Here is a 109,533-nt window from a genome sequence, read left to right on the forward strand (position 1 = left end):
ACTGGCGACTCCGGCCCGAGCAGGTTGCCCACCTCGCGTAGCATCTCTCCACCACGAACCCATGGGTCGTATACCGGAAGGTCTTGCTCTCCCTCGCCAGCAGCTATGCGGACCAGCAGTGATGTCACAGCACGCGGGGTGAAGAACGCTCCGCTGTCGAAGTTCATCGCCGCTGCGTACCGCTCCCGCAGCGCTTCAAATGCACTGACGTCGGGTCGATCACAGACACCTATCAACTCGGCAAGATCCGCGGAGGGCGGCGGAGCCAGGAGCTCGAGGCGGCTTCGGACATCTGAGGGAACCCCTTGCCGCCTCAACGCCCGATCCGCGAGTTCACCAATCCTCCGGATGACCATGGTCGGCCGCAGATTTTGGGTTGGCTGCTGACTGATTGCGCGGATCTCCGGCCAGACGTCTGGCACACACGTCCGGAGATAATTCAAGATCATGACGAGGTAGAGGAGGTCCGACTCCCCGCTGGTACCGTCTCGGTACCGGCCCCGGAGAAACTCTAGGATGCTTTGGGCAGGTCGATTGTCCGGGTCGACCCGACTCTCGGGGTCGCTAGCCGGGCCTGCGCCTGCAAGGTCAGGGGCGTCGTCCGGCCGCCCCCGATAGGCGATCTCCAACTTGTGCCGAACTCGGTCACCATAGGTGACCCCGGCGACTTCGCCAGGCCACCGGCTGCTGTCCGGAATAGGCCGACGATCAAGCCAGGGAAGGATGCCACTGACGGGGAAGAACTGGCCATCTCCCAGCCGAACCGGCTGAGGGAAGTCCGCATGCCGTTTTGCCCACGTCGTAACCGTAGGTCGACGGACTCCGGCCAACTCCGCCAACTCGGCCCTGGAGACCAATCGGTCCGCTGCTGGCTTCTTCAGATCCATCCCCGCCCCTGGCTTCTCGCCTCCGCTCGACGAGTTAACAGTAGAGCTGTCACAGCCATGGTGCCAGTGCGTACTATCCAGTACGCATCTCTAGATCGGCTTAACACTGTTCGGCTTGCATCTCTGCAGCTAGGGCCTCGGTCGACAGCTTCCACCCTGATAACCCTGATAACACCCGAAGACACAAGGGAGGCCTCTCAAGGAGCACCCGCCGAGAGCAGGCGGTGACCGCCGGCTCCCAATTCCAGCCCCCGGCATCCCCAGCCAGCTGATTCACGGCGGCTCCAAGCAGCTGCCTGGCGCGGAGAGGTCCGAAATCCACCTCGGCGGCCGCGCGGCTTGACTGCCACCACGCTAGACCCCCGAAGAGGCGTCGGTGCAGGTCAGGCGCGTCCAGCACAGCGGCGCACAGCTGCTGTCCCTCAGACCGCGTCCGAAATAGATGATCGACGATCGGCCCGGATACACACGAGCACACCACGAGCAGCACGAAGATCAACAATGCCGTAGACAGGCGAATATGTTGAGGGGTCAAACGAAGAAACCCCAGCTCAGAAACCCGAGCTGGGGCCTTTCGGTGTGCGCCGCCAGGGACTCGAACCCCGGACCCGCTGATTAAGAGTCAGCTGCTCTAACCAACTGAGCTAGCGGCGCTTGCGACGCCCGTAACTCTAGCAGCACCGGAGCGCCACTCGCACATCAGCCGATCCGCTCGGCCACCCTCTCGAAAGCCTCCAGCGTCAGCTTCCAGAACCGGTCCACGTCCAGGCCCGTCGCCACCGAGGCGTTCGCCGTCCGCTCGTCGATCCTGAAGTCCGTCACCGTCATCCCTGCCGTGTACGTCCCCATCGTCTCCACGTTCACCACCGCGGGCACGCGCGTCAGCAGCGTCGGGTCGATGACGTGCGCGACGGCCACCGCGTCGTGGATGGCGGGTCCGCCCTCGGCCGTCACCATCCCGTAGAACTGGGAGATCGGGACCACGAGGTCGGCCAGGCGGCCGAGTGTCCGCATGCGGTCCAGGATCGCCTCGGTGACGACCGCCGTGAGCGTCACGTCGAGGCCGACCATGGTGACCGTCCATCCGGCTCTGAACACGATCGAGGCCGCCTCGGGGTCGGCCCTGATGTTGAACTCAGCCGCGGGGGTGTGGTTACCCCTGGTGTACGAGCCGCCCATGATCACGAAGTCGCGGACCCACTCCACGATGCGCGGCTCCCGCCGTACGGCGAGGGCGATGTTGGTCAGCGGGCCGACGGCGACCAGGGTGATCTCGCCGGGCGCCGAGCGGAGGGTCTCGATGATGAAGTCGACGGCGTGGCCTTCCGACGCCCCCTTGGCGGGCGCGGGGAGCTCGACGCCGCCCAGGCCCGAGGCGCCGTGGACGGATTCGGCGCGCACGCGCTCGCCCATCAGAGCTCCGGCGCAGCCAGGGGTCACCGGGACGTCGCCCAGCCGGTAGAACTCGCGCAGCGCGAGCGCGTTGGCGGTGGTCAGGTCGAGGCTGACGTTGCCGCCCACGGTGGTGATGCCGACCAGTTCGACCTCGGGAGAGCCTCCGGCGAGCGCGAGAGCCAGGGCATCGTCAATACCGGGATCACAGTCGATAAGGAGCTTTTTCACCCTAAGACAGTACATATGAATCGGGGCCGGGCAGTTTCCCCCAAAACTGCCCGACCCCGATCTATCGCGGTCCAGGCCGGGCACCTTCCCCCGAAGTGCCCGGCGGTCCCGCATCAGCAGACCACGGTCCCCCTCCGCGTCTGCATCGGCAAAAGCTCTGCAAGTCAGTCGCAGCACCCTTGACCTGCTTCAACGTTACAGAGCTGAATGCAACGGACGCGTCATATCAGGGTCCGTAATCGCCCTAAACAGCCTAGGGGAGCTCCAAGCGGACCTCCGTGCCCTCCCTGAGGGAGCGGCTGACCGTGCAGTGCTTGTCCTCCACCCGCTGCGCGACCGTCCTGAACACCTCGTCGGCCTGCTCCGAAGGGACCTCCACGTCGTAGGTCACGGTGACCGGGCCCAGCTTGTTCGGCTCGACCTTCTCCGCCTCTACGGTCATCGCCAGCCGGAGCAGCCGGTGCCCGCGCTTGGCCGTGAGCGGCTCCACGGTCACGATGTTGCACCCGCCGACCGCGGCCAGCAGCAGCTCGACCGGGGTGAACACGCCGTCCTGGTCGCCCCCTCCGATGTCGACCCGCGCGCCGCGCTCGTTGGTCACCACGAAACCGTCATCTGTCCGCTCAACACGTACGTTCGCCATGCTCGCAAACCTACCGGGAGTATCCGGACGCCGCGCGGGGTCGGTGGCTGAGGTCCTTCCGAGAGGGACGCTCCCGCCGTACCCGAACCCCGCGCCGGAGACCGGGACGACGAGAACGTGGGGTCAGGCGGGAGTGGGGAGGTTGAGGCGGACCAGGGTGCCGCCGTCGGGGGCCGAGACCGCCGAGACGGTCCCCCCGTGGCTGTCCACCACCTGCCGGACGATCGCCAGCCCCAGCCCCGACCCCGGCTTCGCCCGCGCCTCCGCCGACCGGTAGAACCGGTCGAAGACGAACGGCAGGTCCGACACCGGAATCCCCGGCCCGTGGTCGCGGACCTCCAGTACGCCGTCGTGCAGCGTCACCTCGACCGCGTCCGTGGGCGCGCCGTACTTGGCGGCGTTGTCGAGCAGGTTGCCCACCGCCCGCGCCAGCCGGTCGGGCACTCCGCGCACCAGCGTGGGCGAGACCGACACCGTGAAGCGGGTCTCGGGCCAGTGCAGCGCCGCCCTGGTCACCTGGTGGGTGACGATCTCGTCGAGGCGCACGACCTCCACCAGGGCCGCGGGCTCCTCGTCCCTGGCCAGCTCGACCAGGTCGGACACCAGCCCGGTCAGCTCCTCGAGACCGAGGACCACCGCCTGCCCGACCTCGGCCCGCTCGGACTCGGGCACGTCCCCCCGCACCAGCAGCTCGGCGTTGGTGCGCACCGCGGTCAGCGGCGAGCGCAGCTCGTGCGAGGCGTCGGCCACCAGCTGCTTCTGCGCCTTGGCCGAGCGCTCCAGCGCGTCCAGCATCGTGTTGAAGCTGGCCGCCAGCTTGCCGATCTCGTCGTCGCGCTCGACGTCGATGCGCAGCCCGAGGTCTCTGGTCACCGCGATCCTGGAGGTGGTGGCGGTGAGGGTCGACAGCGGGCGCAGCGAGGTCCGCGCGGCCAGCCAGCCGAAGAACGCCGCGATGACCAGCCCGCCGGCCGCCACCGCCAGGAACGGCCAGCCGAACTCCGCCTGCCACCGCCCGATCTGTCCCATGACGCTCTCGGCCCTGCGGCAGGTCACGTAGTAGGCGGCGCCCAGCACCAGCAGGACCGACAGCGCGGCCGCGAGGCCCGCCGCGAGGGCGAGCCGAAGATGCAGCTTCATAGCTCCCTCAACACGTATCCGAGGCCGTGCACGGTCTGGATCAGCCGCGGCTCGCCGTCGTGCTCGGTCTTGCGGCGCAGGTAACGGATGTAGACCTCGAGCGAGTTGGAGCCAGGGGTGAAGTCGTAGCCCCAGATCCGCTCGAGGATGACCTCGCGGGTGAGCACCTGCCCGGCGTTGCGCATGAGCAGTTCGAGCAGCGCCGCCTCGGTCCCCGTCAGGTCGAAGACCCGGCCGCCGCGCCGCGCCTGGCGGCTGGACGGGTTCAGCGCGAGCCCGGCGAACTCCAGCGCCCCGCCCGACGAGGAGCCACGGCGCAGCAGCGCCCGCACCCTGGCGAACAGCTCCTCCAGCGCGAACGGCTTGACCACGTAGTCGTCGGCCCCCGCGTCCAGCCCCTCGACCCTGTCGCCCACGCCGGACAGCGCGGTGAGCATGAGAACGGGTGTCCTGTCGCCCTCCCCGCGCAGGCGACGGCAGACCTCCAGCCCGTCCATGCCCGGCATCATGACGTCGAGCACGACGAGGTCGGGTCTGTCCACCGCGACCACCGCCAGCGCGGTCGGCCCGTCGGCGGCGCCCCTGACCCGGTACCCCTGGACGCGTAGCGCCCTGGTGACGGCCTCCCGCACCTGCGGCTCATCGTCCACCACCAAAACTTCGGGCTTACCCATGTTCTCTTCAGGCAACTCTCATGTACGTCGCACACCGTCGTCTCTATGACTACCAGCACCCAGTCTCTCTCGCCCCTGCTCTTCTGGACGGGCGCGGCAGTGGGGCATTTCGGAGCGATCCACCCCGGCTGGAGCTATCCGTGGCTGCCCACCGCCTATGTCGGCGCCGCGCTGCTCGTCGTCCTCGGGCTGGTGGCGGTCCGCTGGCGGCGCGCGGCGCCGCTGCCCCCGAGCGTCCGTACGGTGGCCGCCCTCGCGGGCGCGCTGCTGGTCACGCACCAGCTCGCCGGTCCCGCCGACGTGACGGGGCTGAGCCGTACCGGCTCCTTCCTGCTGTACGGCGCGGCGCTGGCGGTGGCGCTGTGGCGGCGCCGTCCCGCGCAGCGGACCGGCACGCTCCTGATCGCCGAGGGGATCGGCGCCGACCGGATCGCCTCCCGCGTCCGCCATCCGGAGCGCACGCTGGTGCTCTACCGGGCCCGCGACCCCCGTGAGGCCGAGACGGCCCGCGAGCTGCGCGCCCGCGGCGTGCCCGTGGTCCTCGTCGAGGGGGCCGAGCACGACCCGAGGGCCAAGGAGGCCGTCAGCGCCTCCGGCCTGAGCCGCCTCGTCCCCGACATCTCCGAGCGCAGGGTACTGGTCTACGGCCCCCGCGGCTTCGTGAGGTATGTCAACGGCGCGCTGTCCAAGCTCCGGCAAAGGGCTTAGCCGTGCGTTATCCGGTCCATGCCACGGTGAACCGTATGACCTTTCCCGGCGCCGCTCGTGTGCAGATGGTGATGGACCTTCCCGTGTGCGTGGACATTCGCACCGCGCTACCCGAGCGGGAGCTCACGCCCCTGCTCGACGACGCGTTCTCCTGGCTGCGTTGGGTGGAGGACACCTTCCACCCGGGCAGGGCGGACAGCCAGGTCGCCAGGCTGAACAGGGGGCAGACCATCGACCAGGTCCCCGAGGTCGTGGAGATCCTGCACAGGTGCGACGAGCTGCACGAGGCGACGGGCGGCTGGTTCGACGGGCACGCGGGCAGCAGGCTCGACCCGATGCCCTATGTGCGGGGCTGGGCGGTGGAGCGCCTGTCACGGGCGCTGACCACCGCGGGCGCGGTCGACCACCGGGTGAGCGCGGGCCACGACCTGCGGGTGCGCGGCTCCTCATCGCCGGGCCGCCGCTGGCGGGTCGGCGTCCGCGATCCCTACGACGGGGTCACCACGTCGGTGCTGTTCCCGCACGACGCCGCCATGGCCACCGCGGGCGGCGAGGAGTTCAGCGGCGAGGGCCGGGCGTGGGTGTGCGTGATCGGCCCCGACCTGGGTGTGGCGGGCGCTTACGCCGCCGCCATGCGAGCCATGGGAACGGCCAGAGCCAGGCGTTTCGCCATGCGGCTGTCGAGCGAGACGGATGGGAGCCAGGGGTGGAACAGGGACGCCCGGCCGTACCAGAGCATGGTGGTCGGCGCCGACGGGCGCGCGACGCTCACGCCGGGCTTCACGACCTACGACGCCGAGACGAGACTCGCGGGCTAGGCCTCGGGGTGCTTGGCCAGGTACTGGACGTACAGGGGCCGCAGCGCCTCGCCCAGCTCGCCCTGGCCCGAGCTCATGGCGTCGCTGAGCAGCGCGGACAGGTGGCTGAGATCGTTGACGACCTCGTGGCTGTGCCCGCTGGCCGCCTCCGCCGCGGGGATGGCCCTCAGCAGCTCCCAGATGAACCCGAAGTCCCCGTGGCGTACGGCATAGCGCACGGCCCGGTCGTGGAGTTCGCTCGCCGGCATCGACTCGAGTTCCTCAGTGTCCATGTCACTTCCTCCCCCAGAACGCACCTTCCCCCGGAACCCCTCTGGGTAACGCCATCGCGAGACTACTTAGAGTCATCGGGGGGCACATAGCGTGCATGTCAGATCGACAGCTGACGACCTTCCTGATCGTCACGCTCGCCGCGATGCTCGCCTTCGATCGTCGCGCATCGGCTGCAGCGGTGGGTCAGGGTGCCGGGCGTCGGTGCTGGAGATCCTGCTCGGGGTGCTGGCGGGTCCGGTGGTGCTCGGCTGGGTGGGCCGGCACGAGGCGAGGGCGCTCGCGCTGTTCGCCTCCGCGGGACTGCCGCTGATCGTCGTGCTCACCACGACCGGCGTGGAACAGCACGCGATCACCGCGGCCACGGCCGCCGCCATGGTGACCGCGGGTGTCTTCAGCGTGACGGTCTACCCCTTGATCGCCCTTCGGCTCTATCGAACCGCCGATCAGAAGTGCGAGGATCCTGTGGCGTGAAGTTCATCATCAAAATTCTCGTCGTGGCGGCGTCCCTCTGGGTCGCCATCCAGTTCGTGGACGGAGTCGAGATCACGACTCCCACGGGCACGGCCAAGTACTGGGGCACGCTGCTCGTGGTGGCGCTGATCTTCGGTGTCATCAACGCCGTGATCAAGCCGATCATCGAGACCATCGGCTGCGCCTTCTACGTGCTGACCCTGGGGCTGTTCGCCCTGGTCGTCAACGCGGGGCTGATGCTGCTCACGAGCTGGGTCGCCGACCAGATCGACGTCCCCTTCCACGTCACCGGCTTCTGGCCCGCCTTCTGGGGGGCGATCGTCGTCGCCGTCGTCAGCTGGGTGCTCAGCCTGGTCCTGCCCGACTGATGCTGCTCGACGGCGCCACCCTCACCTGCGCGCAGGTGGCCGCCGGCGGCCCGGTCTCGATCGGCTCCCTCGATCGGGCCGGCGCCGCCTGGCGGACCGCCCAGTCGCTGGCCGGTCCCGTGTACGGCCAGAGCACGGGTGTCGGCGCCAACAAGGACACCGCGGTCGAGCAGGGCGGGCTCGACCTGCTGCGCAGCCACGCGGGAGGGGCGGGGCCGCTCGTGAGCGAGGCGCGCGCCCGCGCGATGCTCGTCGTCAGGCTCAACCAACTCCTCGCGGGCGGCTCGGGGGTGAATCCGGCCCTCCTCCCCGTGCTCGCGGAGGCGGTCAACGGCGGCTTCACTCCCCCTGTCCGCACCTACGGCGCGATCGGCACGGGCGACCTGACCGCGCTGGCCACCACCGCCCTGTGCCTGCTGGGCGAGCGCGAGTGGCGCGGGCCCGGCGGGGCGTCAGGTCCGGGGCCGCGGTTCGCGCTGTCCTCCGGCGACGCGCTGCCGTTCATCAGCTGCGGTGCGGCCACGCTGGCCGACGCGGCGCTGGCCGTCCATGGCCTGCGGACGCTCATGGAGTCCGCCGTCACCGTGGCGGCGCGCTCCTTCACCGCGGTCGGCGCCTCGGCCGAGCCGCTGGCGCCGGCCGTCCACGAGGCCAGGCCCCACCGGGGGCAGGCGGAGGTGGCCGTGCGCCTGCGCGGGATGCTGACCGCCGAGGAGGCGGTCAGGGTCCAGGACCCGTACGGCTACCGCGCCTTCGCACAGGTGCACGGGGCCGCCATGGACGGGCTGGAGCGGGCCGAGCGCGTCGTCGAGGTCGATCTCAACGCCGCCACCGAGAACCCGCTCTTCCACGGCGAGCTGGCCTGGCACAACGGCAACTTCCACGCCGCGCCCGTCGCCCTGGCGCTCGACGCCCTGCGGGCGGCGCTGGTGCCCACGGCGCAGCTGTCGGCCGCGAGGCTGGCCACGCTCATGGAGCCGGCCTACACCGGGCTGCTCCCCTTCCTCGCGGGGAGTCAGGGCCGCTCGGGGGCGATGATCCTCGAGTACGTCGCGCAGGACGCGCTGGCCGAGCTGCGCCTGCTGTCCGCGCCCGCGGCAGGGGGCACGGCGGTGATCTCACGCGGCACCGAGGACCACGCCAGCTTCGCCACCCAGGCGGCGAGGGCGGCGCTGCGCTGCCTGGAGCCGCTGGAGATCGTGCTGGCCTGCGAGCTGGTCGCCGCGCGCAGGGCGCTGTCGCAGCGCGGCTCCGCCGGCGAGCCCGACCGTCCCCTCGACGCCGACCTGGACGAGGCGCGCAGGGAGCTCAGCGGCTGATCCGCGCCACCGAGCCGCGCTCGCGCAGCGTGGGCTGCTGCACCACCCTGCGGCGCCGGGAGGGACCGTCCGCAGCCGCGGCGACCAGCCGTACGGCGGCGCGCACGATGCCGTCGATGTTCCAGTCGACCGTGGTCAGGCCGGGGCTGAGCAGGCCCGACATGGGATGGTCGTCGTAGCCCATCACCGACACGTCGCCGGGAATCGACAGCCCGCGCTCGGCCGCCGCGGCGTAGACGCCGTAGGCGATGGAGTCGGAGAAGCAGAACACCGCCGTGTGGCGCCCGCTGTCGAGGACCGTGTGGGCGACCTCGGTGGCCGCGGCCAGCCCGTAGGAGGCGGTGGCCACCTCGATGTCGAGGCCCAGCCGGTCGGCCTCGGCGCTGGCGTGGATGTCCGCGGGCCGGTCGGGCGTGCGCGCCCCCGTCGGGGTGAGCACGGCGATGTGCTCGTGACCGAGCTCCTTGAGGTGCTCCAGAGCGAGGGTGACGCCCCGCCTGTTGTCGAAGACCACCTCGCCCGCCGTGCCCGGCAGCCCGTCGCCGATCGCGACCACGGGCACCGACTCGCACAGCTCGGCCCAGAACGGCGCGGCCGGGTCGACGGGCTGCACGATCAGGCCGTCGACGCGCTGGTCGCGCAGCTGCTGGGCCAGGGCACGCTCGCGGGCGGGGTCGCCCACCGCGTCGAGGATCAGCGCGTAGCGGTCCTTCTCCCGTAGACCCCTGCTGATGCCGACCGCCAGCGACTGCTGCCACAGGTCCTCGAGGGAGCCGCAGAGCACGCCGATCATGCCGGTGCGGCCACTCGCCAGCGCTCTGGCGATGGGGTCGGCCTCGTAGCCGAGCTCGGCGGCCGCCGCGCGCACGCGTTCCATGGTCTCCTCCGAGACCTGGAGCCCGCGAAGGGCGTAGGAGACGGCAGCAGGCGAAAGGCCGGTCGCCTGCGCGACCTCTTTGATGGTCGCTCGCTTTCTGGCCATCGGACAAGCGTAGCCACCATTGACAAACAAGAGGTGAAGCGGTTCACTGAAACGCATCACTGAATCGCTTCACATGCAAGGTCAGGGTTTACCTGTAATCTCGGTAGGAAATATAGGGAGGTGTGATCGTGAGCATCGATGTCCATCAGCACCTGTGGACGCCCTCGTTCGTCGAGGCGCTGCGCGCCCGTTCCCGCCCTCCTCGCCTCGACGGCTGGACCCTCCTCCTCGACGGCGAACCGCCGTACGAGGTCGACCCCCTCGATCACGCCGACCGCGACACCACGGGCCTTGAGCTCGCGCTGGTCTCCCTCTCCAGCCCGCTGGGCATCGAGTTCCTGCCGCCCGAAGAGGCCTGGCCGCTCATCGACGCCTACCACGAGGGCGCGCTGAAGCTGCCCGTGCCGTTCGGCGCGTGGGCGGCGACCTGCCACAGCGACGTCGACCCTGGCAGGCTGGCCGCCGACCTCGACCGGGGCTTCGCGGGGCTGCAGATCCCCGCGACCGCCGAGCCCGACGACCGGCTGCTCGAGGTGCTGACCGAGCGCGACCTGCCGTTGTTCGTCCATCCAGGCCCCGCCGCCGCCACCCAGGGCGTGCCCGGATGGTGGCCCGCGCTGGTGCCGTACGTGCAGCAGATGCACGCCGCGTGGCACCACTTCCACGCCGTCGTGCGCCCGAGGCACCCGCGGCTGCGGGCGTGCTTCGCGCTGCTGGCGGGGCTCGCGCCGCTGCACTCCGAGCGGCTGATCACCCGTGGCGGCGGCAGGGCCCGGGTCGACCCCCTCTGTTACGTGGAGACCTCCTCGTACGGCCCGCGCGCGATCGACGCGATCGTCCGCGAGCTCGGCATCGACGTGGTGGTGAACGGGTCGGACGCGCCGTACGCCACCGCCCCCGACCCGGGGATGGGCGCCGCCGCGGCGCACGCCATCAGGGTCGCCAACCCTCGACGTCTACTCGGACGAAAGGAGTAAACGCACGTGAGCACCAACCTTCCCGCCCGCACGCTCGACCGGCGGGAACTACGCGAGCTGGTCGACGACCTGGCCGCGAACCCCGCCCAGTGGCGGGACCTGGTGGACTTCCCCGCCGACGGCGGCCGTCACTACGCCTCGCTCTACCGTGACGCCTACGTGGACGTGTGGCTGCTCTGCTGGCGTCCGGAAGATGACACGGGCTGGCACGACCACGACATCTCCTCCGGCGCCGTGCACGTGGTCCAGGGCGCCCTGCGGGAGTGCAACCCGCGCATCGGCGGCGAGCACCTGGAGACCGTGGTGGCGGAGGGGCAGTCGTTCCACTTCGGCCCCGACCACATCCACCGGCTGACGGGGGCGGTGGACAGGAGCGTGTCCATCCACGCCTACTCACCCCCGCTGTGGCGCCTGGGGCAGTACTCCATCGACGACACGGGGCTCATGCGCAGGGTCTCGGTGAGCTACGCGGACGAGCTGCGCCCGATCGACGACGCGCCCATGAGTGAGGCGCCCGTCGGCGAGGTCGCCTGAGCTCAGGCCGCGCACGACTCCCGCAGCACGCAGCAGGTCGAGCAGGGCTCGGCCTCGGGCAGCGTGACCCACAGGCAGCAGGTCCTGCGCCGGTAGCCGTCGGCGGTCTGCTCGAGCAGGCCGTCGACGGGCCGGCCGACCGCGCGCAGCAGGCCCATGTAGTCGGCCTGGAGCACCACGGTCATCGGATGCGCGAACGCCTCGGCCGTGGAGCCCCACAGCGTCCGCGCGCCCACCCGCGCGTGCCCGCTGATCGCCTTGACGAGCGGCTCCTGCGACTGGAGCAGGGCCTCACGGATCGCCTGCGGGCTGTCGACGACCGTCACCGACGTGGCGGCGACCGTCACGCCCGCTTCCGACTGCTTGAAGTAGGTGTCCTCGAGCCGCATGACGGGCGCCCGCCCGTCGAGCGCCCAGCCCACGGCCATCGGGAAGGTGAGCCAGTAGCCGAGCGTCTTCCACAGCAGCGCGGCGCCCACGTGCCGGGGCGCGTCGTACCGGCCGGCGGTCTGCTCGATCAGCGACCCGAGCAGGGTGGACGGCTCGCGCGTCAGCTCGCCGAGCGGGGTCCAGGAGTCGTCGGGCTCGACGGTCAGGCCGGGCAGGACGCCGAGCACGCCACCGCGCGCGGCTGCGACGCGCTCCAGCACTCCGGTCAACTCCGCGAGCGGCACGGCAGGCCCTTCGGTCGAATAGGTAAGCCTTGCCTAAGATACCAGAGGGCGTCCCGCCCGCACTCCTACGACCAGTTGCACCGCGCACGCGGCGAGCCCGGCCAGCAGCGGCACCGTCCAGCCGCCCGACGCCTGCCTGAGCAGGCCGATCAGCAGCGGGCCGAGCGCGGCCAGCACGTAGCCCACCGACTGCGCCACCGCCGACAGCGCGGTCACCGAGGACGGGTCGGGCGCCCGCAGCGTGATGATGAGCAGGGCGAGCGCGAGCGACGCGCCCTGCCCCACGCCCAGCACGATCATCCAGAGCCACGGCACGGTGGTCGGGGCGAGCAGCACGCCGAGGTAGCCCGCCACGGTCAGCAGCGCGGCGGCGGCCACGTGCGGGACCTGTGTCCTGCTCCGCTCGGCGTGCACGGGCACCGCGATCGTCCCGACGACCTGGGCGAGGTTGGAGACGGCGAGCAGGAAGCCGGCGTGGTCGGCGGGCAGGCCGGACTCCTGGAAGATCGTGGGCAGCCAGGCGAGCATCACGTAGAACGTGAGCGACTGGATGCCCATGAACGCGGTCAGCTTCCAGGTGACCGGGTTGCGCAGCAGCGCCCCGACCGGCCTCGGGCCGTTGGCCGGGGCAGACTGCCTGCCGAAGGCCTGGGGCAGCCAGAGCAGCGCGGCGGCCACCGCGGGCGCCGCGACCAGCGCGGAGACGCCGCGCCAGCCGTACCCCGTGAGGTGTTCGAGGGGAATCGCCAGCGCGGAGGCCGCGGCGGCGCCGCCCACCAGGGCCGAGACGTAGATGGCGGTGAGCAGGCCCGCCTTCTCGGGGAAGTGCAGCTTGACCACGCCCGGCATGATCACGTTCAGGATCGCGATGGCGGTGCCCGCGATGGCCGCGCCGGTGTAGAGGAGGGGCGCGCCGTCGAGGCTGCGGACCACCACGCCCGCGGCGAGGATCAGGAGGGCGACCAGGAGGGTGCGGTCGAGGCCGATCCTGCGGGCCAGCAGCGGGGCGACCGGGCCGAACAGGCCCAGGCAGACGACCATGACGGTGGTGATCGCGCCACCGCCGGCGGGGGTGAGGCCCACGTCGGTCATGATCTGGTCGAGGAGGGGGGAGATGCCGGCGAGGGCGGGTCGCATGTTGAGCGCGGTGAGGATCAGCCCGGCGACCACGAATGTTGATCTCAAGGACATAGCCAGGCCCACTCTGCCATGCGCCCTCCGGTCGGTGTCACCGCGGCCCGCAGGGGAAGCTCGTCCCGCTGACAACGTTGTCACACGGTTCAGCATGAGAAATGATCCGTGTGTGAGACCGACGATGAAGGATGTCGCCGCCGAGGCAGGGGTCGCGCTCAAGACCGTGTCCAGGGTCGTGAACAACGAGCCGGGGGTCAACGCCGCCACGGCCGACCGGGTCAGGGCCGCGATCGAGCGGCTGGGCTACAGCCGCAACGAGAGCGCCAGGGTGCTCCGTCAGGGCAGGACGTCGAGCATCGGCCTGGTCATCGAGGACGTCGGCGACCCCTTCTACTCGGGGGTGAGCAGGGCGGTCGAGGACGTCGCGATCAGGCACGGCTCCCTGGTGCTGAGCGGCTCCTCCGCCGAGGAGCCCGCCAGGGAACGGGAGCTGGTGCTCACCTTCTGCGCCCGCAGGGTCGACGGCCTCATCGTGGTGCCCGCCGGCGCCGACCACTCCTACCTGCGCTCCGAGCTCGCGGCGGGCACGCCCGCGGTGTTCGTGGACCGTCCGGCGGGTGAGGGCATCGACGTCGACACGGTCCTCTGCGACAACAGAGGTGGGGCCAGGATGGCCACGGCCCACCTGCTCGCCCACGGCCACCGCCGCGTCGCCTTCCTCGGGGACAGTCCGGCGATCTTCACCGCGGGCGAGCGCGAACGCGGCTACCGTGAGGCGCTCGGCGACCTGGTGGACGAGCGGCTGATCTCGATGGCGCACCCCACGCTTGAGCGGGTCCGCGCCGATCTCGACCGCATGCTCGGGATGGACGACCCGCCGACCGCGCTGTTCACCGGCAACGGGCGGATGACCACGACCGTCCTGCGCGCGCTGGCCGGACGGCGGATCGCGCTGATCGGGTTCGACGATTTCGAGCTGGCCGACCTGCTGACCCCGGGGGTGAGCGTGGTGGCGCAGGATCCGGCCGGGTTGGGCCGGGTGAGCGCGGAGCTGCTGTTCCGCAGGATCGCGGGCGAGGGCGGCCCTGCGGAGAGAGTCCAGCTGCCGGTCACGCTGATCCCGCGCGGGTCGGGCGAGATCCCGCCAGGAGGGTGACGCCCCAGGGCCAACCAAGCGGGTCCCTGGGGGCGCGGGTCTTCTCAGCCCTTGAGCGCGCCCGCCATCAGCCCGCGCATGAAGAACCGCCCGAGCACGAGGTAGATCAGCATCGTCGGGATCGAGGCGAGCAGCGCCGCTGCCATCTGCTGGCTGTACGGCGTGGCCTGCGCCCCCGCGATGTTGTTCAGCATGACCGTGGTCGGCCAGCTCTGCGGGCCGGTGAGGAAGACCGCGAACAGGAAGTCGTTCCACAGCGAGGTGAACTGCCAGATGATCACTACGGCGAACGCGGGCCCCGACACGGGCAGCACGACCGACCAGTAGGTGCGCAGCATGCCCGCGCCGTCGACCCGCGACGCCTCGATCAGCTCGTCGGGGATCGTCACGTAGTAGTTGCGGAAGATGAGCGTGCAGATCGGGATGCCGTAGACGACGTGCGCGAGCACCAGCCCCGAGATGTCGCCGTACATGCCGATGTTCACCATGAGCTGCACCAGCGGGATCATCACCCCCTGGTAGGGGATGAACATCCCGAACAGGAAGAGCGTGAACAGCACGTCCGCGCCGGGGAAGCGCCACTTCGACAGCACGTAGCCGTTCATGGAGCCGAGCACGCACGACAGGAGCGACCCTGGCACCGCCAGCAGCACGCTGTTCCAGATGCCCGGCGCCAGCTTCTCCCACGCCACCCGCCACGCCTCCAGCGTCCAGACCTGCGGGAGGTTCCACGCCTGCGAGGGGTTGGCCTCGGTGAGCGGCTTGAAGCTGGTGACCAGCAGCACGTAGACCGGGATCAGGAAGACGACCGCGAAGGCGATCAGCATCCCACGGCGGAGGATCACGAGCGCCTCTCCTTGCGGACCGACCAGATCAGGTAGGGGATGACGAAGACCGCCACGCTCAGCACGATGTAGGAGGCGATGGTCGCGCCCTTGGCCGGGTCGTGGAAGTCGAAGACGGCCACCCACATGAACACCGCGGGCACGTCGGTGATGATCTGCTTGCCCGACACGGCCATGACCAGGTCGAAGGTCTTCAGCGAGATGTGCCCGAGGATGATCAGCGCGGAGAGCGTGACGGGCCGCAGCAGTGGGAGTACGACGTGCCGGTAGACGCCCCACTCGGTGCAGCCGTCGACTCTGGCAGCCTCGCGCAGCTCCTCGGGGATACCCCTGAACCCCGCGAGGAAGAGTGCCATGACATATCCGGACATCTGCCAGACGGCGGGGATCGCCATGGCGGCCATGCCCCAGTCCTGGTCCCTGAACCAGGCCCACTGAGGCAGGCCGACCACGTCGAACAGCCGGTTCAGGCCGACCGCCCTCTCGTCCTGGCCGGAGTTCATCAGCCAGCGCCACACGATGCCCGTCGCCACGAACGAGATCGCCATCGGGAAGAGGTAGATCGCCCTGAAGGTGCCCTCCCCCCTGATGCCCTTCTCCATCAGGAAGGCGAGGAACCAGCCGAGCACCAGCGCGCCGAGGACGAACACGACGGTGAACAGGATCGCGTGGTTGACCGACAGGTGCCATCGGGGCTCGTCCCAGATGTCGACGAAGTTCTGCAGGCCGACGAAGTTCCCCTCGGAGACCTCGTCGTGCTTGTCGGTCATCGCCAGGCTGAAGTTCCAGCCGAGCATGCCGTAGACGAACACGCCGATCGCGATGATCGAGGGAGTCACCAGCAGCAGCCCCGGCAACCAGGCGCGGGCCCGCCGCAGGGCGGACCCGCCTTTTCTTGCCATCACTGTGCCTGCCTCACTGGGCGTTGGCCGCCGCCGCGTCGACGAGGCCCTTCTGCAGCGCGGCCACGTCCTTGGTGCCGATGAACAGCCCGACTGACTCGTTGATCGAGGCGAGCCAGGGCTGGCTGACGGCCACGCCGTGCTGGACGGATCCGGCCAGCTTGTTGGATGACCAGTCCTTCAGCGCGTCGCCGAGGTAGTCGGTGTAGAGGGCGGCGTCGGCGTCCTTGCGGGCGGGAATGGAGCCCTTCTTCGGGTTGAAGGCGTCCTGCCCCTCCTTGCTGGCCGCGACCTTGAGCCACGCGACCGCGCCGTCCCTGTTCTTGGCTCCCTTGGGCAGGGTGAAGCTGTCGGACAGCCACATGTAGGTGCCCTCGGTGCCGGGCGAGGGCGCCCAGTCGAAGTCGGTCTTGGACTGCTTGCCGAGGCCGCCCTCCGGCGGGTTGTGGAAGTAGCCGTAGGCCCAGTCGCCCATGATGTTGAAGGCGGCCTGTCCCTCGGCCACCTGGGCGGCCGCCGGCTGCCAGTCGTCCTGCGGGTCGCCCGCGTAGGACATGATCTTGGCGAAGTCGTTCAACGCCTTGGTGACATCGGCCGAGCCCCAGTCGGCGCCGGGCTTGAACAACGCGTTGTAGGCGTCGGTGCCCAGCGAGCCGAGCAGGACGCTCTCCATCAGGTGGGTGACGGTCCACTCCGAACCGATGGACAACGGGATCTTGCCCTTGGCCTTGACCTTCTCCAGCGCCGCGATGAACTCCTCGATGGTCTTGGGCGCGGCCGCGACGCCCGCCTCCTTCAGGACGCTCGGGTTGAACCACAGGATGTTCGACCTGTGGATGTTGACCGGCACCGAGTAGATCTTGCCCTGGTAGCTGATCTGCTCGACGAGCTGCGCGGGGAAGGCGTCCTTGAGCTTGAGCTCGTCGTAGAGGAAGGTGAGGTCCTCGAGGTCGCCCGCCTTGATGTAGCCCAGCAGCTCGGCGCCCGCGTGACCCTGGAAGGTGTCGGGCGGGGTGTCGGCCTGGAGCTTGGACTGCAGCAGCGCCTTGGCCTTGTCACCCGAGCCGCCCGCCACCGCCGCGTCGAAGAACGTGAGGTTGGGGTTCTGCTTCTCGAAGATCTCCTTCATGGCCTTCAGGCCGTCGGCCTCGCCGGGGCCCGTCCACCAGGAGAAGACCTCCACCTGCTGCTTGGCGCCGCCACCCGTGCCCGACGCCTGGCCGGTGGGAGCCGCGGGGCCGCCCCCTCCGCCGCAGGCCGCCAGCCCGAGCACGGCCGCCATGGTGATGCCTGCCAGCCACCGTCGTCTCATCGCACACCGCTCCTTCGCCACGGTCGGTGACAACGTTGTCAGTAGGGCCATCAACCCACTTCGCACTTGGCGACGTCAAGGCATGTGCGGATAACAGCTCGGCATACTCGGGGAGCGCTCTCTCCAGAGGCGCGCGAGCGGCTGCCCGTCCAGGGCCGTGACCGTCACCCCGAAGTCGTGGACGGTGCCCGTGAGGTCGGCGGCGGCCAGCCCGTGCGCCGCCACGAGCAGCGCGCCCTTGGCCACCGCCAGCCCGACGAGCGCCACCAGGTCGGCGCCGTCGCCGGGCGGCCAGGTCACCAGCACCACGTCGGACTCGGTGAGGCCGACGCCCCCGTCGAGGTCGGCCATCGCGCCGAGCAGGTCACGGTGGGTGAGCGCGGCACCTCCTCCCGGGCGCAGGGCGAGCTGTGTCCGGGCGTCGAGGCGGGGCAGCGGCACCGCATCGAGCCCTGACAGCTGCGCGAAGTCGATGGTGTCGAGCGCGGCACCGAACGCGATGACCTGCCGGACCCTGGAGTCTTCCGCCGCCCGGACGGCCGCCTCCGCCAGGCCCGGGGTGGTGATCAGCATCCGCGCGTAGGGGTGGTCGGCTGCAAGTCAAGGACGCTACGGCGGGCGTGAGGGCCGCAGCATCCCCCGATGTATGCATAGCCATGTGCATTCAATCGGCGCCCCCAAGCCTGGGCGGGCTCGAGCCCTGCGCGGCTCGAGCCCGCTGTCGCGCCCGCAGGACCACGGCCTCCACCCCTCCGAGGTGGCCAGGCCCATCGGCGAACGCGACGTCTCGGGTGATCGACCGACCGGGCTCGCCCTGCGTGTGGGCACCAGGCACCAGGCCTCGAGGTGCGCGCCGCCGGTCGATCACAGAGGCAACGCTAGGCCGAGCCCGCTCCGGCCACATGCGCCGAGATGGCCATTCCGGCATGTATCCGCCGGGGGTCAAGGATGTGTAGAGAAGCCGTCTCCGCGCGGCCGCGTCGCATGATCAGAACCGCCCCCTGTGTACCTAGTCCAGCACCGCCTCCATGATGTGCCTGGCGATCGGGGCGGCCACGTCGCCGCCGAACCCGGCCCGCTCGACCACCACGCCGACCGCGACCTGCGGGTCGTCGGCCGGGGCGAAGCCGGTGAACAACGCGTGGTCCTGGGCGCCCTGCACGTTCTCCGCCGTGCCGGTCTTGGCCGCCACCTCCACCCCAGGGATGGCGGCGGCCGTCCCCGTGCCGCCGGGCCGGGTGACGGTGATCATCATGGTGGTGAGGTCGTTGGCGTCCTGGGCGCTCATGGCGGCACGCCACCGCGAAGGCTCGGCCCGCTCGACCACCGCGCCGTCCGGCAGGCGCACCTCCTCCACCAGGTAGGGAGCCATGAGCGCGCCGTCGTTCGCCACGGCCGCCGACAGCATCGCCACCTGGAGCGGCGTGGCCCTGACGTCGAACTGCCCGATCGCCGACATGGCGGTCTGCGCCTGGTCCATGCCGCTCGGATAGACGCTGGGCGACACCGGCATCGGCACCCTCAGGCCGGCGCCGTCGAAGCCGAACGCCGCCGCCTGCCGGCGCAGCACGTCCTGTCCCAGGTCGAGGCCCATGGCGACGAAAGCGGTGTTGCACGACGCCTGGAAGGCGTAGGCCAGCGGCGGGTGCCCGTCGCCGCACGACTCGCCGCCGGAGTTGCCCAGCTGGGTGGAGGTGCCGGGCAGCAGCAGGCGGGGCGGCGCCTCGACCTGCGAGTCGGGCGTGTACCTCCCCGAGGTCAGGCCCGCGGCGGTGGTGACGACCTTGAACGTGGAGCCCGGCGGGTAGGTCTGGTTGAGCGCCCTGTTGAGCAGCGGCTGGCCGGGGTCGCCGCGCAGCTCCCGGTCCGCTCTGGCCAGCTTCCCGCTGTCGAAGGTGGTGTATCGGCCGGGGTCGTAGGACGGGTAGGAGACCAGGGCCAGGATCGCCCCGGTGGCCGGGTTGAGCGCCACGGCGGCGCCGCGGCCGCCGGTCGCGGCCAGACCCTCGTACGCGGCCCGCTGGGCCCGCTCGTCGATCGTGGTCCGCACGTCGGCGCCCTGGGCGATGCCGTCCCGCACCAGCGCGCGCAGCCGCACCTTCGGGTCGCCGCCCGACAGCCTGGCGTCCTCGGCCCGCTCCAGGCCGGTGGTGGTGTAGAGCGAGGCGTAACCGGTGACGGCGGCGTAGAGGTTGCCCTCGGGGTAGGTGCGGCGGTAGGTGTAGCCGGCGTTCCTGGTCTTGCGGCTGCCGGCGATGACCGTGCCGTCGCTGGTGAGGATCTTCCCGCGCGGATGGTCGAACCTGGCGATCAGCGTGCGCTGGTTGCGCGGGTCGGCGTTCAGCGCCGGAGCCCTGAAGGCCTGGATGAAGGTGACGTTGCCGAGCAGGAGGAACATCATCACGGCGCACACGAGCGCCACGCGGCGCAGTGGGATGTTCATTCGTCTCGCCCGGGGCCCGGCCATACCCACCGGTCTAACAACCGCAACCCCAAGCGAGTGCTAGAGCACGCTGCGATAGTAGGAGATCTTGTGGTGGATGTAGCGCTGGCGCTCGACCAGGTTGTCGATCTGACCGCTGACGCGCCGGTCATGCTCCTCCAGCAGCGCGATCCTGTCGGCGATGGTGTGGTCGCCCGCGCGCACGAGCTCGGCGAAGCGCAGCATCTCGGCGATCGGCATGCCGGTGTCGCGCAGGCACCTGATCGTGCCGAGCCATCCGAGGTCGTCCTCGGAGAACCTGCGCTGTCCCGCGGCGTTGCGGTCCACGGGGGCCAGCAGGCCGATCTTCTCGTAGTAGCGAAGGGTGTCGAGGCTGAAGCCGGTCTCCTCGACCACCTCGGCGGGTGTGTAGACGCTCACGGGCCCGATCCTCCCACCTGGAGTGGGCTCCAGGTCAACCGCTTGACACGGAGTGCCTACACCAGGGCCGACCGGCCCGTTCCCGAGACCTACGACCATCCGGGGACCACGCGGCGGCTGGCGGTGCTGCGCGAGGTCGCGGGCGAGCTGGGCGCGACGCCGAACCAGGTGGTGCTGGCCTGGCTCCTCGCCCAGGACATGGTGCCGATCGTGGGCGTGACGACGATGGCCCAGCTGGAGGAGGCCATCGGCGCCGCGGGGATCAAGCTGGACGAGACGCTCATGGCGCGACTGGACGAGCCTCGCTGAGGTGCTCGGCGAGATAGCGGCGGACCAGCTGCTTGCACTCGGCGATCAGCGCCGCGTCGCCATGGGGATCGGTGCGGAAGGCCAGCTTCAGCACCGCGTCGGCGGCCTCGACCGCGACGCGCACCGCGAGGTCGAGGCGCTCGCCCGCCGGATTGTCGTGCCGTCCCGCGACCAGGGCGCGCAGCCGTTCGGCGACGACGGCGCTGTTCTCCACGGCGCTGTCGAGCATGTGGTTGGTGCCCTCCAGCGCCGGCCCGCCCGGGGTGGGCAGCACCTCACCGAAGTCGACCACCGAGAAGCCGGGGGTGGCGCGCTTCATCGCCACGAACTCGTCGATCGCCAGGTCGGACAGCTGCGACCAGTGCGCGGGCTCGGCCGCGGCGATCCTGTCGGTGACCCTGACGAGAAACCTGTCGAGATTGCGCAGCGCGAGCGCTCTGACCAGGCCCTGCTTGTCGGGGAAGAACTGGTAGAAGGTGCCGATCGGCACCTCGGCCCGGCGGGCGACCTCCTTGGTGGTCAGCCCGTCGTAGCCCACCTCGTCCAGGAGCGCGGCGCACTCGTCGAGCATCCGCTCGACCCGCTCGGCGCTGCGGCGCTGGGAGGGACGGCGGCGCAGAGTACTCGTCATACCCCTCATCCTGGCCCATGTTTAGGATGTCCAACTATGTTCCTGTGGGGTACGGCCACCGCCGCCTATCAGATCGAGGGCGCCGCCGACGAGGACGGCCGCGGCGCCTCCATCTGGGACACCTTCGCCCGCCGGCCCGGTGGCACCCGCGACGGGCACACCGGTGACGTGGCGTGCGACCACTACCACCGCTGGCCCGAGGACCTGGCGCTCATGTCGGACCTCGGCGTCAACGCCTACCGCTTCTCCCTCTCGTGGCCGCGGATCCAGCCCGGCGGCTCGGGACCGGTCAACCCGAAGGGCCTCGACTTCTACGACCGCCTCGTGGACGGCCTGTGCGCGCGCGGGATCACCCCGCTGCCCACGCTCTTCCACTGGGACCTGCCCCAGGCGCTGGAGGACGAAGGCGGCTGGCTCAACCGCGACACCTCCCACCGCTTCGCCGAATACGCCGCGATCGTGGCCGACCGCCTCGGCGACCGGGTGCGCGGCTGGATCACGCTCAACGAGCCGTTCGTCCACATGGTGTTCGGCTACGCCATGGGCGTCCACGCGCCCGGCCGCGCCCTCATGCTCGACGCCCTCCCGGTGGCCCACCACCAGCTGCTCGGTCACGGGCTGGCCACCGGGGCGCTGCGGGCGGCGGGAGCGGAGCGGGTGCTCATCACCAACAACTGCACGCCCGTCTGGGCCGAGGACCAGGCCGCCGGCGACGCCTACGACGTCCTGCACAACCGCCTGTTCAACGATCCGGTGCTACTGGGCTCCTATCCCGACCTGTCGGCGTACGGCGTGACGCTCGACTGCGTACGCGACGGCGACCTGGAGATCATCTCCACCCCGCTCGACGGTCTCGGCATCAACTACTACAACCCCACGCGGATCGGCGCGCCGACCGACGACTCCCTGCCGTGGACCGACCTCGGCATCACCGGCCACCCCACCACCGCCTTCGGCTGGCCCGTCGTCCCCGACGGCCTGCGCGAGCTGCTCGTCGGCCTGCGCGAGCGCTACGGCGCGGCGCTGCCTCCCGTGTACATCACCGAGAACGGCTGCTCCTACCCCGAGCTCGACGACCAGGCCCGCATCGACTTCCTCGACGGCCACCTGGCCGCCCTGCGCGCCGCCCAGGAGGAGGGCGTCGACGTCCGGGGGTACTTCGTCTGGTCGCTGCTGGACAACTTCGAGTGGGCCGAGGGCTACCACCAGCGCTTCGGCCTGGTCCACGTCGACTTCCCCACCAGCCGCCGCACCCCCCGCGCCTCCTTCCACTGGTTCAAGGACTTCCTCGCCCGCCGCTGACATCGGGTCTGGCGGCCGGTGACAGCGGCGTCGCCGCGGGTGCGATCACGGCGTGATCCGTACCGCGTCGCACCCCAGGAAGGTGTAACGATTGCCGTCGGGCGCGAGGTAGGCGCCGCGCAGGCAGGCTTGGGTGCTGTCGGCGGTCAGGCCGGAGGCGTTCGGTTTGAAGTGGAGCACCAGGTCCAGGTCCGCGTCGCTGGTTCGCTCGTCCAGCTCGTAGGAGCGCTCGGGATGTCCCTTGGCGTGGCTCTCACTCGCGCCGTGCGGTGCCGCGAGGTTGAACAGGTTCTCGCGCAGGCCCCACAGGGTCCGGGTGACATCGATCCGGGTCGCGTCGAACGCCAGCGGCAAGCCGTACTCCCCTGCGCTCGTGGTCAGCGCGGCCAGTGTCGCGTCGGTGTTGAGGTTGATCGAGTTGGGCGTGCCGCCGGGTCGTACGTTGATCGCGATCGGCACGACGCAGTCGATCTGGAAAGAGGTCGAGCGGGTGTTGTTCGACGGATCCGGATCGACGTCGCCGGCCACGGAGAGCGCCACCGTGGAGGTCAGCGTCACAGTCTTGCGGCCGGGGGTGGTGCACGTGAGCGTGGCCTCGTGGGTGGACTGCCACGGAGAGCCCACGGCCAGCGCGGGTCGGTGCGCGTCCGTGCGCGCCGGGCTGACCGTCACGCCGGGGTCGGTCACGGCGGCGGTGGTCAGGTCCACGTCCACCGGGCTGGACGGCCCGGCGTTCTCCGTGATCGTGACCAGCGTGACCGCGCCGGGCTCGCCGATGAGCACCTCCAGCGGCCGGCTCGCCGTCAGGGCGGCGATCTTGACGTCCGCCTTGGCGATGACCTTGGTTTGGGCGGCGGCGGCGTTGTTGGCGGGTGCGGGATCGGGGCCCGCGAGGTTTCCGACCTTGGCCGTGGCCTCGATGGAACGGGTGCGCTGGGCCAGGTCGGCAGGCAGGCGCGTGGTGATGGTGAACCGGCGGATGTCGCCCGGGCGTACCTGGTTGAGGCCGCACGTGAGCGTGGCGCCCGCGGTCACACAGGGCACACTCGTCGAGGGGACGCCGAGCCCGGTCGGCAACTCCACGGTGACCCGGGTGCCGGTGGCCGCGTTGGGCCCGTGGTTGGTCACGGTCACCGTCCAGGTCAGATCCTCGCCCGCGGCCGCCGGATCCGGCGCGTCGGTGAGCGTGAGACCCAGGTCGGCGGTGTTGATCGCGGCGCGGATGCGCTCGCTCTCCTCCTTCGTCGGCACCGTGGACACCGGCCGCCCGGCCCACCTGGCCAGGTTGTCCCGCACGCGCGCCCAGTCGTCGAACCCGGTGAGCAGGCTGTCGTCGGTGGTGTTCGCACAATCCCCGGGGTTGCCGGCGGCGTCCTTGCTGTCGATGTTGACCCGCTGCGGCGTGGAGCCGTCGTCGCCGTCGCCCGCCGGGTTGGAGCCGTTCCAGTCGGGCCCGACGTTCAGCGGGCGGGTCCGCTTGACGCGTTTGCCGTCCAGGAAGACGAACTGGTTGACGCCGTCGCCCGGATCCAGCGCGATGTCTTCCCTGAGCTGGTCCTCGCGCAGCTGGCCCAGCGGCGCCTTGCTCCGGTCGGTGCCGTTGGGGTCCTTGATGGCGGGCGAGAAATCCATGATCACGCCGCCGCCGTCGCGGGGGATGCCGCCGTCCATGTCGTAGTTCATGACGCTCACGTAGTTGGGCTTGCAGTTCGCACCCGTGTCGCCGCCATGGTCCAGGCCGAGCGAGTGGCCGAGTTCGTGCAGGAGCGCGCCCGCGTCGGTCCGGTAGAGGATGATGTGGTCCCTGCCGCCGCCCTGGCCACCCATGTCGCAGCCGGCCTTGCTGGTCGTGTACAGGACGTAGGTGAACAGTCCCCGGCGGACCTGGGCGAAGCTGTTGCGGGCGACGTTCTGGAAGGCGTCGTCGCGCCCGCAGTTGGCCAGTGGAGCGCCGGCCCAGCCACCGCCGCGCAGGTCCTCGCCGACGATGCAGTCGGAGTCCAGCGCAGCGATCCGGCCGTCGCGGTCGTCGTCCACGAGGTCGTCGCAGTTGGCGCGGAAGGCCTCGACACCGGTGTCGCGGTAATGGCAGTCCGGGTCCGCGCCGTCGATGTCGGTGTCGCCGTCGTTGTCCTTGTCGTCCAGGCAGGTCCCCTCGGGCGGCCCTTCCATCGCGCCGCGGTCGAAGGCGCCCCCCGTGTCCACGTGCAGAGTGATGCCCTTGCTGCCGTCGAGGTTGTCGACGGGGGCGCGGGCGAAGGCGCGCCGTACGGTCTCGACGACCTGGCGGGACGGCATCGTCCCCGTGGTGTGGTCCACTTCCACGAACAGGTCTCGGCGACGCGGGTCGGCACCGAGGTCGGGCAGGTCGAGCGCCATCGAGCCGTCGGCGTTGCGGACGCCGTACCGCTCGGCCCGGTCGGGCAGGGAGTCCTGGTCGGCGTCGCTGTGCTCGCTCGCGTCGATGCTCAGGTCGAGCCGGGCCCGCTTGCCGTCGTTGACCTCCGGATAGTTGGGGTCGCCGTCGCCCACCGAGCACGCCTGACCCTGCGAGATCGGGAGGTAGCCGTCGGGACAGGCCCGGCCTGGCTGCACGCCGTCCGTGTGGCCGGCGGAGTCCACGACGCTTCGCCAGGTGTCGGTGACCAGGTCGTAGGTCAGGTCGAGCGTGACGTCCTGGTTGGCCGGGCTGATGTCCATGACGTCCGTGCCGCCGTTGGGCCCGCAGCAGTCGCTGTCCAAGATGCTGATCTTGACGGGCAGGTCGGCACGGCCGGCCGGAAGCTCCACACGTTGGGCGAACACCCACCGCTGCCCGCCCTGGAGGTTCTTCGGATGCCAGTGGTCGTCGGAGACGATGCCGCCCTCGCGGAAGGCCGTGTGCCGGAAGGGACTGCCGTCGCCGAAGGTGATGTCGCTGCCCGGGGCGCCGAAGTCGACATGCGGGTAGAACTCGCCCTCCTCGTCAAATCCGGAGTCGGGGACCTCGTAGCGCTCGAAGTAGTCCATCGTGACCGTGATCGTGAAGGCGGTCCTGGCCGGATCGGGCGCGGCTTCGACCGGCTCGCTGACTAACGACGTCAGCCCCAGCGCCATCAGCATGGCGGCAATCAACCTCATGGCGGCACCGTAGGGCCGTACTCGCCGCCTGCCATGAGTAGGCCCCTACTCATCATCGCGGAAACCCGCACAGGTGACCTTGACCAGGGTCGCCGCCCGAAGCGAAGTCGAAGGACAGCGGCGAACCGCAGGAAGGGGCGGTCCGAACGAGTTCAGAACACCGACACGTGGACGTGGTCCCAGTGGTTGGCCGTGACGCCGCCGCGGTTGGACATCATGTCCCAGCCGCCGCCCGTGCGGATGTCGTAGTAGCGCTGCTTCCAGATGATGTACATCACCCCGTAGCGCGACCCGTTGGCGATCAGCCACTGCGCCAGTTCGTCGCCCCTGGCCAGGTTGGCGCCCGTGGCCATGCTCCCGCCCGGGCTCATCATGAAGTCGCACGCGCGGCCCTTGCCGTGCTCGCCGGGGTCGCCGACGCGCAGGCAGCCGACGCCGTAGAACATCGGGAAGTTGCGCATGACCGCGTCGCGCAGCGTGACCATGCGCGGGGTGAGGCCCGAGGCGCTGCCCGGCTGCTGGATGCCGTACTTGGCCAGCAGCTTCTCGATGTCGCGCCGCTTGGTCTGCATCTTCTTGATGTCGCGCTCGAGGTCGTCGATCTTCTCGCCGGCCTCCTTCTTCGCCTTCTGCGCGTTGGCGACCAGCGCCTCGACGCGGGTGAGCGTGGAGGTGCGCTCGGCGGCCAGGTAGGCCATGCTCGCCGACTGCCCGAGCACCTGGTACGGCTCGGCGCCCGAGGTGAAGAGGCTGGTGCCGTCGAGCGGGCCCTGGATGTAGGTGGTCTGCGCGATCTTGCTGACCTCGACCTTGGCGGTGGCCAGCGCCGCCTTGAGGTTGTCCGCCCGCTCGGTGGCCCGCTTGGCGGCCAGCCTGGTGTCCTCGAGGCTCTCGATCGTGCCCCGGTAGACGTTGTTGAGAGCGGCAGCCTGTTTGGTGAGTTTGCGCAGCTTGGCCTGGCTGTCGGGATCGGCGGTCGCCGCCTGCGGGAGGGGGGTTGCGAGCAGCGCGACGAGGGTGGCGGCGAGCACGGCACGACGCCCTGATCTCACGCTCGTCCTCCCCTCATAGACGGAGTGACTATAGAAGATGATCTTGATGCTTGCCACCCGAACCGGGGAACTCGTGCGCCTTTGGCGAAGTATCTACCACTTTGTCGGGTCGCGGGCCAACACTTGGGTCTTGCCGAGACCACCCCTGCGGGCGACATTGCGAGCATCCCGTCTTCTGCAAAGGGGCAGAACTTGGCTCGCACACTCACCCTCATCGCGGCAGTGACCGCCTGCCTGGCCACCTCCCTCGTGGCGGGCCAGGCCGCCGCCTCCGAGGACCCCCCGTTACCCCGGTCGGACCGGATCGAGCTCTACCAGCTCGACGCCCCGCCCGGCACCGGACAGGCCCTCGTCGAGAGCGGCATCGACGTCGTGCAGAAGGAAGTCGTCGCAGGCAAGGAGCACATCGAGTTCACCGCGGACCAGAGCGACCTGGCCAGGCTCGGCAAGCTCGGCCACAAGCCCGAACCCGTGCGCAACCCGCAGGGCCAGACCCAGCTGGAAGCGGCCAAGGCCCAGGCCGCGGGCGGCTACACCGTCTTCCGCAGCTACTCCGAGCAGGGCGGCATCGCCGACCAGCTGCGGGCCATCGCGGACGCCAACAAGGACGTCGTCAAGCTGCAGTCGATCGGCAAGACGATCAAGGGCCAGGACATCCTCGCCGCCAAGGTGACCAGAAACGCCAGGACGCTGCGTGACGGCGCCAGGCCGGCGGCGCTCTACTCCGCCACCCAGCACGCCCGCGAGTGGATCTCCACCGAGGTCGACATGCGGCTGCTGAAGTACGTGGTCGCCAACAAGAAGGAACTGGCCGACCTGCTCAGGACGACCGAGCTGTGGTTCGTCCCGGTGGCCAACCCCGACGGCTACGACTTCTCCTTCACCGAGGGAAACCGCCTGTGGCGCAAGAACCTGCGCGACAACAACGGCGACGGCCAGATCACCTCGGGCGACGGAGTGGACCCGAACCGCAACTTCCCGACCAACTTCCACTACGACGAGGAGGGCGCCTCCTCCGTCCCCAGCAGCGAAACCTACCGGGGCACCGGCCCGGCCAGCGAGCCCGAGACCCAGGCCATGGACGGCCTGCTCAAGCGGATCAGGTTCAAGCTGCAGCTGAACTACCACTCCTTCGGCCCGCTGCTGCTCTACCCCGCCGGCTGGCAGATGTACACCGAGACCGCCGACAACCCGGTCTACGAGGCGCTCACCGGCACCGACGCCAAGCCCGCCGTACCCGGGTTCAACCCCGGCCTGGCCGCCGGAGAGCTGTACATCACCAACGGCGACACCAACGACCGCGCGCACGGCGCGTACGGCACGCTGTCGTGGACGCCCGAGCTGAACGAGGGCTGCGAGGGCTGCGGCTTCGTCTTCCCCGACGACGAGGCGCTGGTGCAGGCGGAGTTCGAGAAGAACCTCCCCTTCGCCCTCGACATCGCCAGGTCCGCGGCCAACCCGGTCGAGCCCGTCACCCACCTCGGCAACAAGACGCCCGACTTCGTCGTCGACGACTTCGAGGTCAGCCACGGCACGGACCAGGCCGTCCAGGTCAACGCCAAGCGCAAGCTCGGCCCCGTCGTCGTGCAGTACCAGGTCAACGGCGGACCCACGAGGAGCGCGCTCACCACCGAGTGGAAGGGCGGCGAGCGCTACGGCAAGGGCTACGACGTCTACTACCACCGGCTCCGCGGCAGGATCAGCGGCACCAAGCCGGGCGACAGCGTCAAGGTCTGGTTCAGGTCGCTGACCAAGAAGAGCGCCGACTTCACCTACAAGGTGGCCGACGACATCGGCGGCCAGGTGCTCATCCTGGCGGCCGAGGACGTCACGGGCATCAGCCCCGCCCAGGGCGTCACCGAGCCGAAGTACGCCGACGACTACGCCAAGGCGATCTCCGAGGCCGGCTACACCTCCGACGTCTACGACATCGACAAGAACGGCCGCACGGCCCCGCACCCGCTCGGCGTGCTCAGCCACTACAAGGCCGTCGTCTGGGAGACCGGCGACGACGTCATCCCGCGCTCTCCCGGTCAGGTGCCCGGCACGGTCGCCAGGCACAGCGTCGAGACCGAGATCGCGGTCCGCGACTACCTCAACGAGGGCGGCAAGCTGCTGTCGGCGGGCAAGTACGCGCACTACCCCCACCACGCCAACCAGGGCTTCTTCTTCCAGCCCGACGCCTCGCTCGGCGAGTGCGTGACCGCGGGCGCGCCCTGCTTCGAGCTCAACAACGACTTCCAGCAGTACTGGCTGGGGGCCTACATCTGGTTCGACAACGGCGGCACCGACCCGCAGACGCACGAGCCGTTCGGGCTCAAGGGCACCGTGGGAGCCTTCAGCGGCTTCACCGGCACCCTGAACGGCGGCGACTCGGCCGGCAACCAGGACCACAACAACTCCTGGATCGCCACCTCCGCGATCCTGCCGGTGGAGCAGTTCCCGCAGTTCGAGAGCAGGGCCGGCATCACCTGGGACCGGCCGGGCGGCCCGTTCGACCCCCACACCGGCGCGTGGGACGTGCAGAGCGGCATCGCCGACGCCTCGTGGAAGCGACTGACCAAGACCATCGACCTGACCGGGAAGACCAGCGGCGAGCTGACGTTCTGGGCCTCTCTCGACACCGAGGCGGACTGGGACTTCTTCACCGTCGAGGCGCACACCGTCGGCCAGGACGACTGGACGACGCTGCCCGACGTGAACGGGCACACCAGCCAGTCCGTGGGGTCGAGCTGCGCCACGCCCAACGGCCAGCACTGGCGCACGATCCATCCGTTCACCACCCGCTACCAGGGGCCGAACTGCGAGCCGACCGGCAGCAGCGGCGTCTGGCACGCCGCCTCGGGCAACTCGGCGGGCTGGAAGCAGTGGAAGATCGACCTGACGCCCTACGCGGGCAAGAAGGTCGAGATCTCGCTGTCCTCCATCACCGACTGGGCCACCCACCAGGCCGGCGTCTTCCTCGACGACGCGAAGGTCACGCTCGACGGCGCGGTGGCCGAGGAGACCTCCTTCGAGTCCGACCTCGGCGGCTGGAGCGCGGGCGGACCGCCGCCCGGCTCGGGCCCGCTGGCCAACAACTGGATCCGCACCGACAAGGTCTTCGACGAGGGCGGCGGCATCCTCACCAAGGACACCGTCCTGCTCGGGTACGGCGTCGAGGGCGTCACCACCCAGGCCCAGCGCACCGACCTGGTGAAGCGGTCGCTTGCCTACCTGATCGGCGACGCGAGATAGCGCGCTGAGGAGGGGTACGGCTCGCGGGAGCCGTACCCCTCTTGCGTGCCCGCACAGAACATGGTTCGGTTTCTCTGGGAAAACAAGCAACCGGTCAAGCGGGAAGGTCACGACATGCGCCAGCACGACACGCTGTTCATCGGGGGCGAATGGGTGGCCCCGTCGGGCACCGGGACGATCGAGGTCGTCAATCCGCACACCGAGCAGGTCATCGGCAGCGTGCCCGACGGCACGCCCGCCGACATGGACCGCGCGGTGGCCGCCGCCCGCGAGGCATTCGACCACGGCCCCTGGCCGCGCCTCAGCTTCGCCGAGCGGGCCGAGGCGATCGGCAGGCTCGCCGAGATCTACGCGGCCAGGCAGGGCGAGATGGCGGCGCTCATCACCGAGGAGATGGGCTCGCCCATCACGTTCTCGCAGCTGGCGCAGGCCCCGCAGCCGCTGGGCATGCTGCAGTTCTACGCGGAGTACGGCAGGACGTTCCAGCAGGAAGAGGAGCGCCCCGGGCTGTTCGGCCCCTCGATCGTCCGCAGGGAGCCGGTCGGCGTCGTCGCGGCCGTGGTGCCGTGGAACGTCCCGCAGTTCGTCTCCATGACGAAGATCGCGCCCGCCCTGCTGGCCGGGTGCACGATCGTGCTCAAGCCCGCGCCCGAGACCCCGCTCGACTCCTACCTGCTGGCCGAGATGGTGCGGGAGGCCGGCATCCCCGGCGGCGTGCTCAACATCGTCCCCGCCGGACGCGAGAGCGGCGAGCACCTGGTCTCCCACCCGGACGTGGACAAGGTCGCCTTCACCGGATCCACCGCGGCGGGCCGCCGCATCGCCTCGATCTGCGGCGAGCAGCTCAAGCGCTACAGCCTGGAGCTGGGCGGCAAGTCGGCGGCGATCGTGCTCGACGACGCCGACCTCGGCGCCAGCATGGGCATGCTCGCCATCGCCTCGCTCATGAACAACGGCCAGGCCTGCGTGGCGCAGACCCGCATCCTCGCCTCGCACCGCCGCTACGACGAGGTCGTCGAGGCCGTGGCGGGCATGGTCACCTCGCAGGCCGTCGGCGACCCCGCCGACCCGGCCACCGGCATCGGCCCGCTGGTCGCCAAGCGCCAGCAGGAGCGCGTCGAGAGCTACATCAAGATCGGCATGGACGAGGGCGCGAAGGTCGTCGTCGGCGGCCTCGACCGCCCCTACGACCGGGGCTGGTACGTCGCCCCCACCGTCTTCTCCGGCGTCACCAACGACATGCGCATCGCCCGCGAGGAGATCTTCGGCCCGGTGCTGGCGGTCATCCCCTACGAGGACGAGGCCGACGCCATCCGCATCGCCAACGACAGCGACTACGGCCTGGCGGGCACGGTCTGGACGGCCGACGCCGACCACGGTCTGGACGTGGCGCGCCAGGTGCGCACCGGCACCTACGGCGTCAACTGCTTCATGCTCGAGGCCAACGTGCCGTTCGGCGGCTACAAGGCGAGCGGGGTGGGCCGCGAGCTCGGCCCTGAGGGCCTGTCGGGCTACCTGGAGTACAAGACGATCTCCAGGCTGGGCTGACCGTTCCAGGCTCCGGTACGGCATGCCGTACCGGAGCCCGCTGGTCGAGTTGCACCCAGCGCGCCCCCGCGACGCTGGGCCTTCACCCGGAGGCAGCGTGATGCCCCGCGTCCGCCATGGGCGGTCCCCTCGCGAGTTGCTGCCATACGTCCTAGGTAGACGTCATTCATCCGGGAAAGGTTCGATCTTTCGTCGCATTTGTTGAAACCCAGGTGCCGATGCGGCGGATGAGCACCGGCGTGGCCGCCGATTCGGCATGCCCGTAACCGGGCTCGATCCACAGCTCCTTGGGCTCGCGGGCCGCGTCGAACACCTGGTGGGCGTGGTCGACGGGGAAGAAGGTGTCGGCGTCGCCGTGCACCACGAGCAGCGGGATCGGCGAGACCAGCCCGGCCGCCTCGTGCGGCGCCATCGGGACCGGATCCCACCGGCCCCTGGCGATCCTGGTGCGCTTGACCATCCGCGCCGCCCATCTGCCGACGGGCCGCTCGATCGCCCAGTGCACCTGCCGCATCGGCCTGGTGTCCCGGTAGTACCAGCGGGCGGGGCCGCTCACCGCGACCACCGCGTCCACGCCCCGGTACAGGGCCGCGTGCCGTACGGCGACCGCGGCGCCCATCGAGAAGCCGACGACGGCGATGCAGGAGTAGCCGATGATCTTCGTGTGCCGTACGGCCGCGTCGAGGTCGAGCACCTCGAGGTCGCCCACGGTGGTCTGGCCGCCCGAGTGGCCGTGGCCGCGGAAGTCGAAGGCCACCACCCCTCCGAAGCCGCTGAGCACGTGCACGATGCGGCGGGCGGTGCGGTCCCGCCACGAGCCGGTGAAGCCGTGTGCCACCACGATGCCCAGATCGCCTCTGCCTCGCGACGGGGTGTGCGCGGCGTCGATCCGCACGCCGTCGTCGGTCCTGAGCATGACGGGGAAGTTGGCGGCGAAAGACATGGAACGAGCTTATGATCCCTTGAGCTCCCCGCTACCGATGACCTGCCTGATGCGTGAGTCCTCCGCGGCCTTGATGGCGTCGTCGGAGTCGGAGATCATGATGCGTGCGGCGCTGGCCCTGATGTACTCGTCCACCTCGAAGCCGGCGGGCAGCACCGTGACGATGGCCCCCACGGCGATCGCGCCGTCCACCGCCGCGCTGAGGTGCTCTCCCCGGGGCAGGCAGACGACCACCCGATCACCGGGGCGCAGCCCTCGGCTTCGGAGCAGGTCTTCGGTGCTCATGCGATCAGGCTAGAGAGCACGCTTCGCCCGCACATGGGGCGTAATATGCAGACCGCTATGCAGAACCCAGGTCGTGCTCGACCGCCCAGAGGGCGATCTGCGAACGTGAGGTGAAGCCCAGCTTCTCCATGATGTTGGCGATGTGCCTGGCGACCGTGGCGGGGCTGATGACCAGCTCGTCGGCGATGGCCCTGTTCGACAGCCCCCTGGTGAGCAGTCCCGCGATCTCCTGCTCCCTGGCGGTGAGCACCGGGTGCGGCACGTCGGGCACGGCGGGAATGGGCAGCGGCCCCTGTTCGCGCCTGCCGTCCAGGATGAGGCGGGCGACCTCCACGGGGTCGAGCTCCCTGCCCCGCGACCACTGCAGCGCCGTACGGCCCTCTCCGAGCCTGTCGCGGGCCCTGGCCAGCAGCTCCTCGATCCTTCCCGACCCGGTCGGTTCGCCCATCTCCTCGGCGAGGGCGACCGCGGCGGCCGAGGCGAGCACCGAGCCCTGGAGATCGCCTTCGACGTCGGCCAGGCGCGAGAGCACCCGCAGGACCCGCGCCAGGCCCAGGCGCTGACCCGTGCTCCGCGCCAGCGCGAGGCACTCGGCCAGCAGGTTGCGCGCCGTGGCGTGGTCGCCGCGCGCGATCGCCGCCTTGGCGACCATGACGAGGCAGCGCTCCATCTCGACCCTGTTGTCGAGCTCGTCGAAGACGGTCGCGGCCGCGCGGTAGTGGCTGACCGCCGCCTCGCTGTCGCCGCGCCACTCGGCCACCGCGGCCAGCTGGCTGGTGGCCATCGCGACGTGCCACGGGTGCCCGTGCTCCTTGGCCACGGCCAGCGCCTCGTTCGCGTGCCGCTGGGCGAGCCTGAGCTGCCCTTTCACGCCCGCGAGCACGGCCAGGCAGGAGTGCGCGATCACCCGGTTGAAGGTGTCGTCGTGCTCCTTCGTGGTCGCCACGACCTCGTCGAAGTGCCGCTCGGCCCGGTCGAACCGGCCGGTGCGCAGCAGCAGGACCCCCGCGACGTTCAGGGTGACGCCCTTGCCGAGGCTGTGGGAGACCTTCTCCTGGTCCTTGAGCGCCTCGGCGACCGCTCTCTCGCAGCCCGCCAGGTCGTCCCTGGCCTCCATGCCGTAGGCCAGCGCGCCCTTGCTGAGCGCGACCACCTCCGGCGGCACCCCGGAGAGGTCGAGCATCAGCAGCCTCTCGAACCAGTCGACGCCCTCGGCGATCTCCCCGTGGATGGCGAGCATGGCCGAGGCCGCGTAGGCCAGCCGCAGCCCGAACAGCGCGTTGTCGGACTCCACCGCCCAGTCGACCGCCGCCCTGCAGTCGTCGGCCAGGTTCCTCGACCGCACGAAGTACGGCCTGCGCTCCTGCCACGAGGCGCGCGGCGCGGCCAGGCCCGCCTCGAGGCAGCGCTCCTCCATCTCACAGATCACCTGCAGGTGGCGGTCACGGAACCAGCCGTGCTCGCCCTCCTCGCGCAGCCGCCAGCCAGCGAACTGCTTGATCGTCTCCAGCAGGCGGTAGCGGCCGCCGTCGGCCAGCAGCAGCGACTTGTCCACCAGGCCGCCGAGCAGGTCGAGCATCTCCTCACGGGGCAGCAGCCGCTCGTCGGCGCACACCTGCTCGACCAGGTCGAGGTCGAAGTGCCCGGCGAAGACCGACAGCCGCCGCAGCAGCACCCGCTCCTTGGCGGTGAGCAGGTCGTGGCTCCACTCCACGGTGGCCAGCAGCGTGCGCTGGCGGGCGGGCGCCGTACGGTCGCCGGTGGTCAGCAGCCGGAACCTGTCGCCGATGCGGTCGGCGATCTGCGCGGGGCTCAGCATCCTGGTGCGCGCGGCGGCCAGCTCGAGCGCCAGCGGCAGCCCGTCGAGCGCCACGCACAGCCTGGCGACGTCGTCGAAGTCGCCCGTGGCCAGGCGGGTGCCCGCGGCCATGGCCCGGTCGGTGAACAGCAGCACGGCCTCGGCGTCGGGGTGGCGGGCGTCGGGCAGGTCGAGCGGGGGAACCCGCCAGACCAGCTCGCCGGGGATGCGCAGCGCCTCCCTGGTCGTGAGCAGGATGCGCAGGTCGGGGCAGCTCGCCAGCAGCTCGGACACCAGTTCGGCGCAGCGCTCGACGATCTGCTCGCAGTTGTCGAGCAGCAGCAGGGCCCTGGCGCCGCGCAGCCGTACGCGCAGGCCGTCGAGCGCGGGCCGCGAGCGTTCCTCCCTGACCCCGAGCACGGTCGCGATCTCGTGGGCGACCAGGTCGGGGCTGGTGATCCGGGCCAGCTCGACCAGCCACACCCCGTCGGCGAACTCGCTGACGACACTGCGCGCCACGCGCAGCGCGAGGCGGGTCTTGCCGATGCCACCCACGCCGCAGAGCGTGACCAGTCGCTGGTCACGCAGCAGCCCGCGCAGCTCGTCGACGTCGCGCGCGCGGCCGACGAAACGGTTGGGTTCAGCCGGGAGGTTATGCGATGTCATGCCTTCAACCGGGGTAAATGGGGCAGGCGTCACCGCGAGTGTGTATGCGATCACGCGCTTGCACAAGCGGTTCAGGGGCTAGCAGCGGCGCGGTCCCATCTTCGCGCACATGGAGGGTCATCTTCGGGATTTCGATCTCTTCCCGCGTGACCGGCCCACCAGCGCGTTCCCGGGGATGGGGACAGGGTGATACAAAACTCCTATTCTTGTCTCATGACGCTCCTCGAGCTGCTCCACGCCGACGACGGCGCCGACTCGGCCAGTGAGCGGATCCTCGACGCGGCCTACGCGCGGTTCCTGGAGTACGGGGTGCGCGGCACGACCGTGGACGACGTCGCCAGGCAGGCGGGCCTGTCGCGGGTCACCGTCTACCGGCGCTTCGCCCGCAAGAACGACCTCATCCAGGGCGTGATCCTGCGGGAGCTGCGCCGCTTCCTGCGCGACTTCGAGCGGGCGGTCGCGGGGCTGCCGACCCCCGCCGAACAGGTCGCCGAGGGGTTCGCGGTGACGTTGCGGCTGGTGCGCGGCCATTCCCTGCTCGGCCGCCTGCTGGCCACCGAGCCCGAGACGATCCTGCCGCACCTCACTCTTGGCGCCGAGCCGTACATGGCGGTGGCGAGGGAGTTCGTGGCGTCGCACCTCGACTCGCCCGACGCGGAGGCGATCGCGGAGATGTTCATCAGGATCTCGCTGTCGTTCCTGCTGACTCCGTCGTCGGCGATCCCGCTGGAGAACGACGACCAGGCCCGCGCCTTCGCCCGCCGCCACCTGGTGCCGTTCCTCAGCGCGGGCGGCGCTGAAGCGCGCCCTCCCGCCTGAGCCCGACCCCCAGCATGATCACCCACGGCAGCGTCAGCAGCCAGGCCCCGAGCGCCCACACCGGTGCGGCCAGGAGCGCCCCCGCCAGCACCACGTTGACCCGCACCACCCAGCTCACCCGCAGCGCCCTGAGGAGGGCGGCGCACATCGAGAGCCAGGCGAGCGCCGCGCCTGCCGCGCAGAGCAGCGCGGTCCAGACGATCTCGGAGAGGGCCGGCGCGACGAACGGGATCATCTCGGGGCCCACGCTCGCCAGAACGGGGACGACGAACAGGCCGAGAGAGGCGAGGCCCGCGCGGAAGCGGAGGTTCCGGTCGTCCAGGCCCGCGTAGACGGCCCTGGCCCAGGCGATCCGGCCCCTGGCCACCTCGACGGGCGACTGCCTCTTCCGCTTGATCAGGGCGGCCCAGCACCCCACGCACGCGCCGACCGCGAGCAGCACGCCGGGCGCGCCGCCCCACGGCAGGTCGTCGAGGCCGGTGACGTGCTCTCCGACGACCTCGAAGACGCTCGTCAGGAGCACGAAGACGAAGACCCACGCCCCGGGGGTGTCACGCCAGGCAGGGGCGGGAGCCGGCCGTTCGAGCAGCGGGGTGTAGTGGCCCCCCAGCGCCGCCGCCCGTCGTGCCGGCTCCTCGAAGGGGCGGCCCTGGTGATCCAGGACCAGCGCCTTCAGCAACAGCGGCTCCGGGTCGCCAGGCGCGTCGGCGATCAGCCGATCCACGTACGAATGCGCCCAAGGGAAACGGCCCTCGTCGAGCAGGTGACGGACATGCCGCAGATGGGAGGACACAGGGTGAAGTGTGCCCCGTTGTGCCCGCCGCACCAAGGGTGGTAACGGGATCAACTAAACTGGGTATGTCGCGACGTCCCGCGGCCAGCTTCCACGAACACAGAGTGAGACCTCATCATGCCTTTGAACAGCCGCGACGACCTGCGGAACATCGCGATCATCGCGCACGTCGACCACGGCAAGACCACTCTCGTGGATGCCATGCTCTGGCAGTCCGGCGCCTTCCGCGCCAACCAGGACGTCGACGACCGCGTCATGGACTCCAACGACCTCGAGCGCGAGAAGGGCATCACCATTCTCGCGAAGAACACCGCCGTCAAGCACGGCGACATGACGCTCAACATCATCGACACCCCCGGCCACGCCGACTTCGGTGGCGAGGTCGAGCGCGGCCTGTCGATGGTCGACGGTGTGGTCCTGCTCGTCGACGCCTCCGAGGGCCCGCTGCCGCAGACGCGGTTCGTGCTGCGCAAGGCGTTCGCCGCGAAGATGCCGGTCATCCTGTGCATCAACAAGGTCGACCGCCCCGACGCCCGCATCAAGGAGGTCGTCGACGAGGTCTACGAGCTCTTCATGGACCTCGACGCCACCGAGGAGCAGATCGACTTCCCGATCGTCTACGCCTCCGCCAAGGCGGGTCGCGCGTCGCTCAACCGTCCGGAGGACGGCGGGATGCCCGACTCCGACGACCTCGAGCCGCTGTTCGACGTCATCAAGTCGACGATCCCGGCGCCGACCTACGACCCGAGCGCGCCGCTGCAGGCGCACGTCACCAACCTCGACGCCTCGTCCTACCTGGGCAGGATCGCGCTGTGCCGCATCCACCAGGGCACGATGAAGAAGGGCCAGCAGGTCGCATGGTGCCGCACCGACGGCACGATCCAGCGGGTCAAGATCACCGAGCTGCTCATGACCGACGCGCTGGAGCGCAAGCCGGCCGAGGAGGCGGGCCCCGGCGACATCATCGCCATCGCCGGCATCCCCGAGATCATGATCGGTGAGACCCTCGCCGACCCCGAGGACCCGCGCCCGCTGCCGCTGATCACCGTCGACGAGCCCGCGATCTCGATGACGATCGGCACCAACACCAGCCCGCTGGTCGGCAGGGTCAAGGGCTCCAAGGTCACCGCCCGCATGGTCAAGGACCGCCTCGAGAAGGAGCTCGTCGGCAACGTGTCGCTGCGCGTGCTCCCCACCGACCGGCCCGACGCGTGGGAGGTCCAGGGCCGTGGCGAGCTGGCGCTGGCCATCCTGGTCGAGCAGATGCGGCGTGAGGGCTACGAGCTGACCGTGGGCAAGCCGCAGGTGGTCACGAAGGTCATCGACGGCAAGATCCACGAGCCGGTCGAGCGCCTCACCGTCGACTGCCCCGAGGAGTACCTCGGCGCGGTCACGCAGCTGCTCGCCGTCCGCAAGGGCCGCATGGAGCACATGACCAACCACGGCACCGGCTGGATCCGCATGGAGTTCGTGGTGCCGGCCCGCGGTCTGATCGGCTTCCGCACCGAGTTCCTCACCGAGACGCGCGGCACCGGCCTGGTCCACCACGTCTTCGAGGCCTACGAGCCCTGGTTCGGCGAGCTGCGCACCCGCAACAACGGCTCGCTGGTCGCCGACCGCTCGGGTCCCGTCACCGCCTTCGCGATGACGAACCTGCAGGAGCGCGGCATCCTGTTCGTCTCCCCCGGCACCGAGGTGTACGAGGGCATGATCGTCGGCGAGAACTCCCGCTCCGACGACATGGACGTCAACATCACCAAGGAGAAGAAGCTCACCAACATGCGCTCCTCCACGGCCGACGTCACCGAGACGCTGATCCCGCCGCGGGTGCTGTCGCTCGAGCAGGCGCTGGAGTTCATCCGCGAGGACGAGTGCGTGGAGATCACGCCGGAGACGGTGCGCATCCGCAAGGTGGTGCTCGACGCCGCCACCCGCGGCCGGGCAGCCGCCCGCGCCAAGCGCTCCAACTGACGCTCCTGACCTCGACCGCCATCCTGTCCGCAGGGTGGCGGTCGCGGCATTTCCGGCCGTCCCGAAAGGGCGGTAAAGGTCTGTCCAGGGAACCTCCACGCATGGGCTGAATGCCTCCGGTGCCGGGCAACGAGTGTGAAGAGGTCATCTTTTCTCACGAGGCAGGTCACCATGCTCCGCAAAACCCACCTCGCCGTCACCGTGGTCATGGCGGCGGGCGTGGCCGCCGTCGGCGTCAACGCCGTCGCCGGGACCACGGGGGGCTCGGTCAGGCTCGAGTCCGTCATCCGCGACGTCGCGGGCCGCGACGTGGGCAAGCTGACGGTCGCACCCGACGCGCACAACACCTCGCGCGTGACCGTCCAGGTCACCGGGCTGCCCAAGGGCTTCCACGGTTTCCACATCCACGCCATGGGCACCTGCGACCCCAAGGCCGTCGACCCGGCGACCGGGAAGACCACGCCGTTCCACACGGCGGGCGGGCACTTCGACATCACCGGCGGCTCGCACGCGGCGCACGCGGGCGATCTGCCCTCGCTGCTGGTCAACGCGGACGGCAGGGGCGCCGCGTCCTTCACGACCGACAGGTTCAAGGTCGGTCACCTCACCGACCAGGACGGCAGCGCGGTGATCGTCCATGCGCTGCCCGACAACTTCGCCAACATCCCCTCGCGCTACGCCCGCAACGGCCCCGACGAGATGACGCTGAGGACCGGCGACGCCGGCGGCCGCATCGCCTGCGGAGTGATCAAGTAGCGACCCCCGGCCCGCACGGCCATCGTGCTCCTGCTGGTGCCTTCCGGTAACCGCTCCGTTACCGTGTGCCGTGGATCATGCTGGGTGTGGGGTGGCTGCGGAAGATCGTCGCGTACGCGCTCGCCGCGCTCTCCGTCGGGGCGATCGCCTGGTGCGTGGCCGCGGCCAGACCGGTCACCACCACGGTTCCGCGCCCGGCCCCCCACTCGCCCTCCCTGCTCGAGACCTACGGGTTCCTGGAGCACGCTCCGCCCCGCACCCCTCCCGAGCTGACCACCGAGGTCACCGTCGCCGACGCGACGGACGCCGACCTGGCCGCGGTCCCGGAGGGGAAGATCGACGAGCGCCTCAGGCAGATGAAGATCACCGTCGTCCATCGCCTCACGCTCGACAGCACCGACCAGCAGGCCGCGATCCTCCGTTCGGAGGGCGCCTTCCCCGACGACATCCAGGGCTTCACCGACCGGCAGCTCGGCGCGGTGAAGGCCGAGGACACCGCCGTCCTCGCCGCCACCACCAGGCTCGCCCCCGTGCTCACGACCTCGAACGGGCGCACCACCATCCGCTTCACCCTCACGCTGCTGCGCCAGGTCGAGCAGGACGCGCTGCCGAGGCTCGACTTCCTGCCGCCCACCGCGACAGGGGCGGTGCCCGAGCGGAAGATCACGGTGATCTCCCCGCAGTGGATCGTGTTCAGGGCCGAGCGGGTCACGCCCGACCGCGAGGGGGCGGGGCGGCTGGAGTTCACCGCCTACGCGGGCCCCGCGCACCTCCATCTGGCCCACAGGACGTACGGCAGGCCCGACGCCACGCAGCAGGACCTGTTCTCCTGGACGCCCGTGCTCAGCGTGTTCACCGCGATCGCGCTGACCGTCTACCTGGCCAAGGCGCTCGGACCGGCCTGGTGGCGGCGCATGTCCAACCGCGAGCTGGCCGCGGGCGCCGGCCTGTGCGCGGTGGCGCTCACGTTCGCGCTCTTCATGGCGGACATGCCGTACCTGGGGCCGGTGATCCTCTTCGGCGCGCTGCCCGTGCTGGCGCTCCGGCACGCGCGCAGGGTCGTGCCGGGCCCGCCGCCGTGGACCTCCAAGGACGCGCTGCTCGTCACCGGTGTCGGCGTGCTCGTCGCCAGCGGCATGCTGGCCTGGTCGTTCATCCACGGGCAGGTGCCGCCGGCGACGCTGGCGGTGGGCACCGCGACGGCGGCGCTGGCGGCGGCGGGCTCCGCGGTCGCCTTCGGCGCCGACCTCGGCATCGCGGTCCTGGTCGCGCGGCTGGCCGCGGTGAGTGCCGGCGTCGCCGTCGGCGCCCTCGCGCTGGCGCTGTGGGTGCGCGCGCTGATGAGCGGCGGCTACTTCCCGCCCGACAGCGTACGGCTGGTCCTCGCGCTGTGCTGGTCCCTGATCCCGATCGCGGGGGCGGCGGTCGCCACCAGGTCGTGGTCGCGCACGGCGATCGTGGTGGCGGTCCTCGGCAGCCTGTTACTGCTCGGCTGGCCCACCGAATGGCTGGACACCGGCTCGTGGAGCGTCCAGCCCGACCAGCGGCCGCCGGAGAGCCCGTTGCCTCCCGTGCTCGGCCAGCCGCTCAACGAGGTGACCCGCGGCGTGCTCGGGCTCCTGCTGCTGACCTTCGTGCTGTTCGTGCTCAGGTTGCGCCGTCTCGGCGCCGATCTGGCCGCCGTGGCCGACCCCGCCGTCCAGGCGACGGTGCTCGTCTGCCTGATGGTGCTCTATCTCACTCCCCGCACCGACGCCGACTCCAGCGTGATCGACCTGCCGCTGCCGTCGCTGGCCATCACCTCACTGGTGGCGTGGGCGGCGGCGGCGTGGCTGCTGCTCGGGCCGCGGCCCGAGATCCCCGAGCCCGCCTCCCGCCTCGAGCACCGCGAGCTGATCAGGCAGGCGCTGCACCGGCGGCTGCTGCACGTGTCGGAGCAGGAGCTCTACCGGCTCGGCCGGGCCAGGCTGGGCGCGGGCGAGATCACGATGGAGGACTTCGAGCAGCAGCGCCTCGCCCTCGACCGCGCCCTCACCAAGGACCCTCCGCACACCGAGACCGCCTTCGCCTCCTCGGCGGGCTGCTCGCCGTGGCAGAACGGCCTGGCGGCGTTCGTCGTCAGCCTGCTGCTGTCGCTGCCCTTCGCGCTCATCTACGGCTGGCCCTCGGGGGTCGAGCTGACGAGCTGGGTGTTCGACTCGCGCTTCCTGGTCGCGCTGCCCGCCTTCGGGTTCGTCTACGGCTACTTCTATCCCCGCCTGCGGGGCACGCAGCCGGTCACCAAGGCGCTCTACCTGATGAGCGCGGCGCTGGTCACCGAGCTGTCGGCCTACGTCCCCTCGCTCGTCGACCCCGACATCGGCGGCTGGGACAAGCTGCAGGTGCTGGCGATCGTGGTCGGGCAGGTCGCGCTGGTCTGCATCGGCCTCGGGCTCTACTGGGAGTGGCGGATCATGTACGTCGCGGGGGAGCCGTGGGCCAGGGTGCGCAACGTCAGGAGCGTGCGCAGCCTCGCCACCCCGGTGGTCGCGGTGGTGATCGCGGCGGGCACGGCGGCCGCGACGTCGGCGGCCGGCAACACCGTTGACCGCATTCTCAAGGCGGGCTCCTCCACGAGTCAGAGCGCGCCCTGAGCGGCGAACAGGTAGTTGCGCCGGGCGGTCGTCACCGAGTTCACCCTGGCCCAGCGGCCGCGGTGCCAGGCGTACATGAGATAGCCGCGCTCGCGCAGCGGGTCGGCCAGGTCGGCCGCGGTCATGCCGTACTTGTCCAGGTGGCGCTCCTCGATCTCCAGCAGCAGCGCGGGGCGGTGCCTGTCGATGGTCCGCGCCGCGCCCTCCAGCACCCTGGCCTCGAACCCCTCCACGTCGACCTTCATGAAGGCGACCCTGTCGATGCCGTGCTCGTCGCAGTACTCGTCGACGCCCCGCACCTCCACCTTCAGCGTCCTGGTGGAGGAGAAGGAGATCGACCTGCTCGGACGGCGCTGGCCGGTCCGCAGATGCGCCCAGCCGTGGATGGGCAGGCCGAACCGGTACGGCAGGGTCATGAGCTCGCGGCCGGGCGCCGGGCCGAGCGCCGCGTTGGTGACGCGGATGCGCTCGGCCCCCGAGACACGGCGCCCCGCCGCCAGGAGACGGAAGGGGTTGGGCAGCGGCTCGAAGCTGTGCACCTGCCCGCCGGGCCCGACGAGCGCGGCCAGCGGATAGGTGTACATGCCGTAGGCCGCCCCGATGTCGAAGCAGACGTCGCCCTGCCGGACCAGCCGGCCCAGCCCGCGGATCTCCGGCTCGCTCAGCGCCAGCGCGGCGCCCGCGCGGAAGGCGCCTGCCATGAGCTCCAGTCTCGTCAACATGATCTCCCCGTCGGTGTGGTGACAGGGAGACGGTAGGAAGGCGAAGGGTGCGCGGGGATCCCTCCGTGGAGCGCATTACCCGGTCTCGCGCTCACCCCACGGGGGCAGTCACCCGCCGGGGACGACCAGCCCGCTCTCGTAGGCGAAGACCACGGCCTGGGCCCTGTCGCGCAGGCCGAGCTTGGCGAACAGGCGGCCGACGTGCGACTTCACCGTCTCCTCTGCGACCGTCAGCTCCGCGGCGATCTCCGCGTTGGCGAGCCCGCCCGCGATCAGCCTGAGCACGTCGGTCTCGCGGGCGGTCAGCGCGTTGAGCCGCAGCGCCTCCCGGGTGTCGGCCGGCCGCCGCGCGGCGAACTCCTCGATCAGCCTGCGGGTCACCGAGGGCGCGAGCAGCCCGTCGCCGGCGGCGACCACCCTGACCCCGTTGATCAGGTCGTACGGCGGCGCGTCCTTGAGCAGGAACCCGCTCGCGCCGCTACGCAGGGCGGCGTAGACGTAGTCGTCGACGTCGAAGGTGGTGAGGATGAGCACCTTCGTCGGCTGCCCGGCCGCCATGATCCGCCTGGTGGCCTCGAGGCCGTCCATGCGGGGCATCCTGATGTCCATGAGCACCACGTCGGGGCGCAGCTCGCGCGCCGCCTCGACCGCCGCCATCCCGTCGGCGGCCTCGCCCGCGACCCGCATGTCGGGCTGGGCGGCCAGCAGCGCGGCGAACCCGGCCCGCACCATGCCCTGGTCCTCCGCGACCAGAACCGAGATCATCGTCACCACCTCACCGCGCAGGCTCGCCATCGGACCCCAGGGGCAGCATCGCCCGCACCGCGAAGCCGCCCTCGCCGTCCGGCCCGGCCGCGAGCGAACCGCCGAGGGCGGCGACCCGCTCGCGCATGCCCTCGAGGCCGCCGCCCGACCGCAGCGGCGACAGCGGCGCGGGCGGCCGCCCGTTGACCACCTCGATCACCAGGCTGCCGCCTTTCTCGTCGAGGTGGGCGCGGACCACGGTCGAGGCGCCCGCGGCATGCCTGACCACGTTGCTCATGGACTCCTGCGCGATCCGGTAGGCCGCCTGCGACACCTCGTCGGGCACGGCGGGCAGCGGATCGGGCAGCTCCAGCCGTACGGGGAGCCCGGCGCTCCGCGTGGCGGCGACCAGGCCCGGCAGCTCGGCCAGCCCCGGCTGCGGCGCCGACGGATCGCGCAGCACGCTCAGCAGCTGCCGCAGCTCGCCGAGCGACGAGCGGGCGGCGGCGTTGACGGCCTCGAACTCCGCCGCCACCCGCTCGGACATCCCCTCACCGATGCGGTAGGGCGCGGTCGCCGCCTGGACAGCGATCACCGACATGTGGTGGGCCACGACGTCGTGCAGGTCTCGCGCGATCCGCGCGCGCTCCTCCAGCACCCTCCGCAGGCCGCGTTCCTCGGCGATCCGCAGCGTGCTCTCCCTCCTAGCCCTGCTGGCGTGCCCGAGCAGCAGCGCCACGACCAGCGCCAGCGCCCAGGTCAGCACGCCCGTCGCGGTGTTCGGCCCGCCGGCCACGACCAGCGCCGCGATGGCGCAGCCGACGCCGAGCGTGATCGCCAGCGCGGGCAGCGCCACCCTCAGCGGTACCGACAGGGCGAGCACGTAGAGCACGATCAGCGGAACGGGCAGCTGGTTGAGGTACCAGGGCGGCACGACGAGCCCGCCCACGAGCACCGTGAAGGGCGTGGTGACGGCGAGCCCCGCCACCATCGCCCACCACGCCGCCATCGGCCGGTACCAGCACAGCGCGACGGGCAGCGCCAGCAGGAGCGCGACCAGGACGCCCGCGAGGTCACGCAGGATCAGCGCGTTGGCCGCGAACAGCAGGCCCGCCGCGACCATGAACGGCCACCGCCACAGCATGGGACGCGGCTCGAAGCGCACGGAGGCGGGGATCCGGGCGCGGTGGGCCGCACTCAGCACCATGGGTCAGTGCGGAGGCAGCTCGCTGCCCCTGACATGGGTGCACAGCCAATCGATCAGCTCGGCGTAGTCGCGCCACGTGACGCGGACCCTGTCGGCCGCCGCCTCGGTGTGCACCCACGGCTCGGGCTCGAAGTGGCGGCCGAAGTAGAGCGAGCGGTGCCGCAGCAGCTCGATGCGCGGATGGTCTTCGGGCACCCCGCGCGGCCTGGTCTTGAGCCGGTCGCCCTCGGCGACGTAGCCGCGCTCGGCGAGCCCGTCGGCGATGCGCTGCAGCCGCTTGCCCGACAGGTCCTCGTCGACCGCCGCGCGGTAGCGGGCCACCTGGTCGGAGGCGGTGGAGTACCAGCCGCCCGCGGTGTAGAGACCGGTGGCGTCGATCCGCACGTAGCGGCCGATGCCCGGCATGAGCTCGATGAAGGCGCCCTGGTGGGTCTTGTAGGGCGACTTGTCCTTGGCGAACCGCACGTCCCGGTACGGCCTGAACAGCTGGGCCACCCCGAACTCCGGAGCCAGCTCCTCGGCCAGCGCGAGCATGGGCTCCCTGACCGCCTCCTCGTAGAGCTGCCTGTGGCGGGTGAAGTAGACCTTGCTGTTGTCCGCCTCGAGGCCCTCGTAGAAGACGAAGGCCTCGTCGGGGAAGCCGGTGAATCCCATGCTCACAGGGTGCCATGCGGCGCCGGCGGTCAGCGCCGCCGCCGCTTGGCCGTACCGAAGATCGAGCGGCTGATCTCGCGGCCCAGCGAGCTGGCGGCCGACCTGGCGAACGACTTGAAGATCGACGAGCCCAGCACCGACTCCAGCACGGACGGCTGTTCCGGAGCCGGCGCGGGTGGCACTGGTTCGCGCGGCGCGGGTTCGGGCGCGGCGGGCGGGGGCGCCACCCGCGCGGCCAGCAGCTCGTAGGCCGACTGCCGGTCGATCTCCTGGCCGTACCTGGACCGCAGCGGCGAGGCTGCGACGATGCCGGCGACGACCGAGGGGTCCGAGGGCGCCATGAGCGAGCGGGGCGCCTGCAGTCTGGTCCACGCCACCGGGGTGGGCACGCCCTTGTCCGATAGCACGGTCACGACGGCCTCGCCGATGCCGAGCTGGGTCAGCAGCTCCTCCAGGTCGTAGGAGGAGTGCGGGAAGGTGGAGACCGTCGCCTTCAGCGCCTTGGCGTCCTGCGGGGTGAAGGCCCGTAGCGCGTGCTGGACCCTGGCCCCGAGCTGCGCCAGCACGTCGGCGGGCACGTCCTTGGGCGTCTGGGTGACGAAGAACACGCCGACCCCCTTCGACCTGATCAGCCGAACGGTCTGGGTGATCGAGCGCAGGAACGCCTTGGAGGCGTCGGTGAAGAGCAGGTGCGCCTCGTCGAAGAAGAAGACGAGCCGGGGCTTGTCGGGGTCGCCCACCTCGGGCAGGTCGCCGAACAGGTCGGCCAGCAGCCACATCAGGAAGGTGGAGAAGAGGACCGGCCGGTCCTGCACCGAGGGCAGCTCCAGGATCGAGACCACGCCCCTGCCGTCGGGCGTGACCCGCAGCAGGTCATGTGTGTCGAACTCGGGCTCGCCGAAGAACTGGTCGGCGCCCTCGGCCGACAGGTTGGTCAGCGCGCGCAGGATCACCCCCGCCGTCTGCTTCGACAGGCCGCCGACGCCCTTCAGCACGTCCGGGTTGTCGATCAGGTACTGGATGACCGCCCGCAGGTCCTTCATGTCCAGCAGCGGCAGGCCGTTGGTGTCGGCGAAGTGGAAGACGAGGCCGAGCGACGACTCCTGGGTCTCGTTCAGCTCGAGCACCTTGGCCAGCAGCGTCGGCCCGAAGGCGGTCATCGTGGCGCGCAGCGGCACACCCTCGCCCATCCCGCCCAGCGCGTAGAACTCCACGGGGCACGCCACGCCCGACCAGTCCTGCCCGATGCCCGCCGTCCGCTTCAGCAGCCCCTCCGAGGACTCGCCCGGCGAGGCCATGCCGGACAGGTCGCCCTTGATGTCGGCGAGGAAGACCGGCACGCCCTGCTCCGACAGCTGCTCGGCCATCACCTGGAGCGTCTTGGTCTTGCCGGTGCCCGTGGCACCGGCCACCAGCCCGTGCCTGTTGAACATCCGCAACGGCACCCTGATGGGCGCGTCGGGCCGCGGCTCGCCGTTCTCCATGAGGACGCCCAGCCGCAGCGCCGGCCCCTCGAAGTCATAGCCCTGCGTCATCGTTCGGTGTACTTCCTGCCGGGATCGGGTGTCCTGCCGTACAGCTCGGAGACGGTGACGAACTTGTAGCCCCGCTTCGCCAGGACGTCGATCACGTCGGGCACGGCCTCAACGGTCGTGCGGTGGATGTCGTGCAGGAGCACGATCGAGCCCCGCGTGGCCCTGACCGCGCGCTTGGCCACCACGGAGGCGACGCGGTCGCGCCAGTCGAAGGTGTCGACGTTCCACAGGATCTGCGCGAGCTGCTCCCTGCGGGTCTCCTCCGCCACCCGTTTGCCGGTCGACCCGAACGGCGGCCGCATCACCCTCATCCGCACCCCCGCGACCCGCTCGACCAGGTCCTGGGTGCGCAGGAGCTCCCGCCTGATGCCCTCGATCGGCAGCGTGGTGAGCTGAGCGTGGCTCCACGAGTGGTTGCCGAGTTCGTGCCCCTCCTCGACCATGCGCGCCAGGTTGTGCTCCTTGTCGGCCGCCACCCTCTGCCCGACCACGAAGAAGGTCGCCCTCACCTCGCGCTCGTCGAGCAGGTCGAGGAGCCACCGCGTGTAGTCACCTGGGCCGTCGTCGAAGGTCAGCGCCACGCACTTGGCGTATGTGCAGTCGACCCGCTCCACCGGCCTGGGCCAGCCCGGCTGCGCGGCGGCGAGCGACCGCGCCAGGACGTCGGACTCGACCCTGACCGGAACCCTCGCGCTGAGCGGGACGGCCACGGGCCCCTTCGCCACCTCGTGGGCGCCGCAGCCGGCCGCCAGCAGCAAGGCGAGCAGCCCTGGCCACACCCGCATGCTTCCCCCCGAAAGCGACACGGGGGATCACATCACGGATAATCCTGAACCGAGCCCCCCCGAAGCTCTTTTGCCAGGTCTTCCCACCAGACTGGGACATCAGCCTGCAGTTCCGTGTAACGACGCGCCACGCGTATGGCACATCCAACCGGATCCGTACCCAGATGCCGACGTTTCACCGCGCCCTCCTGCCAACGGTAAAACCCCTCACGGAACCGCACGACCAGCCCGATCCATACCGAGAGAGTGGCGTCATCTCCCACCTCGTAGGCGCTGGTCACCCCCAAGCCGGTCAGCTCCGCGTGAAGCTTCTCGATCGCAGCACGGGACTCAGACAACGCACAACCCCCTGTCGAGGACGTGTCGCACAACAGGGGATGTACCCAGCTTGCGCACGATCGAGTCCGGGAACTCCGGGGTTTTGGAGCCTAGTGGTCAGGGGTCTCCCTCGGCTCGCTAACGACCATCACCATCCGGAGTTCCTCCCGGCCCTCGTTGGCGTAGCGGTGGGGGCGATCGGCGGAGAAGACGACGGCGTCGCCCGTCGCGACCGCGTGGCTCCTGCCGTACACGGTCAGCGTCAGCTCGCCCGACAGCACCCACAGCATCTCGCGCGCGCCCGGCAGGTGCGCGTCGCCGTCGTGGTGCTCGCCGGGCGCGAGACGCCACTCCCACAGCTCCAGGATGGCGGGGGCGTCGGTACCGACCAGCAGCCTCGCCGAGCCGTCTCCCTGCTTGAAGGTGACGATCTCGGCGGCGGGCACCACCCGCACCAGCGGGGTGTCGGAGACCTCCAGCAGGCGGGCGACGCTGACGCTGAGCGCGTCGGCGATCCGCACCAGGGTGGTGATGCTCGGGTTGGTACGGCCCTGCTCGACCTGCACCAGCATGCCGCGGCTCACCCCCGACCTGGCGGCAAGGGCGTCGAGGGTCAGCCCGCGGTGGGCGCGCTGGGCGCGCACGTTCGTGGCGATCGCCGCCGTGATCGTCTCGGGATCCATGAAGTCCAGTGTAGTGAACACTCTTATCAATGTGCTGTACTAAGCGCATGACAACTGCGGTGATCTTGGCGACAGCGTGCGCCCTCGTGTACGGCACAGCGGACTTCTGCGGCGGCCTGGCCACGCGACGATCCCGTGTGCTCTCGGTCGTGGTGCTGTCACAGATCGCCGGATTCGCCCTGGTGCTGGCGATGCTGCCGGTTCTGCCCGGAGCGCCGTCCGAGGCCGCGGTCACCTGGGGTCTCGGCGCCGGCCTGGCCGGAGCGGCCGGGCTGGTGCTGTTCTACCGGGCGCTGGCCACCGGCGTGATGTCGGTGGTGGCGCCCACGACGGCGGTCACCTCCGCGGCGCTGCCGGTGCTGTTCGGGCTGATCAGCGGGGAGCGACCGGCGGCCGTGCAACTGGTGGGCATCGCGCTCGCGCTGCTGTCGGTGCTGCTGGTGAGCAGGAGTCCGGCGACCGAGCAGCGCTCCTCGCTCACCTCGATCGCCACCGCGCTGGCGGCGGGCGCTGGCTTCGGCGGCTTCTTCATCCTGCTCGGGCAGGCCCCCGAAGGCAGCGGCCTGTGGCCCCTCGTCGGCGCCAGAATCGCCTCGATCAGCCTCGTCGTGCTGCTGGCCCTCGTCACCCGCAGAACGCTGAAGCCGGGCGAAGGCGCGCTCGGCATCATCGCGCTGGCCGGGGTGCTCGACATGGCGGCCAACGTCCTCTACCTGCTCGCCGAGCAGGAGGGCCTGCTCAGCCTGGTCGCCGTGCTGGTCTCGCTGTACCCGGCCAGCACGCTGGTCCTGGCCCGGTACGTGCTCGGCGAGCGGTTGCAGGGCATCCAGGTGGCGGGGGTCGCCTTCGCGCTCGGCGCTGTCGCGTTGATAGCCGTTGCGTAGTTAGTCAAGCGCTTGTTACGGTCTGGCCGTGCATCCGGACCGGACGTTCAGGCATGTCGCCGTGCCGTACGACTCCGATGAGGGTTTTCTCCGGATGGTCCTGCCTCGCGTCCGGCACGCGCTGGCCGAGGGCAGACAGGTACTGGTGGTCACCGACGCGGCGAAGCTCGCGCTGCTGGACGTCGAGGTCGACACCAGGCTCTCCAGCCGGTGGTACGGTCACCCGCACCGCACGCTGGCCGCCTACCTCGACTACATGCGGGGGCGGCGGACACTGGTCGTCGGCGAGCCGCCGTGGGAGAGCTGGGACGAGCGCGAGTCCAGGGAGTGGATCCGCTACGAGTCGATCACCAACGCCGCGCTCGGCGGGGTCGACGCCACGCTGCTGTGCCTTTACCGCACGGAGTTCGCGGCGCGGGCCTACCTCACCCACCCCGAGGTGCTCAGCGTCCGCTACGTGGATCCGCGGTCGCTGGTGCTCGACGGCGACCAGGCCCCGCTCCCCGAGCCGAACGGCACGGCGATGGTGACGTCGTTCGCCGCCCACACGCTCAACCGGCTGCGCAGGCGCGTCTCCGACTTCGCCAGGGAGGCGGGCATGGACCGCAACCTCGTCGCCTCGCTCGTGCTGAGCGTCTCGGAGATCGCCGCCAACAGCGTCGAGCACGGCGCGGGTCACGGCACGGTCGCCATGTGGACCGAGGGCGACGAGGTGGTGTGCGAGGTCCTCGACCCCGGCGGCGCCGCGCTCGACGACCCGTTACCCGGCTACATACCGCCAGAGCCCGAATCCCCTCGGGGATACGGGCTCTGGATAAGTCGTCAGTTGTGCGATCACGTTCTGGTACGGGCCGACGGCGGCGGCCTGCGCGTGCGCCTGCACATGAAGAAGGCCTAGGCGGCGGCACGCTGGGCGGGAAGGCGCACGGCGCCCTCCTCGAGGGCGTAGCCCTCCAACATGGACCGCAGCTGTCGACGACCGCGGTGCAGCCGGGACATCACGGTTCCAATGGGGGTGCCCATCCGCTCGGCGATCTCCTTGTAGGGAAAGCCCTCAACATCGGCGAGGTAGACCGCGACCCTGAAGTCCTCGGGCAGCGCGCGCAGGGCGTTCATCACCGCGCTGTCGGGCAGCCGCTCGAGCGCCTCGGTCTCGGCGGACTTCAGCCCGCTGGACATGTGCGACTCAGCCGCGTGCAGCTGCCAGTCCTCGACCTCCTCGGCGGCGGCAAGCTTCGGCGAGCGCTGCTTCTTGCGGTAGTCGTTGATGAAGTTGTTGGTCAGGATCCGGTGCAGCCACGCCTTGAGGTTGGTGCCCTCGCGGAACTGGTGGTAGGACGTGTACGCCTTGGCCACGGTCTCCTGGACGAGGTCCTCGGCGTCAGCCGTGTTGCGGGTAAGGCGCATCGCGGAGGCGAACAGCTGCGAGGTCACCGGAACGACGTCTCGTTCGAACCAGTCCTGGCGCTGCTCATCGGTCATAGTGATCATAGAATCCCCCTCCGTGCTCTCCCCCCGGATGCCTGTCAATCGCCCAGGAGTAATCATCCTCGCAAGCCCGGCGTAAGGGCGGCGTTAGGCGTTCTACCTGGTCAGGGGGCCGATCGGTCCGTATGCTCGCGGCGTGCACCATCACGTCCACGGCCGGACAAGTCTCATTATCGTAACACTCTCCCCTCAATTTTCCATGGATAGTGGTCAGAGTCACATGAGATAGCGTATTGACCATGGAATACGTGGACCGTCACGACAGTCGAGCCCGGCGCTGGGTGGCTGAGGCCATTCGCAAGGTGGAGGCCGACACCAACCGCAGCTCTGACACTCACCTCCATGTGTTTCCGCTGCCCCCGCACTGGGGGGTAAACCTCTATCTCAAAGACGAGTCGGTCCACCCCACTGGTTCACTCAAGCACCGGCTGGCCCGTTCCCTTTTCCTCTACGGGCTGGCGAACGGCTGGATCGGTCCCACCACCACGATCGTCGAGGCCTCCAGCGGCTCGACCGCGGTCAGCGAGGCGTACTTCGCCCGGTTGGTCGGCCTGCCCTTCGTCGCGGTGATGCCCGCGAGCACCTCTCCCGAGAAGATCTCGCTCATCGAGTTCTACGGCGGCAAGTGCCACCTCGTCGAGGACCCCTCCTCGATCTACGAGGAGTCGCGCAGGATCACCGCGGAGACCGGCGGCCACTTCATGGACCAGTTCACCTACGCCGAGCGCGCCACCGACTGGCGCGGCAACAACAACATCGCCGAGTCGATCTACGCGCAGATGTCCATGGAGCCCTATCCCGAGCCCGAGTGGATCGTGGTCGGCGCGGGCACCGGCGGCACGTCCGCCACGATCGGCCGCTACATCCGCTACCGGCGCTACAGCACGCGGCTGGCGGTGGTGGACCCCGCGGGCTCGGCGTTCTACCCGTCGTGGACGTCGGGCGAGGAGGTCGCCGCGCCCGGCTCGCGCATCGAGGGCATCGGCAGGCCGCGCGTGGAGCCCTCGTTCCTGCCCGGCGTGATCGACAGGATGATCCAGGTGCCCGACGCCGCCTCGATCGCCGCGATGCGCTGGGTACGTGAGGTGACCGGGCGCGACGTGGGCGGATCCACCGGCACGAACGTGGCGGCGGCCGTGCAGCTCATCACGGAGATGCGGGCGGCGGGCGACCAGGGCAGCATCGTCACGCTCATCTGCGACAGCGGCGACCGCTACCGATGCACGTACGGCGACGACGCGTGGCTGGCGTCGAAGGGCATCGACATCGCCCCCGATCTCGCGACCTTCCGTTCCTTCCTCACCAGTTAGTACGGCAAGCCGGATCTGGCGCCTCCGCGGGAGCGTGGTCCCGTCCGCCGAAGGCGCGCCGCCCAGCAGGACTTCGGCGGGCCGCCGTCACGCCGTCCGTAACGGCGGCTCGCCACGCGCTCCCGGTGATGCGTAGCCCTGGAAAGACGCCGGCCCCGCGCCGAGGGTGGCGCGGGGCCTTGCGTTGCCGTACAGGAGTTGCCGTACGGGAGGAGAAGAGCAGGGTCAGGCCGCGCGCGCCGGGTCGACCTCGAAGATCTTGGCGAGGTCGTCGAGGATCGCGTGCGCGCCCTGGATGCCGACCGCGCTCATCCACGTGGCGTCGTTCACGTCGTGCTTCTCACCCTTGAGCTTGCCCCACAGTGGGTTGTTCACGAACTGCTTCTTCGGGCCCTCCGCCGACGGGTCGGCGTAGGTCGAGACGAAGATGTGGTCGGCGTCGAAGTCGGCGATGCGCTCCTGGCTGATGTCCACGGCGATCGCGTTCGGGTCCTTCGGCTGGTCGGCGGGGCGCGGGAAGCCGACGTCCTTCAGCACGATGCCCGAGTAGGAGTTCTCGACGTAGAGCCTGGTCGTCGGCTCGCCGGCGAAGCGGACCACCGAGACGGTCGGCAGCTCGCCGTCCTTCGCCTTGATCGCCTCGCCGATCTTGGCCGCGCGCGCCTCGAAGTCCCTGAGCCTGGTCTCGGCGAGCTCCTCCTTGCCGAGCGCCTGCCCCATCAGGCGGACGTTCTCCTTCCAGATGGCGCCGGTGGTCTCGCTGAACACCGTGGGCGCGATCTGCGACAGCTTCGCGTAGAGGGCCTCGTGCCGCACCTTCGCCGAGACGATCAGGTCGGGCTTGAGCGCCATGATCTTCTCCAGGCTCGGCTGCTCGAGCGTGCCGACCGGCGTGGCCTCCTTGCCGTACTCGGTGGCGACGGAGCCGAGGTAGTCCGGCAGCTTGTCGTCGATCGAGCGGTAGGTCGTGTAGCCGACCACCGGGGTCTCCAGCGTGAGCACCGCGTCCACGAAGCTCTGGTCGAGCGCGACGACACGCTTGGGCTGGGCAGGGATCTTCGTCTCGCCCATCGCGTGCTTGATGACGCGGAACGGCTGCCCCTCGGCGGGCTGCGTCCCGGCGGGCTGGCCGGCGGCGGTGGTGCTGGTCGAGCCACAGGCGGCCAGGCCCAGGCTCAGTACGGCCCCCGCCACGCCCATGGCCACGGCGCGAAACGCTCTCATCCGGATCCCTCTCACATTTAGGTTAGGCAAACCTCATTTAGATTAGCTATGCCTAAGCTGGCATACTTCACCCGGGTCGGCAACAGCGAGGAGGAGCAGGTGAGGAGACGCACCGCCGTGTTCGGCGCGCTTCTCGCCATCGTGGCGATCGCCATCGTGATGAGCATCACCATCGGCTCGAAGCCGGTCCCGCTCACCGACGCCTGGCACGCGCTGACCTCCCCCACCGGCACCGAGAACGACATCGTCATCCGCTCGCTCCGCGTGCCGCGCACCGTGCTCGGTGTCCTGGCGGGCATCGCGCTCGGCGTCGCGGGCGCGCTGATGCAGGGCCACACCCGCAACCCGCTGGCCGACCCAGGACTGCTCGGTGTCACGCAGGGCGCGGCGTTCGCCATGGTCGCCAGCATCATCTTCCTCGGCATGACCAGCCTCTACGCCTACATCTGGTTCGGGCTGGCGGGCGCGCTGATCGCCAGCGTCGGCGTCTTCGCGCTCGGCATGGTGGGCGGCAGAGGCGGCCCGACCCCCGTCACGCTGGCCCTCGCCGGCACGGCGGTCAGCGCCTTCCTCTACGCGCTCACCTCGGCGCTGGTGCTGATCGACGAGCAGGCCATGGACGTCTTCAGGTTCTGGCAGTCGGGCTCCATCGCCGCGAGGGGCGCGGAGGTCGTCTGGCAGGTGCTGCCGTTCATCGTGGTGGGCCTGCTGCTCGCGCTGATCAACGCCCCCGGTCTGAACGCCCTCTCCCTCGGCGAGGACGTCGCCCGCAGCCTCGGCCAGAACATCGGGCTCACCAGGGGCATCGGCATCGCCGCCGTCACCCTGCTGGCCGGCGCGAGCGTCGCGGCGTGCGGGTCGCTATCCTTCATCGGGCTCATCGTCCCGCACCTGGTCCGCCCGCTGTCGGGCACCGACCACCGGTGGCTGCTGCCGTACTCGGGGCTGGTGGGCGCGGCGCTGCTGCTGTTCGCCGACGTGATCGGCCGCGTGGTCGCGCCGCCCGGCGAACTGGAGGTCGGCATCGTGCTCGCCCTGATGGGCGCCCCCTTCTTCGTCGCGCTGGTCAGGCGCAGGAAGCCGGTGCGGCTGTGAGCGCTCTCGCCCTGCGGGTCGCAGGTCTCTCCTGGCGGGTAAGGCCGCGCGGCGTCGTGGTCACCGTGGGCGGCCTCGCCGTCGTCGTGCTGCTGATGGCGCTCAACATGCGCATCGGCGACATCCCGATGAGTGTGGCCGAGGTGCTGCGCGCGGTCGTCGACGCGGGCAGCGACAACCACTTCGTCGTCATGGAGCTGCGCCTGCCCCGCGCGCTGACCGGCGCGCTCGTCGGCGCCGCCCTCGCCCTGGCGGGCGCGATCACCCAGTCGATCGCCCGCAACCCGCTGGCCAGCCCCGAGATCCTCGGCGTCACCACGGGCGCCTCGGTCACCGTGGTCGCGGGCGTGGTGCTGAGCGGCAGCGCGGCGGGCGGCGTCAGCGGGGCGCTGGCCACCTTCGGCATCCCCGCCCTCGCCCTGCTCGGCGGCCTGGCGGGCGCGGTGATCGTCTACTCGCTCGCGTGGCGGCGCGGCCTCGACGGCTACCGGCTGGTCCTGGTCGGCATCGGCGTGGCCGCGGTGTTCACGAACGTGAAGTTCTGGCTGCTGACCGTCGGCGACGTCAACGACACCGGCAGGGCCATGGTCTGGATCAGCGGCTCGCTCAACGGCCGCGGCTGGGAGCACGTCGGGCCGGTCGCCCTCGCGCTGGCCGTGCTGATCCCCGCCACGCTGCTCGGCACCCGCTCGCTCGACGCGCTCCGCTTCGGTGACGACACCGTGACCTCACTCGGCGTGCGGATGAACCTCGCGCGCGGGCTGATGATCCTGGCCGCGGTGCTGCTGGCCGCGGTCGCCACCGCCTCGGCGGGGCCCATCGCCTTCGTCGCGCTGGCCTCCCCGCAGATCGCGCTGCGCCTGACCAGGTCGGCCCAGCCGCCGCTGCTGGCCTCCGCGGTGATCGGCGCGTTGCTCACCACCGCCGCCGACCTCATCGCCCGCACCGCCTTCTCCCCCATCGAGCTGCCCGTCGGCGTCGTCACGGCGGTGCTGGGCGCGCCGTACCTGATCCACCTCATCTGGAGGGCCCGCAAATGAGACTCCAGGCACGCGACGTCCGGCTCGCCTACGGCGAGCGTGTCATCGTGGACGGTCTCGACCTCGGCGTCGAGGCGGGCACCGTCACCACGATCATCGGCCCGAACGGCTGCGGCAAGTCCACGCTGCTGCGCGCCCTCGGCAGGCTCATGAAGCCCACGGGCGGCGAGGTCCTCCTCGACGGCAAGCGCATCGACAAGATCTCCACCCGCGAGGTCGCCAAGGTCCTCGGCATGCTGCCCCAGTCGCCCACCGCGCCCGAGGGGCTGACCGTGGCCGACCTGGTGGCCAGGGGCAGGCACCCGCACCAGACCTGGTACCGCCAGTGGTCCTCCGACGACGAGTCGTCTGTCGCCGAGGCGCTGACCATGACCGGGCTGGCCGATCTCGCCGAGCGTCCACTGGACGAGCTGTCGGGCGGGCAGCGCCAGCGCGCCTGGATCTCCATGGCGCTGGCCCAGGGCACCGACCTGCTCCTGCTCGACGAGCCGACCACCTTCCTCGACCTGTCGCACCAGGTGGAGGTGCTGGAGCTGGTACGCCACCTGCACCAGGAGGCGGGCCGGACCATCGTCATGGTGCTGCACGACCTCAACCTGGCCGCCCGCTACACCGACCGCCTGGTCGCCATGCGCGAGGGCCGGGTCGTCGCGGCGGGCACCCCGCACGAGGTGCTGACCGAGGGTCTGCTGCGCGAGGTGTTCGACCTGGACGCCAAGGTCATCGCCGACCCGGTCGCGGGCACCCCGCTGGTGGTGCCCATCGGCCGCAGGTCCTAGCCCGGGTCATCGACGGCGCGGCTCACGGCTCGGCCAGCGCGCGCCGTACGTCCCCGTCGCCGGGGGACAGTTCCCTCGCCCTGAGGAGGTCGGCGCGGGCCTCTTCCGTCCTGCCCAGCGCCCGCAGCGCCACCGATCGGTTGAAGCGCAGCTCGGCGCTTTCCGCCAGCTCGATCGCCCTCGTCAGGTCGGCGACGGACGACGCGAGGTCGCCGTTCTCGTAGGAGAGCACGCCCCTGGCCGCCAGCGCGGTCACCATGGAGGGGTCGCGCTCCAGCGCGGAGCCGAAGGCCTTGTAGGCCTCCTCCTGGTGCCCTTCGGCCGCCTCCACCTGCCCGAGCACGCACAGCAGGTAAGGGTTGGCGGGGTCGCGTTCGGCATCCGCCCTCGCCCTGGCGTACTCACCCATGGCCACCAGCAGCCCCGCCCTGTTGACGTAGGCGTCGGTGAAGCCGGGATCCAGCTCGATCGCGTAGTCGAGGTCGGCCAGCGCGCCCTCCAGGTCACCCTCCGCGAAACGCAGCTCGGACCTGTTGTAGTAGGGCTCGGGGAAGGGCGGCCCGACCCGCATCGCCGTCTCGTAGTCGGCCCGGGCCTCCTCGGGCCTACCCAGCTTGAGCAGGAGGTTTCCCCTGTCGAGGTAGTAGTCGGGGTAGCCGGGGTCGGCGGCGATCGTGTAGTCGAGGTCGGCCAGCGCCGCCGTGCTCGTGCCGCGCAGCAGCGCCCGGTTGGCGCGCAGGACCAGCTTGTGGATCGGCTGCTCGCGGGGGGCGAGGTCGCTCTCGGCCAGCTCGATGGCCCGCTCGACCAGGTCCGCGGCCTCCTCGAAGCGGCCCCTCCGCACCTGCACCAGCGCCTTGCCGTTCAGGTCGAAGCTCAGGTGGAAGGCGCGCAGCCGGGGGTCGGGCAGCAGATCGGTGATCGTGATCGCCTCGTTGATCCAGGCCAGCGCCTCCTCGGGGTCGCGCATGGCCGGGTCGTGATGCCTGACCAGCAGCATCGCGGTCGCGTAGGCGCAGGTGGCGCGGTGCTTGGCGGTGACGCTCACCTTTCTGGCGTGGTCGAGCAGCGCCCGCGCCTCCTCCTCCCGCTCCAGCGCCGCCAGGGCCGTGGTGGTCCGGTGCAGGATTGTCCACCACTCCTCCGAGTCCTCGGCCAGCTCGGGCAGCAGCAGCGCGCCCGCCTCGGCCATCGCGTGGTGGAAGCCCTCGTTGCGGTAGCGGTCGGTGTCGAGCGGCAGCGTGCCTTCCCTGGGCGTGCTCGCTCCGTCGGCGATCACCAGCAGCTGCGCGGGCACCCTGCGCCCGAGCACCTCCAGGAACTCGGTGTCGGTCGCGTCGGCCTCGCCCGCGTTGGCGACCGTGACCGTCAGGGGCCCGCCGCGGCCCAGGTGGTCGCGGACGAACTCGGCCAGCCCGTTGGCCAGCCGCAACGTGCGGCGGGGCGCGGGCACCAGGATGCGCTCCTCCTGCGCCACGCGGTCGGCCAGCGACGACCGCCGGGCCGGCACCAGCTCCCTCAGCCCGGGAGCGGCGGCCCTGATCTCGATGTCGTGGGCGTGGACCAGCTCGGGCCAGCGCGCGAGCGCCTCCGGCACGAGCACGTGCAGCAGCCCACTGGCCAGCGTGTACGGACCGCGCAACCGCCGATCGGCGTCAAGAACGATCTGGTTCATGAGATGCGGAAGGGAGCCGATGCCCTCACCGTAGGCACCGACTCCCTCAGCCTTGGTCAGGCCGCGTGCTTCGGCGTCGCGGCACCGGTCAGCTTGACCGTGCCCGGCTTGTGAACAACGACCTTCTTCATGCGGTCCTCTTTCGGGATCAATGACAAACGATCGCCCAATATCAACACGGGAACGGTCTACTCACAACCCCCCGACCGGTAAGGGACATTTCCCTACAGGTCTCCCTACTGTCGCTCCAGAAGCGAAATATTCGCCTGGTCAGTCACCCAGGATGGCGTCGACGAACACCTCGGCGTCGAAGGGCGCCAGGTCGTCGGGACCCTCGCCGAGACCCGCCAGCTTGACCGGCACGCCGAGCTCTCGCTGCACCGAGATGACGATGCCGCCCTTGGCCGTGCCGTCGAGCTTGGTCAGCGCGATGCCCGTGATGTTCACCACTTCGGCGAAGACCTGGGCCTGGCGCATGCCGTTCTGGCCCGTCGTGGCGTCGAGGACGAGCAGGACCTCGTCGACCGTCGCCTTCTTCTCGATGACGCGCTTGACCTTGCCGAGCTCGTCCATCAGGCCGGTCTTGGTGTGGAGCCTGCCCGCGGTGTCGACGATGACCACGTCGACCTTGTCCTCGATGCCCTTGGCCGTGGCCTCGAAGGCCACCGAGGCGGGGTCGCCGCCCTCGGGGCCACGCACGACCTCGGCGCCCACCCTGTCGCCCCACGTCTGCAGCTGGTCGGCCGCCGCGGCGCGGAAGGTGTCGGCCGCGCCGAGCACGACCTGCTTGCCGTCGCCGACCAGGGAGCGGGCCAGCTTGCCGGTGGTCGTGGTCTTGCCCGTGCCGTTGACGCCGACGACCAGCACGACCGCGGGACGCTCGCCGTGCTTGGCGACGTGCAGGGTGCGGTCGAGCTCGGGGTCGATCTGCTTGAGCAGCTCCTCGCGCAGCAGGCCGCGCACCTCCTCAGGGGTGCGGGTGCCGAGCACCTTGACCTTGGTGCGCAGCTCCTCCACCATCATCTGGGTCGGCGCGATGCCGACGTCGGCGGTGATGAGGCGCTCCTCGATCTCGTCCCAGACCTCGTCGTCGAGCCGGTCTCTGGACAGCAGCTCCAGCAGGCCCTTGCCGAGGGTGCTCTGCGAGCGGGCCAGGCGCGAGCGCAGCCGCACCATCCGGCCGGCGGACGGCGGAGGGACCTCCAGCTCCGGCGGCTTGACCATGGTCTCGGCCGGCTTGGCCGGGGGCGGCACCGTGGTGGTGGTGCCCTCTTCCTCCGGCGCAGGCGGCTTGACCTGCGGTTCGGGGGCGGGCTTCACCTCAGGCGGCTGGACCGGCGGAGGCGCGGCCTTTCCGCGCGGCCTGAACAGGAAGAACATGCCGCCGGCCGCCAAGAGGGCGACGACGACCACGATCACGATGATGCCGAGGTAGTCGCTCACAACCACCCAGTTTTCCAGATCGTCCGGGATGGTCACGCCTTACGACCCACCTCGGGCGCGTCAGACCTTTTCGCGAAGTCGCTGGGAGACGACCTGCGTGACGCCGTCACCGCGCATCGAGACGCCGTAGAGGGCGTCGGCGATCTCCATCGTGCGCTTGTTGTGCGTGATGACGATCAGCTGGGAGCTCTGCCGCAGCTCCTCGAAGAGCGTCAGCAGCCGTTGCGTGTTGGTGTCGTCGAGGGCCGCCTCGACCTCGTCCATGACGTAGAACGGCGAGGGCCTGGCCTTGAAGATCGAGATCAGGAACGCCACGGCCGTCAGCGACCGCTCGCCACCCGACAGCAGCGAGAGCCGCTTGACCTTCTTGCCCGGCGGCCTGGCCTCCACCTCGATGCCGGTGGTCAGCATGTCGGTGGGGTCGGTCAGCACGAGCCGTCCGTCGCCGCCGGGGAACACCCTGGTGAAGATCTGCTCGAACTCGCGGGCGACGTCCTCGTAGGCGGAGGAGAACATCTGCTCGACCCGGTTGTCGACCTCCTGCACCACGGTCATCAGCTCGCGCCTGGTCTTCTTGAGATCCTCCAGCTGCGAATTCAGGAACGCGTGGCGCTCCTCCAGTGCGGCGAACTCCTCCAGCGCGAGCGGGTTGACCTTGCCGAGCTGGTTCATCTGGCGCTCGGCGGCGCGCATGCGCTTCTCCTGCTCGTGCCTGACGTAGGGCACGGGAGGATCGCCGGGCACCGGGGCCGCCGGGCCGTACTCGGCGACCAGCGCCTCGGCCTCGACGCCGAACTCCTCCAGCGCCCGCTGCTCCAGCTGCTCGAGCCGCAGCCGCTGCTCGGTCCTGGCCACCTCGCTGCCGTGGACCCTGTTGACCAGCTTGTCGAGCTCCTGGCTCAGCTCACGGACCCTGACCCTGACCTGCTTCAGCTCGGCGTCGATCGCCACCCTGGCCAGGTCGGCCTCGTCACGCTCGCGCGCCGCCCGCTCGACCGAGACGGCCAGCGCCTGCAGCACCTGCTTGGCCCCTCGCGCCACGGCCTCGGCCACCACGGCCTGCCTCCTGCGCCGCTCACGCTGCGCCGCGGCCGTCAGCCGCTCCTGGCGCTCGCGCTGGGCGGCCCGCACCAGGCCCTCGGCCCGGCCAGCGATGCCCTTGACCCGCTCCTCGGCGGTGCGGACCTGCAGCCTGGTCTCCATCTCGCCCTGCCTGGCCACCTGGCAGGTCGCGGCCAGCTCGTCGCGCACCTCGGTGGTCGGCTCGGTCTCGAGCTCCTGGGCGTACTCGGCCTCGGCGAGCTCGATCTCCAGCTCCGAGAGCTCGGCCAAGCCTTCCTCGCGCGCCTCCTGCGCCGCCCGCACCCCGCCCGCGAGGCGCTCGGCCTCGTCGGCCGCCGCCTTGGCCGCCGCGCCCAGCTGGGCCAGCCGCCTGGCCGCCGCCGCGCTCGCCTGGTCGGCCTCCCGCTGGCGCGCCCTGACCTGGTCGAGCGCGCCCTGGGCGGCGCTCACCCCCGCCTGCGCGCTGCCTGCCGCGCTCTGCGCCTCGTTGACGTGCGACTGCGCGGCCTCCAGCGCCGCCTGGGCGGCCTGCTCGGCATGGGCCGACTCCTCCAGCACGACCACGGTCCGCTCGGCCCACTCCCTGGCCTCCTCGAGGTCGGCGATCGCGTCGTCGAGCGCCGCCCTGACCTGGAGCACCGAGGTGCCGCCCGCGGAGCCGCCGACCGCAAGGCAGGCGCCGACGAGGTCGCCGGCCTGCGTGACGGCCCGCAGCTCGGGGTGCGTCTCGACGAGCGCGCGGGCGTCGTCGAGATCCTGGACGACGACCACGTCGGCGAGCAGGTGGTCGACCGCCGCCCTGAGGTGGTCGGGCACACCGACCAGCTCGACCGCCCACCGCGCCGTGCCAGGCAGCACGGCCCGCGCCCCGGCCGCGCCCGCGTTCCCAGGAGAGCCCGCGTTCCCAGGAGAGCCCGCGCTTCCGGGAGAGCTCGCCACGAGGAGGGTGGCCTGGCCTGCCTCCTTGGCTCTCAGGTGCTCCAGCGCCGCCACCGCCGCGCCGACCGACTCGACCGCCACCGATTCGGCGACCGAGCCCAGCACGGCCGCGATGGCCACCTCGAACCCCTGGCTGACCGTCATCGACGCGGCCAGCGGCCCGAGCACCCCCGACAGCTCCGCCGCCACCAGCGCGGCGCCGCCGTCGGCCCCCTTGGAAAGACCCAGCTCCAGCGCCTCACGACGGGCGTCGAGCGCCGCGACCGCGCGCTGCGCCTCCTGGTCGGCGGCGCGGGCCGTACCGACCGCCGACTTGGCGGCCTGCAGGGCCGCGCGCGGGCCCGCCAGCGCCTCCTTGGCCTGCTCCACGACCTCACGCGCCGCCTCGGCCAGCGCCCTGGCCTCCTCGACCGCGGCCTGCGCCGCCGCCAGCTCCTCGGCGAGCGCGGGATCGACGGCGGGCTCGTCGCCCTCGTGCGCCTCGAGATCCTCGCGCGCCCGCTCGGCCCGCTGCTCGGCCTCGGAGAGGGACCTGGTCAGCCTGCCGATCTCGTCCTCGGCCGCGCGCGCCCTGCTGCGCGCCGACTCGACGCGCCCGCGCAGCCTGGCCAGCCCCTCGCGCCGGTCGGCCGCCGCACGCGCGGCCATGGCCAGCCGCCGTTCCTCGGCGTCGAGCGCGGCCTCGGCCTCCTCGCGCCTGGCCACGGCCACTTCGAGCAGTTCGCGCGCCTGCTCCAGCGCGGCCGCCAGCTCCAGCTCCTGCTCGCGGACCTCGGCGGCCTCCCGCTCCAGCTCCTCGGGGTCGCGGCCGCGCCGCTCGATGGCCGCCGCGTCGAGCGCGTGCCTGTGGCGTTCGGCGGCCAGGTGCTCGAGCCCGATGAAGCGCTCGCGCAGCGAGGCGAGCCTGAAGTAGGTCTCCTGGGCGGCGCTCAGCCGCGGTTGCGCCTCGGCCTCGGACGCCTCCAGCGCCTCCTCGCGCCGCTGCCCCTCGGCCAGCTCGGCCTCCACCTGCGCCCTCCGCGTCAGGATGGCCGCCTCGTCTGCCGCCTCCTTCGCGAGGGTCTCCCGCAGGATGCACACGTCGTCGGCGAGCAGCCGCAGCCGCGCGTCGCGCAGGTCGGCCTGGATGACGGCGGCCTTGCGGGCGATCTCCGCCTGCCGGCCCAGCGGCTTGAGCTGGCGGCGCAGCTCGGTGGCGAGGTCCTGGACGCGGGTCAGGTTGGCCTGCATCGCGTCGAGCTTGCGCAGCGCCTTCTCCTTGCGCTTGCGGTGCTTCAGGACGCCCGCGGCCTCCTCGATGAAGGCCCGCCGGTCTTCGGGACCCGCGTGCAGCACCGCGTCGAGCTGCCCCTGCCCGACGATGACGTGCATCTCGCGGCCGATGCCCGAGTCGGACAGCAGCTCCTGGATGTCGAGCAGGCGGCAGGTGTCGCCGTTGATCGCGTACTCGCTCTGCCCCGACCTGAACATCAGGCGGCTGATCGTCACCTCGGTGTAGTCGATGGGCAGCGCGCCGTCGGAGTTGTCGATCGTCAGCGTGACCTCGGCCCTGCCCAGGGGCGGCCTGCTGGAGGTGCCGGCGAAGATGACGTCCTCCATCTTGCCGCCGCGCAGCGACTTGGCGCTGTGCTCGCCCATGACCCACGCCAGCGCGTCGACCACGTTGGACTTGCCCGAGCCGTTGGGCCCCACCACACAGGTGATGCCGGGCTCGAAGCGGAGGGCGGTGGCGGAGGCGAAGGACTTGAATCCACGCAGCGTGAGCGTCTTCAGGTACACCGAACGCTGCCCTCCCCGGAACCGACTGCGGAAAAGCCTACTGGCACGCGCCGCCCCACGCCGGTCACAGCAGTCGGGCCGGCGGGTGGACAGTAAAAAGACCCCCAACGAAAGGGGGCCGAAAAAATAACGAGGGACGCCTCTTCGAGACGTCCCTGATGTCGCGTTCCGACCTCTCAGGTGAGAGCCGGCTCGCGCTCCTGCAGTCGGCTGAACGCCTCATCGCGGGTTTGCGCTGCAAGAGCGTCATTCTGGGCCTGGAGCCGGGTAAGTTCTGCCTCCAGGTCGCGGATTCGCTGCTGCAAGCGGCGCATCTCCGAGACCATTCGAGGGTCAGGACCGCCGACGTGGCCGAGTAGAGCCTTCGCCATGGTAAAGGGTCCTCCACGCTGAGTGACCAGACTGGTTCGCGCACTTCGTGTTCCGCGGGAGGGGTGCGCGTGGTACCTAACAAGAGTCGCACCGGCAGTGTGGGCGGTCAAGTCGAACGAACCGCACAGAACTACCGACGGGCACTCCCGACATATAAATATACCCCATTTGGACCGTTTGACGGAAGGGCTACCGCTCTACAAAGCCCCTCAAACTACCTCGGGCTTCACTCCAGCGTTCCACAACTCCATCGACCCGGCCGGGTGTGTCGCAACCCTTGATCAGCTCCAGGAGCTTGACGGCCGACTCCCTGGGCCCCTCGGCCACCACCTCGACCCGTCCGTCGGCGGTGTTGCGCGCCCAGCCCACCAGGCCGAGCTCCAGCGCCCTGGCCCTGGTCCACCAGCGGAAGCCGACCCCCTGGACGCGTCCGCGCACCCAGGCGGTCAGCCGCACATCCTCACTCATGATCTACTCCTGCCTGCTGGAACGCGCGCACCGCCGCCGTCTCGCCCTCCTTGCGCCAGACCAGACCCAGCACCGAGTCGGGCAGGCCGACGACGGGCACGAACCTGACGTCCTGCCGCCCGTGATAGGCGGCCGTCGGGGTGCAGAAGAGCATGGCGCCTCTGTTCAGCGCGACCTGTGTCAGGCCTTCCTGGCTGGTGGAGACCGTACCCGCCGACGGGATGGGACGACCCATCGGCGTGGCCGTGGGTGCGACGAGCTCGCGCCACCTGCGCGGCGCGGGGTCGTCCAGCCCGACCAGCGGCAGCTCCGCCAGCTCCTCCGCCTCGATGCTTGCCCGGTCCGCCAGCGGGTGCCGCCGCGAGAGCGCCACCTGCATCGGGACCTTGTTCAGCCCCGCCCCCGTCTCCAGGTCGGGCTCGTCCACGGGCAGCAGGGTGAAGCTCACGTCCACCCGGCCCGCGCGCAGCTTGCCGAACGGGTCGGCCATCGGCACCTCGACCAGCTCCACCTCACAGGCGGGGTTTCGCCGCTCGAACTCCCTGACCGTGCTGGTGACCACCTCGGTGGGCGTGCCGAGAAAGCCCACCCGCAGCACGCCCTCGACCAGCCGCGCGGCCGACGTCGCCCTGGTGACCGCCAGCGCCAGGCCCTCGTAGGCGGGGCGCAGGTCGGCGAGGAAGCGCTCGCCGAGCGGCGTCAGCCGTACCCTCCTGCTCGTCCGGTCGAACAGCCTGGCGCCGATGCGGGTCTCCAGCGCGCGCACCAGCTGGCTGACCCGGCCCGGCGACAGGTAGAGCCGCTCGGCGGCCCTGGCGAAGTGCAGCTCCTCGCTGAGCACGACGAAGCACTCCAGCTCTCTGAACTCCATCACGACTCCTTAGCCTGACTAAACCAAGGCTTCGATCTTCGTCATTGTTCCCGCAGGCCCGGCGCAGAACGCTGGCAGCATGACGACAACCGAGACCGCCCGCGTGCCGTGGGCGGCTGTGTCCACCGTCGCGGTGGGCACCTTCACGATCGTGACCAGCGAGATGCTCCCCGTGGGCCTGTTGACGCCCATCGGCTCCACGCTGGGCGTCTCCGACGGCGTGGCAGGGCTGACCATGTCGGCGCCCGGAGTCGTCGCCGCCCTCTCCGCGCCCCTGTTGACCGTCGTGGCCGGACGGCTCGACCGGCGGATCGTGCTGATCGCGTTGATGGCCCTGCTGGCGGGCGCCAACCTCCTGGCCGCCTACTCCCCCACGTATGCGGTGATGCTGGTCGCCAGGGTGCTGGTCGGGGTGAGCATCGGAGGCTTCTGGGCGTTCGCCGCCACCCTCCCCGCGCGGCTGATGCCCGAACGGCACGTCGGCAGGGCCGCCGCGATGATCGCGGGCGGCGTCTCCGTGGCGTCGGTGCTCGGCGTGCCGGCGGGAACGCTGATCCTGTCACTGGCCGGGTGGCGGATGGCGTTCGTGGCGGTGGCCGTGCTCGCCGTCGTGGTCCTGGCCGCGCTGGCCCTGCTGCTGCCGCCGCTGCCTGCCACCCAGGCGGTACGGCCGGCCCAACTGCTCGCCGTCTGGCGCGACAGCGCGCTCAGGACCGCCCTGGTCGCCACCGCCCTCGTCGTGACGGGCCACTTCGCCGCCTACACCTACATCCGCCCGTTCCTCGAGCAGGTCTCCGGCGCGGGGCCCGCGCTGATCAGCGGCCTCCTCCTCGCGTACGGCGTCGCGGGCGTGCTCGGCAACTTCGGCTCAGGAGGCCAGGCCGCGCGCGGGCCCAGGCAGGTCATGGTGGTGCTCGCCGTGCTGATCGCCGTCTCCACCATGGGGATGCCGCTGGTGGGCGCCGCGATGCTCCTGCTGTGGGGCGTCTCCTACGGCGGCGTCTCGGTGACGGGCCAGCTCTGGGTGGTCAGGGCGGGCGGCGGCGAGGCGGGCATGGCCATGCTCTCGTCGGTCTTCAACGCCGCCATCGCGCTCGGCGCGCTGCTCGGCGGCACGATCGTGGACGCCGCCTCGCCCAGCGCGGTCATGTGGTTCGGGGCCGCGCTGGCCCTGCTCACCGCGGCTTACGCTGGCACCTGGGGCAGGAGAACGACGACCGGTTCATGAACGCCTCGCGCCTGATCGGGGTGCCGCACCGAGAGCACGGCAGATCGCGCCTGCCGTACGCCTCGAGGGAGCGGTCGAAGTAGCCGCTCTCGCCGTTGACGTTGACGTAGAGGCTGTCGAAGGAGGTGCCGCCCTGCTGGAGGGCGGCACCCATGACCTGGCGGACCGCGGCGAGCAGTTCGGCGATCTTGGGCTTGGTGAGCGTCTCGGTGGAGCGCGACCAGTGCAGCCTGGCCAGCCAGAGCGCCTCGTCGGCGTAGATGTTGCCGACCCCGCTGATCAGCGACTGGTCGAGCAGCGCCCGCTTGATCTCGGTGCGTCTGGCCCTGAGCCTGCTGGCGAAGACGTCGTCGTCGAAGGCCGCCTCGAACGGGTCGGGGGCGATGTGCGCGATCGGCTCGGGCACGCCGCCGACCAGCGAGGTCAGCATGACGTGCCCGAAGGTGCGCTGGTCGACGAAGCGCAGGTCGTTGCCGCCGTCGGCGAATGCGAGCCGTACCCTGAGATGCTTCTCGAGCGCGGAGTCGGGCGAGACCACGAGCAGCTGGCCGCTCATGCCGAGGTGGGCGAGGATCGCCTCGTCGCCGTCGAGCGGCAGCCACAGGTACTTGCCGCGCCGCTCGGCGGAGACGATCGTGCGCCCCGCGACGAGGAACGGCCCGATCTGGCGCCGCACGGCGCGCGGGTGCAGCACCTCGGCCGCGCCGATCGTGCGCCCCGTCACCCATGCGGCCAGACCCCGGCGTACGACCTCGACCTCGGGAAGCTCAGGCACCTCAGCCCGCCGGCTGGCTCTCGCGCTGCTCTCTGCGCGCCCTGATGCGGGTCCAGGCCGCTTCGGCCGCCTGCTGCTCGGCCTCCTTCTTGCTGCGGCCCTTGCCCGCGCCGTAGGCCTCACCGCCGACCCGCACCTCGGCGGTGAAGGACTTGGCGTGGTCGGGGCCGCTCTCCTCGACGTGGTACTCGGGGACGCCCAGCGCCTCGGAGGCGGTGAGCTCCTGCAGCGAGGTCTTCCAGTCGAGGCCCGCGCCCAGCGAGGCCGAGCGGGTGATCAGCGGGTCGAACAGCAGGTGGACGACCCTGAAGGCCTCGTCGAGGCCCAGGTCGACGTAGACGGCGCCGATCAGCGCCTCGAGGGTGTCGGCGAGGATCGAGGACTTGTCGCGCCCGCCCGTGCCCTCCTCGCCCCTGCCCAGGCGCAGGAAGCGGCCCAGGCCGAGATGGCGGGCCACGTCGGCCAGCGCGCGCATGTTGACCACGGCCGCCCGCAACTTGGCCAGCTGCCCTTCGGGCAGGTCGGGGTGGTTGCGGTAGAGAGTGTCCGTGACCACCAGGCCGAGCACCGAGTCGCCGAGGAACTCCAGGCGCTCGTTGGTGGGCAGGCCACCGTTCTCGTACGCGTAGGAGCGGTGCGTCAGCGCCCGCTCGAGGATATCCGCGTCGAGCCTGACGGAAAGGACCCGCTCCAGCTCGTCTCTGGCGACCTCCACGGCCACCGGCTTGGGACCTGCGCCCACGTTGTTACCTCCTCAGAGCATCTCTCCGAAGCGCGTGGGCGAGGGAACTGAGAGATGCCCGAAAACGTGGTGGGCGTCGGGGACCAGCCCCGGCGTCCACCACGGCCGCGGGCGAACCGCCGCCGCACGCACCTGAGACGGTGACGCCGGCCGGGGCGCGATGTCACCCGGCCGGCATTCCGTCATTGTGCGATCAGGCAGACGGCTCGATGACCTGACGACGGTTGTAGGTGCCGCAGGTCGGGCACGCGATGTGCGGCTGCTTGGGCGAACGGCACTGCGGGCAGCTCACCAGCGCGACAGCAGACGTCTTCCACTGGGCGCGGCGGGAGCGGGTGTTGCTCCGCGACATCTTCCGCTTCGGGACGGCCACGTCACTTCTCCTGATCGTTATCGTTCTCGGAAACCAGACCTTGCAACGACGCCCAGCGAGCGTCGATCTTCTCGTGCCCGTGGCCAGCGCCGGCCTCCGCCAGCTTGACCCCGCACTCCACGCACAGCCCCTCGCAGTCTTCCCTGCACACGGGGCTGAGCGGCAGTGCGAGCACCACCGCGTCGCGGAACGTCGGCTCGAGGTCGAGGAGTTCACCGTCGAGCAGTGAGTCCTCCTCCGAGGCGTCCTCGTCGGAGTAGAAGAAGAGCTCCTGCACGTTGACCTCGATCTCCGAGGTCAACGGGTCGAGACACCGCGAGCACTCCCCCGCGAGGGGGGCGTGTCCGGTGCCCGAGACGAGCACGCCTTCCATCACTGCTTCGAGCCTGATGTCCAGCTCGACTTCGGCGTCCTTGGGGACACCGATCATGTCGACGCCGAGATTTGCCGGTGCCGGGAGGGACAGAGTCGTCTGCCGCATCGAGCCCGGCCGCCTGCCCAGGTCATGAGTGGAGATCACCCAAGGGGCGCGGGGGTCGAGGTGCTGAGTCATCCTGCTCTCGTTAGGCATGGCGAAATGTCGCCGTCGTACAAGGCCAGATAGCAACGATACCAGGCGCGCGTCAGCCCCTGAGCCGTTCGATCAAGAGCTTGTGGACCAGATCGGGGACGAGCCCGGAGACATCGCCGCCGTAGCGGGCGATCTCCTTCACCCGGGACGACGACAAGAACGAGTATTCCGGATTCGTCGGCATGAAAAGCGTCTCGACGCCGGACAGCCTGTAATTGAGCTGGGCCATCTGCAGTTCGTAGTCGAAGTCGCTGACCACGCGGATGCCCTTGACGATCGCGGGGATGTCGTTCTGGCGGCAGAAATCGACGAGCAGGCCGTGGAACTTCTCGACCCTGACGTTGGGGTAGTCCTTGGTGACAGTGGTGAGGATGTCGATGCGTTCCTCGACGGTGAACAGGCTCTTCTTCTCGACATTGATCAGTACGGCGACCGTCACCTCGTCGTACAGCCGGGCGGCCCGGCCGATGATGTCGAGGTGTCCGTTGGTGATGGGGTCGAACGACCCTGGGCACACTACGCGGCGCACATCGCCTCCCACGTTTACGGGTTCCCGGCGGCGCGACCGTACCAAACGGCCGCTTCGCCGTAACGACGGACCCTCTCCTCTTCGTAGCCGGGGGGCCACACCAGGTCCTTCCCCCTGCTCTCGCGTTCCACCGCGACGAGCGCGTCGGGCGTGAGCCACCCGTTGTCGCGCAGCAGTTCGAGCACCCTCGTGACGTCCTCGTCGGTGACCGCGTAGGGCGGATCGGCGAACACGATGTCGTACGGCTCGCCCGGCCTGGACAGCAGCCGCTCCACCCGGTCGGCCACGACCGTCGCCGTCTCGAAGCCCAGCTCCCTGATGTTGGTCTTGATCGTCTTGACCGCCCTGGCGTCGGACTCCACCAGCAGCGCGTGGGCCGCCCCCCTGGACACCGCCTCCAGCCCGACCGCCCCCGATCCGGCGTAGAGGTCGATCACCCTGGCGCCCTGGAGTCCGTACAGCGAGTCGAGCGTCAAGAAGATCCCTTCTCTTGCCCTGTCACTGGTCGGTCTCGTCGTACGGCCCTGCGGCACCGCCAGCCGTCTGCCACCCGCGCTCCCCGCGATGATCCGCGTCATGGCACCCATTGTTCCGCATGTCCGCGCAGGTCAAGAGTGGACAAGTGTCTCCCTCGACTGCGCAAGGGTCGTAGCTATCGCTCCGATCGGCCCGCATGATGAGTTCTGCGACCTTCGAGGTGACCCAGATGAAGGTCGACCGGCGTGATCGTGAGCCCTTCCGCACGCCGGTTCCCTCGGCACCTGACCCGAGGGTGGGCCCAGCCGGGGACGGCATTCGGGGGGAGGCCGTCCCCGGCGCTGGGCCCGTCACCACCGCTTTCAGCCGGTGGTGACGGGCCGCTCAGGGCGAACTCCCCGCCGGCCCGTCTCTCAGGTCTTCTCCAGGTATCCCGCCCGCTCGTCCGCCAGCAGCCGGTCGATCTCGGCGCGCAGGCCCGGCAGGGACGACAGCTCGGGATCGGCCGACAGCAGCGCCGCCGCCTCCTCACGCGCGGCCACGATGACGTCCTCGTCCCTGAGCAGCTGCAGCATCTTGAGCGAGGAGCGCTTCCCCGACTGCGCCGCTCCCAGCACGTCGCCCTCGCGACGCTGCTCGAGGTCGACCCTGGACAGCTCGAACCCGTCGAGGGTCGAGGCGACCGCCTCGAGGCGCTCCCGCGCGGGGGTGCCCGAGGGGAACTCCGTCACGAGCAGGCACAGGCCGGGCAGCCCACCCCGGCCGACCCGCCCCCTGAGCTGGTGGAGTTGCGAGACCCCGAACCTGTCGGCGTCCATGATGATCATGACGGAGGAGTTGGGCACGTCGACGCCCACCTCGATCACCGTGGTCGCGACCAGCACGTCGACGGCGCCCTTCGAGAAGGCGCGCATGATCGTGTCCTTCTCCTCGGGGGGCAGCTTGCCGTGCAGCACCTCGACGCGCAGCCCGTGCAGCGGCCCCGAGGAGAGCATCTCGGCCACCTCGAGCACCGCCAGCGGCGGCCGCTTGTCGTCGTCGCCCGCGGCGAGGTCTCCCTCGTCGCCCTCCAGGTCGCCGATGCGCGGGCAGACGATGTAGGCCTGACGGCCGAGGCCCACCTCCTCGCGCACGCGCTCCCACGTGCGTTCGAGGTAGTGCGGCTTCTCCGCGGCGGGAACGACGTGCGTGGTGATCGGCGCGCGGCCGGACGGCAGCTGCGACAGCGTCGAGACCTCGAGGTCGCCGAAGACGGTCATGGCGACCGTGCGCGGGATGGGGGTGGCGGTCATGACCAGCACGTGGGGCCGGCCGCCCGCCACCTTCTCGCGCAGCGCGTCGCGCTGCTCGACGCCGAACCTGTGCTGCTCGTCGACCACGACCAGGCCCAGGTCGGCGAACTGGACGTGCTCCTGCAGCAGCGCGTGGGTGCCGACGACGATGCCCGCGGCGCCCGACGCGGCGTCGAGCAGGGCCGAGCGGCGCGCGGCCGTGCCCATGGAGCCGGTGAGCAGCGCCACCGCGGTGCCGCCGAACATGCCGCCCGCCGCCAGGTCGCCGAGCATGGACGTGATCGAGCGGTGGTGCTGCTGGGCCAGCACCTCGGTGGGCGCCAGCAGCACGGCCTGCCCTCCCGCGTCGACCACCTGCAGCATGGCGCGCAGCGCCACCACGGTCTTGCCCGCGCCCACCTCGCCCTGGAGCAGCCGGTGCATCGGGTGCTCGAGCGCGAGGTCGGCCGCGATCTCCTCGCCGACCGCCGCCTGCCCCTCGGTCAGCGAGAACGGCAGCCGCTCGTCGAAGGCCGCCAGCAGCCCGCCCCCGACACGCGGGCGGGCCGTGGCCGGCCACGCCACCGCCGCGGCCCTGCGCTGCAGCAGGACGGCCTGCAGCACGAACGCCTCGTCGAACTTCAGCCGCTTGCGCGCCCTCGTCACGTCGCCGAAGTCGCGCGGCCGGTGGATGGCCACCAGCGCGTCGGCCAGGTCGGGCAGCTCGTGCCTGCGGCGCAGCTCGGCGGGGAGCGGATCCTCCAGCGGGCCCAGCGTGTCGAGGACCACGCCGACGGCCCTGCGGATGGCCCAGGGCGTGACGTCCTTGCCCGCGGGATAGATCGGCACGGGCGCGGCGGCGAACTCCTCAGCGTTCGCCTCGGCCTCCTCCTCGAACAGCTCGAACTCGGGATGGGTCAGCTGCCAGCGCGGCGTCGCCCGCGCGCCGAACAGGCCCACCTTGCCGGCGAACATGCCGCGCCTGCCGGTCTTCAGCCGCGACTCGGCCACGTGGGAGCCCTTGCCGAAGAACGAGAGGTAGATCTTCTTGCCGGTGCCGTCGACCACCTCGACCTCGAGCCAGGTGCCGCCCCTGTTGCGCATGGGCTTGCGCATCAGCCTGGTGACCTCGCCGACCACGGTGACGTGCTCGTCGACCTCGAGCGCGTCGAGCGAGGTGAGCTCGCCGCGCTCGGCGTAGCGGCGCGGGTAGTGGCGCAGCAGGTCGCCGACCGTCTCGAGGTCGAGCACGCTCTGCAGCAGCTTGGCGGTCTTGGGATCGAGCGCCTTGCTCAGGGGTTCGTCGAATCGACTCACGTCAACCAGTTGTACCGCGTTCGACCGACAGGATTCACTCGACACCGATGAGCAACGGGTAACCGCCCTGCCCTCCGTCGTAGACGACGACCTCCACGTCGGGCCTGGCCGCCGCGAGATGCTCCTCGACCGACTTCGCCAGCCGTACGGGCGCGCCGGACCCTGTGACCAGCGTGACCAGCTCGCCGCCGCCGGCCACCATCCTGTCCACGATGAGCGCCGCGACCTCGGTCAGCGAGGCGCCGATGAGCGCCACGTCGCCGTCGATCATGCCGAGCACGTCACCGGGCCTGCACATGCCCGCGCTGGTGAAGGCCTGCCTGTCGGCCACCGTCAGGTGCCCGTAGCGGGTGTGGCCCGCGGCGTCCGTCATGGCCACCACGTCGTCGTCGAAGCGGCGCAGCGGGTCGTGGACGGCCAGCGCGGCCAGCCCCTGCACGGTCGCCTTGGTGGGCAGCACGCTGACCACCACGCCGTCCTCGCGCGCGATCTCCGACGCCGCCACCGCGACCGCGCGCACGCCCTCGTCGTTCGGCAGCACCGCCACCTCGCTGCCGGCCTCGCGGATGGCCGCCAGCATCTCGGGCAGCGACGGGCTCGAGCCCGGCTCCCGCCGTACGACGACGGCACCGCACTCCTCGAACAGGGCCGCGATGCCGTCGCCCGCGGCCACCGCCACCACGCCCCTGCCGCCGCCGGCCCGGTGCGTGCGGCCGGGCGCGGCCAGGTAGGTCACCCTGATCCGGTGCGGGCGTCCGGCCCGCAGGCCCGCCTCGATCGCCTGGCCCGCCTCGTCGACGTGCACGTGGACGTTCCACAGCCCGTCGCCGCCCACCACCACCAGCGAGTCGCCGAGCGCGTCGAGCTCGGCGCGCAGCCTGCCCACGGCCTCGTCCTCGGCGTCGAGCAGGTACATCACCTCGTACCCCGCGCCCGACTCGGTCATCGGCGCCACCCGCCCCGTCGGCTGGGGCACGTCGTAGCGCTGGGCGTAGGAGTCGGTGATCACCGCGGCGAGCGCCTCCAGGATGATCGCCATCCCCGCTCCCCCGGCGTCCACCACCCCGCTGCGCGCCAGCACGTCCAGCTGGTCGGGGGTACGCCGCAGCGCCGCCCGCGCCTCCGCCGCCGCGCCTCGCGCGGTCTCGGCCAGGTCCCCTTCGGGTACGGCTGCCGCCACCGCCTCGAGCACGCTCAGCACCGTGCCCTCGACCGGCCTGGCCACCGCGGACCTGGCCAGCCGCGCCGCCCTGGCCAGCCCCTCGCACAGGTCGGCGCCCGTCCCCTCGCGCTCCTTGAGCACCTCGGCCAGCCCTCTGAGCGCCTGACTCACGATCACGCCCGAGTTGCCCCTGGCCCCGACCAGCGCGCCGTACGCCAGGGTCTGCCACACCACGGCCGCGCCCACGTCGTCGGGCAGCGCCTCGACGGCCTCGGCCGCCGAGATCATCGTGAGGTGCAGGTTGGTGCCCGTGTCGCCGTCGGCCACGGGGAAGACGTTCAGCGCGTCGATCTCCGCCCTCGCCCTGCCGAGGGTGTCCGCGGCCAGCCGCGCCCAGCGTCGCACCGCGGGCGGGTCGAGAACCTCCATGTGTGCTCCCTCGCGACCCCGATGCGCTAGCTTTATTGCGGAGAATATCCCCAACATCCACTCACCGCGGCTCGAGTTCGCGGTCAGGGGCGCGGATCGGATATCCTCGTCTGGCTGGCCGGTTGTCCCCGGCATGCCCTCCGCCCGAAACATCCAAGCGGACTGGGCTTATCGACTGAAAAGGAGCGATACCGTGGCTTCCGTCTGCGATGTCTGCCGCAAGGGCCCGACGTTCGGTAACAACGTGTCCCACTCCCACCGTCGCACCCGTCGTCGTTGGAACCCCAACATCCAGACGGTGCGCGCGGTCATCGGTGGTACGCCGAAGAAGATGAACGTCTGCACCTCGTGCATCAAGGCTGGCAAGGTCACCCGCTAGTCTTCACAACCTTTCCGAAGGCCCGTCGCTCCACCGAGCGGCGGGCTTTCGGCTTTTCTCGTACACGGTGTGGAGATTCTTCTATCCGGGGCGAACATTCACTCGAAAGCCGTTTGCGTGACGGTGCGTAGGCGCTTACCTTCTCAACGTGACTATCACTCTTACCCCCCGCGGTTATACTGCCGGTATGACCAAGAAGATCGGCGTCAGCCTCCCCGACGACCTCTACGCCTGGATGCAGGCGCGGGTCGCGGAGGGCAAGGCCGAGTCGATCTCCGGCCTGATCACCGAGGTAATGGCCTCGCAACGACAACTCACCGAGCTGGCGGCACTGGTCGCCGACCTGAAGGAGGAGTTCGGCGAGCCCAGCCCCGAGGACAAGGCCTGGGCGCAGGCCGCCATCGAGCGGGCCAGACTCGCGCGGGAAGGCCGCCTGCCCGCCGACGAGCAGGTCGCCTGATGGACACCGACCTCATGGAGCGGTTCGTGCTCGACTCGGGCGCGCTCATCCAGCTCGAACGCGGCAACGGCAAGATGATCGAGCTCCTCGCCCAGGTGATCGAGGGCACGATCGTCGTGACCATCCCCCGCACGGTGCTGGCCGAAGTGTGGCGGGGCGGCCCACGTCAGGCCAGGCTGGCCGCACTGCTCAAGCTCGCCGACGCCGAACCCGCCAACCGCGTCGTCATCGACGAGCTGACCCGTCAGCGGGCGAAGGAGATCGGCAAGAAGATCGGCTCATGCGGCCACGACGACATCGTCGACGTCAACGTGGCCCTGTGCGGCAGGAACCCGTCGAGCGGGCAAGTCGACCGCACGATCGTCACCGCCGACAAAGCCGACCTGATCCGGGTCGACCCCGAGCTCAGGCACGCCATCTCCGTCATCTGACGGCTACCGCCACCTCCACGCGTGGTCCACCGGGCCGATGCCGTCGCCCAGGGGGAAGCCGTGGGCGATGGCGCCCGTGACGTACTCCTTGGCCTTGCCCACCGCCGCGGGCACGTCCTCGCCCAGTGCCAGATATGACGCGATCGCCGAGGCCAAGGTGCACCCCGTGCCGTGGGTGTGGCGGTTGTCGTGCCGGGGCGCGGTGAAGCGGTACTCCGCGCTGCCGTCCGTCAGGAGGTCGACCGGCTCGCCCGGCAGGTGGCCGCCCTTGATGAGGGCCCACCGCGGGCCGAGGGCCAGCACCGCGTCGGCGGCCGCGCGCAGGCCGCTCTCGTCCTCCACCTTGATCGAGGTGAGCTGCTCCACCTCCCACAGGTTGGGGGTGACGACCGTGGCGACGGGCAGCAGCCGCGTCTTCAGCGTGTCGACGGCCTCGGGCGCGAGCAGCGAGTCACCGTGCTTGGACACACCGACGGGGTCGACCACGACCGGGGCCCCCGCGGCGGCCAGCGCCTCGGCGACCGTCTCCACCAGGACCGGCGAGGCCAGCATGCCCGTCTTGATGGCCTGCGCGCCGATGTCGCTCAGCACCGAGTCGAGCTGGGCCCGCACCGCCTCGGGCGGCAGTTCCCAGTACCCCTGGACGCCCAGGGAGTTCTGGGCCGTCACGGCGGCGATCACGCTCATGCCGTGCACACCGAGCGCCAGCATCGTCTTCAGGTCGGCCTGGATTCCCGCGCCGCCGCCGGAGTCGGAACCGGCGACGGTGAGCACGCGCGGAGGGGTCGAAGCGGTCATGTCGTCCATCCAACCACTCAGTCGACCGTGCACTCCCCGCCCACCATGCCGCACGTCTGGGGGGCGGTCGCGGTGCCGTCCGCGGTGAAGGTGATCCGGACGGCCTCCCCCGCCGCCAGATCCACGTCGGGCTGGATGACCAGGAGGCCGCCGTCCTGGCTCCACTGGGCGCCTCTCACGGCGGAGACGGTGCCGTCCACGGGGACACTGACGGTCAGGTCGGCCAGCGCCTTGCCGGAGTCGTTCACGACCTGGAGCTCGGCGGTGTAGCCGGCCAGCCGCTGCCTGAGCACGTCGAACTCGACGTTGACCGCGGCGCCACCGCTGCCGCCGCCGCTGCTGGTGCTGCTCAGCTGCGAGGTGGAGGTCGGCCCAGGCTCGACGGGGGGCGGCGGGGCGGTGTTGTCGGCCTCCCGCATACCCGAGGGCTCGACCGAGGCCGTCGGCTCCGCGTCGGGATCGGCGTCATCCTCCGCCGTCGGCCGCGCGGTGTTCTTGACCGTCGGCTTGGGCGTGTTGGTACGGCGGGGCGCCCGCTGCGAGGGGGTGGTCGTCGGGCGCGGCCGGACGTTCCTGGTCTCGGAGGGCTTCACGCTCGGCTCCTCCGTGCCGTCGGCCGCCGGGGCCTCCTCGGTGGCGGAGGCGGCGGCGTCCTCCGTGGGCTCGGGCTCCTCTTCCTCCGAGAGGGAGGGGGCCGGCTGCGTGGCCGACACCGCACCCGCCGTGGGCGCCTTCTCCGCCGAGCCGACCATCCGCACGCCGACGACGGTGCCGCCGAGCACGATCGCGACGGCCGCGACGGACAGCAGGGCGACCTTCCCCTTGCCGCCGGAGGACGCTTCGCGCGGAGGACCGGCCGGGCGGCGCCGTCCGCGCCTCCTGCGGCCCTTGTCGCCCGGCTCGTCGTCCCAGCCGGACGGGCCCTCGTCCCAGCCGCCGGAACCGAGGAAACCGGTCTCCTGGGCGTCTGCGGGCTCCTCCCACGCCGCCACGGGCTGGCGGGGCGGCCCGGTGGCCACCAGCCGGTCCGTGGGCGCGCTGTAGACGGCCGTGGGCTCGCCGAAGGGCGGCGGCTGACCGGCCGGGCCGACGCCACCGTCAGGCCCGGCGTGACCGACGGGCCCGGCGTCGCCGACGGGCCCGCCATGGCCACCTGTCGCGGAATGCCCGGAATGCCCGGCGGCCTGACCGAAGGGCGCGGCCTCACCAAAGGGCGCAGGCGCGGTCTCCCCGAAGGATGCGGGCTGAGCGAAAGGCGCTGCCTCACCGAAGGGGGTGGGCTCGCCGAAGGGCGTGGGCTCCGCCTGAGGCGCGGAACGGCCAGGAGGCGGGGTGGCGGAGAAGGCGGACACGGGGCCGCCGAGCGGGTCGAGGTTCAGCGCGCCGGCCCCCGAGACCGGACCGCCGAACGCGTCGTGTGCCGACATGGGGCCCGTCGCGGGCCCGCCGAGAACGTCGGGGTGCTGCGGCGGCACGGCCCACTCTCCCGTGGAGGGCCCTGCCTGGACCTGCTGGTCGAGCTGGTCGGGCGGCGCGGGCCAGCCCGACTGCTCCCACGTGGGCGCCATGAAGGCGCCCGTGGTGATGGGGTCGTCGAAGGAGCGAAAGTCCGCCTCTCGCGGGTCTTCCGAGTCGCGTCCCCCCTGAGACCACGCGTGCTCTGGTTCGCCGGTGCCGTGGCGGGCCATGGGCGCCCTTCCTGCCGGATACATGGGCCGCCCATCTTAATAACATCTTTAATACGCGCTTGTCACAACTTTCACGGGAGTATCTTCTCGAAACCGACATTTCACTCTCTGAAGTGGTCCCACCCGCCAGGCCCTGCCGTACGGCCCGTGACCTGGACATTCGACCCCTCCACGACGTGTCCGACGACCGTCCAGTGGGGCGGGAGCGGTGCCTCCGGAGGGAAAATCGCGGCCAGAGCGTGATCCTCGCCACCCGTGAGCACCCAGTCGAGCGGATCGGCACCCAGCTCCTTCGCCGCGGCGGACACCGGCTCCGCGAGCGGGAAGGCGGCGGGATCGAGCCTGATGCCCACGCCGCTCGCCGCCGCCACGTGCCCGAGGTCCTGCAGCAGGCCGTCGCTCACGTCGAGCATGGCGGTCGCGCCCAGGCGCGCCGCCTCGGGCCCACACGCGTACGGCGGGCGCGGCCTCCGGTGCCCCTCGACCGCTTCGAGCAGCGGCCCGCTCTCAGGCACGATCCCGGCCTCCAGCAGGGCGAGCCCCGCGGCCGCGTATCCCAGCCTGCCCGCGAAGGCCACCACCTGACCCGGACGCGCGCCCGAGCGGGTGACGGGCGCATGCCCGCCGAGATCGCCGAGCGCCGTCACGCCGATGACCACGAGGTCCGAGCGGGTGGTGTCGCCGCCCGCCACACTGGCTCCCACCAGCGCGCACTCCTCGCGGAACCCGTCGGCCAGGCCATCGACCCAGTCCACGGGAACGTCTGCGGGCATCCCGAGCCCCACCACGAGTGTCGTCGGAATTGCCCCCATTGCGGCGACATCGGAAAGATTCTGTGCTGCGGCCTTCCTGCCTACGTCATACGCGCTGGACCAATGACGGCGAAAGTGCCTACTCTCGATCAGCAAGTCCGTTGTCACTACAACACGCCCGTCGGGTGCTTTCACCACCGCGGCGTCGTCACCGGGACCGAGCAGCACGCTCTCCCCCTGTGGCAATCGTCCGGTGATACGTGCTACAACTCCGAATTCGCCGAGATCTCCGACTGTGATGACGCACCTCCTGTCGGCACACAGGGTACGGTGGCCCTTCGGCGCTGATCCAATCGCCCGGGAGGACGTAATGGTGCAGGCGTACATCCTTATCCAGACCGAGGTGGGCAAGGCCGCGGCCGTGGCACGTGCGATCGCCGGCATCACCGGGGTCACCCAGGCCGAAGACGTGACGGGCCCCTATGACGTCATCGTGCGCGCCGAGGCCCGCAACGTCGACGAGCTCGGCAAGCTGGTCGTCGCCCAGATCCAGGCCGTCGACGGCATCACCCGTACTCTGACGTGCCCTATTGTCCACATATGAAGCGTGTTGCCGTCCTGGTCCTGCTCGTCCTCGCCGGGTGCGGCAGCGCGGTCCAAGTGGAGCCGCCCGTCCCCGAGGGTGACGCGGTGGCCGCCTGCACGAAGCTCGGCGGCCTGCTGCCGCGCGAGCTCGACGGCGCGGAGCGCACGGCCTCCACGCCCGAGTCCCCCTACGTCGCCGTGTGGGGGTCGGCCGAGATCGCGCTGCGCTGCGGGGTGCCCCGCCCCGCGCGGATGGCGGCCACCGACCAGCTGGCCGAGCTCGACGGGGTCGGCTGGTTCGCCGATCCCACCATCCCCACCCTGTTCACCGCCGTGACCGACACCGCCTACGTCGAGGTAACGATCGCCAGGACGCACGAGACGACGAATGTGCTGATGGAGCTCTCCGGGCCGGTGAAGCGGGCCACCGGCTAGCGCAGGCCCGCCTTGCGGCCCAGCCCGAGCTGGATGAGGCGGTCGACCAGCTGCGAGTAGGACAGCCCGCTGGCCGCCCACAGCTTGGGCGCCACCGACTGCGACGTGAAGCCCGGCATCGTGTTGATCTCGTTGACGATGAGCCTGCCGTCGGCGGTGTAGAAGAAGTCGACCCGCGCCAGCCCCTCGCAGCTCAGCGCCTCGAAGGCGCGCACGGCCATCGCCCGCAGCTCCTCCGCCCTGTCGGCGGGCAGGTCGGCCGGCACGGTCAGCGACGTCTGGTCGGGGTAGTACTTGGCCTCGAAGTCGTAGAACTCCTGCCCGCCCTCGACGAGCACCTCCCCCGGCACCGAGGCGGCGGGCGCCTCGTCGCCGAGCGACTCGAGCACCGCGCACTCGATCTCACGCCCGACGATGGCCGCCTCGACCAGCACCTTGGGGTCGTGCGCCCGGGCGAACTCGACGGCCGCCACGAGCGAGGCGAGGTCGTGCGCCTTGGAGATGCCCTGGCTCGAACCGGCGCGGGCAGGCTTGACGAAGACGGGCCAGCCCAGCTCCTCGATCTCCTTGACCACACGGTCCTTGTCCAGCCGCCAGTCGCGCTCGCGCACCACCACGTACGGGCCGACGGGCAGCCCAGCCGCGGCCAGGATCGTCTTCATGTAGGCCTTGTCCATGCCGACCGCGCTGGCCAGCACGCCCGAGCCGACGTAGCGCGCCCCGGCCATCTCCAGCAGTCCTTGGATCGTGCCATCCTCGGCGAACGGACCGTGCATGACGGGGAAGACCACGTCCACCGCGCCCAGCTCGACCGGGATGCTGCCCGGCTCGTAGGTCACCAGCACCGCCTCCCTCGAGGGCAGCGCCAGCTCCGCGCCCGACGTGTCCACGAAGGGCAGCTCGCCGTCCTCGATCGCGTAGCGCTGGTCACCGGTGGCCAGCACCCACCGGCCGTCCTGGGCGATCCCGATGGGGATCACCTCGTACTTCGACCTGTCGATCGTCTCCAGAACACTGCCGGCCCCCATCAGAGAGACGGCGTGCTCAGAGTTGCGACCTCCGAAAACGACCGCGACGCGTGGCTTGCTCATGACGCCCGAATCTACCCTGCTTGTGAGTCAAGGGCTCTTGTCACGTCCGTGACCAGATCTTCGACGTCCTCGAACCCGATCGAGAAGCGGACCGCCTTGCCCTGTCTGACGGCCGAGGTGCTGTCGCCGATCACGCGCAGCGACTTGATGAGGTCGTCGGCGTCTCCGCGCGGTGTGACGATCACGCGGGGGCCGAACCTGGTGCCCTCCGGCCCCGAGTCGAACAGCTGGCGCGCCAGGTGATGGCCGGGATCGCGGGGCAGGCCCGGATAGCCGACGGCGACGAGCGAGGGGTGCTTGGCGACGGCGGCGGCGAACTCCATCGCGGTCGCGCACCTGCGCCTGACCCGCAGCGTCAGCGTCCCCAGTCCGCTGAGCAGCGAGGACTCGTCGGCGGGTGACATCGGGGCGCCGAGGTCCTTGGTGAGCCTGTACATGAGGTCGTTCCTGCCGACCACGACGCCGCCCTCGCGGTCGCCGAGCAGCACGCCGGTCGAGTGCAGCACCAGGTCGGCGCCGTGCTCCAGCGGGCGGCAGACGATCGGCGTGGCGAGCGTCGAGTCGACCACGAGCATCGCGCCGACCTCACGGGCCAGGCGGTACAGACCACGAAGATCCGCCACACCCGTGTCCGAGAGCGTTTCCGCGTATATGATCTTCGTGTGGCCGCGGACGGCCTGCCGTACCGCGGTCAGGTCCGCGGTGTCGACGAAGTCGGCGCTCACGCCGAACCTGCCAAGCACGTTGGCGACGAAGACCGCGCCCGCGGGCGCGACCACATGCGTGCCGCCGCGCAGGAAGGTCAGCAGGACGGCGGCCAGCGCCGCCTCACCCGTGGCGAACGACTGGCCCGCCACGTTCTCCGGCGCCGCCGCGCCTTCGAGGGCCGCCACGGCGGCGGCGAATCCACCCTCGGCCGGCGCGCGCACGCACCTGGTGTTCTCTCTCACACGCCGTATCTCTCCGGTTTGGGGGTGCGCGACATCAGCAGCACCCCTGCCTCGTCCGGGGTCATGCCGTCGTGGACGACGCCCACCACCACCTCGGTGATCGGCATCTCCACGTCGTGCTTCCTGGCCAGTTCGAGCACCGACTCGCAGGACTTGACGCCCTCGGCGGTCTGCCTGGTGGCCGCGACGGCCTGGGCCAGCGTCATGCCCTTGCCGAGGTTGACGCCGAAGGTGCGGTTGCGGGAGAGCGGCGAGGTGCAGGTGGCGACCAGGTCGCCCATGCCGGCCAGGCCCGCGAACGTGTGCGGGTCGGCGCCGAGCGCCGCCCCCAGGCGGGAGATCTCGGCCAGGCCGCGGGTCATGAGCATCGCGCCGACGTTGTCGCCCATGCCCATGCCGGCGGCGACGCCGACGGCCAGCGCGATCACGTTCTTGACCGCGCCGCCCAGCTCCACGCCCACGACGTCGGGGTTGGTGTACGGGCGGAACCACGGCGGCACGTGGCAGGCCTCCTGCAGGTGCTCCATGGTCCGCTCGTCGGGGCAGGCCACCACGGTAGCGGCGGGCTGGCCCTGGGCGATCTCGGGGACCAGGTTGGGGCCCGAGACGACGGCCACCCGCTCCTGCGGCACCTCGGCGACCTCCATGATGACCTCGCTCATCCGCTTGGTCGTGCCGAGCTCGATGCCCTTCATCAGGCTGACGAGCACGGCGTTCCGCGGCAGGTGGGGCTTCCACGCGGTGAGGTTGGCCCGCAGCGTCTGCGAGGGGACGGCCAGCACCACGAAGTCGGCGCCCTCCAGCGCGCGGGCCGGGTCTCCCGTGGCGCGCATCGTGGGGGGCAGCGTGACGCCCGGCAGGTAGTCGGGGTTCTCGTGGCGGAGGTCGATCGCCTCGACGATCTCGGCGCGGCGACCCCACAGCGTGGTCTCCACGCCCGCCCTTGCCATGATCATGCCGAAGGTCGTGCCCCATGAGCCGGTACCGAACACGGCGGCCTTGGTCATCCGCTTCACCGTCCAGCCGGATCGTAGGGGGTCTCCGGAGCTTTCTCTCCCCTGATTTCGGCGAGCTGAACGGTGATGGCGGCGATGATGTCGGCGGTCGCCTCACGCAGCACAGGACCTCGCAACGGCTGCCCTTCGTATTTCGACAGGTCGACCGGCGGCCCGACCCGTACGGAGAACGTCTTGCGCGGAAAGAGCCGCGGTCTCTTCTGCCCGTAGGGCAGCAGCTCGTGGGCGCCCCAGTGCGCCACGGGGATCACCGGGGTACCCGTCTCCAGGGCGAGGCGGGCCGCGCCCGTCTTGCCCACCATCGGCCACAGGTGCGGGTCACGGGTGACCGTGCCCTCCGGGTAGAACAGGATCGCGCCCCCCGCGCGCAGCCGCTGTTCGGAGATCTCCAGCGATCTGCCCGCCTCGCTGGTGCCCCTCGACACGGGGATCGCCTGCAGCGCCCGCACCGCCACGTTGAGGAGCGGCACCCTGAACAGCGCCGCCTTCGCGAGAATGGTCGGCCAGCGGCCGTTGTTGTAGAGGAAGTGCGACAGCAGCACCGGGTCGGTCCACGACAGGTGATTGGTCGCGATGATGATGCCGCCGGTCTTCGGGATGAGCTCGCCTCCGCGCCAGTCCTTCTTGACCAGGAGCCACGAGAGCGGTTTGACGATCACGACGGCGAAGGTCTCCCAGAAGCGCGATGGTCGGCCGGGGCGGCTCATGAACTCCTCCAAGAGAGACGACTTGCGCCCCAAGTCTCCCGGTTGGCCGCGCAGGATGTCGAGACGAGATGCTTAAGCCTATGAGCTTCCGCTGGTCACTCGTCATCCCGGTGAAGACCCTGGTCGCGGCCAAGACCCGGCTGGCGGCCGCCACGGGTCCCCATCGCACCGCGCTGGCGGTCGCGGTCGCCAGCGACACGCTCTCCGCCGCGCTGATCTGCCCGGCCGTGGCGCGCGTCATCGTGGTCACCGCCGACCCCGCCGCCGCGGGGCCGCTGGCCGCGCTGGGCGCCGTGGTCGTCCCCGACCCCGACCGCGGTCTCAACACCGCGCTGCGCGCGGGCGCCGCCCATGCCGTACGGCTGGCGCCCGGCGACGGGATCGGCGCGCTCCAGGCCGACCTGCCCGCCCTGCGCGCGGCGGAGCTGGCCAGGGTGCTGGAGGCGGCGGCCGATTTCGACCAGTCGTTCGTGGCCGACGCCCAGGAGGTCGGCACGACCTTCTACGGGGTACGGCCCGGCGTGCCGTTCGCGCCTCGCTTCGGCGGCGAGTCGAAGGCCAAGCACCTGGCGGGTGGCGCGAAGGAGCTTTCACTCGACGGCATCGACTCGGTCAGGCGCGACGTGGACACCCCCGACGACCTGCGCGCGGCGCTCGCGCTCGGCCTCGGCCCGCACACGGCCGAGGTGGCGGAGCTGCTCGGCCTCTCGCCCGCGTCCGGGCAGGCCGCCTCCGACCGCTAGCCCCGGCCGGCGTCAGGCGGCCGGCGGCCGGCGTCAGGCGTCAGGCGGCCATGTCAGGCGTCAGGCGTCAGGCGGATTCGACGCGCAGGGTGCGGATCCACGGCGACACGATGAACGGCAGGTGCCCCACGACGGTGCCGAGACAGGCCACCCACAGCAGCTGCCAGACGCTCACCTGCTCGGCCAGCAGGCCGCCGAGGACGCCGCCGACCGGCATCGCGCTCCACATGAGGAAGCGCATGCTGGCGTTCATCCTGCCGCGCAGGTGGTCGGGGGTGACGGCCTGGCGGTAGCTGCCCTGGCCGACGTTGAGCACTATCGAGGAGGCGACGATCAGGGCCATGCCCACCGGGTACAGGGTCACCCGCCAGCCCTCGCCGGTGAACCCGACGGCCAGAGGGAACAGCCCGGCGAGGACGGCTCCGCCGTACATGGCGCCGCCGTTGCCGTACCGGTCGACGATCTTCGGCGCGAGCACGCCGCCGACCACACCGCCCACGCCCGTGGCCGAGACGATCAGCCCGTAGGCGCCCGGCCCGAGGCCGAGCTCACGCACGAGCAGCAGCGGTTGCACGACCGCCCACAGGCCGTTGGCCAGCATGTTCAGCGAGCCGACCAGAGCGATGCGGCGCAGCACGCGATGCCCGAGCACGTACCTCAGCCCCTCGGCGACCTCCGCCTTGAGACTCCGCCGCTCCGGCGGCACCGGGCGCTCGTCCGCCCTGATCGTGGACAGGATGACCGCGGAGCAGGCGTAGGTGATCGCGTCGGCCAGCAGCGCGACGGGCGCGGTGAGCAGCTGGACCAGCCAGCCGCCGAGCCCCGGACCCGCCAGCCACGCGCCGCTGCGCAGGGTCTCCATGGTGCCGATGCCCCTGGGCAGGTCGTCCTTGTCCACGATCGACGGCACGAAGCTCATGTGCGCGACGTCGAAGAAGACCGTGCCCACGCCGACGATCAACGCCACGGCGTAGAGCTGGACCAGCGACAGGACGTCCGCGAAGGCCGCCAGGGGGATGCTGAGCAGCGCCACGGCGCGCACGGAGTCGGCGGCGATCAGGATCGGACGGCGGCGCAGCCGGTCGGCCCACACGCCGGCGGGCAGGCCGATGAGCAGGAAGGCCGCCATCTCGGCGGCGGTCAGCAGGCCCAGCTGGAACGGGCTGGCGTCCAGTGCCAGCAGCGCGGTCAGCGGCAGCGCCACCAGCGTCACCTGGGTGCCGAACTGGCTCAGCGCGTCGGCGCCGACAAGGCGCAGGAAGGCGGCGTTCCGCCAGATGTTCTGCTTCGTGGGCACGACCCGTGATCCTCATCGGCTCCCCTCTGCGCGGTCAAACCATTTACGCTGGGTTCGTGCAGGCAACCGTGCGGAGTTTCGATCCGGTGACCCGTTCAGGGTCGGTCTTCCTCGACGACGGAAACGTGCTCGAGTTCGGCACGCGCGCGTTCGACGCCGGTCCGCTTCGATTGCTGCGGCCGGGACAGCGGGTCAATCTTGTTCTCTCCGGGGACGACATCACCTTCGTCACGCTGTCGACGTTTCCCGTTCCCTGACTAAATGTTTTCCATCCCCTGACGGAAAACGACAGGCGCCCGGCCCCAAATGAGCGGGGGGCCGGGCGCGGGTCGCGATGCGACTGGTGTTACTGCTTCTTCTTGGCGGCCTTCTTGCCGCCGACGTTGACCAGCTCCTTGAAGTCGGAGCCCGGGCGGAACTTGGGCCCCCAGCTCTCGGCGACCTTGATTTCCGCACCGGTTGACGGGTTCCTGGCAGTGCGGGCCGGCTTGTGGACCATCTCGAACGCGCCGAAGCCCGTGATCGAGACCTTGTCGCCGGCCGCGACGGCCTTCTGGATGGCCTCGAGAATCGCGTTCACGGCCTCGGTGGCCGTCTTCTTGTCGCCCACCCGGTCCGCGATGGCGTCGACGAGTTCCCGCTTGTTCATGTAGGTTTCGCTCCCCCTGTTACGGCTCGGGGTTCCAGCAGACGAGTCCAACGGTCGAGAAACCCCTTACACGTTGAAATTAAATGCGGGATCGCCTGGGATCTCAATCACCCTGGGCGATTTATTGAGCGTCCGGCGTGTCGGAATCGCAGGTCAGATCGGTAAGGAAGGCCTCCAGCCGGGTCGCGGCCCGGTCCGGATCACGCTTGGCGAGGTCGCAGATCGCCAGATACCTACGGGAAAAGCGTTCTCGGTCGGCGGCGGGGAGCATGCGAACGCGGCGGTGCGCTTCGCGCAACCGCCGCGCCAGATGGTCGTCTTCTAGACGGTCGTCGGCAGCCATGGCTGCCGACCATTCTCGTACGTGGTGATGTCGTCGGCGTGACGCAGGGTCAGGCCGATGTCGTCGAGGCCCTCCATCAGCCGCCAGCGGGTGTAGTCGTCGATCTCGAAACCGACGCTCTCCCCGGCCCAGCGGACCTCACGTCCGGCCAGGTCGACCGTGACGGCCAGCTTCGGGTCCGCCTCGACGGCCGCCTGCAGCAGCTCGACCTTCTCGCCCGGCAGGACGACGGGCAGCAGCCCCATCTTGGTGGAGTTGTTGCGGAAGATGTCGCCGAACCTGGCGGCGATCACGACGCGGAAGCCGTACTGCTGGAGCGCCCACACGGCGTGCTCGCGCGAGGAGCCGGTGCCGAAGTCGGGACCGGAGACCAGGATGCTGGCGCCCTCGTAGGACGGGTCGTTCAGGACGAAGGTGGGGTCCTCGCGCCAGGCGGAGAACAGGCCCTTCTCGAACCCGGTGCGGCTGACCTGCTTCAGCCAGACGGCGGGGATGATCTGGTCGGTGTCGACGTTGCTGCGGCGCAGCGGCACCGCCGTACCGGTGTGGGTGGTGAAAGCGTCCATGATCAGCGGTCCTTACAGGTCGGCGGGGGCGGTCAGCTTGCCGGTGACGGCGGTGGCGGCGGCGACGGCGGGAGAGACCAGGTGGGTGCGCCCGCCCTTGCCCTGGCGGCCCTCGAAGTTGCGGTTGGAGGTCGAGGCGCTGCGCTCGCCGGGAGCGAGGGTGTCGGGGTTCATGCCCAGGCACATCGAGCAGCCCGCCTCCCTCCACTCGGCGCCCGCGGCCTTGAAGACCTCGTCCAGGCCCTCCTGCTCGGCCTGCAGCTTGACCAGCATCGAGCCGGGGACGATGAGTGTCCTGGTCCTGACCTGCCGTCCGCGCAGGATGTCCGCGGCGGCCCGCAGGTCCTCCAGGCGGCCGTTGGTGCACGAGCCGACGAAGACGGTGTCGACCTCGATCTCGCGCAGCGGCGTGCCCGCGGTCAGCCCCATGTACTCCAGCGCCCGCTCGGCCGCGGCCCGCTCGGAGGGGTCGGCGAACGACTCGGGCTCGGGAACCACGGCGTCCAGCGGCAGACCCTGCCCCGGGTTGGTGCCCCACGTGACGAACGGCGTCAGCGTCGAGGCGTCGATCTCGACCACCTTGTCGAAGACGGCGTCGTCGTCGCTCCTGAGCGTCCGCCAGTACTCCACCGCCTGGTCCCACGCCTCGCCCTGCGGCGCGTGCGGGCGGCCCTTCAGGTACGCGAACGTCGTCTCGTCCGGCGCGATCATGCCGGCCCGTGCGCCCGCCTCGATCGACATGTTGCAGACGGTCATCCTGCCCTCCATGGAGAGCTTGCGGACGGCCTCGCCGCGGTACTCGACGATGTAGCCCTGGCCGCCGCCGGTGCCGATCTTCGCGATGATCGCCAGGATCAGGTCCTTGGCGGTGACGCCCACGGGCAGCTCGCCCGACACCTCGATGGCCATCGTCTTCGGCCGGTAGGCGGGCAGCGTCTGGGTGGCCAGCACGTGCTCGACCTCGGAGGTGCCGATGCCGAACGCGATGCCGCCGAACGCGCCGTGCGTGGAGGTGTGAGAATCGCCACAGACGATCGTCATGCCCGGCTGGGTCAGGCCGAACTGCGGGCCGATGATGTGCACCACGCCCTGGCCGGCGTCGCCCATCGGATGCAGCCTGATGCCGAACTCCGCCGCGTTCTTGCGCAGCGTCTCGACCTGCGTCTTGGAGACGGGGTCGGAGATCGGGCCGAGCACCGTCGGGACGTTGTGGTCCTCGGTGGCGATGGTGAGATCGGGCCGCCGCACCTTGCGCCCTGCCAGGCGCAGGCCGTCGAAGGCCTGCGGGCTGGTCACCTCGTGAATGAGGTGCAGGTCGATGAAGAGCAGGTCGGGTTCGCCCTCGGCGCGGCGCACGACGTGCTGCTCCCAGACCTTCTCCGCGAGTGTGCGGCCCATGATCTCCTCCTTGAGACTTTGCCCCGACTTGCCTTCTCATATGTCGAGACGGCAGTATCGGTGTATGGACAACTCTAGCGGAGTCGGCGTACTGGACAAGGCCGTCCTCGTGCTCAATGCCCTCGAAGCGGGTCCAGCCTCCCTCGCCCAGCTGGTTCAGGCCACCGGACTGGCCCGCCCGACCGCCCACCGGCTCGCGGTGGCGCTGGAGCACCACAGGATCGTCACGCGTGACACGCAGGGACGTTTCGTGCTCGGCCCGAGGCTTTCGGAGTTGTCCACCGCGGCCGGCGAGGACCGTCTCCTCGCCGTCGCCGCTCCGGTGTTGACCCAGCTCAGGGATCTGACGGGAGAGAGCGCGCAACTGTATCGCCGCCAGGGTGACGAACGGGTCTGCGTCGCGGCCGCCGAGCGCGCCAGCGGCCTGCGCGACACCGTCCCCGTGGGTTCGGCACTGCCCATGACGGCTGGTTCGGCGGCGCAGATCCTGCTGGCGTGGGAGGAGCCCGACCGGTTGCACAGGGGGCTGCGCGGGGCGAAGTTCACCGCCGCCACCCTCGCCTCGGTACGGCGGCGCGGGTGGGCGCACAGCGTGGGTGAGCGCGAGCAGGGTGTGGCCAGCGTCTCCGCCCCCATAAGGGGTACGGGCGGCAAGGTGATCGCGGCCGTCTCGGTCTCCGGGCCGATCGAGCGCCTGACCCGCACCCCTGGACGGCTGCACGCGATCCCGGTGATGGCCGCCGCCGAGCGCATCACCGAGGCCATGCGCCGCGCCAACTGACCCGCGAAGACCCCACTCCCCCGGACAGCCGGGGCCCGTGGGAGCCGGACGGGCCCGGCCGTTTCCCGTCGCGCAGGGGGCGGCGTCGTGGGCTCTCCTGGTCCCCTCCTTTCGTTCCCTGGACGACTCGCCCGGATGGCTCCTCCGCGAGACATCCGGCGTCGCCCGACCGGGGCACGCATGGGTGGAGGCGGCGTGGCGTGCCGTACCGGAGAAGGGGTTGGGAGGCGTTTGGACGCGCTCCCATGCGAGCCGTCCCCTCAGTCACGACTTTTCGTGATCGGCGCAAAGGGGATTTCGGGGGCCGACCGCAGCCAGGGCGCACTAGCCTGAGTGCGTGACAGATCGCATCGAGGTAGCCGCCGCTGAGCTGCGTCCCCTGCTCGAAGAGTTCATCGTGTGGGCCCGGGAACACGCCCCAGGCAGCGACCCCGACCTGGTGGGCCCAGCGGCGTTGTGGCACAGGCTCGCCGCCTCCGACGACGTCGGCCGCTGGCGACGCGCCGACCTGCGCCCCGTGCTGCTCGAGCGCATGCCCAAGGTCGTGGAGGATCCCGACGAGGCGGCCGACGGCACGATCGGCGCCGTCCGCGCCTACCTGACCTTCCTGTCGGACACCGGCAAGCTGGTCGACCGGTCCGACGGCCTCGACGATCTGCTCGACGAGCTCGACGATCTCGAGGACGACTTCGTCGAGGCCATGGAGGACCTCATCGACGACGAGGGCGACGACGACGGGCGCGAGGAGGGCGGTGACCTCGGCGACTTCGAGGCGCTCGCCGACGAGCTGGCCGACCTGCCCACGATCAGGCTGCGTCCCGACTCCGAGCTGGCCGCGGCCGCGCGCGCGGTGCCGCTGATCGCCAAGGCCCGCGACCTGGCCGTCTGGGTCGGCGACTCGCGAGAGGTCGGCGAGGAGAGCCTGCTGTCCGACGCCGAGGTCGAGGAGGCGCTCGCCGTCATCGGGCTGCCGAGGCCGCAGACCGAGGGCCCGCTGTCCGCGGCCGTCCCGCAGCTGTGGAACATCTGGAACCTCGCGGTCGATCTCGAGTTCCTCGCGCCCAACGGCTCCGACACCGTCAGCGTCGACCCCGACACCGCCGAGTGGCCCTTCGACGACGACGAGGACGTGCTCGACGCCTGGATGCTCGGCCTCAACTCGGTCGACTACGGCGATCCCGAGCTCGAGGACGACGACCTCACGATGACGCTCGTCGGCCTGACCCGCGCGCTGCTGGTCCGCCTGCTGATCGGCGGCGGCTCGCGGAAGCTGCCCGAGCTGCGCGAGGAGCTGGCCGAGGCCGCCGCCGACCTCGACGAGCTCGGCTCCGACGCCTGGAACGAGGCCCGCGATCACTACGGCGACCCGCTGGCGCCGGTGCTCGACTGGCTGGTCGGCTACGGCATGGTGACCGTCAACGGCGACGACGTCGCGCTCACGGCCCTCGGCACCGAGGGCGTCGTGCACCTGGTCGACGACGCCGACATCGAACTCGACGCCCGTCCCGCGATCGACGCGATGACCGCGCTCGAACTGCTGGCCTTCAGCGCCGAGCTGCCCGAGGACGAGGCCGACGCCGAGTTCGCCGCCTGGATGGAGCTGCGCGAGCCGGCCGAGGCCGCCCGCGAGCTCCTTGAGGCGGCGGCCGAGGACGACACGGACGCGCTGATCAGGGTGCAGGCCGCCAGCGTGGTCGGCACGCTGGGCGAAGCCGCCATCCCCGCCTGGCAGTCCGTGCTGAAGGAGCCGTCGCTGCGGCCGTACGCCGCGACGCACCTCACGCAGCTCGAGGTGGAGGGCGCACCCGAGCCCACCCAGGACGACACCCACTGGCTGATCCTGGACATGTGGACCATCTCGGCGGGGCTGGGCCGCGCGGAGTTCGTCAGCAGCCTGCGCGACATCGGGCCCGACCTGCTCAACAACCTGCTCGAGGTGATCTGGAAGATCCCGCACGCGCACGTGGAGGAACTGCTGGAGCTGATCTCGCAGGTCCACCCGGACAAGAACGTGGCGAAGGCCGCCAAGCGCGCCCTCTTCAAGGCCCGCTCGACCTCCTGACCCGTGGGCTTCCACCCGGGCCGCGCTCCTCAAGGGCGTGGCCCGGGCTGGTCCCGCCCTGACACCACGACCGGCGGCTCCGGACGGTGCCATGGCAGGACCACGGGCTCGGGCGGAACCTCACCTCCCAGGAAACGGGACAGCAGGTCTGCCAGACCCGGCGGGATGACGCGCTCGTCGTGCGGCGGGCCGACGCATGAGCAGGTCACGGGTTGGCGACCGGGCCCGAGCGACGCGTGACCGGGCGGCGCGCTACGAGCTGCCCACGCGGACGGACGCGGCGACCGCGCGGGAGAAGGCCGTGATGACCGGGTGTGGGCGGCTGCCGTCTCCCGACAGCTCCGGCTGGAAGAGCGTGGCCAGGTAGAACGGGTGTCCTGGCAGTTCGGCGGCGCGCGCCCGGCCGTCCTCGTCGTGCGCCGTGAACCGCAGCCCGCCCGCCTCCAGCGCGGGCAGGTAGTCCGCGTTGAGGCCGAAGGAGCAGTGGTAGCGCTCGATCGCGCGTTCTGCCCCGACCGCCTGCCGGATCAGTGAGCCGGGCGCCAGCCGTACCTCTCCCTCGTGTCCCACCAGCGAGCAGGCCAGCGGCGCGATGAGCAGGCCGCGTTCGGTGCCGGGTTCGTACTCCGCGTGGGCGACGTCGAGCGCGCAGACGTTGCGGGCGTACTCCAGCATCGCGTGCTGGAATCCGGCGCAGGTGCCGAGGAACGGGATGGCCTGCTCCCGAGCGGCCCTGATGGCACTCACCGCGCCGCTCTCGCTGCGGTAGGGGCTGCCGGGCAGCAGCCAGACGCCGTCGAAGCCGCTCAGCTCGCCCGCCTCCTCGGTGGGGATCCAGTAGGCGTCGAGGGTGATGCCTTCGCGTTCGCGCAGCGCCTCCAGCAGCAGCGGTACTCGGACGTGGGAGCGGACAGTGGGGGAACGATCCCCGACCAGGGCGAGTCTCATGTCCGCCATCCTGCTCGATCCGGCGAGTTAAGCACCAACGATGATTACTGCTGGTCTGATAAGCATTGCTGATGGACCCGCATCTGCTCAGGACGTTCGTGACCGTCGCGCGGCGTGGCTCCTTCTCGGCCGCCGCCGAGGAGCTCGGCTACACGCAGTCGGCCGTCTCGCAGCAGGTCGCCACGCTGGAGGCCGATCTCGGACTGGCGTTGCTGCGCCGCCGTCCCGTGGAGCCCACGCGGGCGGGCGCCCGGCTGCTGGAGCACGCCGAGCCCCTGCTGCTGCGCCTGCGCGCGGCGCGCGCCGACGTCCTGCGCGCCGAGGCCGCCCCGTCCTCCCGGCTCACGATCGCCGTCTCGCCGCTCGCCGTGACCCCTGACCTGGCCGTACGGCTGGCCGGGCCCCCGCGCCTAGACCTCACGATCAGAGCCACGAGCCGCGACGAGGTGGCCGCCGTGGTCGCCTCCGGCGAGGCCGACCTGGGCCTGGTCGACGGCGTCGCCGCGCCCAGCGACCCGTTGCGGCTGCCCGACGTGGGCCCGCTGACCACGCTCGGCGTGGCCGAACGGGACCTCGCCGTCGCCCTGCCGGAGGGGCATCCTCTGGCGGGTCGCGCGGGACTGCGGCTGGCCGATCTCGTGGACGCGTTGTGGCTGCAGACCCCGCTCTGCCCCGTGGAGCGGCTGCGCGACATCGCGGGTGACGGGTTCAGGATCGGCCTCACCTACACGGGCGACGACCTCCACACCGTGCTGCGCCTCGTGGCGGCCGGGCACGGCCTCACCCTGCTGCCCGCGGACTCGCCCGCACCCGCGGGGGTGCCGCTGGTCGACCCTCGGGTCGTGCACCGGGTCGAACTGCTGCACGGCACACTGACCGGGCACGCCCAGCGGCTGGCCGAGCGCCTGCGGCAGTGAACGCGGAGAACAGAAAAGCCCGGACGCGGGAGCGGCCGGGCATTTCTTCGGTGTAGTCCCGACCGGATTCGAACCGGCGCTACCGCCTTGAGAGGGCGGCGTCCTGGGCCACTAGACGACGGGACCGAAGCGGCTTGTGACAGTGGTAGTCCCGACCGGATTCGAACCGGCGCTACCGCCTTGAGAGGGCGGCGTCCTGGGCCACTAGACGACGGGACCCTGTCCACAAGCGATGTGCCGGGGGCCTCCCCGGCAACGGATGTAACTCTACCGCACCTCGAGGAGCACAACCAAACTCACGGAACCGGCCCGGAAAAGCAAAAACGGATGCCCGATGATCGGACATCCGTAGCAAAGCTGGGGTACCAGGACTCGAACCTAGAATAACTGAACCAGAATCAGTCGTGTTGCCAATTACACCATACCCCACCGGCCGCGACCCTCTCGCGAGGTCCGCTTGCTGGCGACTCCGAAAGAATAGCCCAGGTAGGGGGACAAGACCAAAACGATTACTCAACAAGCGCGTCCGCGCTCCGCTCATGCCAAGCTGAAGGGGACAAAACACCACGTGGAGGAGCCCAAGCGTTGGCTGAGAATCCGTTCTTCGCACCCAGCAGCCTGCCCTACCAGCTGCCCCCGTTCGAGGAGATCCGCGAGGAGCACTACCTGCCCGCGTTCGAGCGGGGCATGGCCGAGCACCTCGCCGAGGTCGACGCGATCGCGAACAGCACCGAGCCGCCCACCTTCGTCAACACCGTCGCCGCGCTGGAGCGCTCGGGCCAGATCCTGAAGCGCGTCTCGACGTCCTTCTTCAGCATCGCCGCGTCCGACTCCACCGACGGCGTCATGGCGATCGAGACCGAGATCTCCCCCAAGCTGACCAAGCACATGGACGAGGTCAAGCTCAACCGCGCGCTGTGGGCCCGCATCAAGCAGGTCTCCACGGACGTGGCCGAGGAGTCGTGGCTGCTGGAGAAGTACCGCGAGGATTTCATCAGGGCGGGCGCCGACCTGGGCGAGGCCGAGCAGGCGAGGCTCAAGGAGCTCAACGAGGAGCTGTCGAAGCTCTCCACCGAGTTCTCGCAGAACCTGCTGAAGGCCTCCACCGAGGAGGCGCTGGTCGTCCGTGACCCCAAGGAGCTCGACGGCTTCGACGAGGCCAGGATCGAGTCGATCAGGAAGGACGACGTCTACGTCCTCCCGCTGCTCAACTTCACCAACCAGCCGGGCCTGGCCCAGCTGACGAACAGGGAGACCCGGCGCAGGCTCTACCAGCTGAGCGTCGAGCGCGCCCGCCCCAACTTCGAGCTGGCCATCAGGATGGCCACGCTGCGCGCCGAGCGGGCCGCCCTGCTGGGCTTCCCCAACCACGCCGCCTACACCGTCACCGACCAGACGGCCAAGACCGTCGAGGCGGTCGAGGCGATGCTCGGCCAACTGGTGGAGCCGGCCGTACGGAATGCCAGGAAGGAGGCGGAGGCGCTCACGGAGCAGGCGGGCTTCGACATCGAGCCGTGGGACTGGTCGTTCTACGCCGAGAAGGTACGCAAGGCGCGTTACGACTTCGACGCCGACGCGATGCGGCCCTACTTCGAGCTCAACAGGGTCTTCGAGGATGGCATCTTCTACGCGGCGGGCAAGCTCTACGGCCTGACCTTCACCGAGCGTCCCGACCTCAAGGGCTACCACGCCGACGTCGCCGTCTACGAGGTGTTCAACGAGGACGGCTCCGCGCTCGGGCTGTTCCTGCTCGACCCCTACGCCAGGCCGACCAAGCGCGGCGGCGCGTGGATGAACAACCTGGTCGACCAGTCGTACCTGTTCGGCGAGAAGCCGGTGGTGATGAACAACCTCAACATCACCAAGCCCGCCTCGGGCCCGACGCTGCTGACCTACGACGAGGTCAACACCGCCTTCCACGAGTTCGGCCACGCGCTGCACGGCCTGTTCTCCGAGGTGCGCTACCCGCGCGTCTCGGGCACCAACGTGCCGCGCGACTTCGTGGAGTACCCCTCGCAGGTCAACGAGATGTGGACGACCTGGCCCGAGGTCCTGGCCAACTACGCCAAGCACCACGAGAGCGGCGAGCCGATGCCCGCCGAGCTGGTGGAGAAGATGAAGGCGGCCGAGAAGTTCAACCAGGGCTTCGCGACGGTGGAGTACCTCGCCGCGACGCTGCTCGACTGGGCCTGGCACAAGCTGGAGAAGGGAGTGACGGTCGAGGACGCCGAGGCGTTCGAGGCCGAGGCCCTGGAGGCGGCGGGGATCGCCTTCCCGCTGGTGCGGCCGAGGTACCGGACCAACTACTTCCAGCACATCTTCTCCAGCGGCTACAGCGCCGGCTACTACTCCTACATCTGGAGCGAGGTGCTCGACGCCGAGAGCGTGGAGTGGTTCAAGGAGAACGGCGGGCTCACCCGCGCGAACGGTGACCACTTCCGCAAGGAGCTGCTCTCGCGGGGCGGCAGCATGGACCCGCTGACCGCCTTCCGCAACTTCCGCGGCCGCGACCCGCGCATCGAGCCCCTGCTCAAGCGCCGCGGCCTGGACTGAGGTCGGCGATGGTCTCCGTGAGCCACCGGCGCTCCGCCGTACCGGTGGCTCTGGCGATCAGCAGCATGCCGCGATGGAACGGGTCGGGGACCTCCTCGGCCCGTAGCGGCCGGTCCCCTTCGTAGAAGAAGCTCGCGGGCGCCTCCAGGAAGGCCAGGCGCCTGCGCAGCACCTCCGCCTGGAGCGCGGGGTCCTCCAGCGCCGACAGGAACGTCAGCACCGCGAAGAAGCGCGTCTGGTCGCTGATGTCGAGCTCGGACGGCTCCCGCAGCCGCCCCAGCAGTTCCTCCCGCCCCTCGGCGGTGATCGTGAGCACCTGCCTGCGCGCCGCGGCCGCGCCCTCCTCCTCGTGCCGTTCGAGCAGCCCCTTGGCCGCCAGCCTGGCGATGGCCGGATAGAGCGCGCCGTCGCTGACCGGCCGCAGATGCCCGCTGAGCGCGGTCAGGCGCGACTTGAGCTCGTAGCCGTGCATCGGCCGCTGGTTGAGGAACCCCAGGATCATCAGCGTCAGATCCCCGCCACTTGCCATAAGAGCATCGTATCGCTATACCTCTAACCGATGTATAACGGATCGATGCTCAAGCTCGCGCTTCCCATCTACGTGGAACTGCTCACCGCCGTCGTCGCGGTGAGCGTGATCGACCTGCTCTGGGTCGCAGGACTCGGCGAGGCGGCGATCGCCGCCGTGACCATGGCCACCACCGTCGAGTACTTCGCCTACGGGCTGGTCCTGGCGCTGCCGACGGGCATCACGGTCCTGGTCGGCAGGCGCGACGGCGTCGCCCCCATCACGCCGCTGATCAGGACGGGCTGGCTGCTGTGGCTGGCGGGCTCGATCGCGATCGCGCTCCCCTGCGTCCTGCTCAGGGAGCCGCTGGCCGGGCTCCTGACCGCCGACGCCGCCACGGCCGCGCTGGCCGCCGACTTCCTGCTGGTCTCGATGGCGGGGCTGCCGATCTACTTCGCCCAGACGGTGGCCGACGGCGTGGTCAAGGGGCTGGGCAACGCCAAGGTCCCGATGCGCAACGCGCTGATCTGCAACGCCCTGGTGATCGCGCTGGACCCGCTGTTCATCTACGGCCTGGGCCTGGGCGTCCAGGGCGCCGCCCTGGCCACCGTGCTGGCCCGTGCCGTCACGCTGGCCGTCTCTCTCAAGACGCTGGTACGGCTGGCGCCCCGCGACGCCGCGGGCCGGGCGGGCGCCTGGGAGATCATCGGCACCGGCCTGCCCATGTCGGGAGACTTCCTGGCCCGCGCCCTCGTCGGCCTGCTGCTCATGGAGATCGTCGCCAGGTTCGGCGTCGCGGCCCAGGCGGGCTACGGCATCGGCCTGAAGATCATGCTGGTGGGTGTGATGGCGTTCTACGCGCTCAGGCAGGCCGCGATGATCCGTACGGCCCGGTCAGAGGAGACGGGCTCGCCGCTGCGGACGGGACTGCTGGCCGGCGCGGCGGTGGCGCTGGCGCTCAACCTCGTCGCCGCGCCCGCCGCGAGCCTGTTCACCGACGACCCCGAGGCGACGGTGAGCTTCCTGCGCTGGATGACGCTCTACCTGATCCCCTTCGGCGGCCTGATCGCCGCGGGCGGGGTGGCGCAGGCGAGCGGAAGGGGCAGCCGCCTGCTGGCCGCCACGCTGGCCGGCTTCGCGGTGCAGCTGCCCCTCGCCTATCTGCTGAGCGCCTGGCTCGGTGTCACGGGTGTGTGGCTCGCCATGGCGGCGGGGACCACGGTCAGCCTCGTAGCCGCTCCAGTGCGGCGCGCAGGCGCTCCTGAGCGCGCTCCCGCCCCAGCACCTCGATCGACTCGAACAGCGGAAGGCCCACGGTGCGACCCGTGACGGCGACCCTGATCGGCGCCTGGGTCTTGCTGAGCTTGAGCCCGCCGAGGGCGGCGCCGACGTCCTCGAGCGCCTCCTTCAGCGACTCGGGGTCCCAGCTGACCGACTCGAGCTTGGCCAGATAGCCCTCGATGACCTCCGGGGCGTTCGCCTTCATCGCCTTGTCCCACGAGGCCTGGTCGAAGGCCGGCTCCTCGAGGAAGAGGAAGTCGACGTTCTGCCTGATCTCCGACAGCACCGAGACACGGGTCTGGGCGAGCACGGCGACCTTGCTGAACAGCTCGGCGTCCCACGACGGGTCAAGGTACGGCAGGCAGCGCTCCTCGAAGGTCTCGAGGGGCAGCGCGCGAATGTACTCGCCGTTGAAGGCGCGCAGCTTCTTCTCGTCGAAGAAGGCGCTGGCGGAGTTGACGTCCTCCAGGCGGAACCTCGGGACCATCTCCGACCACGGCATGATCTCGCGGTCTTCACCCGTGCCCCAGCCGAGCAGCATGAGGTAGTTGACCATCGCCTCGGCGAGGTAGCCCTCTTCGCGGTAGGACTCGAGGGCCACCTTGTCGCGGCGCTTGGACAGCTTCTTGCGCTGCTCGTTGACGATCACCGGCAGGTGCGCCCACACCGGCGGCTTGGCGCCGAGCGCGGGCCACAGCAGCATCTGCTTGGCCGCGTTGCCCAGGTGCTCCTCGCCGCGCACGACGTGGGTGATGTTCTGGGTGATGTCGTCGACGGCGTTGGCGACCACGTAGAGCGGCGAGCCGTCGGTGCGCGCGACGACGAAGTCCTCCTGCGCGTTGTTGGGGAACTCCACGCGGCCGCGGATGACGTCGTCGACCACCGTGACGCCCTCGTCGGGGGTGCGGAAGCGCACCGCGCCCGCGGTGAGCCCCCGCTCCCGGCAGTGGCCGTCGTAGCCCTTGTGCTCGGAGCCGGTGCGCGCGACCAGGTCGTCGCGGGTGCAGTCGCAGTAATAGGCCATGCCCTTGGCCAGGAGGAGTTCGACCGCCTCGCGGTGCTGGGGCTCGAAGGCCGACTGGAAGTAGGGGCCCTCGAAGACCGGGTTGGTGCCGTTGATGCCGATCCAGTCGAGCGCCGAGATGATGCCCTCGGTCCACTCGGGGCGGTTGCGGGTGGCATCGGTGTCCTCGATGCGCAGCACGAACCTGCCGCCGGACTGCTCGGCCAGCGCCCAGTTGAACAGGGCCGTGCGGGCGCCGCCGACATGGAACATGCCAGTGGGAGACGGGGCGAAGCGCACCCGTACTTCTTCAGTCACCTGCTTGATTGTTCCCTCACCCTCCTCATTCGCTGCGCGGCCGGCCTGCTTCGCGGCGCCGCCCACTCCGCTCACTGCGTCGGGCTCAGTCACGGGAGACCACCTTGTTCGTCAGGGTGCCGATGCCTTCGATGCCGACGCTGACCTCGTCACCGATCTCCAGCGGGCCCACGCCCGCGGGGGTGCCGGTCAGGATGACATCGCCGGGAATCAGCGTCATGACCGCGCTGACGTAGGCGACCAGCGCGGGGATGTCGTTGATGAGCTGCGAGGTGCGGCCGCTCTGCCTGATCTCGCCGTTGACCGTGGTGGTCAGCGCCAGGTCGGAGGCGTCGAGGTCGGTCTGGATCCACGGCCCGATCGGGCAGAAGGTGTCGAACCCCTTGGCCCTGGTGAACTGCACGTCCTTCTTCTGCAGGTCGCGCGCGGTGACGTCGTTGGCGCAGGTGTAGCCGAAGATGACGTCCTTGGCCCGTTCGGCGGGCACCTCCCGGCAGAGCCTGCCGATCACCAGGGCCAGCTCGCCCTCGAAGTCGACGCGCTGCGACTGGGAGGTGGGATAGGCGATGGCGTCGCCGTGGCCGATCACCGAGGTCGACGGCTTCATGAAGATGAGCGGCTCTTCGGGAACCTCGTTGCCGAGCTCCTTGGCGTGCTCGGCGTAGTTCCGGCCGATGGCGATGACCTTGCTGGGCAGCATCGGCGCCAGCAGCCGCACCTCGGCCAGCGGGTAGCGCTCACCGGTGAACTGGATCTGGTTGAACGGATGCCCGGCGATCGTCGAGACGACATCGCCCTCGACCACGCCGAAGACAACCTCGTCGCCTGTGGAGAACCTCGCTATACGCACATGACAAGGCTAGTGCCGTCCACCTGGTGCCTCGTCGGGTCTAATAATCCTCAAAACCCGCTTTAAACCCTGAATGGCACTGAACCCCCTGGTAACAGGATGAAGTGAGTCGATATTCGACACCGGGGGTGACTGATCGTGGCAGACACGATGGCCAGAGATAGTGGCACGGCGACGCCGGCCGTACCGAGGGCACGGACGCAGGGCGGCAGCTCGCTCATCACCGAGCAGGGCAGGACGACCATCGCCGACGGCGTCGTCGCGAAGATCGCAGGACTGGCCGCGCGCGAGGTCTCCGGCGTGTACAACATGGGCGGTGGCACCGCACGGGCCCTGGGCGCCGTGCGTGGCATGGTCGGCGCCGACAAGAGCGTGAGCCAGGGCGTGTCGGTGGAGGTGGGCGAGCGGCAGGCCGCCGTCGACCTCGACCTCGTCGTGGAGTACGGCGCGGCCATCCCCGACCTGGCCGGCGCGGTCCGCAGGAACGTGATCTCGGCGATCGAGCGGATGACCGGCCTCGAAGTGACCGAGGTGAATGTCACCGTCAACGACGTGCATCTGCCTGAGACGCCCAAGACCGAAGAGACGCAGCCCGAAAGGGAGCCACGAGTCCAATGACAGGAGACGGGCTGGCCCACGCCATCGCGGAACGGGTGCGGAGCTGCCTGGGAGTGGCGGATCTGTCGGGCGGCCCGTTCGGGACCGTGGCGACGTACCTGCCGGGCGAGCGGCTCAAGGGCGTGGCCGTTCGCGACGATGAGGTGGCGATCGCCATCGTCGCGCGCGCCGGCCGTCCACTGCTCGACACCGCCGACGAGGTGCGCAGGGCCGTCGTCCCGCTGGCGGACGGTCGCCTGGTGAACGTGTCGATCGAAGATCTGGAGGACTCATGAACACCATCCCCGTGCTGCCGATCATCGGCATGACGGTCGGCATCATCCTGGGCCTGGCCGGCGCCTTCGGCGGGCTGGGCGCGTTCCTGCTGGTCCTCGTGCTCGGCGCGCTCGGGCTGCTGGTCGGACGCATCGCGGAGGGCGGCGAGATCGACTTGTCCAACCTCACAGCGAGGCGACGATGACCGCTCCGATCCACGGCGTGGTCATCCCCGCCCAGCGGATGCCCGCCGAGCAGCGGGGGCGTACTCGCATCGAGGACAGGGTCGTCTCCAGCATCGCGCTGCAGGCGGCCAACGAGGTGGAGCAGGTACGCGAGGTGCTGCACCGCCGCTCCCCCGCGGCCAGGATCGACGGCGACCTGACGACGATCAGAGTGGACGTGGCGCTCGACTATCCCGCGCCGGTCCGCACGATCGCCTCGGAGATCAGAAGCCACGTGGCGCGCAGGGTGCTGGAGCTGACCGGCCTCGAGGTCTCCCAGGTCGACGTGCGCGTGACGAGCCTCGAGGTGAGGTCATGACCACGCACGCGGCACCGGAGCAGCAGACCTCGCCGCAGCAGACGCCCACGGCGGAGGCCCCGGTCGTCGCGCCGGCCGATCCGGCCGCCGACAGGGCCGCGCGACGGGCGTTCAAACCGCGCAGGATGATCGCATCCTCCGTGGCGGCGCTGGTCCTGATCGGGATCGGCTTCGTGGCCGCCGTCGAGATCATCTCGACGCTCGTGAACCGGCCGGTCGGCTGGCTGCCCAGAGACGCGGCGCTGTCGTGGGGCTCGGCGAGCCCGTGGAGCAGCCCGCAGGTCCTGGCGGGAGCGGTCGTGCTCGTCCTGGTCGGGCTCGGGCTGCTGGCGCTGGCCATGCGGGCCGGCCGTCCGCACGTGGTGCCGGTGCGCACCGGCGATCCCGACCTGATCATCGGGCTGCGCCCGAAGGGGTTCGCCTCGGCGCTGGCCCGCGCGGCGGAGGACGTGCCGGGAGTCCACTCCGCCAAGGCCACCGTGAGCAGCGGCAGGGTGGCCGTGACGGCCTTCGCCTCCGGGTGGGACGACGCCAGACTGACCGAGGCCGTACGGCACGCCGTGCTCGTGCGGCTCGGCACGCTCGAGCCCATCGACACCTACAAGGTGTCGGTCACGATGAAGGAGCGGCGATGAGGACCGGCAGGGCCAATCGCCTCGGGCTGGCGATCCTCGGCCTGGTGTGCCTCGTGGCCGGTGGGCTGGTGCTGGCCAGGGGGCTGCGCGCGTTCCCGCAGAACTGGGCCCCCGCGGACGAGCCGCTGGTCAACGGCCCGGTCCAGGAGTTCTTCACCCGGTTCTCCCCGTGGGTCTGGTGGGCGCTCGCCGCGCTCGCGGTGATCCTCGCGTTGATCGGCCTGCGGTGGCTGGTGGCGCAGAGCCGCCACGAGACCATGGGCGAGGTCAGGGTGGAGGGCGGGCCCGAAGGGCAGACGACCGTCACCTCGGCGGCCGTGGCCAAGGCGGCCGCCGCCGAGCTGACCGCGGTGCCGTCCGTGACGTCGGCGACCGCGACGCTCGCGGGCGACCACGACCACCCCAAGGTACGGCTGCGCCTGGCGGCCGACGACCGGATGCCGATGAGCGCGCTGCGGCAGGAGTTGTCGACGGTGACCGTGCCGCACATGAAGCTGGCGCTCGGCGCCGACCGGCTGCCGGTGATCGCCAAGGTCAGCCTGGAACGGGCGGCGCCGCCCAGACGGGCGGTGAGATGAAGAAGCGGGGCCCCGCGAAGGGACCCCGCTTCATCGTTGGTTACAGCGGAACAACCTGCTCAGCCTGCAGGCCCTTCGGCCCACGGGTGGTCTCGAACGAGACCCGCTGGTTCTCCTCGAGCGAGCGGTAGCCGTTGGTGGTGATGGCCGAGTAGTGCACGAACACGTCCGCGCTGCCGTCGTCGGGTGCGATGAACCCGAAGCCCTTCTCGGCGTTGAACCACTTCACGGTGCCTTCAGACAACTGCTTCTCCTTCTGATGAGCCCCGCTACTTCAGCAGGGCTGCGTTGCGGACCCTACCCCGCAATCGGCTCCTCAGACGAGCGAAGTGCGAAGCCGAGCGCCAACAGCGGGCAAAAAAATCGGCATCATCGGCGGCATGGAGCTCATCACGGCCGATCTTCCCATTCCGGGCGACGGCCGGCCACGTACGGCCTGCGTGGCCGAGGGGTACGACGCCGACCTGATCATCCTCGACGCCGGCCCGCTCGCCGACATCACGGTCGTGGCCGATCCCGATCACGTGACGGGTGTGTGGAAGGCTGGCAGGAGGGTGAAGGGAGACTGACATGTCCGTGGTGAAGATCAACGCGCTGACCGTGCCCGCCGAGATGCGTGAGGAGCTGGAGCGGCGTTTCTCCAGCAGGGCGGGGATGGTGGAGTCGTCCGACGGCTTCGAGTGGTTCGAGTTGCTGCGCCCCGTCGAGGGCACCGACACCTACCTCGTCTACACCCGTTGGCGCAGCGAGGAGGACTTCCAGGCCTGGCAGTCCAGCAGGGCCTTCCAGGCTGGCCACGCCCAGGCCGCGGGAGAGCGGCCTGGGCCGGGACAGGGTCACGGCCACGGCCAGGGCCCGGCCGCCTCGGGGGCCGAGTTGTGGTCCTTCGAGGTCGTCCAGAGCACCGGGCCGAAGGCCTAGTGGTCGAGCGGGTTCGCCGCCACCCGCTCGGCGAACCCGCTCGACACGAACCGCGCCGCCAGGCTGCCGGGCTTGCGCTTGGCCTGGCTCTCGAAGCAGGCGACGAACTCCTCGGCCAGACCGAGGCGCGGGTAGCGGCCGAGCACCTCCTCGCGCACGTCGCCGGGGATCGCGTCGGTGCCGCGCCCCGAGACGTCCATGCCCGTGGACAGCTCCAGCAGATGCCCCTCGGGATCGTCGCGCACGTCGACCTCGTCCCACATGTGGCGCACGATCACCTCGGCGGCGCGTCGCCTGCGCTCGACCGGCCAGCCCGCACCCGCGCCGAACACCCATGCCACGTGCCCGCCTGCCTCCTCGAACGGGAGGGTGTGGTTGTCGAAGGCCTCGGCCAGGCCGAGATCGTGCAGCATCGCCGACACGTAGAGCAGCTCGGCGTCGAAGTGGATGCCTCTTCTGCGCGCGTAGTGGGCGGCCCACAGATAGGCCCGAACGGAGTGGTTGAGCAGCGCGGGCGAGTGGTAGGCGGTCGCCACTTCGAGCGACGCCCGGCACGCCGCTGTGTCAGGGATCACGAGGTTCATGCCGTCACGATAACGATGTCCCCGCCCGGCTTGACCAGGTGATCTTATTCCGGACAGCATGTTCCGCCCCCTCGGTTCAGCCCGGAAGGATCTGGCGTGCGTCGCCTCGCTCTCCCCCTTGCTCTCCTGCTCGCCCTAGGAGGGCTCGTCAATCCCGCGAGCGCCGCCGCGAAGCGCACCGCCGAGTGCCAGGGCGACTGGCTGCCCGCCACGCCGACCGCGGCCGAGGTGATGAAGGGCGAGATCGCCTTCCTCGACCTGCCGCCCGTCAAGGTCGGCCAGGACGTCAACTGGCGCACCAATCCGTACAAGAACCGCTCGTGGGGCATGGTGTTCCACTCGCTGCGCTGGATGGGCCGGCTGGTGGCGGAGTACGAGAACAACGGCGAGGAGCGCTACCTCGCCAGGGCCGCCGAGATCGCTCACGACTGGGTCAAGGACAACCCGCGCGGCCGTCCCGCCAGCCCCTATGCCTGGGCCGAGCACCCCATCGCGCTGCGCGCGCCCGCGCTGGTCTGCCTGAGCAAGCACGTCGACGCCAAGTGGCTCAAGGACAGCCTGGCCGAGCACGCCAGGGTCCTCGGCGACGACCGCCTCTACGAGTGGGGCCACAACCACGGCATCGACCAGGACATCGCGCTGCTCGGCATCGGCTGCCGCCTGGGCGACAGGCGCTGGCAGGACCACGCGATCAAGCGCCTCACCAAGACCGTACGGCTCGACATCGACGCGCAGGGCGCGCTGATGGAGCAGGCCCCCCGCTACGCCATCTACGTCCACGACCGGCTGAAGGTCGCGATGAGCAACCTCAAGGACTGCGGCAGGAAGGTGCCGGGAGACATCTCCAAGCGCTGGTCGAAGCTGGGCGGCTTCATCATGCACTCCACCAACCCGGCCGGGTACATGGTGCCGATCGGCGACGGCGGCGCCGACCACGAGCCCTCCGGCTTCCCGAACCCCTCGGAGAAGGTGAAGGTCTTCAAGGCCGGCTACGTGTACGGCAGGACCGCATGGGGCAAGCCGGAGTCCGCCTTCTACTCGATCAGGTTCGGGCCCGGCACGAAGTACCACGGCCACGAGGACCACCTCGGCCTCACCTACTACGCCCACGGCAGGGACGTGCTGGTCGACGCCGGCTTCCACTCCTACGAGCCCACCCGCTACCGGTACTGGACCATGTCACCCGAGGCGCACAACGTGCCGACCGTCGTGGGTGCCCGCTTCAGGCCCAGGACCGCGACCAGGCTGGCCGGGACCGCCTACGACTCCGGCCGCCAGCGCTACCGGCTCACCGACAAGGCGCACGGCGTGAGCCGTACCAGGTCGGTGCTGGTCAACCACGACGAGGACGTGATGGCCGTCCTGGACGGCGCGGGCGGCGGCAAGAAGGTCAGGAACATCTGGCGCTTCGACTCCTCGCTCAAGCTCGTCTCCAACTCCGGCGGCAAGGTGGTGCTGGGCGACGGCAAGTTCAAGGTCAGCCTGGTGCAGCTGTCCGGTTGCGACCCGGTGGGCGGGCAGAAGGTGGAGCGTGGCGGCACGCTCGGGTGGGTGTCGCCGTCGTACATGGCCAGGAACCCGGCGACGACGGTCGTCTCGCCCGCGGCGAAGTCGCTGCTGACGGTGATCGTGCCGGGCACCGACCAGCCCAAGGTGTCGTGCGGGGGCGGCAAGGTCACCGTGCAGACCGCCGACGGCGCGGTCAGCTTCAAGGCCTCGATCTTCTGAGTCCCGGGCGGGGCCGCCTGGCGAAAGGGCCACCCCGCCGTACGGGCTAGAGCTCCCGGCCCGAGCGCAGCAGGCCGAAGGTGACGGCCTGCTCGAGGGCCTGCCAGCTGGCCTCGATGATGTTCTCGTCGACGCCCACCGTGGCCCACTCGCCGCTCTCGTCGCTCGAGGTGATGAGGACGCGGGTGATGGCGCCCGTGCCGTGGGAGCCCTCCAGGATGCGGACCTTGTAGTCGACCAGCTCGAGCCCGGCCAGCTCGGGGTAGAGCTTCTCCAGCGCCAGCCTGACCGCCCGGTCCAGGGCGTTGACCGGTCCGTTGCCCTCGCCCGTGGCGACGATGCGCTCGCCCTTGGCGTGGACCTTGACCGTGGCCTCGCTGACCACCTCGCCGCCCTTGGTGCGCTCCACGATCACGCGCCACGACTCGACCTCGAAGTGCCGCTTGCGCTCGCCGTGGACGGTGTCGCGCAGCAGCAGTTCGAAGGAGGCGTCGGCGGCCTCGAAGGTGTAGCCCTTCGACTCCAGGTCCTTCACCCTCGCCACGAGGGTCTTGGTGGACTCAGGGGTCAGCTCGTAGCCCAGCTCGCGGCCCTTGAGCTCGACGGAGGCGCGCCCCGCCATGTCGGAGACCAGCATGCGCATGTCGTTGCCGACCATCGCGGGATCGATGTGCTGGTAGAGGTTGGGGTCCACCTTGATGGCGCTGGCGTGCAGGCCCGCCTTGTGGGCGAAGGCGGAGGTGCCCACGTAGGGGGCGTGGGAGTTCGGGGTGACGTTGGTGACCTCGGTGATCGCGTGGGCGATGCGGGTCATGTCGGCGAGCGCCTCCGGCGGCACCAGGTCGAACCCGCGCTTCAGCTGGAGGTTGGCCACCACCGTGAAGAGGTTGGCGTTGCCCGAGCGCTCGCCGTAGCCGTTCGCGCAGCCCTGGACGTGCGTGGCGCCCGCCTTCACCGCCGCGAGGGTGTTGGCGACGGCGCAGCCGGTGTCGTCGTGGCAGTGGATGCCGACGCGCGCGCTGGTCTGCACGGCCGCGTGGACGACCTCCGCCAGCTCGTCGGGGAGCATGCCGCCGTTGGTGTCGCACAGGGCGATGACGTCCGCGCCCGCTTCCGCGGCGGTCAGCAGCACCTCCAGCGCGTAGGCTGGGTTGGACTTGTAACCGTCGAAGAAGTGCTCGGCGTCGAGGAAGACTCGCTGTCCCTCCGCACGAAGGTGAGAGACCGTATCGCGGATCATCGCGAGGTTCTCCTGGAGAGTCGTGCGGAGGGCCAGCTCCACGTGCCGGTCGTGACTCTTGGCGACAAGGGTCACGACCGGCGCGCCGGATTCGCGCAGAGCGGCCACCAGTGGGTCGTCGGCTGCCTTCACACCGGCCCGGCGGGTCGCGCCGAACGCGGCTAGCTGCGCGTGCTTCAGGTCGAGCTCTGTTCGAGCGCGCCTGAAGAACTCTGTGTCCTTGGGGTTGGCGCCCGGCCAGCCCCCCTCGATGAAGCCGACGCCCAGGCCGTCCAGGTGCCGCGCCACCGCGAGCTTGTCGGCGACGCTGAGGTTCAGGCCCTCCTGCTGCGCGCCGTCTCGCAGCGTGGTGTCGTAGACGTGGAATCGATCGTCGGCCATCGAGATCTCCTGAGAAAAAGTCTGTGGAAAAGCAAAAGACCCCTCACGGACGTGAGAGGTCTGCGCGCTGGCTATGTCCCTTGTCAGCCAGCGCGCCTGCCGATAATGAGCAGGTTGAAGTACATGATGCCTGTGAGTCTGCCACACGCATTCACCATCTGGCACATCGATCTCACATTTCGGGATGTCACACCGAGGTGCCCTGCTGCTCGATCGCCGAGATGTCCCTGATCGGCTGGCCGTCGAGCAGCAGCGTGGGCGTGCCGTCGATCCTGATTTTCGCGTTGTCCTCGAGGTGCTTGCCGGCGTGGCGCTGCGAGGTCACGCACTGCGCGAAGCCCGCGTCGGTGACCCCGGCGCTCCTGCCCGCGGCCACCAGTTCCTCGACCGTGTAGCCGGTGGCCTGGCCGTGCGGGGCGGGCTGCATGCCGTACAGCTTGTCGCGGAAGGCCAGCCAGTTGACCGACGGCACGCAGCGCGCGGCGGCCGCGGCCCTGATGGAGTTCGACCGGCTGGGCTCGTCTGTGAAGATCGTCACGGTGTGAAAGACGACGGCGAGCTTGCCCTCGTCGACCAGCTGCTCCAGACGCCGCCCCGAGGTGTCATGGAGCTCCTTGCAGAAGGGGCAGTCGAAGTCCTCGAACAGGTCGAGCACCGGCGCGTTAGCGCCCGGCCTGGCCAGCAGCATCGAGCCGTCGGCCTGCCGGACCAGCTTGACGTCCGGCAACGCGGTCCCCTTGGGGAGCCCCGCGATGATCAGCATTCCAGCGAGTACGGCAAGCGCCACGAAAGCGCCGACCATCTTGGACCGTCCTCGCCTCTCCACCGTCAACTCCACGTATGGCTCCGCCCATAAGATCCGCTTTCGACCGCGTGTCACCTTATCTGGTGGAGAGAATGTGCCCATGAAGGCCTCTTATCTCTCACCCGCCGTCGGGCAGTACATCCTGGCCCACTCGACGCAGCCCGACGACCTGCTCGACGAACTCGCCGCCGAGACGCAGCAGGTCGCGGGGTCGAACGCGGGGATGCTGATCTCCCCGGACCAGGGCCGCTTCCTCACCATGATCACCCAACTGGTCCGGCCCGAGCTGGCCGTCGAGGTCGGGACGTTCACCGGCTACTCGTCGCTGTGCATCGCGAGGGGGCTGTCGGGCGGACGCCTGCGCTGCTTCGACGTCAGCGAGGAGTGGACCTCCATCGCCAGGAAGTACTGGGAGAAGGCGGGGGTCGCCGCCCGGATCACGCTCACGCTGGGGCCGGCGACCGAGTCGCTGCGCGCCATGGAGGACCGGATCGCCCTGGCCTTCATCGACGCGGACAAGACCAACTACCCGGCGTACTACGAGCTGGTGATGGAGCGGCTGCGCCCGGGCGGAGTGGTGCTGGTGGACAACACGCTGTGGGACGGCTACGTCGCGGACCCGTCGTACGAGGACGACATGACCAGGACGATCAGGGAGTTCAACGACCTGGTGATGAACGACCCGAGAGTCACCTCGGTCATGCTCCCCATCGGCGACGGCCTGACGATGATTCGAAAGAACTAGCGAAAATTCTCCGCCGGATGGTTACCATGGGTGGCGCACCAAACACGTTGCGCTCTACCATCCGGAGGGAATGATAGTGGCATGGCCAAGGTTCTGGAGCGACCGATCACAGAGATGCCGACCATGCAGGAAAGCTACAAGCGCGCCTGTGAGCTGTTCCCCGGCTACCGCGTTGAGCTCGTCAACGGCCGGATCGTGGTGAACGACGTGCCCACTGGAGATCACAACGACATCATCTCGAACCTGCTGATGCAGATCATCAGCGTGGTAGCGGCCAATGGCTGGAAGCTATGGACCAACATCAAACTCTTCCTCGGCCCTCAAGCTGATCGCTACATCCCCGATCTGACCATCGTCCCTCGCAATCCGCGCATGTGGGGAGACGACGAGGTCTATGGCGACGACACTCATCTCGTCGTCGAAGTGGTCTCGCCCTCCAGCGGACACGACGACCACGCCATCAAGCCTCGCGAGTACGCCAGGGCGGGCGTCCCGCTGTACCTGCTGATCGACCCCGCGCAGGACCTCGCCGTCCTCTTCAGCCTCCCAGCCGAGAAGGGCTACCAGCAGAAGACGCAGGTCGACCTCGGCAAGGCCCTCGACCTCCCCGCCCCCTGGGACCTCTCCCTCGACACCGCCAAGCTCATCGAGTCCTGACCCCCGAAGGTCTTCCGCCTTCCCCGGCATCGTCATGGTCGGGAGAATGCGCGCTGTGCACATCATTCTGGAGACCGAGCGGCTGGTGCTGCGCCGCTTCACCGAGGACGACCTCGAGAACCTGGTCGAGCTCGACAACGACCCCGAGGTCATGCGCTACCTCAACGGCGGCGAGCCGGTGGCCCGCGAGCTGATCAGGGACGTCGCGCTGCCCCGG

At 70.5% G+C, this 109,533-nt stretch carries 114 protein-coding genes and 4 tRNA genes (2 of these 118 cut by a window edge); 47 read left to right on the forward strand and 71 right to left on the reverse strand.

Features of this window, described 5'->3' with window-relative positions; all coding sequences use genetic code 11:
• From H4W81_RS27855 to H4W81_RS27880, 6 genes are all read right to left on the reverse strand, one after another.
• Window positions 1-887, reverse strand: partial view of an N-6 DNA methylase gene (locus tag H4W81_RS27855; protein WP_318782000.1) — the beginning only. It extends 1,444 nt beyond the left edge of the window; the window shows 887 of its 2,331 coding nt (coding positions 1-887); the start codon lies at window positions 885-887; the stop codon falls past the left edge of the window.
• A gap of 580 nt (window positions 888-1,467) precedes the next feature.
• A tRNA-Lys gene (locus tag H4W81_RS27860) sits at window positions 1,468-1,541 on the reverse strand.
• A gap of 45 nt (window positions 1,542-1,586) precedes the next feature.
• A complete protein-coding gene (locus tag H4W81_RS27865) occupies window positions 1,587-2,510 on the reverse strand; it encodes a nucleoside hydrolase (protein ID WP_318782001.1) in 924 nt (307 codons plus the stop codon).
• A 253-nt stretch (window positions 2,511-2,763) separates the two neighbouring features.
• The gene (locus H4W81_RS27870) at window positions 2,764-3,153 is read right to left on the reverse strand and encodes an OsmC family protein (protein ID WP_192777532.1); all 390 of its coding nucleotides are present in this window, start codon (window positions 3,151-3,153) and stop codon (window positions 2,764-2,766) included.
• Between the two features lie 123 nt (window positions 3,154-3,276).
• Complete coding sequence (locus H4W81_RS27875; protein WP_192777533.1) at window positions 3,277-4,293, reverse strand: sensor histidine kinase; 1,017 nt, start codon at window positions 4,291-4,293, stop codon at window positions 3,277-3,279.
• Window positions 4,290-4,967: a response regulator transcription factor gene (locus H4W81_RS27880; protein ID WP_192777534.1), complete on the reverse strand. Its 678-nt coding sequence runs from the start codon at window positions 4,965-4,967 to the stop codon at window positions 4,290-4,292. The genes H4W81_RS27875 and H4W81_RS27880 overlap by 4 nt, the downstream gene beginning before the upstream one ends.
• Window positions 4,968-5,012: 45 nt before the next feature.
• Here H4W81_RS27880 and H4W81_RS27885 point away from each other — a divergent pair, with 45 nt between their 5' ends.
• Together H4W81_RS27885 and H4W81_RS27890 are read left to right on the forward strand one after the other, a co-directional pair.
• Window positions 5,013-5,675 (forward strand): ferric reductase-like transmembrane domain-containing protein, encoded by a 663-nt coding sequence (locus tag H4W81_RS27885; protein ID WP_192777535.1) that lies wholly within the window; start codon window positions 5,013-5,015, stop codon window positions 5,673-5,675.
• Window positions 5,676-5,710: 35 nt separating this feature from the next.
• On the forward strand, window positions 5,711-6,493 hold the full coding sequence (locus H4W81_RS27890) for an FAD:protein FMN transferase (RefSeq protein ID WP_192777536.1): 783 nt from the start codon (window positions 5,711-5,713) through the stop codon (window positions 6,491-6,493).
• Here H4W81_RS27890 and H4W81_RS27895 read toward each other — a convergent pair.
• Window positions 6,490-6,765, reverse strand: a complete 276-nt coding sequence (locus H4W81_RS27895; protein WP_192777537.1) for a hypothetical protein — start codon at window positions 6,763-6,765, stop codon at window positions 6,490-6,492. The genes H4W81_RS27890 and H4W81_RS27895 overlap by 4 nt on opposite strands.
• A gap of 202 nt (window positions 6,766-6,967) precedes the next feature.
• Between H4W81_RS27895 and H4W81_RS27900 the strand changes: the two genes are divergently transcribed.
• Genes H4W81_RS27900 through H4W81_RS27910 form a run of 3 tightly spaced genes read left to right on the forward strand, consistent with a single transcriptional unit; the run spans window position 6,968 to window position 8,924 of the window.
• The gene (locus H4W81_RS27900; RefSeq protein ID WP_192777538.1) at window positions 6,968-7,237 is read left to right on the forward strand and encodes a hypothetical protein; all 270 of its coding nucleotides are present in this window, start codon (window positions 6,968-6,970) and stop codon (window positions 7,235-7,237) included.
• A complete protein-coding gene (locus H4W81_RS27905) occupies window positions 7,234-7,605 on the forward strand; it encodes a phage holin family protein (protein ID WP_192777539.1) in 372 nt (123 codons plus the stop codon). The genes H4W81_RS27900 and H4W81_RS27905 overlap by 4 nt, the downstream gene beginning before the upstream one ends.
• The gene (locus H4W81_RS27910) at window positions 7,605-8,924 is read left to right on the forward strand and encodes an aromatic amino acid ammonia-lyase (protein WP_192777540.1); all 1,320 of its coding nucleotides are present in this window, start codon (window positions 7,605-7,607) and stop codon (window positions 8,922-8,924) included. The genes H4W81_RS27905 and H4W81_RS27910 overlap by 1 nt, the downstream gene beginning before the upstream one ends.
• Here the strand turns inward: H4W81_RS27910 and H4W81_RS27915 are convergent.
• On the reverse strand, window positions 8,914-9,906 hold the full coding sequence (locus H4W81_RS27915) for a LacI family DNA-binding transcriptional regulator (protein WP_192777541.1): 993 nt from the start codon (window positions 9,904-9,906) through the stop codon (window positions 8,914-8,916). The genes H4W81_RS27910 and H4W81_RS27915 overlap by 11 nt on opposite strands.
• A gap of 128 nt (window positions 9,907-10,034) precedes the next feature.
• On the opposite strand from H4W81_RS27915, the gene H4W81_RS27920 reads away from it, so the two are divergent.
• On the forward strand, window positions 10,035-10,883 hold the full coding sequence (locus tag H4W81_RS27920; RefSeq protein ID WP_318782002.1) for an amidohydrolase family protein: 849 nt from the start codon (window positions 10,035-10,037) through the stop codon (window positions 10,881-10,883).
• A gap of 6 nt (window positions 10,884-10,889) precedes the next feature.
• Window positions 10,890-11,417: a cysteine dioxygenase gene (locus H4W81_RS27925; RefSeq protein WP_192777542.1), complete on the forward strand. Its 528-nt coding sequence runs from the start codon at window positions 10,890-10,892 to the stop codon at window positions 11,415-11,417.
• A 2-nt stretch (window positions 11,418-11,419) separates the two neighbouring features.
• Here the strand turns inward: H4W81_RS27925 and H4W81_RS27930 are convergent, their stop codons facing one another.
• A complete protein-coding gene (locus H4W81_RS27930; RefSeq protein WP_192777543.1) occupies window positions 11,420-12,091 on the reverse strand; it encodes a (2Fe-2S)-binding protein in 672 nt (223 codons plus the stop codon).
• A gap of 33 nt (window positions 12,092-12,124) precedes the next feature.
• On the reverse strand, window positions 12,125-13,282 hold the full coding sequence (locus tag H4W81_RS27935) for an MFS transporter (RefSeq protein ID WP_192777544.1): 1,158 nt from the start codon (window positions 13,280-13,282) through the stop codon (window positions 12,125-12,127).
• 112 nt (window positions 13,283-13,394) lie between these two features.
• On the opposite strand from H4W81_RS27935, the gene H4W81_RS27940 reads away from it, so the two are divergent.
• On the forward strand, window positions 13,395-14,381 hold the full coding sequence (locus H4W81_RS27940) for a LacI family DNA-binding transcriptional regulator (protein WP_318782003.1): 987 nt from the start codon (window positions 13,395-13,397) through the stop codon (window positions 14,379-14,381).
• 44 nt (window positions 14,382-14,425) lie between these two features.
• Here the strand turns inward: H4W81_RS27940 and H4W81_RS27945 are convergent, their stop codons facing one another.
• The 6 genes from H4W81_RS27945 to H4W81_RS27970 all read right to left on the reverse strand — a co-directional run bounded on the left by H4W81_RS27945 (window position 14,426) and on the right by H4W81_RS27970 (window position 20,303).
• Window positions 14,426-15,208, reverse strand: a complete 783-nt coding sequence (locus tag H4W81_RS27945; RefSeq protein ID WP_192781080.1) for a carbohydrate ABC transporter permease — start codon at window positions 15,206-15,208, stop codon at window positions 14,426-14,428.
• Between the two features lie 14 nt (window positions 15,209-15,222).
• On the reverse strand, window positions 15,223-16,128 hold the full coding sequence (locus tag H4W81_RS27950; RefSeq protein WP_192777545.1) for a carbohydrate ABC transporter permease: 906 nt from the start codon (window positions 16,126-16,128) through the stop codon (window positions 15,223-15,225).
• Between the two features lie 13 nt (window positions 16,129-16,141).
• Window positions 16,142-17,440: an ABC transporter substrate-binding protein gene (locus tag H4W81_RS27955; protein WP_192777546.1), complete on the reverse strand. Its 1,299-nt coding sequence runs from the start codon at window positions 17,438-17,440 to the stop codon at window positions 16,142-16,144.
• A 75-nt stretch (window positions 17,441-17,515) separates the two neighbouring features.
• Complete coding sequence (locus H4W81_RS27960) at window positions 17,516-18,013, reverse strand: hypothetical protein (protein WP_192777547.1); 498 nt, start codon at window positions 18,011-18,013, stop codon at window positions 17,516-17,518.
• A gap of 436 nt (window positions 18,014-18,449) precedes the next feature.
• Complete coding sequence (locus H4W81_RS27965; RefSeq protein WP_192777548.1) at window positions 18,450-19,883, reverse strand: peptidoglycan D,D-transpeptidase FtsI family protein; 1,434 nt, start codon at window positions 19,881-19,883, stop codon at window positions 18,450-18,452.
• Window positions 19,884-19,943: 60 nt separating this feature from the next.
• Entirely contained in the window at window positions 19,944-20,303 is a 360-nt protein-coding gene (locus H4W81_RS27970; protein ID WP_192781479.1) for a MerR family transcriptional regulator, read from the reverse strand.
• A 42-nt stretch (window positions 20,304-20,345) separates the two neighbouring features.
• On the opposite strand from H4W81_RS27970, the gene H4W81_RS47660 reads away from it, so the two are divergent.
• A complete protein-coding gene (locus H4W81_RS47660; RefSeq protein ID WP_318782004.1) occupies window positions 20,346-20,612 on the forward strand; it encodes an aldo/keto reductase in 267 nt (88 codons plus the stop codon).
• Here the strand turns inward: H4W81_RS47660 and H4W81_RS27980 are convergent.
• Window positions 20,584-21,243 carry a TetR/AcrR family transcriptional regulator gene (locus tag H4W81_RS27980; protein ID WP_192777549.1) on the reverse strand — a complete coding sequence of 220 codons (660 nt, stop codon included), beginning with the start codon at window positions 21,241-21,243 and terminating at the stop codon, window positions 20,584-20,586. The two genes, H4W81_RS47660 and H4W81_RS27980, sit on opposite strands and share 29 nt — an antisense overlap.
• Window positions 21,244-21,279: 36 nt before the next feature.
• Between H4W81_RS27980 and H4W81_RS27985 the strand changes: the two genes are divergently transcribed.
• Window positions 21,280-22,545, forward strand: a complete 1,266-nt coding sequence (locus H4W81_RS27985) for a GH1 family beta-glucosidase (protein WP_192777550.1) — start codon at window positions 21,280-21,282, stop codon at window positions 22,543-22,545.
• Window positions 22,546-22,590: 45 nt separating this feature from the next.
• Here the strand turns inward: H4W81_RS27985 and H4W81_RS27990 are convergent, their stop codons facing one another.
• Window positions 22,591-25,665: a DUF11 domain-containing protein gene (locus H4W81_RS27990; protein ID WP_192777551.1), complete on the reverse strand. Its 3,075-nt coding sequence runs from the start codon at window positions 25,663-25,665 to the stop codon at window positions 22,591-22,593.
• Between the two features lie 152 nt (window positions 25,666-25,817).
• Complete coding sequence (locus H4W81_RS27995) at window positions 25,818-26,717, reverse strand: coiled-coil domain-containing protein (protein ID WP_192777552.1); 900 nt, start codon at window positions 26,715-26,717, stop codon at window positions 25,818-25,820.
• 192 nt (window positions 26,718-26,909) lie between these two features.
• Between H4W81_RS27995 and H4W81_RS28000 the strand changes: the two genes are divergently transcribed.
• The gene (locus tag H4W81_RS28000) at window positions 26,910-29,954 is read left to right on the forward strand and encodes a M14 family metallopeptidase (protein ID WP_225958824.1); all 3,045 of its coding nucleotides are present in this window, start codon (window positions 26,910-26,912) and stop codon (window positions 29,952-29,954) included.
• 114 nt (window positions 29,955-30,068) lie between these two features.
• Window positions 30,069-31,502 (forward strand): aldehyde dehydrogenase, encoded by a 1,434-nt coding sequence (locus tag H4W81_RS28005; RefSeq protein WP_192777553.1) that lies wholly within the window; start codon window positions 30,069-30,071, stop codon window positions 31,500-31,502.
• Window positions 31,503-31,668: 166 nt separating this feature from the next.
• Here H4W81_RS28005 and H4W81_RS28010 read toward each other — a convergent pair whose 3' ends face one another.
• Genes H4W81_RS28010 through H4W81_RS28020 form a run of 3 tightly spaced genes read right to left on the reverse strand, consistent with a single transcriptional unit; the run spans window position 31,669 to window position 35,194 of the window.
• Window positions 31,669-32,445, reverse strand: a complete 777-nt coding sequence (locus tag H4W81_RS28010) for an alpha/beta hydrolase (protein ID WP_225958825.1) — start codon at window positions 32,443-32,445, stop codon at window positions 31,669-31,671.
• Between the two features lie 9 nt (window positions 32,446-32,454).
• Window positions 32,455-32,730 carry an AMP-binding protein gene (locus H4W81_RS28015; RefSeq protein WP_192777554.1) on the reverse strand — a complete coding sequence of 92 codons (276 nt, stop codon included), beginning with the start codon at window positions 32,728-32,730 and terminating at the stop codon, window positions 32,455-32,457.
• A gap of 55 nt (window positions 32,731-32,785) precedes the next feature.
• Window positions 32,786-35,194 carry a LuxR C-terminal-related transcriptional regulator gene (locus tag H4W81_RS28020; protein ID WP_192777555.1) on the reverse strand — a complete coding sequence of 803 codons (2,409 nt, stop codon included), beginning with the start codon at window positions 35,192-35,194 and terminating at the stop codon, window positions 32,786-32,788.
• Between the two features lie 213 nt (window positions 35,195-35,407).
• On the opposite strand from H4W81_RS28020, the gene H4W81_RS28025 reads away from it, so the two are divergent.
• Window positions 35,408-36,013, forward strand: coding sequence for a TetR/AcrR family transcriptional regulator (locus tag H4W81_RS28025; protein ID WP_192777556.1), 606 nt, complete (start codon window positions 35,408-35,410; stop codon window positions 36,011-36,013).
• Here the strand turns inward: H4W81_RS28025 and H4W81_RS28030 are convergent.
• Window positions 35,976-36,806, reverse strand: a complete 831-nt coding sequence (locus tag H4W81_RS28030) for a hypothetical protein (protein WP_192777557.1) — start codon at window positions 36,804-36,806, stop codon at window positions 35,976-35,978. The genes H4W81_RS28025 and H4W81_RS28030 overlap by 38 nt on opposite strands.
• Window positions 36,807-36,923: 117 nt before the next feature.
• Here H4W81_RS28030 and typA point away from each other — a divergent pair, with 117 nt between their 5' ends.
• The 3 genes from typA (at window position 36,924) to H4W81_RS28045 (ending at window position 42,166) form a co-directional block, all read left to right on the forward strand.
• Window positions 36,924-38,777, forward strand: coding sequence for a translational GTPase TypA (gene typA / locus H4W81_RS28035; protein WP_192777558.1), 1,854 nt, complete (start codon window positions 36,924-36,926; stop codon window positions 38,775-38,777).
• A gap of 171 nt (window positions 38,778-38,948) precedes the next feature.
• Complete coding sequence (locus H4W81_RS28040) at window positions 38,949-39,533, forward strand: superoxide dismutase family protein (protein WP_192777559.1); 585 nt, start codon at window positions 38,949-38,951, stop codon at window positions 39,531-39,533.
• A gap of 86 nt (window positions 39,534-39,619) precedes the next feature.
• A complete protein-coding gene (locus H4W81_RS28045; RefSeq protein WP_192777560.1) occupies window positions 39,620-42,166 on the forward strand; it encodes a hypothetical protein in 2,547 nt (848 codons plus the stop codon).
• On the opposite strand, the gene H4W81_RS28050 is transcribed toward H4W81_RS28045, so the two are convergent.
• The 8 genes from H4W81_RS28050 to H4W81_RS28085 form a co-directional block, all read right to left on the reverse strand.
• Window positions 42,151-42,888: an FkbM family methyltransferase gene (locus H4W81_RS28050; RefSeq protein WP_192777561.1), complete on the reverse strand. Its 738-nt coding sequence runs from the start codon at window positions 42,886-42,888 to the stop codon at window positions 42,151-42,153. The two genes, H4W81_RS28045 and H4W81_RS28050, sit on opposite strands and share 16 nt — an antisense overlap.
• Before the next feature lie 108 nt (window positions 42,889-42,996).
• Window positions 42,997-43,653, reverse strand: coding sequence for a response regulator (locus tag H4W81_RS28055; RefSeq protein ID WP_192777562.1), 657 nt, complete (start codon window positions 43,651-43,653; stop codon window positions 42,997-42,999).
• Window positions 43,654-43,663: 10 nt separating this feature from the next.
• Window positions 43,664-44,839 (reverse strand): sensor histidine kinase, encoded by a 1,176-nt coding sequence (locus tag H4W81_RS28060; protein ID WP_192777563.1) that lies wholly within the window; start codon window positions 44,837-44,839, stop codon window positions 43,664-43,666.
• Between the two features lie 3 nt (window positions 44,840-44,842).
• Entirely contained in the window at window positions 44,843-45,493 is a 651-nt protein-coding gene (locus H4W81_RS28065) for a DUF2461 domain-containing protein (protein ID WP_192777564.1), read from the reverse strand.
• Window positions 45,494-45,522: 29 nt separating this feature from the next.
• Window positions 45,523-47,028 carry a helicase HerA-like domain-containing protein gene (locus tag H4W81_RS28070; protein ID WP_192777565.1) on the reverse strand — a complete coding sequence of 502 codons (1,506 nt, stop codon included), beginning with the start codon at window positions 47,026-47,028 and terminating at the stop codon, window positions 45,523-45,525.
• Window positions 47,025-47,813 (reverse strand): polysaccharide deacetylase family protein, encoded by a 789-nt coding sequence (locus H4W81_RS28075; RefSeq protein WP_192777566.1) that lies wholly within the window; start codon window positions 47,811-47,813, stop codon window positions 47,025-47,027. Before H4W81_RS28075 ends, H4W81_RS28070 begins: the two co-directional genes overlap by 4 nt.
• Window positions 47,814-47,845: 32 nt before the next feature.
• Window positions 47,846-48,151, reverse strand: coding sequence for a hypothetical protein (locus H4W81_RS28080; RefSeq protein WP_192777567.1), 306 nt, complete (start codon window positions 48,149-48,151; stop codon window positions 47,846-47,848).
• A gap of 90 nt (window positions 48,152-48,241) precedes the next feature.
• Window positions 48,242-48,814: a helix-turn-helix domain-containing protein gene (locus H4W81_RS28085; RefSeq protein ID WP_192777568.1), complete on the reverse strand. Its 573-nt coding sequence runs from the start codon at window positions 48,812-48,814 to the stop codon at window positions 48,242-48,244.
• Window positions 48,815-48,861: 47 nt separating this feature from the next.
• Here H4W81_RS28085 and H4W81_RS28090 point away from each other — a divergent pair, with 47 nt between their 5' ends.
• Together H4W81_RS28090 and H4W81_RS28095 are read left to right on the forward strand one after the other, a co-directional pair.
• A complete protein-coding gene (locus tag H4W81_RS28090; protein WP_192777569.1) occupies window positions 48,862-49,698 on the forward strand; it encodes a DMT family transporter in 837 nt (278 codons plus the stop codon).
• Between the two features lie 28 nt (window positions 49,699-49,726).
• Window positions 49,727-50,596 (forward strand): anti-sigma factor RsbA family regulatory protein, encoded by an 870-nt coding sequence (locus tag H4W81_RS28095; RefSeq protein ID WP_192777570.1) that lies wholly within the window; start codon window positions 49,727-49,729, stop codon window positions 50,594-50,596.
• On the opposite strand, the gene H4W81_RS28100 is transcribed toward H4W81_RS28095, so the two are convergent.
• The gene (locus H4W81_RS28100) at window positions 50,593-51,189 is read right to left on the reverse strand and encodes a sigma-70 family RNA polymerase sigma factor (protein WP_192777571.1); all 597 of its coding nucleotides are present in this window, start codon (window positions 51,187-51,189) and stop codon (window positions 50,593-50,595) included. The genes H4W81_RS28095 and H4W81_RS28100 overlap by 4 nt on opposite strands.
• A 236-nt stretch (window positions 51,190-51,425) precedes the next feature.
• Here H4W81_RS28100 and H4W81_RS28105 point away from each other — a divergent pair, with 236 nt between their 5' ends.
• Window positions 51,426-52,496 (forward strand): PLP-dependent cysteine synthase family protein, encoded by a 1,071-nt coding sequence (locus H4W81_RS28105; protein WP_192777572.1) that lies wholly within the window; start codon window positions 51,426-51,428, stop codon window positions 52,494-52,496.
• A gap of 225 nt (window positions 52,497-52,721) precedes the next feature.
• Here H4W81_RS28105 and H4W81_RS28110 read toward each other — a convergent pair whose 3' ends face one another.
• Window positions 52,722-53,720, reverse strand: coding sequence for an ABC transporter substrate-binding protein (locus tag H4W81_RS28110; RefSeq protein WP_192777573.1), 999 nt, complete (start codon window positions 53,718-53,720; stop codon window positions 52,722-52,724).
• A 48-nt stretch (window positions 53,721-53,768) separates the two neighbouring features.
• On the opposite strand from H4W81_RS28110, the gene H4W81_RS28115 reads away from it, so the two are divergent.
• Genes H4W81_RS28115 through H4W81_RS28125 form a run of 3 tightly spaced genes read left to right on the forward strand, consistent with a single transcriptional unit; the run spans window position 53,769 to window position 56,634 of the window.
• Complete coding sequence (locus tag H4W81_RS28115; RefSeq protein WP_192777574.1) at window positions 53,769-54,815, forward strand: FecCD family ABC transporter permease; 1,047 nt, start codon at window positions 53,769-53,771, stop codon at window positions 54,813-54,815.
• Window positions 54,812-55,855 carry a FecCD family ABC transporter permease gene (locus H4W81_RS28120; RefSeq protein ID WP_318782005.1) on the forward strand — a complete coding sequence of 348 codons (1,044 nt, stop codon included), beginning with the start codon at window positions 54,812-54,814 and terminating at the stop codon, window positions 55,853-55,855. Before H4W81_RS28115 ends, H4W81_RS28120 begins: the two co-directional genes overlap by 4 nt.
• Window positions 55,852-56,634, forward strand: a complete 783-nt coding sequence (locus H4W81_RS28125) for an ABC transporter ATP-binding protein (protein WP_192777575.1) — start codon at window positions 55,852-55,854, stop codon at window positions 56,632-56,634. The genes H4W81_RS28120 and H4W81_RS28125 overlap by 4 nt, the downstream gene beginning before the upstream one ends.
• A gap of 22 nt (window positions 56,635-56,656) precedes the next feature.
• Here the strand turns inward: H4W81_RS28125 and H4W81_RS28130 are convergent, their stop codons facing one another.
• From H4W81_RS28130 to H4W81_RS28150, 7 genes are all read right to left on the reverse strand, one after another.
• Window positions 56,657-58,309 (reverse strand): tetratricopeptide repeat protein, encoded by a 1,653-nt coding sequence (locus H4W81_RS28130; RefSeq protein WP_192777576.1) that lies wholly within the window; start codon window positions 58,307-58,309, stop codon window positions 56,657-56,659.
• A 56-nt stretch (window positions 58,310-58,365) separates the two neighbouring features.
• Window positions 58,366-58,488 (reverse strand): hypothetical protein, encoded by a 123-nt coding sequence (locus tag H4W81_RS48820; protein ID WP_264083190.1) that lies wholly within the window; start codon window positions 58,486-58,488, stop codon window positions 58,366-58,368.
• Between the two features lie 91 nt (window positions 58,489-58,579).
• On the reverse strand, window positions 58,580-59,689 hold the full coding sequence (gene ftsY / locus H4W81_RS28135) for a signal recognition particle-docking protein FtsY (RefSeq protein ID WP_192781085.1): 1,110 nt from the start codon (window positions 59,687-59,689) through the stop codon (window positions 58,580-58,582).
• Between the two features lie 123 nt (window positions 59,690-59,812).
• A complete protein-coding gene (smc, locus tag H4W81_RS28140) occupies window positions 59,813-63,532 on the reverse strand; it encodes a chromosome segregation protein SMC (protein WP_192777577.1) in 3,720 nt (1,239 codons plus the stop codon).
• Between the two features lie 176 nt (window positions 63,533-63,708).
• Complete coding sequence (locus tag H4W81_RS47665) at window positions 63,709-63,903, reverse strand: hypothetical protein (RefSeq protein ID WP_183656443.1); 195 nt, start codon at window positions 63,901-63,903, stop codon at window positions 63,709-63,711.
• Window positions 63,904-64,093: 190 nt separating this feature from the next.
• A complete protein-coding gene (locus H4W81_RS28145; RefSeq protein ID WP_192777578.1) occupies window positions 64,094-64,372 on the reverse strand; it encodes an acylphosphatase in 279 nt (92 codons plus the stop codon).
• Window positions 64,365-65,243, reverse strand: a complete 879-nt coding sequence (locus H4W81_RS28150; protein ID WP_192777579.1) for a LysR family transcriptional regulator — start codon at window positions 65,241-65,243, stop codon at window positions 64,365-64,367. The genes H4W81_RS28145 and H4W81_RS28150 overlap by 8 nt, the downstream gene beginning before the upstream one ends.
• Before the next feature lie 79 nt (window positions 65,244-65,322).
• On the opposite strand from H4W81_RS28150, the gene H4W81_RS28155 reads away from it, so the two are divergent.
• Entirely contained in the window at window positions 65,323-66,471 is a 1,149-nt protein-coding gene (locus H4W81_RS28155; RefSeq protein WP_192777580.1) for an MFS transporter, read from the forward strand.
• Here the strand turns inward: H4W81_RS28155 and mutM are convergent.
• The 8 genes from mutM to H4W81_RS28195 all read right to left on the reverse strand — a co-directional run bounded on the left by mutM (window position 66,419) and on the right by H4W81_RS28195 (window position 74,117).
• Window positions 66,419-67,246 carry a bifunctional DNA-formamidopyrimidine glycosylase/DNA-(apurinic or apyrimidinic site) lyase gene (gene mutM / locus H4W81_RS28160; protein ID WP_192777581.1) on the reverse strand — a complete coding sequence of 276 codons (828 nt, stop codon included), beginning with the start codon at window positions 67,244-67,246 and terminating at the stop codon, window positions 66,419-66,421. The two genes, H4W81_RS28155 and mutM, sit on opposite strands and share 53 nt — an antisense overlap.
• 1 nt (window position 67,247) lies before the next feature.
• The gene (gene rnc / locus H4W81_RS28165; protein WP_192781086.1) at window positions 67,248-67,967 is read right to left on the reverse strand and encodes a ribonuclease III; all 720 of its coding nucleotides are present in this window, start codon (window positions 67,965-67,967) and stop codon (window positions 67,248-67,250) included.
• A 214-nt stretch (window positions 67,968-68,181) separates the two neighbouring features.
• The gene (gene rpmF / locus H4W81_RS28170) at window positions 68,182-68,361 is read right to left on the reverse strand and encodes a 50S ribosomal protein L32 (RefSeq protein WP_183656428.1); all 180 of its coding nucleotides are present in this window, start codon (window positions 68,359-68,361) and stop codon (window positions 68,182-68,184) included.
• Window position 68,362: 1 nt separating this feature from the next.
• Window positions 68,363-68,914 carry a YceD family protein gene (locus H4W81_RS28175; protein WP_192777582.1) on the reverse strand — a complete coding sequence of 184 codons (552 nt, stop codon included), beginning with the start codon at window positions 68,912-68,914 and terminating at the stop codon, window positions 68,363-68,365.
• A gap of 70 nt (window positions 68,915-68,984) precedes the next feature.
• Window positions 68,985-69,461 (reverse strand): pantetheine-phosphate adenylyltransferase, encoded by a 477-nt coding sequence (coaD, locus tag H4W81_RS28180; RefSeq protein ID WP_183656422.1) that lies wholly within the window; start codon window positions 69,459-69,461, stop codon window positions 68,985-68,987.
• A gap of 14 nt (window positions 69,462-69,475) precedes the next feature.
• Window positions 69,476-70,039: a 16S rRNA (guanine(966)-N(2))-methyltransferase RsmD gene (gene rsmD, locus H4W81_RS28185; RefSeq protein ID WP_192777583.1), complete on the reverse strand. Its 564-nt coding sequence runs from the start codon at window positions 70,037-70,039 to the stop codon at window positions 69,476-69,478.
• Window positions 70,040-70,351: 312 nt separating this feature from the next.
• Entirely contained in the window at window positions 70,352-72,526 is a 2,175-nt protein-coding gene (gene recG / locus H4W81_RS28190) for an ATP-dependent DNA helicase RecG (RefSeq protein WP_192777584.1), read from the reverse strand.
• A 34-nt stretch (window positions 72,527-72,560) separates the two neighbouring features.
• The gene (locus H4W81_RS28195; RefSeq protein WP_192777585.1) at window positions 72,561-74,117 is read right to left on the reverse strand and encodes a DAK2 domain-containing protein; all 1,557 of its coding nucleotides are present in this window, start codon (window positions 74,115-74,117) and stop codon (window positions 72,561-72,563) included.
• A 193-nt stretch (window positions 74,118-74,310) separates the two neighbouring features.
• On the opposite strand from H4W81_RS28195, the gene rpmB reads away from it, so the two are divergent.
• The 3 genes from rpmB (at window position 74,311) to H4W81_RS28210 (ending at window position 75,387) form a co-directional block, all read left to right on the forward strand.
• A complete protein-coding gene (gene rpmB / locus H4W81_RS28200; protein ID WP_192777586.1) occupies window positions 74,311-74,496 on the forward strand; it encodes a 50S ribosomal protein L28 in 186 nt (61 codons plus the stop codon).
• 187 nt (window positions 74,497-74,683) lie between these two features.
• Window positions 74,684-74,956, forward strand: coding sequence for a toxin-antitoxin system antitoxin subunit (locus H4W81_RS28205; RefSeq protein WP_192777587.1), 273 nt, complete (start codon window positions 74,684-74,686; stop codon window positions 74,954-74,956).
• Window positions 74,956-75,387, forward strand: a complete 432-nt coding sequence (locus tag H4W81_RS28210; protein WP_192777588.1) for a PIN domain-containing protein — start codon at window positions 74,956-74,958, stop codon at window positions 75,385-75,387. Before H4W81_RS28205 ends, H4W81_RS28210 begins: the two co-directional genes overlap by 1 nt.
• 3 nt (window positions 75,388-75,390) lie before the next feature.
• On the opposite strand, the gene thiD is transcribed toward H4W81_RS28210, so the two are convergent.
• From thiD to H4W81_RS28225, 3 genes are all read right to left on the reverse strand, one after another.
• Window positions 75,391-76,194 carry a bifunctional hydroxymethylpyrimidine kinase/phosphomethylpyrimidine kinase gene (thiD, locus tag H4W81_RS28215; RefSeq protein ID WP_192777589.1) on the reverse strand — a complete coding sequence of 268 codons (804 nt, stop codon included), beginning with the start codon at window positions 76,192-76,194 and terminating at the stop codon, window positions 75,391-75,393.
• An 8-nt stretch (window positions 76,195-76,202) separates the two neighbouring features.
• Window positions 76,203-77,897, reverse strand: coding sequence for a hypothetical protein (locus H4W81_RS28220; protein WP_192777590.1), 1,695 nt, complete (start codon window positions 77,895-77,897; stop codon window positions 76,203-76,205).
• Window positions 77,898-77,974: 77 nt separating this feature from the next.
• The gene (locus H4W81_RS28225; RefSeq protein WP_192777591.1) at window positions 77,975-79,012 is read right to left on the reverse strand and encodes a thiamine-phosphate kinase; all 1,038 of its coding nucleotides are present in this window, start codon (window positions 79,010-79,012) and stop codon (window positions 77,975-77,977) included.
• On the opposite strand from H4W81_RS28225, the gene H4W81_RS28230 reads away from it, so the two are divergent.
• Together H4W81_RS28230 and H4W81_RS28235 are read left to right on the forward strand one after the other, a co-directional pair.
• Complete coding sequence (locus H4W81_RS28230) at window positions 78,996-79,229, forward strand: Lrp/AsnC ligand binding domain-containing protein (RefSeq protein ID WP_192777592.1); 234 nt, start codon at window positions 78,996-78,998, stop codon at window positions 79,227-79,229. The two genes, H4W81_RS28225 and H4W81_RS28230, sit on opposite strands and share 17 nt — an antisense overlap.
• Complete coding sequence (locus H4W81_RS28235) at window positions 79,226-79,645, forward strand: DUF3515 family protein (protein ID WP_192777593.1); 420 nt, start codon at window positions 79,226-79,228, stop codon at window positions 79,643-79,645. Before H4W81_RS28230 ends, H4W81_RS28235 begins: the two co-directional genes overlap by 4 nt.
• Here H4W81_RS28235 and H4W81_RS28240 read toward each other — a convergent pair.
• Genes H4W81_RS28240 through H4W81_RS28255 form a run of 4 tightly spaced genes read right to left on the reverse strand, consistent with a single transcriptional unit; the run spans window position 79,642 to window position 83,409 of the window.
• The gene (locus H4W81_RS28240; protein ID WP_192777594.1) at window positions 79,642-80,736 is read right to left on the reverse strand and encodes a D-alanine--D-alanine ligase family protein; all 1,095 of its coding nucleotides are present in this window, start codon (window positions 80,734-80,736) and stop codon (window positions 79,642-79,644) included. The genes H4W81_RS28235 and H4W81_RS28240 overlap by 4 nt on opposite strands.
• Before the next feature lie 11 nt (window positions 80,737-80,747).
• The gene (locus H4W81_RS28245) at window positions 80,748-81,686 is read right to left on the reverse strand and encodes a PLP-dependent transferase (RefSeq protein ID WP_318782006.1); all 939 of its coding nucleotides are present in this window, start codon (window positions 81,684-81,686) and stop codon (window positions 80,748-80,750) included.
• Window positions 81,683-82,693: an NAD(P)H-dependent glycerol-3-phosphate dehydrogenase gene (locus H4W81_RS28250; RefSeq protein ID WP_192777595.1), complete on the reverse strand. Its 1,011-nt coding sequence runs from the start codon at window positions 82,691-82,693 to the stop codon at window positions 81,683-81,685. Before H4W81_RS28250 ends, H4W81_RS28245 begins: the two co-directional genes overlap by 4 nt.
• A 5-nt stretch (window positions 82,694-82,698) precedes the next feature.
• Window positions 82,699-83,409: a lysophospholipid acyltransferase family protein gene (locus H4W81_RS28255; protein WP_192777596.1), complete on the reverse strand. Its 711-nt coding sequence runs from the start codon at window positions 83,407-83,409 to the stop codon at window positions 82,699-82,701.
• 80 nt (window positions 83,410-83,489) lie between these two features.
• Here H4W81_RS28255 and cofC point away from each other — a divergent pair, with 80 nt between their 5' ends.
• On the forward strand, window positions 83,490-84,152 hold the full coding sequence (cofC, locus tag H4W81_RS28260; protein WP_225958827.1) for a 2-phospho-L-lactate guanylyltransferase: 663 nt from the start codon (window positions 83,490-83,492) through the stop codon (window positions 84,150-84,152).
• A 67-nt stretch (window positions 84,153-84,219) separates the two neighbouring features.
• Here the strand turns inward: cofC and H4W81_RS28265 are convergent, their stop codons facing one another.
• Complete coding sequence (locus H4W81_RS28265; protein WP_192777598.1) at window positions 84,220-85,449, reverse strand: MFS transporter; 1,230 nt, start codon at window positions 85,447-85,449, stop codon at window positions 84,220-84,222.
• A gap of 56 nt (window positions 85,450-85,505) precedes the next feature.
• Between H4W81_RS28265 and H4W81_RS28270 the strand changes: the two genes are divergently transcribed.
• A complete protein-coding gene (locus H4W81_RS28270) occupies window positions 85,506-85,706 on the forward strand; it encodes a hypothetical protein (protein WP_192777599.1) in 201 nt (66 codons plus the stop codon).
• Between the two features lie 89 nt (window positions 85,707-85,795).
• Here H4W81_RS28270 and H4W81_RS28275 read toward each other — a convergent pair whose 3' ends face one another.
• From H4W81_RS28275 to leuC, 4 genes are all read right to left on the reverse strand, one after another.
• Window positions 85,796-86,098, reverse strand: a complete 303-nt coding sequence (locus H4W81_RS28275; protein WP_192777600.1) for an HU family DNA-binding protein — start codon at window positions 86,096-86,098, stop codon at window positions 85,796-85,798.
• Window positions 86,099-86,219: 121 nt separating this feature from the next.
• Window positions 86,220-86,441 (reverse strand): SCO5555 family protein, encoded by a 222-nt coding sequence (locus H4W81_RS28280; RefSeq protein ID WP_192777601.1) that lies wholly within the window; start codon window positions 86,439-86,441, stop codon window positions 86,220-86,222.
• Window positions 86,420-87,007: a 3-isopropylmalate dehydratase small subunit gene (leuD, locus tag H4W81_RS28285; protein ID WP_192777602.1), complete on the reverse strand. Its 588-nt coding sequence runs from the start codon at window positions 87,005-87,007 to the stop codon at window positions 86,420-86,422. The genes H4W81_RS28280 and leuD overlap by 22 nt, the downstream gene beginning before the upstream one ends.
• Before the next feature lie 12 nt (window positions 87,008-87,019).
• A complete protein-coding gene (gene leuC / locus H4W81_RS28290; protein ID WP_192777603.1) occupies window positions 87,020-88,405 on the reverse strand; it encodes a 3-isopropylmalate dehydratase large subunit in 1,386 nt (461 codons plus the stop codon).
• Window positions 88,406-88,469: 64 nt separating this feature from the next.
• Between leuC and H4W81_RS28295 the strand changes: the two genes are divergently transcribed.
• Window positions 88,470-89,186 (forward strand): IclR family transcriptional regulator, encoded by a 717-nt coding sequence (locus tag H4W81_RS28295; RefSeq protein ID WP_192777604.1) that lies wholly within the window; start codon window positions 88,470-88,472, stop codon window positions 89,184-89,186.
• 337 nt (window positions 89,187-89,523) lie between these two features.
• Window positions 89,524-91,248: a hypothetical protein gene (locus H4W81_RS28300; RefSeq protein ID WP_192777605.1), complete on the forward strand. Its 1,725-nt coding sequence runs from the start codon at window positions 89,524-89,526 to the stop codon at window positions 91,246-91,248.
• Between the two features lie 252 nt (window positions 91,249-91,500).
• Here the strand turns inward: H4W81_RS28300 and H4W81_RS28305 are convergent, their stop codons facing one another.
• Window positions 91,501-92,196 carry a CTP synthase C-terminal region-related (seleno)protein gene (locus H4W81_RS28305; RefSeq protein WP_264083191.1) on the reverse strand — a complete coding sequence of 232 codons (696 nt, stop codon included), beginning with the start codon at window positions 92,194-92,196 and terminating at the stop codon, window positions 91,501-91,503.
• Between the two features lie 71 nt (window positions 92,197-92,267).
• On the opposite strand from H4W81_RS28305, the gene H4W81_RS28310 reads away from it, so the two are divergent.
• Window positions 92,268-93,113, forward strand: a complete 846-nt coding sequence (locus H4W81_RS28310; protein WP_192777607.1) for a LysR family transcriptional regulator — start codon at window positions 92,268-92,270, stop codon at window positions 93,111-93,113.
• A 53-nt stretch (window positions 93,114-93,166) separates the two neighbouring features.
• Here H4W81_RS28310 and H4W81_RS28315 read toward each other — a convergent pair.
• The 3 genes from H4W81_RS28315 to H4W81_RS28325 form a co-directional block, all read right to left on the reverse strand.
• Window positions 93,167-93,239, reverse strand: a tRNA-Glu gene (locus H4W81_RS28315).
• Window positions 93,240-93,256: 17 nt separating this feature from the next.
• Window positions 93,257-93,332 (reverse strand) — tRNA-Glu (locus tag H4W81_RS28320).
• A gap of 138 nt (window positions 93,333-93,470) precedes the next feature.
• Window positions 93,471-93,542: transfer RNA gene (locus H4W81_RS28325), tRNA-Gln, on the reverse strand.
• A gap of 156 nt (window positions 93,543-93,698) precedes the next feature.
• Here H4W81_RS28325 and H4W81_RS28330 point away from each other — a divergent pair.
• Entirely contained in the window at window positions 93,699-95,666 is a 1,968-nt protein-coding gene (locus tag H4W81_RS28330; RefSeq protein ID WP_192777608.1) for a M3 family metallopeptidase, read from the forward strand.
• On the opposite strand, the gene H4W81_RS28335 is transcribed toward H4W81_RS28330, so the two are convergent.
• Complete coding sequence (locus tag H4W81_RS28335) at window positions 95,644-96,195, reverse strand: PadR family transcriptional regulator (protein WP_192777609.1); 552 nt, start codon at window positions 96,193-96,195, stop codon at window positions 95,644-95,646. The two genes, H4W81_RS28330 and H4W81_RS28335, sit on opposite strands and share 23 nt — an antisense overlap.
• 45 nt (window positions 96,196-96,240) lie before the next feature.
• On the opposite strand from H4W81_RS28335, the gene H4W81_RS28340 reads away from it, so the two are divergent.
• The gene (locus H4W81_RS28340; RefSeq protein WP_192777610.1) at window positions 96,241-97,503 is read left to right on the forward strand and encodes an MATE family efflux transporter; all 1,263 of its coding nucleotides are present in this window, start codon (window positions 96,241-96,243) and stop codon (window positions 97,501-97,503) included.
• Here the strand turns inward: H4W81_RS28340 and gltX are convergent.
• A complete protein-coding gene (gene gltX, locus H4W81_RS28345) occupies window positions 97,397-98,776 on the reverse strand; it encodes a glutamate--tRNA ligase (protein WP_192777611.1) in 1,380 nt (459 codons plus the stop codon). The genes H4W81_RS28340 and gltX overlap by 107 nt on opposite strands.
• A gap of 85 nt (window positions 98,777-98,861) precedes the next feature.
• Window positions 98,862-99,626 carry a fumarylacetoacetate hydrolase family protein gene (locus H4W81_RS28350; RefSeq protein WP_192777612.1) on the reverse strand — a complete coding sequence of 255 codons (765 nt, stop codon included), beginning with the start codon at window positions 99,624-99,626 and terminating at the stop codon, window positions 98,862-98,864.
• A 150-nt stretch (window positions 99,627-99,776) separates the two neighbouring features.
• Here H4W81_RS28350 and H4W81_RS28355 point away from each other — a divergent pair, with 150 nt between their 5' ends.
• Genes H4W81_RS28355 through amaP form a run of 6 tightly spaced genes read left to right on the forward strand, consistent with a single transcriptional unit; the run spans window position 99,777 to window position 102,255 of the window.
• Entirely contained in the window at window positions 99,777-100,244 is a 468-nt protein-coding gene (locus tag H4W81_RS28355) for an Asp23/Gls24 family envelope stress response protein (protein WP_192777613.1), read from the forward strand.
• Window positions 100,241-100,519, forward strand: a complete 279-nt coding sequence (locus H4W81_RS28360; protein WP_192777614.1) for a hypothetical protein — start codon at window positions 100,241-100,243, stop codon at window positions 100,517-100,519. The genes H4W81_RS28355 and H4W81_RS28360 overlap by 4 nt, the downstream gene beginning before the upstream one ends.
• Window positions 100,516-100,704 (forward strand): hypothetical protein, encoded by a 189-nt coding sequence (locus H4W81_RS28365; RefSeq protein ID WP_192777615.1) that lies wholly within the window; start codon window positions 100,516-100,518, stop codon window positions 100,702-100,704. The genes H4W81_RS28360 and H4W81_RS28365 overlap by 4 nt, the downstream gene beginning before the upstream one ends.
• Window positions 100,701-101,042, forward strand: a complete 342-nt coding sequence (locus tag H4W81_RS28370) for an Asp23/Gls24 family envelope stress response protein (protein ID WP_192777616.1) — start codon at window positions 100,701-100,703, stop codon at window positions 101,040-101,042. The genes H4W81_RS28365 and H4W81_RS28370 overlap by 4 nt, the downstream gene beginning before the upstream one ends.
• Window positions 101,039-101,677: a DUF6286 domain-containing protein gene (locus H4W81_RS28375; RefSeq protein ID WP_192777617.1), complete on the forward strand. Its 639-nt coding sequence runs from the start codon at window positions 101,039-101,041 to the stop codon at window positions 101,675-101,677. Before H4W81_RS28370 ends, H4W81_RS28375 begins: the two co-directional genes overlap by 4 nt.
• Complete coding sequence (gene amaP / locus H4W81_RS28380; protein WP_192777618.1) at window positions 101,674-102,255, forward strand: alkaline shock response membrane anchor protein AmaP; 582 nt, start codon at window positions 101,674-101,676, stop codon at window positions 102,253-102,255. The genes H4W81_RS28375 and amaP overlap by 4 nt, the downstream gene beginning before the upstream one ends.
• 40 nt (window positions 102,256-102,295) lie before the next feature.
• Here the strand turns inward: amaP and H4W81_RS28385 are convergent, their stop codons facing one another.
• Window positions 102,296-102,499, reverse strand: a complete 204-nt coding sequence (locus H4W81_RS28385) for a cold-shock protein (RefSeq protein WP_183656327.1) — start codon at window positions 102,497-102,499, stop codon at window positions 102,296-102,298.
• Window positions 102,500-102,635: 136 nt separating this feature from the next.
• Between H4W81_RS28385 and H4W81_RS28390 the strand changes: the two genes are divergently transcribed.
• Window positions 102,636-102,824, forward strand: a complete 189-nt coding sequence (locus H4W81_RS28390; RefSeq protein ID WP_192777619.1) for an amidohydrolase family protein — start codon at window positions 102,636-102,638, stop codon at window positions 102,822-102,824.
• Between the two features lies 1 nt (window position 102,825).
• The gene (locus tag H4W81_RS28395) at window positions 102,826-103,176 is read left to right on the forward strand and encodes an antibiotic biosynthesis monooxygenase family protein (protein ID WP_192777620.1); all 351 of its coding nucleotides are present in this window, start codon (window positions 102,826-102,828) and stop codon (window positions 103,174-103,176) included.
• Here H4W81_RS28395 and H4W81_RS28400 read toward each other — a convergent pair.
• Window positions 103,173-103,760: an HD domain-containing protein gene (locus H4W81_RS28400; RefSeq protein WP_192777621.1), complete on the reverse strand. Its 588-nt coding sequence runs from the start codon at window positions 103,758-103,760 to the stop codon at window positions 103,173-103,175. The genes H4W81_RS28395 and H4W81_RS28400 overlap by 4 nt on opposite strands.
• 96 nt (window positions 103,761-103,856) lie before the next feature.
• On the opposite strand from H4W81_RS28400, the gene H4W81_RS28405 reads away from it, so the two are divergent.
• Entirely contained in the window at window positions 103,857-105,488 is a 1,632-nt protein-coding gene (locus H4W81_RS28405; protein ID WP_318782007.1) for a heparinase II/III family protein, read from the forward strand.
• Between the two features lie 46 nt (window positions 105,489-105,534).
• Here H4W81_RS28405 and cimA read toward each other — a convergent pair whose 3' ends face one another.
• Entirely contained in the window at window positions 105,535-107,109 is a 1,575-nt protein-coding gene (cimA, locus tag H4W81_RS28410; RefSeq protein WP_192777622.1) for a citramalate synthase, read from the reverse strand.
• Between the two features lie 187 nt (window positions 107,110-107,296).
• A complete protein-coding gene (locus H4W81_RS28415; protein ID WP_192777623.1) occupies window positions 107,297-107,911 on the reverse strand; it encodes a DsbA family protein in 615 nt (204 codons plus the stop codon).
• Between the two features lie 103 nt (window positions 107,912-108,014).
• Here H4W81_RS28415 and H4W81_RS28420 point away from each other — a divergent pair, with 103 nt between their 5' ends.
• The 3 genes from H4W81_RS28420 to H4W81_RS28430 form a co-directional block, all read left to right on the forward strand.
• The gene (locus H4W81_RS28420; RefSeq protein ID WP_192777624.1) at window positions 108,015-108,659 is read left to right on the forward strand and encodes an O-methyltransferase; all 645 of its coding nucleotides are present in this window, start codon (window positions 108,015-108,017) and stop codon (window positions 108,657-108,659) included.
• A gap of 81 nt (window positions 108,660-108,740) precedes the next feature.
• Window positions 108,741-109,316: a Uma2 family endonuclease gene (locus H4W81_RS28425; RefSeq protein ID WP_192777625.1), complete on the forward strand. Its 576-nt coding sequence runs from the start codon at window positions 108,741-108,743 to the stop codon at window positions 109,314-109,316.
• Between the two features lie 55 nt (window positions 109,317-109,371).
• Window positions 109,372-109,533 carry the 5' portion of a GNAT family N-acetyltransferase gene (locus H4W81_RS28430; protein WP_192777626.1) on the forward strand. It continues 414 nt past the right edge of the window, so only the first 162 of its 576 coding nucleotides appear in the window; it begins with the start codon at window positions 109,372-109,374; its stop codon lies beyond the right edge, outside the window.

Source organism: Nonomuraea africana (assembly GCF_014873535.1).
Lineage (GTDB): Bacteria > Actinomycetota > Actinomycetes > Streptosporangiales > Streptosporangiaceae > Nonomuraea > Nonomuraea africana.

What these genes read in the sequence shown, in the direction of transcription:
- H4W81_RS28420 (WP_192777624.1), top strand. Translation starts at nt 108,015, where the DNA reads ATGAAGGCCTCTTATCTCTCACCCGCCGTCGGGCAGTACATCCTGGCC.
- H4W81_RS27965 (WP_192777548.1), bottom strand. Translation starts at nt 19,883, where the DNA reads ATGAACATCCCACTGCGCCGCGTGGCGCTCGTGTGCGCCGTGATGATG.
- H4W81_RS28070 (WP_192777565.1), bottom strand. Translation starts at nt 47,028, where the DNA reads ATGACGCAGGGCTATGACTTCGAGGGGCCGGCGCTGCGGCTGGGCGTC.
- H4W81_RS28050 (WP_192777561.1), bottom strand. Translation starts at nt 42,888, where the DNA reads ATGTTGACGAGACTGGAGCTCATGGCAGGCGCCTTCCGCGCGGGCGCC.
- H4W81_RS28110 (WP_192777573.1), bottom strand. Translation starts at nt 53,720, where the DNA reads ATGAGAGCGTTTCGCGCCGTGGCCATGGGCGTGGCGGGGGCCGTACTG.
- H4W81_RS28400 (WP_192777621.1), bottom strand. Translation starts at nt 103,760, where the DNA reads ATGAACCTCGTGATCCCTGACACAGCGGCGTGCCGGGCGTCGCTCGAA.
- H4W81_RS28425 (WP_192777625.1), top strand. Translation starts at nt 108,741, where the DNA reads ATGGCCAAGGTTCTGGAGCGACCGATCACAGAGATGCCGACCATGCAG.
- H4W81_RS27985 (WP_192777550.1), top strand. Translation starts at nt 21,280, where the DNA reads ATGTTCCTGTGGGGTACGGCCACCGCCGCCTATCAGATCGAGGGCGCC.
- H4W81_RS28210 (WP_192777588.1), top strand. Translation starts at nt 74,956, where the DNA reads ATGGACACCGACCTCATGGAGCGGTTCGTGCTCGACTCGGGCGCGCTC.
- H4W81_RS28230 (WP_192777592.1), top strand. Translation starts at nt 78,996, where the DNA reads ATGGTGCAGGCGTACATCCTTATCCAGACCGAGGTGGGCAAGGCCGCG.
- H4W81_RS28085 (WP_192777568.1), bottom strand. Translation starts at nt 48,814, where the DNA reads ATGGATCCCGAGACGATCACGGCGGCGATCGCCACGAACGTGCGCGCC.
- H4W81_RS27980 (WP_192777549.1), bottom strand. Translation starts at nt 21,243, where the DNA reads ATGACGAGTACTCTGCGCCGCCGTCCCTCCCAGCGCCGCAGCGCCGAG.
- cofC (WP_225958827.1), top strand. Translation starts at nt 83,490, where the DNA reads ATGAGCTTCCGCTGGTCACTCGTCATCCCGGTGAAGACCCTGGTCGCG.
- H4W81_RS47665 (WP_183656443.1), bottom strand. Translation starts at nt 63,903, where the DNA reads ATGGCGAAGGCTCTACTCGGCCACGTCGGCGGTCCTGACCCTCGAATG.
- H4W81_RS27870 (WP_192777532.1), bottom strand. Translation starts at nt 3,153, where the DNA reads ATGGCGAACGTACGTGTTGAGCGGACAGATGACGGTTTCGTGGTGACC.
- H4W81_RS28205 (WP_192777587.1), top strand. Translation starts at nt 74,684, where the DNA reads ATGACCAAGAAGATCGGCGTCAGCCTCCCCGACGACCTCTACGCCTGG.
- H4W81_RS28020 (WP_192777555.1), bottom strand. Translation starts at nt 35,194, where the DNA reads ATGACATCGCATAACCTCCCGGCTGAACCCAACCGTTTCGTCGGCCGC.
- H4W81_RS28145 (WP_192777578.1), bottom strand. Translation starts at nt 64,372, where the DNA reads ATGAGTGAGGATGTGCGGCTGACCGCCTGGGTGCGCGGACGCGTCCAG.
- H4W81_RS28125 (WP_192777575.1), top strand. Translation starts at nt 55,852, where the DNA reads ATGAGACTCCAGGCACGCGACGTCCGGCTCGCCTACGGCGAGCGTGTC.
- H4W81_RS27910 (WP_192777540.1), top strand. Translation starts at nt 7,605, where the DNA reads ATGCTGCTCGACGGCGCCACCCTCACCTGCGCGCAGGTGGCCGCCGGC.
- H4W81_RS27895 (WP_192777537.1), bottom strand. Translation starts at nt 6,765, where the DNA reads ATGGACACTGAGGAACTCGAGTCGATGCCGGCGAGCGAACTCCACGAC.
- H4W81_RS28015 (WP_192777554.1), bottom strand. Translation starts at nt 32,730, where the DNA reads ATGAGCACCGAAGACCTGCTCCGAAGCCGAGGGCTGCGCCCCGGTGAT.
- H4W81_RS27915 (WP_192777541.1), bottom strand. Translation starts at nt 9,906, where the DNA reads ATGGCCAGAAAGCGAGCGACCATCAAAGAGGTCGCGCAGGCGACCGGC.
- ftsY (WP_192781085.1), bottom strand. Translation starts at nt 59,689, where the DNA reads ATGTTCTTCCTGTTCAGGCCGCGCGGAAAGGCCGCGCCTCCGCCGGTC.
- H4W81_RS28250 (WP_192777595.1), bottom strand. Translation starts at nt 82,693, where the DNA reads ATGACCAAGGCCGCCGTGTTCGGTACCGGCTCATGGGGCACGACCTTC.
- H4W81_RS28195 (WP_192777585.1), bottom strand. Translation starts at nt 74,117, where the DNA reads ATGGAGGTTCTCGACCCGCCCGCGGTGCGACGCTGGGCGCGGCTGGCC.
- H4W81_RS28175 (WP_192777582.1), bottom strand. Translation starts at nt 68,914, where the DNA reads ATGACTCAGCACCTCGACCCCCGCGCCCCTTGGGTGATCTCCACTCAT.
- H4W81_RS28025 (WP_192777556.1), top strand. Translation starts at nt 35,408, where the DNA reads ATGACGCTCCTCGAGCTGCTCCACGCCGACGACGGCGCCGACTCGGCC.
- H4W81_RS28065 (WP_192777564.1), bottom strand. Translation starts at nt 45,493, where the DNA reads ATGGGATTCACCGGCTTCCCCGACGAGGCCTTCGTCTTCTACGAGGGC.
- H4W81_RS27960 (WP_192777547.1), bottom strand. Translation starts at nt 18,013, where the DNA reads ATGCTGATCACCACCCCGGGCCTGGCGGAGGCGGCCGTCCGGGCGGCG.
- H4W81_RS28310 (WP_192777607.1), top strand. Translation starts at nt 92,268, where the DNA reads ATGGACCCGCATCTGCTCAGGACGTTCGTGACCGTCGCGCGGCGTGGC.
- H4W81_RS27990 (WP_192777551.1), bottom strand. Translation starts at nt 25,665, where the DNA reads ATGAGGTTGATTGCCGCCATGCTGATGGCGCTGGGGCTGACGTCGTTA.
- H4W81_RS28355 (WP_192777613.1), top strand. Translation starts at nt 99,777, where the DNA reads ATGGCCAGAGATAGTGGCACGGCGACGCCGGCCGTACCGAGGGCACGG.
- H4W81_RS28255 (WP_192777596.1), bottom strand. Translation starts at nt 83,409, where the DNA reads ATGAGCCGCCCCGGCCGACCATCGCGCTTCTGGGAGACCTTCGCCGTC.
- H4W81_RS27875 (WP_192777533.1), bottom strand. Translation starts at nt 4,293, where the DNA reads ATGAAGCTGCATCTTCGGCTCGCCCTCGCGGCGGGCCTCGCGGCCGCG.
- H4W81_RS27885 (WP_192777535.1), top strand. Translation starts at nt 5,013, where the DNA reads ATGACTACCAGCACCCAGTCTCTCTCGCCCCTGCTCTTCTGGACGGGC.
- H4W81_RS28395 (WP_192777620.1), top strand. Translation starts at nt 102,826, where the DNA reads ATGTCCGTGGTGAAGATCAACGCGCTGACCGTGCCCGCCGAGATGCGT.
- H4W81_RS27890 (WP_192777536.1), top strand. Translation starts at nt 5,711, where the DNA reads ATGACCTTTCCCGGCGCCGCTCGTGTGCAGATGGTGATGGACCTTCCC.
- H4W81_RS28375 (WP_192777617.1), top strand. Translation starts at nt 101,039, where the DNA reads ATGACCACGCACGCGGCACCGGAGCAGCAGACCTCGCCGCAGCAGACG.
- H4W81_RS28060 (WP_192777563.1), bottom strand. Translation starts at nt 44,839, where the DNA reads ATGGTGCTGAGTGCGGCCCACCGCGCCCGGATCCCCGCCTCCGTGCGC.
- H4W81_RS28115 (WP_192777574.1), top strand. Translation starts at nt 53,769, where the DNA reads ATGCCTAAGCTGGCATACTTCACCCGGGTCGGCAACAGCGAGGAGGAG.
- H4W81_RS28280 (WP_192777601.1), bottom strand. Translation starts at nt 86,441, where the DNA reads ATGGCTGCCGACGACCGTCTAGAAGACGACCATCTGGCGCGGCGGTTG.
- H4W81_RS28220 (WP_192777590.1), bottom strand. Translation starts at nt 77,897, where the DNA reads ATGTATCCGGCAGGAAGGGCGCCCATGGCCCGCCACGGCACCGGCGAA.
- H4W81_RS28055 (WP_192777562.1), bottom strand. Translation starts at nt 43,653, where the DNA reads ATGATCTCGGTTCTGGTCGCGGAGGACCAGGGCATGGTGCGGGCCGGG.
- cimA (WP_192777622.1), bottom strand. Translation starts at nt 107,109, where the DNA reads ATGGCCGACGATCGATTCCACGTCTACGACACCACGCTGCGAGACGGC.
- leuD (WP_192777602.1), bottom strand. Translation starts at nt 87,007, where the DNA reads ATGGACGCTTTCACCACCCACACCGGTACGGCGGTGCCGCTGCGCCGC.
- H4W81_RS28240 (WP_192777594.1), bottom strand. Translation starts at nt 80,736, where the DNA reads ATGAGCAAGCCACGCGTCGCGGTCGTTTTCGGAGGTCGCAACTCTGAG.
- H4W81_RS28005 (WP_192777553.1), top strand. Translation starts at nt 30,069, where the DNA reads ATGCGCCAGCACGACACGCTGTTCATCGGGGGCGAATGGGTGGCCCCG.
- H4W81_RS27955 (WP_192777546.1), bottom strand. Translation starts at nt 17,440, where the DNA reads ATGAGACGACGGTGGCTGGCAGGCATCACCATGGCGGCCGTGCTCGGG.
- H4W81_RS27945 (WP_192781080.1), bottom strand. Translation starts at nt 15,208, where the DNA reads ATGCTGATCGCCTTCGCGGTCGTCTTCCTGATCCCGGTCTACGTGCTG.
- H4W81_RS28370 (WP_192777616.1), top strand. Translation starts at nt 100,701, where the DNA reads ATGACCGCTCCGATCCACGGCGTGGTCATCCCCGCCCAGCGGATGCCC.
- H4W81_RS28225 (WP_192777591.1), bottom strand. Translation starts at nt 79,012, where the DNA reads ATGTACGCCTGCACCATTACGTCCTCCCGGGCGATTGGATCAGCGCCG.
- H4W81_RS28340 (WP_192777610.1), top strand. Translation starts at nt 96,241, where the DNA reads ATGCTCAAGCTCGCGCTTCCCATCTACGTGGAACTGCTCACCGCCGTC.
- H4W81_RS28040 (WP_192777559.1), top strand. Translation starts at nt 38,949, where the DNA reads ATGCTCCGCAAAACCCACCTCGCCGTCACCGTGGTCATGGCGGCGGGC.
- amaP (WP_192777618.1), top strand. Translation starts at nt 101,674, where the DNA reads ATGAGGACCGGCAGGGCCAATCGCCTCGGGCTGGCGATCCTCGGCCTG.
- H4W81_RS28275 (WP_192777600.1), bottom strand. Translation starts at nt 86,098, where the DNA reads ATGAACAAGCGGGAACTCGTCGACGCCATCGCGGACCGGGTGGGCGAC.
- H4W81_RS28075 (WP_192777566.1), bottom strand. Translation starts at nt 47,813, where the DNA reads ATGCGGGTGTGGCCAGGGCTGCTCGCCTTGCTGCTGGCGGCCGGCTGC.
- H4W81_RS28335 (WP_192777609.1), bottom strand. Translation starts at nt 96,195, where the DNA reads ATGGCAAGTGGCGGGGATCTGACGCTGATGATCCTGGGGTTCCTCAAC.
- H4W81_RS27880 (WP_192777534.1), bottom strand. Translation starts at nt 4,967, where the DNA reads ATGGGTAAGCCCGAAGTTTTGGTGGTGGACGATGAGCCGCAGGTGCGG.
- H4W81_RS28150 (WP_192777579.1), bottom strand. Translation starts at nt 65,243, where the DNA reads ATGGAGTTCAGAGAGCTGGAGTGCTTCGTCGTGCTCAGCGAGGAGCTG.
- typA (WP_192777558.1), top strand. Translation starts at nt 36,924, where the DNA reads ATGCCTTTGAACAGCCGCGACGACCTGCGGAACATCGCGATCATCGCG.
- H4W81_RS28365 (WP_192777615.1), top strand. Translation starts at nt 100,516, where the DNA reads ATGAACACCATCCCCGTGCTGCCGATCATCGGCATGACGGTCGGCATC.
- H4W81_RS28130 (WP_192777576.1), bottom strand. Translation starts at nt 58,309, where the DNA reads ATGAACCAGATCGTTCTTGACGCCGATCGGCGGTTGCGCGGTCCGTAC.
- H4W81_RS28295 (WP_192777604.1), top strand. Translation starts at nt 88,470, where the DNA reads ATGGACAACTCTAGCGGAGTCGGCGTACTGGACAAGGCCGTCCTCGTG.
- H4W81_RS28100 (WP_192777571.1), bottom strand. Translation starts at nt 51,189, where the DNA reads ATGATCACTATGACCGATGAGCAGCGCCAGGACTGGTTCGAACGAGAC.
- H4W81_RS28010 (WP_225958825.1), bottom strand. Translation starts at nt 32,445, where the DNA reads ATGTCTTTCGCCGCCAACTTCCCCGTCATGCTCAGGACCGACGACGGC.
- H4W81_RS28390 (WP_192777619.1), top strand. Translation starts at nt 102,636, where the DNA reads ATGGAGCTCATCACGGCCGATCTTCCCATTCCGGGCGACGGCCGGCCA.
- H4W81_RS28305 (WP_264083191.1), bottom strand. Translation starts at nt 92,196, where the DNA reads ATGAGACTCGCCCTGGTCGGGGATCGTTCCCCCACTGTCCGCTCCCAC.
- H4W81_RS28235 (WP_192777593.1), top strand. Translation starts at nt 79,226, where the DNA reads ATGAAGCGTGTTGCCGTCCTGGTCCTGCTCGTCCTCGCCGGGTGCGGC.
- H4W81_RS27935 (WP_192777544.1), bottom strand. Translation starts at nt 13,282, where the DNA reads ATGTCCTTGAGATCAACATTCGTGGTCGCCGGGCTGATCCTCACCGCG.
- H4W81_RS28105 (WP_192777572.1), top strand. Translation starts at nt 51,426, where the DNA reads ATGGAATACGTGGACCGTCACGACAGTCGAGCCCGGCGCTGGGTGGCT.
- H4W81_RS28415 (WP_192777623.1), bottom strand. Translation starts at nt 107,911, where the DNA reads ATGGTCGGCGCTTTCGTGGCGCTTGCCGTACTCGCTGGAATGCTGATC.
- thiD (WP_192777589.1), bottom strand. Translation starts at nt 76,194, where the DNA reads ATGGACGACATGACCGCTTCGACCCCTCCGCGCGTGCTCACCGTCGCC.
- leuC (WP_192777603.1), bottom strand. Translation starts at nt 88,405, where the DNA reads ATGGGCCGCACACTCGCGGAGAAGGTCTGGGAGCAGCACGTCGTGCGC.
- rsmD (WP_192777583.1), bottom strand. Translation starts at nt 70,039, where the DNA reads ATGACGCGGATCATCGCGGGGAGCGCGGGTGGCAGACGGCTGGCGGTG.
- H4W81_RS28155 (WP_192777580.1), top strand. Translation starts at nt 65,323, where the DNA reads ATGACGACAACCGAGACCGCCCGCGTGCCGTGGGCGGCTGTGTCCACC.
- H4W81_RS28360 (WP_192777614.1), top strand. Translation starts at nt 100,241, where the DNA reads ATGACAGGAGACGGGCTGGCCCACGCCATCGCGGAACGGGTGCGGAGC.
- H4W81_RS27950 (WP_192777545.1), bottom strand. Translation starts at nt 16,128, where the DNA reads ATGGCAAGAAAAGGCGGGTCCGCCCTGCGGCGGGCCCGCGCCTGGTTG.
- H4W81_RS28090 (WP_192777569.1), top strand. Translation starts at nt 48,862, where the DNA reads ATGACAACTGCGGTGATCTTGGCGACAGCGTGCGCCCTCGTGTACGGC.